The 91710-nt window shown below is 64.1% G+C and carries 86 protein-coding genes (1 of these 86 only partly in view); 38 read left to right on the forward strand and 48 right to left on the reverse strand.

Annotation, left to right across the window (positions count from 1 at the left end; all coding sequences use genetic code 11):
- Nucleotides 1–267: the 5' end (the start) of an FUSC family protein gene (locus V3314_RS25790; protein WP_338459791.1), read on the reverse strand. 1911 nt of this gene lie to the left of the window's left edge; only the first 267 of its 2178 coding nucleotides appear in the window; the start codon lies at nt 265–267; its stop codon lies off the left edge, out of view.
- On the reverse strand, nt 264–1793 hold the full coding sequence (locus V3314_RS25795) for an efflux transporter outer membrane subunit (RefSeq protein ID WP_046617095.1): 1530 nt from the start codon (nt 1791–1793) through the stop codon (nt 264–266). Before V3314_RS25795 ends, V3314_RS25790 begins: the two co-directional genes overlap by 4 nt.
- A gap of 191 nt (nt 1794–1984) precedes the next feature.
- Between V3314_RS25795 and V3314_RS25800 the strand changes: the two genes are divergently transcribed.
- A complete protein-coding gene (locus tag V3314_RS25800; RefSeq protein ID WP_046617094.1) occupies nt 1985–2932 on the forward strand; it encodes a LysR family transcriptional regulator in 948 nt (315 codons plus the stop codon).
- Nucleotides 2933–3111: 179 nt separating this feature from the next.
- Nucleotides 3112–4086 (forward strand): D-glycerate dehydrogenase, encoded by a 975-nt coding sequence (locus V3314_RS25805; protein WP_046617093.1) that lies wholly within the window; start codon nt 3112–3114, stop codon nt 4084–4086.
- 134 nt (nt 4087–4220) lie between these two features.
- Here the strand turns inward: V3314_RS25805 and V3314_RS25810 are convergent, their stop codons facing one another.
- On the reverse strand, nt 4221–5123 hold the full coding sequence (locus V3314_RS25810) for an EamA family transporter (protein WP_085601181.1): 903 nt from the start codon (nt 5121–5123) through the stop codon (nt 4221–4223).
- 202 nt (nt 5124–5325) lie between these two features.
- On the opposite strand from V3314_RS25810, the gene V3314_RS25815 reads away from it, so the two are divergent.
- Nucleotides 5326–6201 (forward strand): AraC family transcriptional regulator, encoded by an 876-nt coding sequence (locus V3314_RS25815; RefSeq protein WP_338459792.1) that lies wholly within the window; start codon nt 5326–5328, stop codon nt 6199–6201.
- A 114-nt stretch (nt 6202–6315) separates the two neighbouring features.
- Here V3314_RS25815 and V3314_RS25820 read toward each other — a convergent pair whose 3' ends face one another.
- The 6 genes from V3314_RS25820 to V3314_RS25845 all read right to left on the reverse strand — a co-directional run bounded on the left by V3314_RS25820 (nt 6316) and on the right by V3314_RS25845 (nt 12690).
- Nucleotides 6316–8706, reverse strand: a complete 2391-nt coding sequence (locus V3314_RS25820; RefSeq protein ID WP_338459793.1) for a TonB-dependent receptor — start codon at nt 8704–8706, stop codon at nt 6316–6318.
- A 218-nt stretch (nt 8707–8924) separates the two neighbouring features.
- Nucleotides 8925–9908: a FecR domain-containing protein gene (locus V3314_RS25825; protein WP_338459795.1), complete on the reverse strand. Its 984-nt coding sequence runs from the start codon at nt 9906–9908 to the stop codon at nt 8925–8927.
- On the reverse strand, nt 9905–10462 hold the full coding sequence (locus tag V3314_RS25830; RefSeq protein WP_196183705.1) for a sigma-70 family RNA polymerase sigma factor: 558 nt from the start codon (nt 10460–10462) through the stop codon (nt 9905–9907). Before V3314_RS25830 ends, V3314_RS25825 begins: the two co-directional genes overlap by 4 nt.
- Nucleotides 10463–10484: 22 nt before the next feature.
- Nucleotides 10485–10811: a DUF3325 domain-containing protein gene (locus V3314_RS25835; RefSeq protein WP_046616323.1), complete on the reverse strand. Its 327-nt coding sequence runs from the start codon at nt 10809–10811 to the stop codon at nt 10485–10487.
- Complete coding sequence (locus tag V3314_RS25840; RefSeq protein ID WP_338459796.1) at nt 10811–12388, reverse strand: PepSY-associated TM helix domain-containing protein; 1578 nt, start codon at nt 12386–12388, stop codon at nt 10811–10813. Before V3314_RS25840 ends, V3314_RS25835 begins: the two co-directional genes overlap by 1 nt.
- Complete coding sequence (locus V3314_RS25845; RefSeq protein WP_338459797.1) at nt 12385–12690, reverse strand: DUF3649 domain-containing protein; 306 nt, start codon at nt 12688–12690, stop codon at nt 12385–12387. Before V3314_RS25845 ends, V3314_RS25840 begins: the two co-directional genes overlap by 4 nt.
- Before the next feature lie 232 nt (nt 12691–12922).
- Between V3314_RS25845 and V3314_RS25850 the strand changes: the two genes are divergently transcribed.
- Together V3314_RS25850 and V3314_RS25855 are read left to right on the forward strand one after the other, a co-directional pair.
- Nucleotides 12923–13270, forward strand: coding sequence for an HPF/RaiA family ribosome-associated protein (locus V3314_RS25850; RefSeq protein WP_003260689.1), 348 nt, complete (start codon nt 12923–12925; stop codon nt 13268–13270).
- Between the two features lie 120 nt (nt 13271–13390).
- Nucleotides 13391–13681 carry a DUF3509 domain-containing protein gene (locus V3314_RS25855; RefSeq protein ID WP_025340607.1) on the forward strand — a complete coding sequence of 97 codons (291 nt, stop codon included), beginning with the start codon at nt 13391–13393 and terminating at the stop codon, nt 13679–13681.
- A 3-nt stretch (nt 13682–13684) separates the two neighbouring features.
- Here the strand turns inward: V3314_RS25855 and V3314_RS25860 are convergent, their stop codons facing one another.
- The gene (locus V3314_RS25860) at nt 13685–14155 is read right to left on the reverse strand and encodes a phosphate-starvation-inducible PsiE family protein (protein WP_046616326.1); all 471 of its coding nucleotides are present in this window, start codon (nt 14153–14155) and stop codon (nt 13685–13687) included.
- A 584-nt stretch (nt 14156–14739) separates the two neighbouring features.
- Here V3314_RS25860 and V3314_RS25865 point away from each other — a divergent pair.
- Complete coding sequence (locus V3314_RS25865) at nt 14740–15003, forward strand: YebG family protein (RefSeq protein WP_016497959.1); 264 nt, start codon at nt 14740–14742, stop codon at nt 15001–15003.
- Nucleotides 15004–15241: 238 nt separating this feature from the next.
- Here V3314_RS25865 and V3314_RS25870 read toward each other — a convergent pair whose 3' ends face one another.
- Nucleotides 15242–16261, reverse strand: a complete 1020-nt coding sequence (locus V3314_RS25870; RefSeq protein ID WP_046616327.1) for a Glu/Leu/Phe/Val dehydrogenase dimerization domain-containing protein — start codon at nt 16259–16261, stop codon at nt 15242–15244.
- A 123-nt stretch (nt 16262–16384) separates the two neighbouring features.
- Here V3314_RS25870 and V3314_RS25875 point away from each other — a divergent pair, with 123 nt between their 5' ends.
- A complete protein-coding gene (locus tag V3314_RS25875; RefSeq protein WP_338459798.1) occupies nt 16385–17191 on the forward strand; it encodes a tetratricopeptide repeat protein in 807 nt (268 codons plus the stop codon).
- Here V3314_RS25875 and maiA read toward each other — a convergent pair.
- Genes maiA through hmgA form a run of 3 tightly spaced genes read right to left on the reverse strand, consistent with a single transcriptional unit; the run spans nt 17185 to nt 20426 of the window.
- Nucleotides 17185–17817 carry a maleylacetoacetate isomerase gene (gene maiA, locus V3314_RS25880; RefSeq protein ID WP_046616329.1) on the reverse strand — a complete coding sequence of 211 codons (633 nt, stop codon included), beginning with the start codon at nt 17815–17817 and terminating at the stop codon, nt 17185–17187. The genes V3314_RS25875 and maiA overlap by 7 nt on opposite strands.
- Before the next feature lie 11 nt (nt 17818–17828).
- Nucleotides 17829–19121: a fumarylacetoacetase gene (gene fahA, locus V3314_RS25885; RefSeq protein ID WP_085601169.1), complete on the reverse strand. Its 1293-nt coding sequence runs from the start codon at nt 19119–19121 to the stop codon at nt 17829–17831.
- Between the two features lie 3 nt (nt 19122–19124).
- Nucleotides 19125–20426, reverse strand: coding sequence for a homogentisate 1,2-dioxygenase (hmgA, locus tag V3314_RS25890; protein ID WP_338459799.1), 1302 nt, complete (start codon nt 20424–20426; stop codon nt 19125–19127).
- A 174-nt stretch (nt 20427–20600) separates the two neighbouring features.
- Between hmgA and V3314_RS25895 the strand changes: the two genes are divergently transcribed.
- The gene (locus tag V3314_RS25895) at nt 20601–21383 is read left to right on the forward strand and encodes an IclR family transcriptional regulator (protein WP_046616332.1); all 783 of its coding nucleotides are present in this window, start codon (nt 20601–20603) and stop codon (nt 21381–21383) included.
- Nucleotides 21384–21634: 251 nt separating this feature from the next.
- Here the strand turns inward: V3314_RS25895 and V3314_RS25900 are convergent, their stop codons facing one another.
- From V3314_RS25900 to V3314_RS25915, 4 genes are all read right to left on the reverse strand, one after another.
- Nucleotides 21635–22549, reverse strand: a complete 915-nt coding sequence (locus V3314_RS25900; protein WP_046616333.1) for an SDR family oxidoreductase — start codon at nt 22547–22549, stop codon at nt 21635–21637.
- A gap of 220 nt (nt 22550–22769) precedes the next feature.
- Entirely contained in the window at nt 22770–23675 is a 906-nt protein-coding gene (locus V3314_RS25905) for an alpha/beta hydrolase (protein ID WP_046616334.1), read from the reverse strand.
- Nucleotides 23676–23851: 176 nt separating this feature from the next.
- On the reverse strand, nt 23852–24538 hold the full coding sequence (locus V3314_RS25910) for an LrgB family protein (protein ID WP_196183697.1): 687 nt from the start codon (nt 24536–24538) through the stop codon (nt 23852–23854).
- Nucleotides 24528–24914 carry a CidA/LrgA family protein gene (locus V3314_RS25915; protein ID WP_085601167.1) on the reverse strand — a complete coding sequence of 129 codons (387 nt, stop codon included), beginning with the start codon at nt 24912–24914 and terminating at the stop codon, nt 24528–24530. The genes V3314_RS25910 and V3314_RS25915 overlap by 11 nt, the downstream gene beginning before the upstream one ends.
- Before the next feature lie 97 nt (nt 24915–25011).
- On the opposite strand from V3314_RS25915, the gene V3314_RS25920 reads away from it, so the two are divergent.
- Nucleotides 25012–25908, forward strand: a complete 897-nt coding sequence (locus tag V3314_RS25920) for a LysR substrate-binding domain-containing protein (protein WP_338459801.1) — start codon at nt 25012–25014, stop codon at nt 25906–25908.
- A 127-nt stretch (nt 25909–26035) separates the two neighbouring features.
- Here V3314_RS25920 and V3314_RS25925 read toward each other — a convergent pair whose 3' ends face one another.
- Nucleotides 26036–26491, reverse strand: coding sequence for a flavodoxin (locus tag V3314_RS25925; protein ID WP_338459802.1), 456 nt, complete (start codon nt 26489–26491; stop codon nt 26036–26038).
- Nucleotides 26492–26619: 128 nt separating this feature from the next.
- Here V3314_RS25925 and V3314_RS25930 point away from each other — a divergent pair, with 128 nt between their 5' ends.
- Entirely contained in the window at nt 26620–27048 is a 429-nt protein-coding gene (locus V3314_RS25930) for a PAS domain S-box protein (RefSeq protein WP_046616339.1), read from the forward strand.
- A gap of 56 nt (nt 27049–27104) precedes the next feature.
- Nucleotides 27105–27722, forward strand: coding sequence for a hypothetical protein (locus V3314_RS25935; RefSeq protein ID WP_046616340.1), 618 nt, complete (start codon nt 27105–27107; stop codon nt 27720–27722).
- Here the strand turns inward: V3314_RS25935 and V3314_RS25940 are convergent.
- Complete coding sequence (locus tag V3314_RS25940; protein ID WP_046616341.1) at nt 27707–28642, reverse strand: MerR family transcriptional regulator; 936 nt, start codon at nt 28640–28642, stop codon at nt 27707–27709. The two genes, V3314_RS25935 and V3314_RS25940, sit on opposite strands and share 16 nt — an antisense overlap.
- Before the next feature lie 218 nt (nt 28643–28860).
- On the opposite strand from V3314_RS25940, the gene V3314_RS25945 reads away from it, so the two are divergent.
- Genes V3314_RS25945 through V3314_RS25960 form a run of 4 tightly spaced genes read left to right on the forward strand, consistent with a single transcriptional unit; the run spans nt 28861 to nt 30832 of the window.
- Nucleotides 28861–29421 (forward strand): antibiotic biosynthesis monooxygenase, encoded by a 561-nt coding sequence (locus V3314_RS25945; protein ID WP_046616342.1) that lies wholly within the window; start codon nt 28861–28863, stop codon nt 29419–29421.
- A 33-nt stretch (nt 29422–29454) separates the two neighbouring features.
- Complete coding sequence (gene folM / locus V3314_RS25950; RefSeq protein WP_046616343.1) at nt 29455–30192, forward strand: dihydromonapterin reductase; 738 nt, start codon at nt 29455–29457, stop codon at nt 30190–30192.
- Nucleotides 30193–30201: 9 nt separating this feature from the next.
- The gene (locus tag V3314_RS25955; RefSeq protein ID WP_003260708.1) at nt 30202–30498 is read left to right on the forward strand and encodes a DUF1244 domain-containing protein; all 297 of its coding nucleotides are present in this window, start codon (nt 30202–30204) and stop codon (nt 30496–30498) included.
- Entirely contained in the window at nt 30491–30832 is a 342-nt protein-coding gene (locus tag V3314_RS25960) for a HopJ type III effector protein (RefSeq protein WP_003260709.1), read from the forward strand. Before V3314_RS25955 ends, V3314_RS25960 begins: the two co-directional genes overlap by 8 nt.
- Before the next feature lie 125 nt (nt 30833–30957).
- Here the strand turns inward: V3314_RS25960 and V3314_RS25965 are convergent, their stop codons facing one another.
- The 4 genes from V3314_RS25965 to V3314_RS25980 all read right to left on the reverse strand — a co-directional run bounded on the left by V3314_RS25965 (nt 30958) and on the right by V3314_RS25980 (nt 34286).
- Nucleotides 30958–31866 (reverse strand): alpha/beta fold hydrolase, encoded by a 909-nt coding sequence (locus V3314_RS25965; protein WP_108479870.1) that lies wholly within the window; start codon nt 31864–31866, stop codon nt 30958–30960.
- Nucleotides 31867–32033: 167 nt separating this feature from the next.
- The gene (gene fabV / locus V3314_RS25970) at nt 32034–33245 is read right to left on the reverse strand and encodes an enoyl-ACP reductase FabV (RefSeq protein WP_046616345.1); all 1212 of its coding nucleotides are present in this window, start codon (nt 33243–33245) and stop codon (nt 32034–32036) included.
- A 244-nt stretch (nt 33246–33489) separates the two neighbouring features.
- A complete protein-coding gene (locus V3314_RS25975) occupies nt 33490–34023 on the reverse strand; it encodes a cytochrome b/b6 domain-containing protein (RefSeq protein ID WP_046616346.1) in 534 nt (177 codons plus the stop codon).
- Complete coding sequence (locus V3314_RS25980) at nt 34020–34286, reverse strand: PepSY domain-containing protein (RefSeq protein WP_196188711.1); 267 nt, start codon at nt 34284–34286, stop codon at nt 34020–34022. The genes V3314_RS25975 and V3314_RS25980 overlap by 4 nt, the downstream gene beginning before the upstream one ends.
- A 176-nt stretch (nt 34287–34462) precedes the next feature.
- Between V3314_RS25980 and V3314_RS25985 the strand changes: the two genes are divergently transcribed.
- Nucleotides 34463–35641, forward strand: a complete 1179-nt coding sequence (locus V3314_RS25985; protein ID WP_338459804.1) for an acetyl-CoA C-acetyltransferase — start codon at nt 34463–34465, stop codon at nt 35639–35641.
- Nucleotides 35642–35777: 136 nt separating this feature from the next.
- Here the strand turns inward: V3314_RS25985 and metE are convergent, their stop codons facing one another.
- Nucleotides 35778–38069 (reverse strand): 5-methyltetrahydropteroyltriglutamate--homocysteine S-methyltransferase, encoded by a 2292-nt coding sequence (gene metE / locus V3314_RS25990; RefSeq protein ID WP_108479961.1) that lies wholly within the window; start codon nt 38067–38069, stop codon nt 35778–35780.
- 333 nt (nt 38070–38402) lie between these two features.
- On the opposite strand from metE, the gene V3314_RS25995 reads away from it, so the two are divergent.
- Nucleotides 38403–39890, forward strand: coding sequence for a methylenetetrahydrofolate reductase C-terminal domain-containing protein (locus V3314_RS25995; RefSeq protein WP_046616350.1), 1488 nt, complete (start codon nt 38403–38405; stop codon nt 39888–39890).
- Here the strand turns inward: V3314_RS25995 and yjiA are convergent.
- From yjiA to V3314_RS26010, 3 genes are all read right to left on the reverse strand, one after another.
- On the reverse strand, nt 39850–40827 hold the full coding sequence (yjiA, locus tag V3314_RS26000) for a GTPase (RefSeq protein ID WP_046616385.1): 978 nt from the start codon (nt 40825–40827) through the stop codon (nt 39850–39852). The two genes, V3314_RS25995 and yjiA, sit on opposite strands and share 41 nt — an antisense overlap.
- Nucleotides 40828–40973: 146 nt before the next feature.
- Nucleotides 40974–41171 carry a YbdD/YjiX family protein gene (locus tag V3314_RS26005; RefSeq protein WP_013974210.1) on the reverse strand — a complete coding sequence of 66 codons (198 nt, stop codon included), beginning with the start codon at nt 41169–41171 and terminating at the stop codon, nt 40974–40976.
- Nucleotides 41172–41184: 13 nt separating this feature from the next.
- Nucleotides 41185–43251, reverse strand: coding sequence for a carbon starvation CstA family protein (locus V3314_RS26010; protein ID WP_024087740.1), 2067 nt, complete (start codon nt 43249–43251; stop codon nt 41185–41187).
- A gap of 178 nt (nt 43252–43429) precedes the next feature.
- Between V3314_RS26010 and V3314_RS26015 the strand changes: the two genes are divergently transcribed.
- On the forward strand, nt 43430–43792 hold the full coding sequence (locus V3314_RS26015) for a PilZ domain-containing protein (RefSeq protein ID WP_046616351.1): 363 nt from the start codon (nt 43430–43432) through the stop codon (nt 43790–43792).
- Nucleotides 43793–44055: 263 nt separating this feature from the next.
- Entirely contained in the window at nt 44056–45573 is a 1518-nt protein-coding gene (locus tag V3314_RS26020) for a nucleobase:cation symporter-2 family protein (RefSeq protein WP_046616352.1), read from the forward strand.
- 176 nt (nt 45574–45749) lie between these two features.
- Here the strand turns inward: V3314_RS26020 and radA are convergent, their stop codons facing one another.
- Nucleotides 45750–47120 carry a DNA repair protein RadA gene (radA, locus tag V3314_RS26025; protein WP_046616353.1) on the reverse strand — a complete coding sequence of 457 codons (1371 nt, stop codon included), beginning with the start codon at nt 47118–47120 and terminating at the stop codon, nt 45750–45752.
- Between the two features lie 175 nt (nt 47121–47295).
- On the opposite strand from radA, the gene mscL reads away from it, so the two are divergent.
- Nucleotides 47296–47715, forward strand: a complete 420-nt coding sequence (gene mscL / locus V3314_RS26030) for a large-conductance mechanosensitive channel protein MscL (RefSeq protein WP_046616354.1) — start codon at nt 47296–47298, stop codon at nt 47713–47715.
- A 60-nt stretch (nt 47716–47775) separates the two neighbouring features.
- Here mscL and V3314_RS26035 read toward each other — a convergent pair whose 3' ends face one another.
- Nucleotides 47776–48552, reverse strand: a complete 777-nt coding sequence (locus V3314_RS26035; protein WP_046616355.1) for a ferredoxin--NADP reductase — start codon at nt 48550–48552, stop codon at nt 47776–47778.
- A gap of 212 nt (nt 48553–48764) precedes the next feature.
- Between V3314_RS26035 and V3314_RS26040 the strand changes: the two genes are divergently transcribed.
- Nucleotides 48765–49472 carry an autoinducer binding domain-containing protein gene (locus tag V3314_RS26040; protein ID WP_046616356.1) on the forward strand — a complete coding sequence of 236 codons (708 nt, stop codon included), beginning with the start codon at nt 48765–48767 and terminating at the stop codon, nt 49470–49472.
- Nucleotides 49473–49568: 96 nt separating this feature from the next.
- The gene (locus V3314_RS26045) at nt 49569–50699 is read left to right on the forward strand and encodes a methyltransferase (protein ID WP_046616357.1); all 1131 of its coding nucleotides are present in this window, start codon (nt 49569–49571) and stop codon (nt 50697–50699) included.
- Nucleotides 50700–50816: 117 nt separating this feature from the next.
- Here the strand turns inward: V3314_RS26045 and V3314_RS26050 are convergent, their stop codons facing one another.
- The 3 genes from V3314_RS26050 to V3314_RS26060 are packed head-to-tail and all read right to left on the reverse strand — an operon-like array spanning nt 50817 to nt 53429.
- Nucleotides 50817–50972 carry a DUF2474 domain-containing protein gene (locus V3314_RS26050; RefSeq protein WP_008094148.1) on the reverse strand — a complete coding sequence of 52 codons (156 nt, stop codon included), beginning with the start codon at nt 50970–50972 and terminating at the stop codon, nt 50817–50819.
- Between the two features lie 9 nt (nt 50973–50981).
- Nucleotides 50982–51989 carry a cytochrome d ubiquinol oxidase subunit II gene (gene cydB, locus V3314_RS26055; protein WP_046616358.1) on the reverse strand — a complete coding sequence of 336 codons (1008 nt, stop codon included), beginning with the start codon at nt 51987–51989 and terminating at the stop codon, nt 50982–50984.
- 3 nt (nt 51990–51992) lie between these two features.
- The gene (locus V3314_RS26060; protein ID WP_046616359.1) at nt 51993–53429 is read right to left on the reverse strand and encodes a cytochrome ubiquinol oxidase subunit I; all 1437 of its coding nucleotides are present in this window, start codon (nt 53427–53429) and stop codon (nt 51993–51995) included.
- Nucleotides 53430–53773: 344 nt separating this feature from the next.
- Between V3314_RS26060 and V3314_RS26065 the strand changes: the two genes are divergently transcribed.
- From V3314_RS26065 to trmA, 3 genes are all read left to right on the forward strand, one after another.
- Complete coding sequence (locus V3314_RS26065) at nt 53774–54994, forward strand: MFS transporter (RefSeq protein ID WP_046616360.1); 1221 nt, start codon at nt 53774–53776, stop codon at nt 54992–54994.
- A 281-nt stretch (nt 54995–55275) separates the two neighbouring features.
- Nucleotides 55276–56571, forward strand: a complete 1296-nt coding sequence (locus V3314_RS26070; protein WP_046616361.1) for an NCS2 family permease — start codon at nt 55276–55278, stop codon at nt 56569–56571.
- Nucleotides 56568–57653 (forward strand): tRNA (uridine(54)-C5)-methyltransferase TrmA, encoded by a 1086-nt coding sequence (trmA, locus tag V3314_RS26075; protein WP_046616362.1) that lies wholly within the window; start codon nt 56568–56570, stop codon nt 57651–57653. Before V3314_RS26070 ends, trmA begins: the two co-directional genes overlap by 4 nt.
- A gap of 140 nt (nt 57654–57793) precedes the next feature.
- Here the strand turns inward: trmA and pcaG are convergent, their stop codons facing one another.
- Entirely contained in the window at nt 57794–58399 is a 606-nt protein-coding gene (pcaG, locus tag V3314_RS26080; RefSeq protein ID WP_046616363.1) for a protocatechuate 3,4-dioxygenase subunit alpha, read from the reverse strand.
- 10 nt (nt 58400–58409) lie between these two features.
- Nucleotides 58410–59129, reverse strand: a complete 720-nt coding sequence (gene pcaH / locus V3314_RS26085; protein WP_003251597.1) for a protocatechuate 3,4-dioxygenase subunit beta — start codon at nt 59127–59129, stop codon at nt 58410–58412.
- Between the two features lie 226 nt (nt 59130–59355).
- On the opposite strand from pcaH, the gene V3314_RS26090 reads away from it, so the two are divergent.
- Both V3314_RS26090 and V3314_RS26095 read left to right on the forward strand, forming a co-directional pair.
- On the forward strand, nt 59356–60243 hold the full coding sequence (locus V3314_RS26090) for a neutral zinc metallopeptidase (protein WP_015271806.1): 888 nt from the start codon (nt 59356–59358) through the stop codon (nt 60241–60243).
- Nucleotides 60244–60499: 256 nt separating this feature from the next.
- Nucleotides 60500–62419, forward strand: coding sequence for a methyl-accepting chemotaxis protein (locus tag V3314_RS26095; protein ID WP_046616364.1), 1920 nt, complete (start codon nt 60500–60502; stop codon nt 62417–62419).
- 131 nt (nt 62420–62550) lie between these two features.
- Here V3314_RS26095 and ggt read toward each other — a convergent pair whose 3' ends face one another.
- The 3 genes from ggt to V3314_RS26110 all read right to left on the reverse strand — a co-directional run bounded on the left by ggt (nt 62551) and on the right by V3314_RS26110 (nt 66006).
- On the reverse strand, nt 62551–64218 hold the full coding sequence (gene ggt / locus V3314_RS26100; protein ID WP_046616365.1) for a gamma-glutamyltransferase: 1668 nt from the start codon (nt 64216–64218) through the stop codon (nt 62551–62553).
- A 117-nt stretch (nt 64219–64335) separates the two neighbouring features.
- Nucleotides 64336–65232: a LysR substrate-binding domain-containing protein gene (locus V3314_RS26105; protein WP_046616366.1), complete on the reverse strand. Its 897-nt coding sequence runs from the start codon at nt 65230–65232 to the stop codon at nt 64336–64338.
- Between the two features lie 183 nt (nt 65233–65415).
- Entirely contained in the window at nt 65416–66006 is a 591-nt protein-coding gene (locus V3314_RS26110) for an NAD(P)H-dependent oxidoreductase (protein WP_046616367.1), read from the reverse strand.
- Nucleotides 66007–66160: 154 nt separating this feature from the next.
- Here V3314_RS26110 and V3314_RS26115 point away from each other — a divergent pair, with 154 nt between their 5' ends.
- Nucleotides 66161–66475: a putative quinol monooxygenase gene (locus V3314_RS26115; RefSeq protein WP_085602320.1), complete on the forward strand. Its 315-nt coding sequence runs from the start codon at nt 66161–66163 to the stop codon at nt 66473–66475.
- Here V3314_RS26115 and V3314_RS26120 read toward each other — a convergent pair.
- The gene (locus tag V3314_RS26120; protein WP_046616369.1) at nt 66465–67229 is read right to left on the reverse strand and encodes a sulfite exporter TauE/SafE family protein; all 765 of its coding nucleotides are present in this window, start codon (nt 67227–67229) and stop codon (nt 66465–66467) included. The two genes, V3314_RS26115 and V3314_RS26120, sit on opposite strands and share 11 nt — an antisense overlap.
- Nucleotides 67230–67306: 77 nt before the next feature.
- On the opposite strand from V3314_RS26120, the gene V3314_RS26125 reads away from it, so the two are divergent.
- From V3314_RS26125 to V3314_RS26155, 7 genes are all read left to right on the forward strand, one after another.
- A complete protein-coding gene (locus V3314_RS26125; RefSeq protein WP_338459805.1) occupies nt 67307–68188 on the forward strand; it encodes a LysR substrate-binding domain-containing protein in 882 nt (293 codons plus the stop codon).
- Nucleotides 68189–68356: 168 nt separating this feature from the next.
- Entirely contained in the window at nt 68357–68962 is a 606-nt protein-coding gene (locus V3314_RS26130; RefSeq protein ID WP_108479969.1) for a CDP-alcohol phosphatidyltransferase family protein, read from the forward strand.
- Nucleotides 68963–68992: 30 nt separating this feature from the next.
- The gene (locus tag V3314_RS26135; protein WP_046616372.1) at nt 68993–70747 is read left to right on the forward strand and encodes a bifunctional alpha/beta hydrolase/class I SAM-dependent methyltransferase; all 1755 of its coding nucleotides are present in this window, start codon (nt 68993–68995) and stop codon (nt 70745–70747) included.
- Complete coding sequence (locus V3314_RS26140) at nt 70748–72082, forward strand: phosphatase PAP2/dual specificity phosphatase family protein (RefSeq protein ID WP_046616373.1); 1335 nt, start codon at nt 70748–70750, stop codon at nt 72080–72082.
- Nucleotides 72079–72510, forward strand: a complete 432-nt coding sequence (locus tag V3314_RS26145; protein ID WP_046616374.1) for a hypothetical protein — start codon at nt 72079–72081, stop codon at nt 72508–72510. The genes V3314_RS26140 and V3314_RS26145 overlap by 4 nt, the downstream gene beginning before the upstream one ends.
- A gap of 10 nt (nt 72511–72520) precedes the next feature.
- The gene (locus V3314_RS26150) at nt 72521–73144 is read left to right on the forward strand and encodes a lysophospholipid acyltransferase family protein (protein WP_025340660.1); all 624 of its coding nucleotides are present in this window, start codon (nt 72521–72523) and stop codon (nt 73142–73144) included.
- A gap of 1 nt (nt 73145) precedes the next feature.
- Entirely contained in the window at nt 73146–74078 is a 933-nt protein-coding gene (locus V3314_RS26155) for a phosphatidate cytidylyltransferase (RefSeq protein WP_015271818.1), read from the forward strand.
- Between the two features lie 52 nt (nt 74079–74130).
- Here the strand turns inward: V3314_RS26155 and V3314_RS26160 are convergent, their stop codons facing one another.
- Nucleotides 74131–74406, reverse strand: a complete 276-nt coding sequence (locus tag V3314_RS26160) for a metal/formaldehyde-sensitive transcriptional repressor (protein ID WP_196174089.1) — start codon at nt 74404–74406, stop codon at nt 74131–74133.
- A 70-nt stretch (nt 74407–74476) separates the two neighbouring features.
- Between V3314_RS26160 and dmeF the strand changes: the two genes are divergently transcribed.
- Both dmeF and V3314_RS26170 read left to right on the forward strand, forming a co-directional pair.
- On the forward strand, nt 74477–75412 hold the full coding sequence (gene dmeF, locus V3314_RS26165; RefSeq protein WP_108479972.1) for a CDF family Co(II)/Ni(II) efflux transporter DmeF: 936 nt from the start codon (nt 74477–74479) through the stop codon (nt 75410–75412).
- Nucleotides 75413–75508: 96 nt separating this feature from the next.
- Nucleotides 75509–75853: a cupin domain-containing protein gene (locus V3314_RS26170; RefSeq protein WP_003258412.1), complete on the forward strand. Its 345-nt coding sequence runs from the start codon at nt 75509–75511 to the stop codon at nt 75851–75853.
- Nucleotides 75854–76080: 227 nt separating this feature from the next.
- Here the strand turns inward: V3314_RS26170 and mmsB are convergent, their stop codons facing one another.
- Both mmsB and V3314_RS26180 read right to left on the reverse strand, forming a co-directional pair.
- A complete protein-coding gene (gene mmsB / locus V3314_RS26175; protein WP_085602276.1) occupies nt 76081–76968 on the reverse strand; it encodes a 3-hydroxyisobutyrate dehydrogenase in 888 nt (295 codons plus the stop codon).
- 10 nt (nt 76969–76978) lie between these two features.
- Nucleotides 76979–78505 carry a CoA-acylating methylmalonate-semialdehyde dehydrogenase gene (locus V3314_RS26180; protein WP_284386273.1) on the reverse strand — a complete coding sequence of 509 codons (1527 nt, stop codon included), beginning with the start codon at nt 78503–78505 and terminating at the stop codon, nt 76979–76981.
- Nucleotides 78506–78637: 132 nt separating this feature from the next.
- Between V3314_RS26180 and V3314_RS26185 the strand changes: the two genes are divergently transcribed.
- Complete coding sequence (locus V3314_RS26185) at nt 78638–79588, forward strand: LysR family transcriptional regulator (RefSeq protein WP_025340665.1); 951 nt, start codon at nt 78638–78640, stop codon at nt 79586–79588.
- A gap of 189 nt (nt 79589–79777) precedes the next feature.
- Here the strand turns inward: V3314_RS26185 and V3314_RS26190 are convergent, their stop codons facing one another.
- The 6 genes from V3314_RS26190 to recC form a co-directional block, all read right to left on the reverse strand.
- Nucleotides 79778–80269 carry an OmpA family protein gene (locus tag V3314_RS26190; RefSeq protein ID WP_046616379.1) on the reverse strand — a complete coding sequence of 164 codons (492 nt, stop codon included), beginning with the start codon at nt 80267–80269 and terminating at the stop codon, nt 79778–79780.
- A 4-nt stretch (nt 80270–80273) separates the two neighbouring features.
- Entirely contained in the window at nt 80274–81545 is a 1272-nt protein-coding gene (locus V3314_RS26195; RefSeq protein WP_046616380.1) for a diguanylate cyclase, read from the reverse strand.
- A complete protein-coding gene (locus V3314_RS26200; protein WP_046616381.1) occupies nt 81542–82108 on the reverse strand; it encodes a YfiR family protein in 567 nt (188 codons plus the stop codon). The genes V3314_RS26195 and V3314_RS26200 overlap by 4 nt, the downstream gene beginning before the upstream one ends.
- A 199-nt stretch (nt 82109–82307) precedes the next feature.
- Nucleotides 82308–84383, reverse strand: a complete 2076-nt coding sequence (gene recD, locus V3314_RS26205; protein WP_046616382.1) for an exodeoxyribonuclease V subunit alpha — start codon at nt 84381–84383, stop codon at nt 82308–82310.
- Nucleotides 84380–88057 carry an exodeoxyribonuclease V subunit beta gene (gene recB, locus V3314_RS26210; RefSeq protein WP_338459806.1) on the reverse strand — a complete coding sequence of 1226 codons (3678 nt, stop codon included), beginning with the start codon at nt 88055–88057 and terminating at the stop codon, nt 84380–84382. Before recB ends, recD begins: the two co-directional genes overlap by 4 nt.
- Nucleotides 88054–91536, reverse strand: coding sequence for an exodeoxyribonuclease V subunit gamma (gene recC, locus V3314_RS26215; protein WP_338459807.1), 3483 nt, complete (start codon nt 91534–91536; stop codon nt 88054–88056). Before recC ends, recB begins: the two co-directional genes overlap by 4 nt.
- Nucleotides 91537–91710: the final 174 nt, after the last annotated feature.

A 91710-nucleotide genomic window follows, 5' to 3' on the forward strand; every position in this document is an offset into this window, starting at 1 on the left:
CGAGCCGGCCAGGGTGCCGAGCACCCGGTAGAAGCTCTTGGCGAACACATGCCCGCTTTGCGGCTGCATGACGATGAACACGGTGATCATCGCCGTGCGCGGTTGGGGCAGCTCCACGCGCATGGCCAGCCACAGGGTGATGAACGCAGCGGCCAGCACCTTGAAGATGTACACCCAGGTCACCCCGTCGGTGCGTGCCCAGGCAAAGAAGCCCCGGCGCCATTCCAGGCTCTGCAGCCAGCGCACGGGCAAACTGGAGTTGCTCATTCGGCGTTATCCGGCTTCTTGTCGAAAATGGCCAGGGTGGCCGGGGTTTTCGGTGCGGCCTGGCGCTCCTCTTTCGGCACGTCCTGGCCAGCCTGCAAGCCGCCGCCCAAGGCAGTTACCAGCTCGGCATGGGCAATCAGGCGGGCGGCCTGCACCTGCTGTTGCACCTGCTGCTGGCGGAACAGCAAGGTCTGGGCGTTGAGCACGTTGAGGTAGTCGGTAAGGCCACGCTGGAAGGCGACCATGGCGATGTCGTAGGTTTTCTGCGCAGCCGCGACCGACTCAGCGGCGAAGTGCGACTGCTCTTTCATCGACTCACGGCGAATCAGCTGGTCGGAGATGTTCTTCAGCGCACCGACCACGGTCTGGTTGTAGCGCGCCACTGCCATGTCATAGCCCGCAGAGGCCACGCCCAGCTGCGAGCGCAGGCGGCCGCCGTCGAAGATCGGCAGGCTGATGGCCGGGCCGACGTTGTAGTTGAACTTGCGCCCGGTGAGGAATTCCAGCGGGCCACCACCGGTTGCCATGAAGCCGAGGCTGCCGACCAGGTCTACGTTGGGGAAGAAGCCGGCATGGGCAACATCGATACCCCGCGCCTGGGCGGCCACCTGCCAACGGCTGGCGACCACGTCGGGGCGCTGGCCGACCAGTTCGGCCGGCAGATTCGACGGCAGCTTCAGCGGCGCGGCCAGGGCCAGGCTCGGGCGCTGCAACTGTGCGCCTTCCCCCGGGCCCTTGCCTGCCAGGGCGGCCAGCTGGTTACGGGCCAGGGCAATTTCTTCGTCCAGGCTGTCGAGCTGGCGATGGGTTTCCGGCAACGGCGCTTCGGCCTGGCTGACTTCGAAATGAGTACCGATGCCTGCATCCAGCCGGCGCTTGGCCAAGGCCAGAATCTGCTCCTGCTGGTCCAGCTCGGCCTTGACGATATCGCGCTGGGCGAAGTGCAGGCTCAGCTGGATGTAGGCGCGCACCACGTTGTTCTGCAGCTCCAGCTGCGCCTGGCGGGCTTCGGCCACGCTCATGTGCGCCTGATCCACGGCCTGCTCGCTGGCATTGCGTTCGCGGCCCCACAGGTCGAGTGCATAGCTGAAGCCAATGGCGGCGTTGTTGTCCCAGGTATTGGCGCCGGACAGCGCGCCCGGGCCGTAGAACTGGTCTTCAGGCCAGTTGTGACGCTTGAGCGTGGCCTGGCCATTGGCCTGGAGTTTTTCCGCCGACTCGACCACGCCGGCCATGGCCTTGGCTTCGCGTACCCGCGCCGCAGCCATGGCCAGGCTTGGGCTGCCGGCCACGGCCAGGGCAACCCAGCGGTCCAGCTGTGGGTCGCCATAGGCGTGCCACCACTGCTGGTCGGGCCAGTGGGCGTCGGTCGCGGCTTCGCGTATGGCCGCGTCGGTGGTCAGGTTGTTGGCTTGCAGCGTCTTGCTTTGCGGGGCAATGCCCCAGGTTCCGATACAGCCGCTCAAGGTGAGGGCAAGGGCACAGGCACTGAACGCACTGAGCGTTCTGATGATGCGACGCGGCACAGCTGCGATTTCCCGAGGAAGAGTTGGAGGGGCCGGGCAATTCTAGGGGGCGGCAGCACTGGCGATAAGCGTGGATTCCTGCGAATCTTTGTTACCAAAACAGCGATAATCCGCCTTTGGTCGAAGGCAACTTTTCATCTCTTTTACGTTACTTCGTGACACAATTTTGTCCTCTACATCGAGAGTGACCCATGGACACCCTGCAAAACATGCGTGCTTTCAGTTGCGTAGCCCAACTTGGCAGCTTTACCGCTGCCGCCGGGCAACTGGATACGACCACCGCGAACGTGTCGCGGGCGGTCTCCAACCTGGAAGCCCATCTGCAAACAAGGCTGCTCAACCGTACTACCCGCCGCATTGCGCTGACCGAAGCCGGCAAGCGCTACCTGATGCGTTGCGAACAGATTCTTACCTATGTCGAAGAAGCCGAGGCCGAGGCAAGCGACGCACATGCCCGCCCGGCCGGGCAATTGAAGGTGCACTCTATGACCGGGGTCGGTCAGCACTTCGTGGTCGACGCCATCGCCCGCTACCGCGAATCGCACCCGGACGTGACCTTCGACCTGACCATGGCCAACCGCGTGCCCGACCTGCTCGACGAGGGCTATGACGTTTCCATCGTGCTGGCCACCGAACTGCCCGACTCCGGGTTCGTGTCCCAGCGCCTGGGCATCACCTACAGCATCGTCTGCGCCTCGCCCGCCTACATTGCCCGCCACGGCGTTGCGCACAAGCCTTCCGACCTGCTCAAGCATGCCTGCCTGCGCATGGTCAGCCCGGTGATCCCGTTGGAAAAGTGGCTGTTCGACGGGCCGGAAGGCCAGGAGATGGTCAACATCACCAGCTCGCCGTTCATGGTCAATACTGCCGATGCCATGAAAACTGCGATTCGCAGCGGCATGGGCGTGGGCGTGCTGCCGATCTATTCGGCCATCGATGGCCTGCGCGATGGCAGCCTGATACGGGTGCTGCCCGAGTACCGGCTGCAGGAACTGAACCTGTACGCCATCTACCCGTCGCGGCAGTACCTGGATGCCAAGATCAAGACTTGGGTCGAGTACCTGCGCAACTCGCTGCCGGAGATTCTGGCAGCCCATGAGGCAGACCTGAAAACCCATCAGGTGATGATCGCCAATTAAAAAGCTGCTGCATTGCGGGGGCGGACAATGGTAGGTTGCTAACCATTGCCGGCCTCTTCGCGGGTAAACCCGCTCCCACAGGTACACCACTGCCTTCCAGGCCTGTGCAATACCTGTGGGAGCGGGTTCACCCGCGAAGAAACCACCACCGCCCCACCGCCTTGCAGAGAAGTTGCCCGATGAAAAAGACCGTCCTGGCCTTCAGCCGTATCACCCCGGCCATGGCCGAACGCCTGCAGCAAGACTTCAACGTGATCGTGCCGAACCCCAAGCTCGGCGATATCAACGCCCAGTTCAACGAAGCCCTGCCCGAAGCCCATGGCCTGATCGGCGTTGGCCGCAAGCTCGGCCGGGCGCAACTCGAAGGAGCGGCCAGGCTGGAAGTGGTATCCAGCGTGTCGGTCGGCTACGACAACTACGACCTGGACTACTTCAACGAACGCGGCATCGCCCTGACCAACACTCCCGACGTGCTGACCGAAAGCACCGCCGACCTGGGCTTTTCGCTGATCATGGGCTGCGCCCGCCGCACCGCCGAACTGGACGCCTGGACCAAGGCCGGCAACTGGCAAGCTACCGTAGGCCCGGCCCACTTCGGCAGTGATGTGCACGGCAAGACCCTTGGCATCGTCGGCATGGGCAACATCGGTGCCGCCATTGCCCGCCGTGGCCGGTTCGGTTTCAACATGCCGGTCATCTACTCCGGCAACAGCCGCAAGACCGCACTGGAGCAAGAGCTGGGGGCACAGTTCCGCAGCCTGGAGCAACTGCTGGCCGAAGCCGACTTTGTCTGCATCGTGGTGCCGTTGTCCGATGCCACCCGCAAGCTGATTGGTGCGCGTGAGTTGCAACTGATGAAGCCGAGCGCGTTCCTGATCAACATCGCCCGCGGGCCGGTGGTGGACGAGGCTGCGCTGATCGAGGCGCTGCAGAACGGCACCATTCGCGGTGCGGGCCTGGATGTGTACGAGAAAGAGCCGCTGAGCGATTCGCCGCTGTTCAAGCTGCCCAATGCCCTGACCTTGCCGCATGTTGGTTCGGCCACTGCCGAAACCCGCGAGGCCATGGCCAACCGGGCAATCGACAACCTGCGTGCGGCGCTGCTGGGTGAGCGGCCGCGGGATCTGGTGAACCCGCAGGTGTGGAAGGGCTGATCGCCCTCTGCTGCCTGCCCTGGCCCTTTCGCGGGCTCGCCCGCTCCCACAGGTACACCACCGCCCTAAAGGCCTGTGCAGTACTTGTGGGAGCGGGCGAGCCCGCGAAAGGGCCGGCACAGGCAACCCATCACCTATTTGGCCACCACAACACCCTCAGCCACCCTGGCCTTGGGCTTGCGAAACACCAGCACATTCCCCGCCATCACCGCCACCAACCCCAACAAGGCCGGTGCCGTCCACTGATACCCCTCGGCCACTGCCGACACATTCAACGCCACCAACGGGAACAGCACCGTGCAGTAAGCTGCCCGCTCCGGCCCCATGCGCCCGACCAGGGTCAGGTAGGCGGTAAAGGCGATCACCGAGCCCGGCACCACCAGGTACAGCAACGAGCCTATGTACCGCACGTTCCACTCCATGCTGAATGGCACGCCGCTGACCACGCAGAACACCGCCAGCATCACCGCCCCGTAGACCATGCCCCAGGCATTGGTGGTCATGGGTTTGAGCCCGGCCTTCTGCTGCATGCTCGACAGCATGTTGCCGGCCGAGAAGCACAGCGTACCGAGCAGCGCCAGGCCAAGGCCGTACAGGGTTTCGCGGCTGGCCGCGTGGTGGGACAGCTCGGGCCAGAACAGCAGGCCCAGGCCAAGTAGCCCCAAGGCGCCGCCGCCGAGCACATTGCCGGCGATTTTCTGGCCGAAGAAGATCCGCGCATTGAGTGCATTCCATAGGGTGGCGGTGGAGAACACCACGGCGATCAGGCCGCTGGCAATCCACTGGCTGGCGCTGAGGAAGCAGATGAAGTTGACGCAGAACAGGCACAGGCCCTGGGCCAGACAGATCTGGTGGCCACGCCGGTTCATCGGCTGCAGCCGACGGGTGAGCAACAGGAAGGCGAACAGGATCAGCCCAGCCAAGGCGAAGCGGTAGACGATCGAGACCGGAATGGCGACAACACCCAGCTGGAGTTTCAGGGCGATCCAGGTGGTGCCCCAGATCAGGACGGTTAACAGGTAGAGTGACAGGTTCATGGCGGCGGTTCCTTGGGCCTTTCAGGATCGGTGCCCGGCGCTTCGCGGCTAAAGCCGCGAATCGAGGGCGCAGCCCTCGCCGAGGCGTTTCAGTGTTCTCCTGTCGAACACCCACGCGCTTGCACAAACTTGCGCATTTGTCCCGCTGCTAGCTGTAAGCCTGCCCAAGGCGCAGTAGGATGGCTGGCAAGAGGAGCCGCCCATGACCCCACTCACCCAACTGCAAGTATTCAACGCCATGCACGCCTCGCCCCACGCCCGGCTGGAGCTGAGCGCGCACCTGGGCGACGGGCTGGCAGCAGCGTTGTGGAGCAACCGCGACGATGCCCGCGACTACCAGGCACCGAGCCATCACACCCTGTCGTGCTACATTGCCGACGGCACCGGCACCTTCCGCCGCCAGCGCCCGGGCGACAAAGGGGCGCCCGACAAGCTGTGCGTGATGCCGGCCGGGCACGAGTCGAACTGGGTGGTCAATGGCGCGATCCGCCTGGCACACCTGTATGTCAGCGAGGCGCAATTCGCCCTGGGCTGTGTGCGCCTGCTCGACCGTGAACCGCGTGAGCTGCAACTGCAGGAAGCGACCTTCCTCGATGACCCGCAGCAGGCCACGCGCTTTCGCCAGCTGATAAACCTGGACTGGGATGAACCTGGCGAACGCCTGCTGGCCAGCAGCCTGGCGCACGAGATCGTCGACCATGCGCTGCTCAGCCAGGTCGGGCTGCGTCAGGGCCTGCGCCTGAAAGGCGGGCTGGCACCGAGCCTGCGCCGGCAACTGGTCGACTACATCGAAGCGCACCTGGACCAGCCCATTACCCTGGGTGAACTGGCCTTGCGCTGCAACCTGTCCGAATACCACTTTGCCCGTATGTTCCGCGCCAGTTTCGGGCTGCCGCCGCACCAGTATCTGCTGGCTCGGCGGCTGCATCGGGCCTGCCAGCTGTTGCGGCTGGGGGTGATGCCGTTGGGGGAGATTGCCCTGTTGTGCGGGTTTGCCAGTGCCAGCCATTTCAGCAACCGGTTCCGCCAGGCGGTCGGTGCAACGCCTGGTGAGTACCGTCTGGCCTTCAATTCGTGAAACGGGGGCCGCTTTGCGGCCCTATCGCGACACAAGGCCGCTCCTACAAGGGTACGCGTTTCTCTGTAGGAGCGGCCTTGTGTCGCGATAGGGCTGCAAAGCAGCCTCAGGTACCTAGAACTCGAAGGTACTGGACAAGCTCACCTGCCGTGCATCGCCAATGGCCACAAAGTACTGGTTCACCGCCGAGCTGTAGTAAACCTTGTCGAACAGGTTCTTCACGTTCAGCTGCAACAGCACCTTGTGCTCGTCGAGCCTGGTCTCGTAGCTGGCAAACGCGTCGGCCACGGTATAGGACGGCAGGTCGAAAGTGTTGGTCGAGTTACCCGCGCGTTCGCCAACATATCTCGCACCGGCACCAAAACGCAGGCGGTCGCCGCCAAACAGGCTGCCATAGTCATACACCGCCGACAGCGAACCACTGTGCCGGGCCACGTTCTGCAGGCGGTTGCCCTTGAGGACCGGGTCCTTGGTCACTTGCGCATCGGTGAAGGCGTAGCTGCCGATCAGGCTCCAGCGCTCACTCAGCTGGCCGGTCAGGTCCAGCTCGACGCCCCGTGAGCTGACCTCTCCGGCATTGCTGTACACCGTTTCGCGCGTACTGGTATCAAAGTTGGAAACCAGCACGTTGCGCTTGGTGATATCGAACAACGCCAGGGTACCCGTGAGGCGGCCCGGCATGTCGAGCTTGGCGCCCAGTTCCCACGATTTGCCCTCTTCCGGCGCCACCGACGAGTCAAGCACCACGTTGCCGACCAGCGGCGCGATGGTGGAGTTGGGCTTGAACGACTCACTATAGCTGCCATAAAACGACAGCTGCTCGTCCACCTTGTAGACGATACCTGCATGCGGCACCCACGCCTGGCCATTGATGTCGGTGTTGGCCTTGAACGGGCGGCCACGGCCAGCGTACTGATCGAACTGCTGGAAGCGCGCACCAGCCACCAGGATCCAGTGATCATCCAGGTGCAGCGCGTCCTGCACGAACAACGCGTCGGTGCGTAGTTTGTCGGTCTGGTCGCTGTCACTGGCTTTTACGGTGGTACCCTCCACTTCCTGACCGTAGACCGGATTCGTATAGCTGAAGGTGGATTGGGCGGTCTGCCGGATCATGTCACCGCGGAAAATCTTGCGGTCTTCATGATCGACACCGAACAGCAGGTCATTCTGCATCCCGGCCAGTTCCACATTGCCGGCCAGGCTCAGGGTGGCGAACTGGTCACGGCTCATGGCGTTGTGGGTGCCGTCGATGCTGCGCGACAGCGTGCCGGTTTTTTCATTCACGCCGGTCACCCGCACCTGGCTGGCATCATAGGTTTCGCGGTTGAAGCTGTAGCCGAAGTGCAGCTTCCAGTCATCGGCCAGCTGGTGGTCGACTTCCAGACGGTACAGGTCGGAACGCCCCTCCATGTCGTTGAAGGGTTCGTCCAGGCGCCGCGTGGCCGGGATGTCCAGCGGGTGGCCGTTGTTGCCGAACGCCGTGCCACGGTCGAAGGGGTAGAGAAATTCGCGATGCTCATAGGCCAGTACCACCTGGGTGTCTTCACCCAGCCAGGCCAGCGACGGCGCTACCAGCGACTCACGGTGCACGCCGTAGTTGCGCCAGTAGTCTTCATCTTCGTGGTCGACGATCAGGCGATAGGCGAAGTTGCTGTCGCCCAGCGCGCCGGTGCTGTCGAACCCGACACCGCTGCCGTTCTTGCCGCTGCCGTAGGTCGACCCGCGCACGGTCAGGGCGTTGTACTGCTCGAGTTGCGGGCGCTTGCTGACCACGTTGATGACCCCGCCCGGGTCCTGGATGCCGTACAGCAGCGAGGCCGGGCCCTTGAGCACTTCGACCCGCTCGGTGCTGGCGTTGAGGCTGCGGCCCTGCACGATGGGCATGCCATCGCGCATGATCGAGCCGTCGCGGTTGTCGCCGAAGCCGCGCTTCATCACCGTGTCGGAGGTGCCACCGAAATTGTTGCCCTGGGTGATGCCGCTGACATTGGCCAGGGCGTCATCGAGGTTGCGCGGGGCCTGGTCACGGATGACCTGGGCAGGAACCACGTTGATCGCCTGAGGGATGTCCTGGCTCGGGCCTTGCCCGCGCATGATCGAGGCCGTGGCCGGGGGCTGGTAGCTGTAGTCGTCCAGTTGCGAGGTCACGGTGGTGGCCTGCAGGTTGAGGGCGCCGGAGGTGTCCACTGCTTCGAGGGTGAGCGTACGTGCATCGACGCGGCGCCAGGCCAGCCCGGTAGTGCCCAGCAGCTGTTGCAAGGCCTGTTCAGCGCTGAACCTGCCGTTCAGCGCCGGCGCCTGCACGCCTGGCAGTTCCAAGGTATAGATCACACTCTGGCCAGTGGTGCGGCTGAAGGTGTCGAGTGCCTGGGCAAGGGGTTGCGCCGGCTGGGCGAAGGTATACGCCTGCTGCTGCTCGGCGGCACAGGCCAGGGGGGCGACAGCGAATGCCGGGAGCGCGGAAAGGCCGAGCCAGAGAGAGACGCAACGCGGGGTGAACTTCATGGACGCTGACCTGTGAGAGGGATATGACTGCGAATGAATCGCACTTCCACTCATTACACGGATGCCACGTCCTGTTACCTCACCCGTTGCCTGAAAAATTTTTTGCCTGTGCCGGCCTCTTCGCGGGCTTGCCCGCTCCCACAGGGACTGCACCGGATTCGAGACTTGTGCAGTCCCTGTAGGAGCGGGCAAGCCCGCGAAGAGGCCGGCACAGGCAGCTACCTGATGACAGTCAACCGCCCCAGCACAGTCTGCCGCGAAAAGCCCATCACCTTGCCCAGCGAATCCAGCGCCAGCAATGGCGCGGCAACCGGGAAACTGCCACTGACCTTGCGCTGCCCCAACTCATCATCGAGCAACAGAATGCGCCCCGGGTAGTAACGCCCCAGGTCCTCGACCACCTGCGCCAGCGGCACCTGGTAGTAATTCAGCCAGCCCTGGCGCCAGGCCAGGCGGTTGTCGCTGGCCACCGTCAGAGTGTCGCCGACTCTGCCGCCAGCGTAGGTCGCCTGCTGGTTGGCCGTCAGTTCACGTGCTGCGGCGCCCGGCACCGGGCTCACCGCCACCCGCCCGCTTTGCACCGTGACCTGGGCGCCCTCGCCCTGCTTGCGCACTTCAAACTGGGTACCCAGCACGCGCACCTCGCCACCGGCAGCTTCCACCACGAATGGCGCGCCGGTATGCGTGACCTGGAAGAACGCCGCGCCATGCAACAACCGCACGCGGCGCTCGCCCTGCGCAAAATCGACCGCAATCGCGCTCCCCGCATCCAGCATCACCTGCGACTGGTCGGGCAAGGTCACTTGGCGAACTTGATCAGCACTGCTGTAGTCGGCCTGCAGGTCCTGCAGCCACAAGCCCGGGTGCCAGCCACCAGCAACGCCCACGGCCAGTACCAGGCAGGCAGCCACCGCCAGCGCTGCAGCCCGCTGCAGCCAGGGGTGCCTGGCCGGTGGCCTGGCCATCGCATCCAGATAACGTTGCAGGCTTGCCTGTTCTTCAGCGGCCAGACGCGCCGCCGGGATGGCGCTGTTCTGCCACAGCAGCTGGGCCTGGGCGTAGGCCTCACGGTGCCCGGGATCGGCCAGCAGCCAGCGCTTGAACCCCGCGCCCTCGGCTTGTTCAGGCTGTTCGTTGATACGGCTGAGCCACTGCAACGCGGCCCGGGACTGCGCCTCGTTGATCGGCGGTAAACGGCTCATCGACGGGCACTCCCTGGCCGGCGTAGGGTGGACGCGGGCTCGGCAACACTCGCCTTGCACGCTTCGAGGGCGCGCATCATATGCTTTTCCACAGCACTCTGGGACAGTTGCATGGCCTTGGCGATCTCGCCGTACTTGCAGCCGTGGATACGGTTGAGCAGGAAGATCTGCCGGGTGCGCTCGGGCAAGGCGCGCAAGGCAGCGTCGATGCGCTGCAAGTCGTGATCGACCTCCACAGCCTGTTCCGGGGCCTGGGCCATGGCCGCTTCATCCAGCGGCAGCACAGCTTCGGCCACACGCTCGCGGCTGCCTTCGCTGCGCAGGTGGTCGATGGCCAGGTTGCCGGCGCAACGCAGCAGGTAGGTGTCCAGCGCCTCGACCTTGACCTCGGGGCGACGCCAGAAGCGCAGGAACAGTTCCTGGACCAGGTCCGATGCCGTGGCCCGGCAGCCGACCCGGCGGCTCACCAGGGCCTCCATGCGTGCCCGCTGGGCCTGGAACACCTGGACGAAGCGCGCACGCCCGCCGCCGCATTCGGCATCCGCCTCGATCATGTCGCCCGGCTCGCTCACCTGGTCACTCGGCGAACAGGGCCAGCAACGGCCCCAGCACCACGCTGGCGGCCGCCAGGCCCAGCAACAGGCGGGGCTGGTATGGCAGGCCGAACACCCACAGGGTCACCCCAGCCATCATCACTGCAGTCCACTCCACCAGGCCATGGGCCCAGCCACGCAGGTGCACGCTGAACACCAGCGACAGCACCAGCAGCAGCCAGCCGGCGCTTCGCAACAGCCGCAACTGCCCGGGGCGTGGCTTGTGCCCGAGCAGGTCGACGAAGTGCTTCTCCATGGCCAGGCACAGGGCAACGAAGCCGGCGTAAGCGATCAGTGCATTACCCAGCATCAGCTCGCCTCCGCCGTTTCAGTGCCTGGTTTCCTCGCTGCACGAGGGGCCCGTTTGGCCACAGGCTTCGGGCTGTGCAACATCTTCCCGGCCAGCCAGGCCAAAAACAGGCCGGTGCCCAACGCGGTCAGGTCGAAGCCGGCCATGGCCCAGTCCCCCGCCGGCAGCGAATGGTTCAGGCCTTGGCCGGTGGTAAGGCCGTTGAGCAGCGGCAGCAAGGCAAAGGCCAGCGCGCCCAGAGCCAGTTGCTCGCCCCATGCCCGGCGCCCACTGCGCAGCACAGCGTGCAACAGCGACAGGCCCCAGGCGCTGAAGAAGGCATTGACCTCCCAGTCGGCCCGGCCTTCGACACCCATCGGGATCAGGCGGTTGGCCCAGAAAAAGCCCGCTACGGCCAGCAACAGGCCGCTCATGCTGGCGATATTGAGCACCTCGACCAGGCGCAGTTCGCCCGGCAAGCGCTCGCTCCTGGCATGCTTGAGCTGACGCTTGCCCAGCCACATCACCAGCCCGGTACCGATCACCGCGGTACCGGCCACGCCAAAGAAGAAATACAGCCAGCGCAGCCAGGGGCCGGCGAAATTGCCCATGTGCAGGCCGGCAAAGCTGAAGGCGGTCATCATCGCCCCGCTCTCCGGCTTGCCCTGGTTAAGCAGCACACCGCTCGCGCCATCGAAGGTCCAGTTGGCGCTGCGCCGATAGGCCACATGGTCGGCCGCGGACTGGGTAAAGGTGACACGGGCATTGCTGTCGCCGGCATTTTCCACCTGGATACGGCCGATACGCGCGCCCGGTTGCATGTCCTGCACCTTGGCGTACAAGCTCGGCAACGGTACCAGCGGCGCGGCCACATGAGCGGCCTTGGGCGCATCGTTACGGCCAAACAGGTCGTTGAAGTACTTGCCGGTGTCATTGCCGTAGCTGGCCAGGATGCCTGCCGGCATCACCATGTACATGAACAGCACCAGGCTGCTGTAGCTGATCATCAGGTGGAACGGCAGCACCAGCACGCCAATGGCGTTGTGCCCGTCCAGCCACGAGCGCTGGCCCTTGCCGGGGCGGAAGGTGAAGAACTCCTTGAAAATCTTCTTGTGGGTGATGATGCCGGTGACCAGCCCCAGCAGCATGATGAAGGCGCAGAACGTCGACAGCCAGCGGCCGAAGGGGTATGGCATCTGCAGCTGGAAGTGGAAGCGGTAGAAGAACTCGCCACCGCGGCTGTCGCGTGCTTCCACCGGCTGGCCGGTCTGGGTATCGAGGGTCTTGGTGACGAAGCCGCGTGGCCCGCCATTGGGGTCGCGATAACCCACGCTCAGGGCGGCCTCACGTGCGTTGGGCATGCGGATCAGCCAGGTGCCCGAATGCCCGGCGTTGTCCTGTAGGTACCGCTGGGCCACCTCCAGGCTTTGGGTCGGGTCCAGTGCGTGGCTGCGCACTTCTGGCTGCGACCAGTGGGTGATTTCTTCCTTGAAATACGACAGCGTGCCGGTGAGGAAGATGGCGAACAACAGCCAGCCGAAGATCAGGCCGGTCCAGGTGTGCAGCCAGGCCATGGCCTGGCGGAAGCCTTCTTTCATGGGGTTTTCATCCAGTGGGCCAACCCGCTGATCAGCCCCAGCAGCACGCTTGGCGCCAGCACGCCCAGCCAGGCGCGCAAAGCGCTGCGGCACGCGAAGCACCAGATGAACGCCAGCAGGTAGAAGACGAATGACAGCAGCAGGCCGGTGAGCGTGGCATCGACCTGTGGCAGTGGCGCTACCAGGGCAATACAGACGCTGGCCATGGACGCCAGCAGGTAGCCGCCCAGCAGCGCGGCCAAGCTACGTGAAGTCACGGCCAGGCGATAGCTGAGCGAGGGACCGGCGGTTTTGCGCGTCATGGCGAAGGTCCGGGCGTTTTCGGGGCTGCAATAATAATGATTTCAATTCTCATAAGCAAAGCCTGCCCGATGAGCCGCCTGCCGCCTTGAATGCAACAAGAAATTTATTTTCAAAAAGGGCTTGAATTCGTTTCGCCGTTGCCTGACCTTAGAGTCAAGAGGCGCAGAAATTCCAAGGGTCTCAAAGGCCTAGGCGCGTCTCCATGCGAGCAAGCTGAATAAGGATTGAATCATGCAAATCCAGGTCAACAGCAGCAACCATTTCGAAGGCAACGCCCGGCTCGACCAGTGGGTCCGCAGCACACTGCAGAACTCGCTGGAACGTTACGAAGACGACCTCACCCGCATCGAGGTTCACCTGCGCGACGAGAACGGCGCCAAGCCCGGACCGCATGACAAACGCTGCCAGATGGAGGCTCGCCCCAAAGGCCACCAACCGATTTCCGTGACCCACACAGCTACTTCGCTGGACCAGGCGGTAGATGGTGCAGCCACCAAGCTCAACCACGCGCTGGAACACTTCTACGGCAAGCTGCGCAGCAAGCGCGGAGCCCTGGAACTGAGTGACCCGGACGCCTGATCGGCAATGCAAACGCCCGGCCTGATGCCGGGCGTTTTCGTTTGTATCGATCGATGGCGCTGAACCAACAGGTAATTTCCCCGGTCAACTTCTGCACTCATTCACCGCAGAAGCATGACCATGAATAACCCATTCGAACGAATCAGCGCTGCATTCGCCCCCGAATACCGGGTCAACCTGAGCATTGCAAACCTCGACGGCAGCATCATGCTGACCTTGTCCGACGACGCTGGCGTGGTCGCCAAGCGCCTCATCACTCAGGCCCAGCGCAATGACCCGGTGCGCCTGCAGCGAGTGATCGACAGCATCCGCCTGGGCCTGGCCATCGAACACAGCCAGAACCCCCTGCAGGTGCTGGCCGCGCTGACCCGTGACGCCCGTCACGAGCCACGCCACTTCATCGCCAACTGAGGGCTACTTGCCCTCCTCCACTTCCTTGCCGTTGGCATCCAGTACCTTGGTCGAGGGGTAACGGTACGAGGCATAGCGCACCACCAGGATCGCGAACGCCAGCAACAGGATGCCACCGCAGATGTACAACAGCCCTACGTCCGGCGCCTTGTGGTGCGAGACATCGCCGATCAGCAGGCGGGTCAGCGCAGTGATGGCCACGTACAGCAGGAAGCGAATAGGCATGTGGTTGGTCTTGAAGTAGATACCGACCATCGCCCCCAGCTCCAGGTAGATGAACAGCAGCAGGATGTCATCGACACTGACCCCGCCCTTGCCGAGCATGTCCAGGAACGTCATCACCGCCGCATAGGCGGTGATCGCGCCAATGCCGAACAGCGCCAGGTAATGGAATGCCTCGACGCACAGGTTGCCCAGCGAGTCGGCCGAGCCGTGCAGGCCCTTGCGCAGCTTTTCTGCCCATTTGATGTTCACGATGTTCCATTCCCCGATACGTCTTGAAGGATGATGCGTCACCGGTGTGACGCTTGTGCCATGCAGTTAAAAGGCCAGGCCCCTGCCTTGGAAGGCGACCGATTGCCGCAAGGCACGTTGAGGCGAGGCAAGTTGCCAGAAACATGGCTTCGCCTTTATGGCAGCTGTCATGGGGCACCTCGTATGCGCCGGCTTTTGGTTTGATGATGACCTCAATGCATGAGCTGGAAACGTTGCGGGCTTTGCTTGAGTCGGCACTGGTTCAGATGCAGATGCCCGCTGAGCCTCGGACTTTGCACTGAGGTTTGAGTGTTGCGTTGTCTGGGCTGGCCTCTTCGCGGGTAAACCCGCTCCCACAGGATCTCCACAGGCCTTTGAGGTAGATGCAGTACTTGTGGGAGCGGGTTCACCCGCGAAAGGGCCCGGATGGCCAAGGCGCTGATGGATGATGCTGAGTTGGGCATGAAGCAGTAAGCCCTCTGCACCACGCTACAATTTCTGCTTGCGAAGCAATCAACATTGCCATTACTGTATATAGATACAGTAAATCGAAACGCAACCAGCAAAAGGCATAGAGGTGATGAATGGCCGTCGAAGTGGTGTACCGCAGCAGCCGCGACCCGGAGCGCTTGTTCATGGATAAGGCCGAAGCAGACCGTCACGACAAGATGCTCGAACTGGCCGAGCGCCTGGCCGAAGTACTGCACAAGGCAGTGCCCTCGCTGACCGAGCAGCAGGTCGAGGAAGCCGGTATCTACATGGCCAAGAACCGCGATGTGTTCGCCCGGGCATTCAAGAGCCAGCCGGATGCACTGGCCGAGTTGCTCGAAGCGCCAGCGGCCGAGTAATTGCCTGCACTGGCCTCATCGCCAGCAAGCTCCACAGGGGGGTACATGGCTTGCTCCATTGCTCAGGTCACCTCATTGCCCTGTAGGAGCAGCCTTGTGCTGCGAAGAGGGTAGTTGAGCAGCAGATATTCTTCGGCAGTAATGGCCTCTTCGCAGCGCAAGGCTGCTCCTACAAGTCGGCGCGACAGGGGGGCGCTGGCTTGCCGGCGATGGGGCCAGTGCAAGAACACAAATTACTTCAGCCGTAGAGCAACCGCTCCGCCAGCATCTGCGCTACCCGCGCCGGCGAGCGTTTCTCTGCCTGGGCATGGCCAAACACTTCGGTCAGCCGTGAAGGTATACGCGCCAGGTGCGCAGTGATGGTGCCCAGGTCTTCGCCACGATGGGTAAGTGCCACGTAGATCAACCCACCGGCATTGATCACGTAATCGGGTGCATACAGTATCCCGCGCGACTCCAACTGGTCGGCTACCTGCAAGGTAGTCAGCTGGTTGTTCGCCGCCCCCGCCACTGCCGCGCAACGCAACTGCATCACGCTCTGCCCGTTCAACACCGGCCCCACGCCGCAAGGGGCAAAGATGTCGCAAGGGGTGCTGATCAATGCATCATTGGTCACCGGATGGGCATTGAACTGCTCCACCGCCAGCCGCACCCGCCCAGGGTCCAGATCGCTCACCAGCAGGTCAGCACCCGCTGCGTGCAGTTGCTCCGCCAGCGCATAACCGACATTGCCCAGCCCTTGCACCGCCACCCGCAACCCTTGCAGGTCATCACTGCCAAGACGGAACGAAGTGGTGGCACGAATGCCGGCAAAAACCCCCATCGCCGCATGCGGTGATGGGTCACCCGAGGCCGTGGTGCTGGTCACATGGGGTGTGCTCTGGGCAATGCAGTCCATGTCCAGGGTCGAGGTGCCGCTGTCCACGGCAATGATGAAGCGCCCTTGCAAAGTGTCAATGAAGCGGCCAAAGGCCTCGAAAAGCGCGGCACGGTTTTCCACATGAGGGTTGCGCATGATCACCGCCTTGCCGCCCCCCAGTGGCAGGCCGGCCAGCGCCGCCTTGTAGCTCATGCCTTGGGCCAGGCGAATGGCGTCGGTCATGGCGCTTTCATCGTCGGCATAAGGCAGGTAGCGGCAACCGCCCATCGCCGGGCCCAGTTGTTCGCTGTGGATCGCCACCACGGCCTTCAGGCCGGTGGGCGGGTCGGTGAACAAGTGCAGCGACTGGGTACGGGTGCTTTGCATCAGCGCGAACATCGACAGGCTCCCCTACGAGGTGCTCCTTCCAGTATAGGCACGGCCTTTGGGCTGGCGCCGCCGCCGGACCACTGGACGAAACCGCGCGCCGCGGCTAATACTCAAGCGTGTGTGGAGAAGCCCATGAAGCCACGTCAAGCCTGCCTGGCCTGCCTGGAACGCGAGCCCGTCGCCCTGCTGGAAGCCGCATTATGGATTGCCGCCGAGCATGACCGCAGCGTCGAGCCCGCGATCAACCTTGCCAAGCTGAATGACCTGCAGCGCGAGATCAGCGCCAACCTGCCGATGCTGCCGCTGTGCGAACTGGCCCAGCCACTGCTGCGCCAACTCAATGCCCTGGGCTTCCAGCAGGATGAATATCACCCGCTGCGCCCGCATGCCGCGATGATGGACAAGGTGATGCAACGCCGCCGTGGCCAACCGCTGACCCTGGCCATCCTCGCCCTGGAACTGGCCCGGCGCCTGTCCATCCCCCTTGAGGGCGTAGGCTTCCCCGGCCATTTCCTGCTGCGCGTGCCTGGTGCGGATCACCTGCTCGACCCCTGTGGTGGCCGCCGCCTGTACCCCAACGATTGCCGTGAGCTGCTGGCTCGCCAGTTTGGCCCGCATGTAGCGCTGACCGCAGAGCACATGCGCACCGCCAGCCCGTTGCAGATGCTGCAACGCCTGTCACGCAACCTGCGCCAGTTGCACATCAGCAACGACAACCACCTGGCGGCGCTGATCGATGCCGAGCGGGTCATGCAGCTGGGCCCGGTGCAGGTCAGCGACTATGTGACCCGCGCCTCGCTCTACCAGTACCTGGATTGCCCTCAGGCCGAGCGCTTCGACCTGGAGCATGCATTGCTGCTGACGGAGGACCCGGTCCAGCGCCTGAAACTGTCCGAACGTATTGGCAAGCTTCCGACGGCGAACCGTTCCATTCACTGAGCCGGGCTGTCCGGCTGCTGTGCTGGGTGGGCCTGGGCGAACGCCGGGTGCCCCACCGCCAAGGCGGCAACCCGCAGGATGCGCGGGAAGCTGTCGAGGTCGATGTTGAAGCGTTCGGCCGCGTACAACTGCGGGATCAGGTAGATATCCGCCAGGCCCGGCTCATCACCGAAGCAGAAGCCGTGATCGCCTATCAATTGCTCCACTGCCGCCAGCCCCTGGCTGATCCAGTGGCCGATCCACTGGTTGATCTGGCTCTCGTCCTGGCCTGCCTGGCGCAGCCGGTTGAGCACACTGACGTTGTGCAGTGGGTGGATGTCGCAGCCGATGATCGCCGCAACACCCCGCACCTTGGCGCGCGCCTCGGCCGTGGCTGGCAGCAGTGCGGGCTGTGGATAAACCTCTTCCAGATACTCGATTATCGCCGGCGACTGCACCAGCAGCTCGCCGCCATCGGTGCGCAAGGCCGGCACGCGGCCCTGCGGGTTGACCGCAACATAACCCGCACCGCGCTGCTCACCCTGCAACAGGTTGACCGGCAGGGACTGGTAGGCCAGCCCCTTCAGTGCCAGGGCAATACGCACTCGGTAGGACGAGGTGGAACGGTAATAGGTGTACAGCTCCATGCCCCGCCTCCTCAGTTGGCCGCGATGACCGTGCCGCGGCATTCGCCGAAACCGATGCTGGCCACGCCATCACGCACGCAGCGAGCACGCAAGATGATCTCGTCGCCATCTTCGAGGAACTTGCGCACCTCGCCACTGGCCAGTTCCACCGGGTGCTTGCCGCCTTCGGTGATCTCCAGCAGGCTGCCGAACGAGCCTGGCGTTGCGCCCGACAGCGTGCCAGAACCGAACAGGTCGCCCGGTTGCAGCTGGCAACCGTTGACGCTGTGGTGCGCAACCAGCTGCGCCACGGTCCAGTACATGCTGCGGGTGTTGCTCAGGGTCAGGCGGTGTGGGGCGAGGCCCTGCTCGCGCATTTGCTCGGTCAGCAGCAGTACCTCAAGCTCAATATCGAAAGCACCTGCGGCCTGGTCGCGCTTGTCCAGCAGGTACGACAGTGGCTGCGGGTCGCCTTCCGGGCGTGCCGGCTGGGCACAGCGGAACGGTTCCAGCGCTTCGGCGGTAACCACCCAGGGCGAGATGGTGGTGATGAAGCTCTTGGACAGGAACGGCCCCAGCGGCTGGTATTCCCAGGCCTGGATATCGCGCGCCGACCAATCGTTGAGCAGGCACAGGCCGGCCACATGCTCGGCGGCATCGCCTATCGGGATCGCCTGGCCAATGTCGTTGCCCTGACCGATCCAGATACCCAGCTCCAGCTCGTAGTCCAGGCGCGCACAGGGACCGAAGCTCGGCTCGGTGTGCCCGGCCGGCAGGGTCTGGCCCTTGGGCCGGCGCACATCGGTGCCGGACGGGCGGATGGTCGAGGCGCGGCCGTGATAACCGATCGGCACGTACTTGTAGTTGGGCAACAGCGGGTTGTCGGGGCGGAACAGCTTGCCCACGTTCGTGGCGTGCTCGATGCCCACGTAGAAATCGGTGTAGTCACCTATCTGCGCTGGCACATGCAGCTGGCAGTCGCTGGCCGGGTACAGTGCGGCCTGCAGTGCCGTCTGGTGTTCGCTGTTTTCACCCAGCAGCACCTGCAGGCGCTCGCGCAGGGCAACGCGGGCGCCGCGGCCGAGGGCGAAGAATGCGTTCAAGACACCACCACGGGTGGCCTCGACCGCGGTCTTGGCGGCCCCGTCGAACAACCCGGCGGCCAGCACCGCCTCCAGGTCGAGGATCGCGTCGCCGATGGCCACGCCACAACGCCTTGCTTCACCCGGCCGGCTGAAGATACCCAACGGCAGGTTCTGCAGCGGGAAATCGCTGTGCCCGTTGGCGTGCTCGACCCAGCTACGGGCAATGGCGGTCTGATTCATGGGTTATCTCCGGTTCGGGTTGAAGGTGCTCGGCAAGGTGGCCCAGCAACTATCGTAGTCGGCCTGCAACTGCGGGCATTCAAGGGCTTGCAGGCTCGGGCGCAGCACCTGGCTGGTCTCGAACATGAAGGCCATGGTGTTGTCGATCTTGTGCGGCGCCAGGTCGGCGGCAATGGCCTTTTCGCAGGTTTCGGCGTCGGGGCCATGGGCGCTCATCACCCCGTGCAGCGAGGCACCGCCCGGCAGGAAGCCCTCGGCCTTGGCGTCGTAGGCGCCGCTGATCAGGCCCATGAACTCGTTCATCAGGTTGCGGTGGAACCATGGTGGACGGAAGGTGTTCTCGGCCACCATCCAGCGTGGCGGGAAGATCACGAAGTCCATGTTGGCCAGGCCATGCACGCTGGTCGGCGAGGTCAGCACGGTGAAGATCGATGGATCCGGGTGGTCGAAGCTGACCGTGCCGATGGTGTTGAAGCGGCGCAGGTCGTACTTGTACGGCACGTTGCTGCCGTGCCAGGCGACCACGTCCAGTGGCGAGTGCTGCAGTTCGCAGGCCCAGTGTTCGCCGAGGAACTTCTGCACCAGCTGCACCGGGCCATCGGCCTCTTCGTACTGCGCCACCGGGGTGAGGAAGTCGCGCGGGTTGGCCAGGCCGTTGCTGCCGATCGGGCCCAGGTCCGGGATGCGCAGCGGCGCGCCGTGGTTTTCGGCGATGTAGCCACGGGCCTCGCCGTCGAGCAGTTCGACGCGGAACTTCATGCCACGCGGGATAACCGCGATTTCCAGCGGCTCGACTTCCATCACCCCCAGTTCGGTGGCAATGCGCAGGCGGCCTTGTTGCGGCACCAGCAGCAGTTCACCGTCGGCGTTGAAGAACACCCGCTCCATGGAACGGTTGGCGCGGTAGATGTAGATGCTCACGCCGGCCGGTTTATCCGCAGCGGCGTTGGCCACCATGGGCAGCCAGCCCTCGATGAAATCGGTCGCTTCGACGGGGATCGGCTGGGGGTTCCAGCGCAGGCGGTTTGGGGTGATGGCCCCCAGCGGGCCGGTCAGCGGCTGACGCGCCAAGCGCTCGAAACGCGGGTGCAGGGCAGACGGACGAATACGATACAGCCAGGTGCGGCGCAGCTCGCTGCGGGTCATGGTGAACGCCGTGCCCGAGAGCAGCTCGGCATACAGCCCATAGGGCGCCGTCTGCGGCGAGTTCTGCCCGACCGGCAAGGCCCCTGGCAGCGCTTCGCTGGCAAACTCGTTGCCGAAGCCGCTTAGGTAGTGAAGGTCGGGTGACGTATCGCGATTCATCGATGCCTCCGGGCTCTGGCCGAGCCGTTGCTGGCAGCTGGCTGCTGGCCCGGGGCGGGGTGGCAGCGCGTCTGCATTGTTTTTATCGTAATCAGATTACGAATAACGTAATTTGCTACGGGCAATGCGTCAAGCTATAAAGGCGCGACTCGACGAATCCGGAAGAAGATGTCCATGGCCAAAGCCAGCTCCCCCGCCGACAACGGCAAGCAGAAAGTCCGCTCGGCGGAGGTCGGCACCGACATCCTCAAGGCCCTTGCCGAACTCTCCCCGTCCACTTCCCTGTCACGCCTGGCGGAACATGTGCAGATGCCGGCGAGCAAGGTGCACCGTTACCTTCAGGCACTGATCGCCAGCGGTTTTGCCGAGCAGGATGCGGCCACCAACCATTACGGCCTTGGGCGGGAGGCACTGCGGGTGGGGCTGGCGGCGCTGGGCAGCATCGATGTACTGAAGATTGCCGCGTTGCCGTTGTCGCAGCTGCGCGATGAACTGAACGAGAGCTGCTTCGTTGCCGTATGGGGCAACCAGGGCGCGACAGTGGTCAGCATCGAGCCGGCGGTGCGCGCGGTCACCGTGGTAACGCAGATAGGCTCGGTACTGCCGCTGCTCACGTCGTCCACCGGGCTGGTGTTCGCCGCCTACCTGCCCGAGCGCGAGACCGTGGAGTTGCGTGACCGGGAACTGGCCGCCCTGCAGCACAGCGCCGCCGACTACCAGGCGGTACTGGAGGGCATTCGCGAACGTGGCCTGCACCATGTGCACGGGCTGTTGATGCCGGGCGTGGATGCGTTGTCAGCCCCAGTGTTCAATGCCATGGGGCAGATCGCCGCGGTGATGACCGTGGTCGGGCCGACGTCGATCTTCCATGCCGACGAGCATGGCCCGGCGGCGCAACGGCTGCTGGCGGCAGCGCGGGAAACCAGCTGGCGCATGGGCTATACGCCCGCCGGCTGAGCGCCTGCGGCACTATTGCCCGATACGTAAAGGTGAATGTCATAAGCGGCTATTTTTCCTACAGGATCAGGCGCTTATTCTTAACTCACTGGCCGGCATGAAGGGCTCTCCCCCCCGCCTTTCAGGCCTGCGAGGTTCACCGACGTAGATTTTGAAGCTCCTTGATCTGACGTCTCGATTGGCCGCTGCGGCTTGCAGCGGCCTTTTTTATCTGCCCTGAAAAACTCTTCGCCCGTGCCGGCAGACAAGTTTCAGCCCAGCGGATACTTCTGCAAGTTCGCCATCATCTGCTGCAACGCCTGCAAGCTGTCCTGCGGGTGCACTGCCCCGTCGAAATCGCCAATCCGTGCCCAGTTCTCTGCCACCTGTTCCGGGGTGAAGCCTTCACGCGGATCGAAGCCTACCCCCAGGCTACGCTCCCACCGTACCTTGCCCACCCAGCCGCCGCCCACTTCGAACAGCTCACCGCTGCCCTGGCACTGCTCGCTGCCCAGGTACACCACCAGCGGGCTGACCAGCTCTGGCTTGAGCCGCTCGAATACCTGAGGCGGGATCAGGCCTTCGGTCATGCGGGTGCCTCCCGTCGGGGCGATGGCGTTGACCAGGATACCGTGCTTGCGTCCTTCGATCGCCAAGGTACGAGTCAGCCCATACAGGCCGAGCTTGGCCATACCGTAATTGGCCTGCCCGAAGTTGCCGTAGATACCGGACGTGGACGCGGTGAAGATCACACGCCCCCAGTTTTGCTCGCGCAGGTGCGGCCAGGCAGCGCGGGTGACCTTGTAGGCCCCCTCGACATGCACCTGATACACCTGCTCCCAGTCGCTGTCTTCCATCTTGTGAAACGTCTTGTCACGCAGGATGCCGGCATTGTTCACCAGCACATCGACCCGGCCGAAGCTGTCCAGGGCCTGTTCGACAATACGCGCGCCGTGGCTGACCGAGTCATGGTTGGCAATGGCACTGCCACCAGCGGCGCGGATCTCTGCTACCACTCGGTCGGCGGCGGAGGCGCTGGCACCTTCCCCGTGGGTGGAGCCGCCGAGGTCGTTGACCACCACCCGCGCACCCCGCGCAGCGAACAGCAGCGCATGGGCACGGCCCAGGCCGCCCCCGGCTCCGGTGACGATCACCACGCGATCTTGCAGACGGACAGGCTCGCTCATGCTCATGGCTCCAGGCAGGTTCAGATCAGCCGAGTGTCCGCCGCCAGCGGCGGGCGGGCAATCAAGCTCACGCAGGCTGAATGCCTGGCAATAACGCAGCAGGATGGTTATGGGGCCGCTGTGCGGCCCATCGCCGGCAAGCCAGCTCCCACACCAACCGCGCCGACCTCCAGGCCTGCGCTGTACCTGTGGGAGCCGGCTTGCCGGCGATGGGGCCCTGTCAGGACCACGCCACTTTCTTCTGGAAGCAGCTCAGCGGTTGTTCACGAAAGGCCAGATAATGGCGCAGCACCTGCACCGGCGCTTCGGTATGCGGGTAATGGCCGATGCCCTGCAACTGCACGGTGTCCGGCTCCGGCACCAGTTGCCGGTAGCGCTCCACCATGTGCGCGCCGGACAGCGGGTCGACCACGCCATTGATGAAGCGCAGCGGCACGCCTTCGTGCTGCATCGCGCCAACCCAGCGTTCGCGGTGCAACCTGCGCTCCGGCATGTACCCCACCAGTTTGTGCAGGATGCGCGTGCCACGGTTGGCGGCGATCAAACTCCAGAAGTCATCCAGCACGCTTTCACTGGGTTGGGTGCAAGAGCCGTAGACCTGGATCACGCTGCGCACCAGGTCGTCACGCCCGAACGAACGCCCTACCAGCCAGCCCAGACGGCTGAGCAGCAACTTCTGGATCAGCAGCATGCGGCAGCTTTCGGGGAACAACCCACTGTTGAGGAACACGCAGCTGGCGATGTTGGCGCGCTGTTCATGATGCCGCGCCAGCAGTTCCTGCGCCACACTGCCGCCGTAGTCATGGGCCAGCAGATGCACGGGCTGGTCGACTTTCAGCTCGGCGAGCAAGGCCTGCTGCAGGTCGGCCTGCTCCATCAGGCTGTACAGGTGATCGACCGGTTTGGCCGAATCACCAAACCCCAGCATGTCGCAGGCGATCAACCGGAAGCGCTGGGCCAATGGCCCCCACAGGTAGCGCCAATCCCAGCTGGCAGTGGGGAAGCCGTGCAACAGAAGCAGGGGCTCTCCTTGCCCTGCGGTCCAGTAGCGGATGCTCTGGCCCCGGAAGCTGAAACTCTGTCCCCGGGTACGCCAGACGCACAATGGAATTTCGGCCATGGGCATCAGAACGGTCCCGGTGAGGTGGTGTTGGTGGAATAGAGCAAGGCTGCGGTCATTGCATGTCACCTCGGCACTTACATGTGCTCTCTATGTCGAGGCAGAGTCTAGCCAGCAGCCCATGGGCTGGAACTTGCGTTGCCAGCCAGCTTGATGACTTGGCGAGTCAGTGGCACGAACGGTCAGAGCAGCATGGCCAGCAGCGGTGCCGCGAACAGGTTCAACAACCCGGTCAGGACCATGACCAGGCCGGCCACCGAGCCTTCCTCGCGGCCTACCTCCTGCGCCCGGCTGACACCGGCACCATGGGCGCCGACACCGAACAGCGCGCCCCGCGCCAGCGGCGTGCGCAGCGGCAACCAACGCAGCAGCACGCCGCCGAACATGGCGCCCAGCACGCCGGTGAACATCACGAACACCGCCGTGAGCTCCGGTACGCCACCCAGGTCATGGGCCAATGGCATGGCAAAGGGCGTGGTGATCGAACGCGGCACCAGCGACAGGGTGGTCGCGCTGTCCAGCGCCAACATATGAGCCAACCCCCAGGAGCTGGCGATCGAAGCGCTGCTGCCGGCGACCATGCCTACCATCAGTGCCGGCCAGTGGCGCGCCAGCATGGCCCGTTGCTGCCAGATCGGCACCGCAAAAGCCACGGTCACCGGGCCAAGCACACTCATCAGCCAGTGAGTGTTGCGGGCGTATTCGGCATAAGCGGTGTGCAGCGGCACTGCTACCGCCAGCAACAGTACCGGCACCAGGATCAGCGGCGAAAGCAGGTAGCGCCCGCTACGCCGGTACAGCCAGCGGCTGCCCAGATAAGCCAGCAAGGTCAGGGTCAGCCAGAACAGCGGCATGGGCTCAAGGCTCATGGCGCAACCTCCAGCGGCACACCAGCTCCACGGTCAACGCGGTCACCACCATTACCATCAGGGTGCTCACGGCGATCACCAGCAGGATGCGCCAGCCCTCGTCACGGATCAGGGCGCCGTAATCGAGCAGGCTCATCAGCGCCGGGATGAAGAACAGCAGCATCTCGGCCATCAGCCAGCCGGCGCCCAGTTGCAGCATGGCGGGCTTGAGCACACCCGAGGCAAACAGCAACAGCAGCAATGCCAGGCCCATCACCCCGCCGGGAATCGGCCAGCCCAGCCAACTGGCAAGCTGGCCACCGAGCAGGAACAGTGCACAGAGGATCGCCAGCTCGGCGAGCAGGCGCAGGGATTTTTTCAACAACGCGGGTTTCATGGGGGAGTCCTCGACAGGCTCTCATTTTAAGATTTGACTGCCTAGGCCAGAAGCGAATTGTTAGACTGAATGCCATTCCAGAATGGAATTGCGATCAATGGAATTCAAACAATTGCGCAGCTTTATCGAAGTGGTCCACCGCGGCGGCTTTACCCAAGCGGCGCAGACCCTGCACATCAGCCAGTCGGCGGTGAGCAAACAGGTGGCCCAGCTCGAGCAAGATGTGGGCCAGCCGCTGCTGGAGCGCCAGGCCTCGCAGCTGCACCTGACCGCTGCCGGGCGCATCGTGCTGGAGCGTGGCGAAGCCTTGCTGCGCCAACGTCAGGCGCTGCTCAACGAACTGGACGACCTCAGCCAGATGGGCCGCGGTGAACTGCGCCTGGGCTTGCCGATGCTGGGGAGCGACGCGCTGTTCGCTAGCTTGTTCGCCGAGTATCGGCGGCGTCACCCGAACATCGCGGTCCAGTTGCTCGAAGGCGGAAGCCGCAGCATCGAACAGGCAGTCAAGAATGGCGAACTGGAACTGGGAGGAAGCCTGACGCCCAGTGACGAGGCGTTCGACTACCAGCCGTTCTGCAACGAACCACTGGATGCCCTGTTGCCTGCAGGCCACGCGCTGGCGGGCCAGGCCGGGGTGGACCTGCAACAGCTGGCGGATACGCCGTTCCTGCTTTACCAGCGCAGCTTCGTACTCAATGACCGATTGCTGAAGGCGTGCCAGCAGCAGGGCTTTACCCCCAAGGAAGGCGGTCGCAGTGGCCAGGCGGACTTTCTCGCGGCGCTGGCGGCGGCGGGCCAGGGCGTGGTGCTGCTGCCCCGTGTGGTGGCGAAAGCGCTGGAGCGCCCCGGTGTGGTGCGCTTGCCGCTGCGCTCGCCGAGGGATTTGCGTTGGGATATCGCGTTCATCTGGCGGCGCGGGGCGTATCTGTCGCGGGCAGCGCAGGCGTGGTTGGCGTTGGTGAGCGAGTGGCCGGAGCTCGGCAGCAAGGGATGAGTTGCCCTTGTCGGCCTCTTCGCGGGTAAACCCGCTCCCACAGGAACACCACAGCCTCTGAAATCTGTGCAGTAGCTGTGGGAGCGGGTTCACCCGCGAAGCGGCCGGTACAGGCGAAAAATACCCGTCAGGCTTTAAGGGTACTCACCAACTCAGCCAACCAAGGCTCTGCATCCGCCTCCGGAGTCACCGTCTCGCTGGCATCCAGGCGCAACATCGGCTGCACTTCGCGCACGCCCAGTTCGGAAAACAGTTCGCGCATCTGCTCGCCACCACCGCAATAGGTATCGCCATAACTGCTGTCACCCAGCGCAATCACTGCACCCGGCAGGCCACGCCAGGCCGCAGGCAGGGTATCGCGAATGCTGCTGTACAACGGCATGAGGTTGTCCGGCAGTTCGCCCATGCCAGTGGTCGAGGTCACGGCCAGCAAGGCGTCAGGGCCAAAACCTTCAAGGTCCTGCAAGGTGGGGCGGGCCGCATGCCAGGCCTCCAGGCCCTCAGCCTTGAGCAGCGATTCAGCGTGACGGGCGACTTCTTCGGCGGTGCCATAGACCGATCCGGAAATAATGGCGACTTTCATCGGGGAGAGGATTCCGAAACTGAGTGAAAACGTAGGATACTAGCATCCGGCGCTGGCAAAAGGCCGCCTCTACCAAAGTCACCATCCTCAGCCCTGCTTCGCACCCTTGTTTGCTCAATGGCCCGAACATGATCAACGCGCAACTATTGCAATCCATGGTCGATGCGTCCAATGACGGCATCGTGGTCGCCGAACAGGAAGGCGACGACACCATCCTCATCTACGTGAACGCAGCCTTCGAACGCCTGACCGGCTACAGCCGTGACGAAATCCTCTACCAGGATTGCCGCTTCCTGCAGGCCGACGACCGCGACCAGCTTGGCCGCGCCCGCATCCGCAAGGCCCTGGCCGAAGGCCGCCCATGCCGCGAAGTGCTGCGCAACTACCGCAAGGATGGCAGCTCTTTCTGGAACGAACTGTCGATCACCCCGGTAAGGCACGACACCGAACAGCGCACCTACTTCATCGGTATCCAGAAAGACGTTACTCGCCAGGTCGAACTGGAGCGGGAACTGGCGCAACTGCGCGTTCGTCCGAAACCCGACGAACGCACCTGAACCAAGTTCGCCACGCACGGTCAATCCCGTTGAAGAAATCGCTATCGAGTTCGATCATGCAAGCAGAAGCGCTCCTGACCCAGGACGAGCTGGATTTCATACAGAACATGCAGCATTCGCCACAGTTGAACCTGGCCGACCCCATGTCGAGCCTGCTGGTCAATGGCGACCGACGCATCCAGAGCTTGCTCACCCGCTTGGTGGCCAACGAGCAGGTAACCCTGCAGGCCCAGTTCAACAACCAGCAGATCAGCTTCCCGCTGCAACTGGTGGAAGACGAGTTCCATGCCCTGCACCTGCAACTGGGCTCACCGGAAATCTACGAGGACGGCCCAATGCTGCGCCCCTGGCGCCTGTCGATGGAGCAACCGAGCGCACTGCTCGATGCCCATGGGCAGGAAAGTGGCCTGTGGGTTCGCGATATTTCGTTCAAGGGTACATTGCTGGAAGTTCGTGGCCTGCCAGCGGCACCAGCCCGCTTCGACCTGCGCTTCGCCCCTGGCGGCATCCCACCCATCGAACTTCATGGCGTGCTTGGCCGGCGCATCGGCCCGGACCTGGCCGCCTACGACCTCAGCCAAAGCCCGGCCGAAGAGATCGAACGCCTGCGCGACTACATCCTCCAGGCCCACCGCCGGGCCCACCCCGAGCTTCACACTCAGGTATCTAGCTGACCGGCCAGAAACTGCCGCAAACGCTGGCGCATCACGCTACTTTGCGCCCCCAGGCAGGCGATCGGGCTGCCTGCCAGGCTGTCCTGTGCCAGTTCCGCCGCTTCACCAGCCAGTAATAAAGGGCATTCCAGCCCTGCCACCAGGCGCGTCAGGCGCCGGGTGAGTTCCGACGTGGGCGGCTGATGGGAGAACAGCACCATGGCATCCGGTTTCAGGCGCTCGCAGACCAGTGCCAGTTCTGCCAGCGGCTGCCCGCTCGCCAATGGCGTCACGCCAACTTCATCGCTGCCCAAGGTCAGGCTGGTCACCAGCAAATCCAACTCGTGGCACTGCCCCGGCAATGGCGCCAACAGCACCATGCGGCTGCGCGGTGCACGGGCAAGTTGCAAGCGGGCGGACACCCTGCCACGCAGGAACTGATCAAAAAACAGCCACTCGCTGGTCTGCCCGTAGCCGCCCTGCCCAGCCGCCAGGTCATGCCACACCGGCATGAACACTTCACTGAATACCTGGTCCAGGGTGCAGGCGGCAAACACCTCATCGAACAGGCGGTCCAGGCCGGACAGGTCAAAACGTTGCAGCGCCTGACGAATCTGCTGCTGCCAGCGCGCCCAGGCGCCCGTCGCGCCACCTGCCTGCCCGGCAACGGCATGATCACGCGCGAGGATGCTGGCAACCTTGCTTACCGCCACGCCGCGCTCCAGCCAGCCAAGGATGCGACGGATGTCATCGATGTCGGCTTGGGAATACAAGCGGTGGCCACTGTCGGTGCGGGTTGGCTGGATCAGGCCATGGCGGCGCTCCCAGGCGCGCAAGGTCACAGCATTGACGCCAGTCAGGCGGGAAACCTCACGGATTGGAAACAGGTCCTGCTGCGCCAGGCCCGCATCGATTAACGGATTCAGTCCCTGTTCGTTCATCTGCACGGGGTACCCTGTGTTCCCAAGTTGAACACTAGTCTACTACGGCAATACCAAACGCTGGGCCGCAACCGTTTGCCGGCTGACAGTTGCCGAAGATCATGCATGGGCGATAATCCGCGCCCGATTCTTGCATGCACGCCTGCGTCGCCCACCACCCCGGGCCGCACAGCCAAAGGGGCCGGCTACCCGCCAGCCCCGTTGCCAGGAGATACACGATGTCTACCCCACCCGTCACCCTGATGGTGTCGCGCCGCGCCGCCCATGGCCGCTACCAGGACCTGCTGGCCTGGCTGCATGAAGGCGAACAGCTGGCCACCGACTTCCCCGGCTACCTTGGCTCGGGCATCCTCGCGCCGCCCCGCGACAGCGACGAATTCCAGATAATCTTCCGTTTCAGCGACGAGCCAACCCTGCATGCCTGGGAGCATTCCGCCTCGCGCCGGGCCTGGTTGCAGCGTGGCACCGGCCTGTTCGAACGCCCCAAAGAAGCGCGCGTTAGCGGCATCGACCACTGGTTCGGCACCAACATGGTGCAAAAACCCCCGCGCTGGAAGCAAGCCGTGGCCATATGGCTGGCATTTTTCCCGGTCTCATTGATGTTCAACCTAGTGTTCGGCCACTGGCTGGCAGCGCTGGATCTGGTGCCCCGTGTACTGCTCAGCACCCTGGGCCTGACGCCGGTGATGGTCTATCTGTTCATCCCCCTTTCCACCCGCCTGCTGGCCGGCTGGTTGCATGCATCACCGGCCCCTGCTGGCGCCCTGCGCAGCCGCTGAGGCCAGGCCATACAAGCGGTAGACAGTTCGGGTATGCTGGGCGGCAACCAAAGGACAGACAAGTTGACCGCCCCGAACATGAACAGCCCCATTCTCGTTACCGGAGCCAGCCAGCGCGTCGGGCTGGCCCTGGCCCTTGAACTGGCACAGGCCGGCCATACGGTGGTAAGTGCCAGCCGCAGCGTCCAGCCACAGGCGGCCCACCCGAATATCGTGCAGTTCCAGGCCGACCTGTGCCAGGCAGCCGACCGCCAGGCCCTGATCGACTACCTGCACAACCACTACGACGGCCTGCGCGCAATCATCCATAACGCCTCGCTGTGGCTCGACGATGGCCTCGACAACCTCGAGACCATGTTCCGCCTGCACGTCGAAGCGCCCTACCACCTCAACCTGGCCCTGGGCGACCTGCTGGCCAAGGTGGAAAAGGCCGACATCATCCACATTTGCGACGAAACCTCTTCACGCGGCAGCAAAAGCCACATCGGCTACGCCGCGACCAAGGCCGCGTTGCAGAACATGGTGCTGTCGTTCGCCGAAAAATATGCGCCCAAGGTGCATGTGAACGGTATCCTGCCGGGGCTGCTTATCCTCAAGGAAGGGGGTGACGAAACCTACCGCCAGCAGACGCTGAAAAAGGCCCTGCTGGAGTTCGAACCCGGCGCCGGCCCGCTGATCGAGACGGTCAAGTACCTGCTCGCCAGCCAGTACAGCACCGGCAGCCAGGTGGTCATCAACGGTGGCCGCCACCTGAAGAACCGCATGACCTGAGAGAAGCCCATGACCCCACAGCAACAGCTCGAACTCGAGGCCGCCGCGTTCCGGCGCCTGGTCGAACACCTGCAGAAGCGCACCGACGTGCAGAACATCGACCTGATGAACCTGTCCGGCTTCTGCCGCAACTGCCTGTCCAAGTGGTACAAGGCCGCGGCTGACGAGCGCCAGCTCGACCTGAGCCTGGATGACGCCCGCGAAGCGGTGTACGGCATGCCCTACGCCGAGTGGAAAGCCCAATACCAGAAAGAAGCCAGCGCCGACCAACAAGCGGCGTTCGAAAAAGGAAAACCCCGTGACTGACCTGAACACCCTGCGCGCCAGCCTGGCCAGCGGCCAACACGTATTTGCCGACACCCTGGCGTTCATTGCCGACAACTACAGCTACCAGCCACAGGCCTTCGACAATGGCGGCGTGGCGAATGCGGCCGGGCAGAACGAAGGTTCGTGCAAGACCCTGGGCCTGGCGCTGCTGGAAGGGCTGAGCGACCAGGAAGCGCTGTTGGCCTTTGGCGAGCACTACCGTGACGTGGTGGCCACGCCCGAGGGCAGCGACCATGGCAATATCCGCGCGCTGATCAAGCATGGGCTGGCGGGTGTGAAGTTTGCCGAGCTGCCGCTTGCGCGCAAGGCTTGAGATTTTGGGGCCGCTCCGCGGCCCTTTCGCCGGCAAGCCAGCTCCCACAGGTGCCCCGCTGCCTTCAAACTGATCATCCCCCTGTGGGAGCTGGCGTGCCGGCGATGAGGCCGGTGCAGACAGCATCAACCCATGATCCTTCCTGGGACCTCACCCGCTAACCCACCCTGCTGCAACCACTGCAAGGCCACCGGCCACAAACTTTCGCGAAAGCGGTCATGGAAGAACGCGAAATGGCCAATTTCATCGACCGAGATATCCACAGGCGCAATGCGCAGGTGCTGGCGCTCGGCGCCCTGCAGATAACCCAGCAAACGCTCGGTCGCCGCCACGGTACCAAAGGGGTCATCGGTCAGGCTGATGGCCAACGTCGCCGCCCGCACCTGGGCGAACGGTAGTGCCTCCAGTGCACGCCCGCTGGGTCGGTGCTCATAGCGCGGGGTACGAGTGGCCCAGTCATGCACCACGCCAGATGGCGTGTCCTCCAGCCAACCCAGGCGCTTGCCGGGAAAATAACCGAACACCCGGGTGAGCAGCGGCATTATCACATGCCACTTGCCAAACAATTGCCAGCGCTGGTCAGCCGCGTAATCGCGCCAGTAGGCGAATTGCGCGCCAACCATCACCACCCGGCGTACCTTGCTCGCCGACGGTGCCAACCCCACTGCGCAGCCGCCAAAACTATGCCCTACCACATCCACCGGCTGGCCGGGGAAATGTTCTGCGGCATGCACCAGCATGGCTTCGAAATCCAGCCGGCCCCAGTCGCTCCAGGATGCCTGGAAGCCACGCAGCGAGGCCGGGCGGGATTCGCCGATGCCACGGTAGTCGTAGGTCAGTACATCGCACCCTTGGGCGAACAGGTAGTCGGCGAAACGCGAGTAGTAGCGGCAGCGTACCGAGGTGGCAGCATTGATGATCACCAGCGGGCGCTGGGGGTCAGGTCGGGCGTGGCGCCAGCGGAAGCCGCCGAGGTTGTAACCGTCGGCTGCGGTGTGGCGAAAGGCAGTGGCGGGCTGGGTGAGGCTGCTCATGGCACATTCCCTGTCGTTGTGCGCCAAAGCTAGCAAAAAATTCCCGGGCTGTACCGGCCTCTTCGCGGGCTTGCCCGCTCCCACAGGTTCCCCACTGCCTTCAGGCGTGTTGAGATCCCTGTGGGAGCGGGCAAGCCCGCGAAAGGGCCGGTACAGGCCGACAGCGATTACAGCTCGACGCAGTCGAACTTCACATCGGTAGCCACGTCTTCGTCGTAGTTGACGTCAGCGCGCTCGAAACCGAACAGGTTGAGGAACTGCTTCTTGTAGCCGGCATAGTCGGTCAGCTCGAACAGGTTCTCGGTGGTCACCTGTGGCCACAGCGCCTTGCAGGCGCCCTGCACGTCATCACGCAGTTCCCAGTCGTCCAGGCGCAGGCGGCCCTTCTCGTCGACCTCGGCCGGCGCGCCGTCGGCACGGTACATGCGGTCGCGGTACATGCGGTCCAGCTGGTCCTGGGTGCCTTCGTGAACACCCTTCTCCTGCATGATCTTGAACACCATGGACAGGTACAGCGGCATCACCGGGATGGCCGAGCTGGCCTGGGTAACCACCGACTTCAGCACCGCCACGTTGGCGCCGCCCTTGACTTCACCGGCCAGTTTCTTGTCCAGGCGCAGGGCGGTTTCGTCCAGGTCCTGCTTGGCCTGGCCCAGTGCACCGTGCCAGTAGATCGGCCAGGTGATGTCGCTGCCGATGTAGCTGAAGGCCACGGTGCGGGCGCCTTCGGCCAGCACGTTGGCGCCAGCCAGGGCGTCGATCCACAGCTGCCAGTCCTGGCCCCCCATGACGGTGACGGTGTCGGCGATTTCCTGCTCGGTAGCCGGCTCGATGCTGGCCTCGATGATGGTGTCCTTGTTGGTATCGATGGCGGTCGACTTGTACGGCTGGCCGATCGGCTTCAGGGCCGAACGCACCAGTTCACCGGTCTGCGGCAGCTTGCGCACCGGCGAGGCCAGCGAGTAGATGACCAGGTCGACCTTGCCGCCCATTTCGTTCTTGATCAGCTCGATGACCTTGGCACGGGCTTCATCGGAGAAAGCGTCACCATTGATCGACTTGCTGTACAGGCCCTCGGCCTTGGCGAACTTGTCGAAGGCTGCAGCGTTGTACCAGCCAGCGGTGCCGGCCTTGGTCTCGGTGCCTGGCTTTTCGAAGAACACGCCCAGGGTGTCGGCCTTGAAGCCGAACGCCGCGGTGATGCGGGCTGCCAGGCCGTAGCCGCTGGAAGCACCGATGACCAGGACCTTCTTCGGGCCATCCTCGCGCACGCCCAGCTTGCGGGTGGCTTCGATCTGGTCACGGACGTTGAGCTCGCAGCCCTTCGGGTGAGTCGTGGTGCAGATGAAACCGCGGACCTTAGGATGAATGATGGCCAATGTCTGTACCTCGTCAGGTTTATGCCGGGGGAAGCGCCGCCATGGGCGATTCCGGTTGATCAGAGGGTGAGACTACCCCCGCAGGTTATCCGACACATATTACGGGGTGATCATTGGGATGCAAAACGGTGGTTAGCCTGTACCGGCCCCTTCGCGGGTAAACCCGCTCCCACATGGACCGTGCATAACTCAGGGCTTGCACAGTACCTGTGGAGCGGGTTTACCCGCGAAGAGGCCGGTACAGTCAATCGCGGTTTCGGCGGCGCCCGGTGAGCATCGACCACGGCAGGTTTTCCCGCATGCGCACACTCTCGTAAATGGCCGCCAGCACATGCACGCAAACCAGCACCAGCAGCGCGTTGGCCAGCCAGCTGTGCAGGTCCATCGGCCAGTCGACACCAAACAGCGCGTCCACCTCCTGCGACGCCCACCCGGTAAGGCCCAGGCCGGCGATGCAGGTCAGCATCAGCACCATCACCAGGGCGCCAATCGGCGAATGCCCCATGTGATGGTCAAGCTCCCCATGCAGCAGCGCCCGGGCATGCCCGATCAGGCTTGCCGGGGTTGGCCAGAAGTCGGCCCAACGCGCGCTGCGTGGCCCGACAAAGCCCCAGATCACACGCACCACCACAACGGCCAGTGCGTAGTAACCCAGCCACTGGTGCCAGTCTTCACCTTCTTCGTTGAAGAAGTAGTTGGCGAAGAACACCACGGCAATCGACCAATGGCACAGCCGCAGCAGGGGGTCCCACAGCTGTACCGTGCCTTCGCTGTTCAATCGTGGTACTCGGTCTTGACTGCCTTGCCCGTCACTGGGTCATGGTAGATCTCGACCTTCCTGCCATCCTTGTCGAAGCCGTAGATCTCGTAGCAGTTACCCTTGGTGACCTTGAACTTGTTGATCTTGTAGCCCTGTTCCTTGAGCTGCGTCTGGAATTTTGCCTGGTCCTGCCAGGTGCTTTTATCAGCGGTGGTGCATTCGGTGGCGGCAAACACAGTGCTGCTGCCAATCAGGAGGGTCATGGCGATCAATGTACGCATGGGACATGAACTCCATTCAGATGAGTGTAAAAGCGCATCCCTAAGCATAGATCTGCAGGCCTCTTTGCGCTCATTCATTTGATTTGCACATCAATCGCAAAGAAAAACAAACTTAACAAATGAGCCAAAGCCATCGATGCTTGAGGCATTACGCCCATCGCACGGAGAACAACAACATGAACGACGTCGTCATCGTCGCCGCAACCCGTACCGCCATCGGCAGCTTCCAGGGCGCCTTGGCCACTGTGCCTGCGGTAGACCTGGGTGCCGCCGTGATCAAGCGCCTGCTGGAGCAGACCGGGCTGGCCCCGGCGCAGGTCGACGAAGTCATCCTCGGCCAGGTGCTTACCGCCGGTGCCGGGCAGAACCCGGCACGCCAGGCCGCGATCAAGGCCGGCCTGCCCTTCAGCGTACCGGCAATGACCCTGAACAAGGTTTGCGGCTCGGGCCTGAAGGCACTGCACCTGGCCGCTCAGGCCATCCGCTGCGGTGACGCCGAGGTAGTCATCGCCGGCGGCCAGGAGAACATGAGCCTTGCCCCCTACGTGATGCCGTCGGCCCGCACCGGCCAGCGCATGGGCCATGGCCAGTTGATCGACAGCATGATCACCGACGGCCTGTGGGATGCCTTCAACGAATACCACATGGGTATCACTGCCGAAAACTTGGTGGACCAGTACGGCCTCAGCCGTGAGCAGCAGGATGCCTTTGCCGCCGAATCGCAGCGCAAGGCGGTAGCGGCGATCGAGGCCGGCCGCTTCGATGACGAAATCACCCCGATCGTGCTGCCGCAGAAAAAGGGAGAACCCAAGGTGTTCGCGCGGGACGAGCAGCCACGCCCGGATACCACCGCCGAATCCCTGGGCAAACTGCGCCCGGCGTTCAAGAAGGATGGCAGCGTCACCGCCGGCAACGCCTCGAGCCTGAATGATGGCGCCGCCGCCGTGCTGCTGATGAGCGCAGCCAAGGCCAAGGCCCTGGGCCTGCCGGTGCTGGCCAGGATCGCGGCTTATGCCAGTGCCGGCGTGGACCCGGCGATCATGGGCATTGGCCCGGTTTCGGCCACCCAGCGCTGCCTGGACAAGGCCGGCTGGCAACTGGCCGAGCTGGACCTGATCGAAGCCAACGAAGCCTTTGCCGCGCAGGCCCTGGCCGTGGGCAAGGCGCTGGAATGGGATGCCACGCGAGTCAACGTGAATGGCGGGGCGATTGCCCTTGGCCACCCGATTGGTGCGTCCGGGTGCCGGGTGCTGGTGACCCTGCTGCACGAAATGATCAAGCGGGACGCCAGGAAGGGCCTGGCAACTCTGTGCATTGGTGGCGGGCAAGGCGTGGCCCTGGCAATCGAGCGTTGATCACAGATTGAATTGAACAGGCCTGGCCCTTTCGCGGGTAAACCCGCTCCCACAGGGACCCCACTGAAGCTGAATCCAATGGAGCCCCTGTGGGAGCGCGTTTACCCGCGAAGAGGCCGGTACAGCCAGCGAAGAATCAGGCAGTGGTACGCAGCTCACGGGCAGCTGCGACCATGTTCACCAACGCTGCCTCGGTCTCCGGCCAGCCACGGGTCTTCAGCCCGCAATCTGGGTTGACCCACAGGCGCTCGGCCGGGATACGCCGGGCAGCCTTGCGCAGCAGCTCGACCATTTCCTCACGGGTCGGCACCCGTGGCGAGTGAATGTCATACACACCCGGGCCGATCTCGTTGGGGTAGGCGAACCGCTCGAACGCCGCCAGCAGCTCCATGTCCGACCGCGAGGTCTCGATGGTGATCACGTCGGCATCCATTGCCGCGATCGACTCGATCACGTCGTTGAACTCGCTGTAGCACATGTGGGTGTGGATCTGGGTTTCGTCACGCACCCCCGAGGCACACAGGCGGAAGGCCTCGGTGGCCCACTCCAGGTAATGGGCCCAGGCGCCGTGGCGCAGCGGCAGGCCTTCACGGAAAGCCGCTTCGTCGATCTGCACGATCCTGATACCCGCCGCTTCCAGGTCGACCACTTCGTCGCGGATCGCCAGCGCCAACTGGCGCGCCTGCACTTCGCGGCTCACGTCCTCACGCGGGAACGACCACATCAGCATGGTCACCGGGCCGGTCAGCATGCCCTTCATCACCTTGCTGGTCAGGCCCTGGGCGTACTTGATCCATTCCACGGTCATGGCCTTCGGCCGGCTCAGGTCACCAACGATCACCGCAGGCTTCACGCAGCGCGAACCATAGCTCTGCACCCAGCCGAAGCGGGTGAACACATAGCCATCGATCTGCTCGGCGAAGTACTCGACCATGTCGTTGCGCTCGGCCTCGCCGTGCACCAGCACATCCAGGCCCAGGTCCTCCTGGATTTTCACCGCATGGCGGATCTCGCTGTGCATGGCGTCGACGTAATCGGCCTCGGTCAGTTTGCCCTGCCTGTAAGCCTGGCGTGCCAGGCGAATCGCCGAGGTCTGCGGGAACGAACCGATAGTGGTGGTCGGGAACGCCGGCAGGTCGAGCCCCGCACGTTGCTTGACGATACGTTGGGCAAACGCCGACTGACGCTGGCTGTCAGCGGGCTTGATGGCCGCCAGGCGGGCCTGCACGGCTGGTTTGTGAATACGCGGCGAAGCGGCGCGGCTGGCCTGCACGGCCTGGCTTTGGGCCAGTGCGGCGGCCACGTCGTCGGCTTGCGGGGCGTTGATGGCCTTGGCCAGCAGCGCCACTTCCTGGCATTTCTGCACGGCGAAGGCCAGCCAGCTGTGCAGTTCGGCATCGAGCTGGTCTTCACGGTCCAGGTCCACCGGGCTGTGCAGCAGCGAGCAGGATGGCGCCACCCACAGCCGCTCCCCCAGTCGCTCATGGGCATGGCGCAGTACCTCCAACGCCTTTTCCAGGTCGCAGCGCCAGACGTTGCGGCCATTGACCAGACCCAGCGACAGCACCTTGTAGGCCGGCAGGCGGTCGAGGATGGTCGGGTACTGCTCGGGCGCACGTATCAGGTCGATGTGCAGGCCATCGACCGGCAGGTTGGCGGCCAGGCCCAGGTTGTCTTCCAGGCCGCCGAAGTAGGTGGCGATCAGCTTCTTCAGTGGCGCCCGCTGAAGGATGTTGTAGACGCGCTCGTAGGCATTCTTCCAGTCCTGCGGCAGGTCCAGGGCCAGGATCGGCTCATCGATCTGCACCCATTCCACGCCCTGGGCAGCCAGGCGGTTGAGAATCTGGTCATACAGAGGCAGCAGGCGGTCGAGCAGCTCCAGCTTGTCGAAATCGCCACCCTTGGCCTTGCCCAGCCACAGGTAGGTCAGCGGGCCGATCACCACCGGTTTGACCGCGTGGCCCAGGGCCTGGGCTTCTGCCACTTCTTCGAACAGTTGCTCCCAGCTCAGGGCGAACTGCTGGTCGGCGGTGAATTCTGGGACCAGGTAGTGGTAGTTGGTATCGAACCACTTGGTCATTTCCTGGGCGTGCGCGCCGCCGCAGCAGCTGTCACCCACGGCGCCACGGGCCATGGCGAACAGGGTTTGCAGGGTTGGCCTGGCAGCGTCGTGGCTGCGGAAACGCTGCGGGATCACGCCGAAGGTCAGCGAGTGGGTGAGCACCTGGTCGTACCAGGCGAAGTCGCCGACCGGCAGCAGTTCGATGCCGGCGTCTTTCTGCACCTGCCAGTGGCGGGCACGCAGCTCGCGACCGACGGCGCGCAGGCCGGTTTCGTCGAGTTCACCCTTCCAGAAGGCTTCCTGGGCCTTTTTCAGCTCGCGGTCGCGGCCGATACGTGGAAAGCCCAGGTTATGTGCCAGTGCCATGTCTTGTCCCTCAGCATGCATAAATGAATGAGGGGATTTTCCGGGCGCTGGCATCTTGAGACAAACTCATTAAATTTGAGATGAACTCAAGGTTTCCTCATGTTCGTGAAATTGTTCTGTCTGTATTGGCCCCTTCGCGGGCATGCCCGCTCCCACAGGGTTCCCACATGCTTCAAGGTTCATGCATTACCTGTGGAGCGGGCGAGCCCGCGAAGAGGCCGGCACAGGCAAACCCGGATGTCTCATTCAGAGCACCAGCCTGCGCATCCGGACATGACCTCCCTCGCCTTCTGCCGCAAAATGCCACCCTGACCAAACCAGGTACCCGGCCCCATGAGCCTGCTGAAAACCGCGCTGCGCGAAAACACCTTCGTCTGCGTCATGGAGTTCGTTCCCAAGCCCTCCGCAGAACGCTTCGCCGCCATGGAGACAATCCTGGCCCGTGCGCACCTGTGCGGCTGGCCGATGACCGTGGCCATCGGCGACCGCGTCGGTAGCCCGCTGGACATGTCGCCACTGGACGCCCTCGCCTCGTTCAGCAACCCGGTACCCGCCCTGCCGCACTTCTCTGGCAAGGACCGCGAACGCCACCACCTGCTCGCCCAACTGCAACGCATGGATGCCGCCGGCCTCGACCAACTGTTGCTGCTCACCGGCGACCGCCTGCCGGGCCACCAGCCCGGCCAGCGCCCGGTACGCTACCTGGAATCGGTCGCAGCCCTGCAGATCGCCCGCCAGGCCTGCCCGCACTGGCTGCTTGGCGCGGCGCTCAACCCGTTCAAGTACTGCGAGGAAGAAGGCGGCGCCCAATACTTCAAGGCCGAGAAAAAACTGGCGGCAGGCGCCGATTTCCTCACCCTGCAACTGGGTTTCGATGCAGGCAAACACCAGGAAGCGATGCACTGGATGAGCCGCCAGGCCGCGCCCAGGCCGATGCTGGCCTGCCTGATGAGCCTCACCCACGGGCGTGCGACGATGCTCGAGCATGTGGCCGGCGTGACCGTCACGCCGTCCATGCGCGACATGCTGGAAGCGGAAGCGGCGAAGTCCAAGGCCTTTGCCTTGGCGCGCAGCGTCGACCGCCTGGCCTTGCAGATCATCGGCGTGAAACTGATGGGCTACGCCGGCGTGCATCTGTCGGGGGTTCACGAACTCAAGCAACTGCTGGCCCTGGAGGCACGCATCGAGCACTGGCAGGCGCAAATCCACACACTGGAACAATGGGCGCCGGCCTGGCAGGCCAGCTGGCAGATGCCCGGCCTGCCGGCAGTCAGCTTCCATCCGCCGCAGGCTAGCTGGCGCCAGGGCGAGTCACGGGTCGATGCCTCGTTCAAGGAGAAAGCGCGCTATCACCTGATGCATGGCATGCACTCGCTGCTGTTCAGCCGTCGCAATGGCCTGAGCAAGGCGTTTGGCTGGGCGGTGCGCCAGCCGATGTGGGCTACCCGGCTTGGCGCGCAGGTGCTGCACAAGGTGGAACACGCGGTGAAACGCCCGCTGGTAGGCTGCGACACCTGCGGCCGCTGCCGCCTGGAAGACACCCTGTACATCTGCCCGGAAACCTGCCCCAAGGGCCTGGCCAACGGCCCCTGCGGCGGCACCGCGCTCAACCGCTGCGAGTTCGGCGACCGCGAATGCATCCACAGCGTCAAGTACCGCACCGCCAAGGCGATGCGGCAGACGGAGCTGCTGACCGAGCGCCTGATACCGTGCATCGAGCTCGAGACACGCCACCGCAGTTCTTGGCCGCAGTGGTTCCAGGCCCAGACACCGCGTCAGTTCAGCTCGCAGCCAGCGCCTCGAACCCAGCCCGAATCGTAGCCTCGGGCAGTTCGTCGGCGATGAACACCATCACGCTCTCGCGGGTTTCACCCTCGGCCCACTCGGCGTCCCAGTCGAAGCCATAGAGTTTGAGCACGCCCTGGAACACCAGCTTGCGCGCTTCACCGGCAATATTCAGTACGCCCTTGTAGCGCAGCAGTTGCTTGCCGTGGGTTTCCAGCAGTTCGTTCATGAAGTCGCTGAGCCGGTCTATGTCCAGCGCGCTTTCCGTGCGCAGCACCAAGGTGGAGATCCGATCCGGGGTAGCGGGCTTGAGCAGCGGGCGTAGTGCTGGCTTCAAGTTCGCGCCCAGGTCGGGGTTTAGGTTGAAACCACGTACATCCAGCAGCTCGGCCAGGTCGATGCGACCATGCTCGACCACGCGGATCGCAGCCCGCCCATTGATGCGGGCCAGGCGCTCGCGCAAGGCCTCTACCGCAGCGGGCTCGACCAGGTCGGTCTTGCTCAGCAGCAGGCGATCGGCAAAGCCGACCTGGGCCTGGGCGATGGTCTGGGTCAGGTGCAGTTCGGCGTGGGCGGTATCGACCAGGGTGATGATGCCGTCGAGGATATAGCGCTCACGCAGTTCCTCGTCGATGAAGAAGGTTTGGGCCACCGGCGCCGGGTCGGCCAGGCCGGTACATTCGATTACCAGGCGGTCGAAGGCGATCTCGCCGGCATCCAGGCGTTCGAGCAGCAGGTACAAGGCGCGGGTCAGGTCGCCGTGGATGCTGCAGCACACGCAGCCATTGGCCAGGGTCATCACCTGCACCGGCTCGTCGCCCAGCAGTTGGCTGTCGATGCCGGCCTCGCTGAATTCGTTTTCGATCACGGCGATCTTCAGGCCGTGCTCGGCCTTGAGCATGTGCTTGAGCAAGGTGGTCTTGCCGGCACCGAGGAAGCCAGTGAGTACGGTTACGGGAATAGGCGTCTGCACGCAGAACATCTCCTGTGCGGAAAAAACACTGGCCTCATCGCCGGCAAGCCAGCTCCCACAGATACCGCACAGACCTTGAGGCCTGTGGAGTACCTGTGGGAGCCGGCTTGCCGGCGATGAGGCCGGGACAGGTTAACGCTTGTGGCTCAACAGCACTTGGGCCCGGACTTGCCGCCGTAACGCGCTTCCTGGCGTTCGCGGAAGAACTCCTCGTACGTCATGACCGGCTTGTCCGGGTGCTTGGTCTGCATGTGCTCGACGTAGTTGTCGTAGTCGGGCATGCCGACCATCAGGCGGGCGGCCTGCCCCAGGTACTTACCCAGTCGACCCAGGTCGTTGAACATTGCAGCAGTCCTCTCAAGCGTCAGGCAGGGCCTGGAACGGGGTTTCCTTGTCGGTGCGCTCCTTGCGGCCGAGGGCGGCGAAGCCGACCTTTACAGCGAAGAACAGCACGCTGAACACCACCACCAGGAACAGCACGGTCAGGCCGGCGTTGGTGTAGGCGTTGAAGATCACGTGCTGCATCTGCCCGATGTCCTTGGCCGGGGCCAGTACCTGGCCGGCGTCCAGTGCGGTGCTGTACTTCTTGGCCAGGGCCAGGAAGCCGACTGCCGGGTTCGGGTCGAACAGCTTGATCAGGCCTGCGGTGGTGGTGCAGATCAGCAGCCACACGGCCGGTAGCAGGGTGACCCAGACGTAGCGCTGGCGCTTCATCTTGATCAGCACCACGGTGCCGAGCATCAGGGCGATACCGGCCAGCATCTGGTTGGAGATGCCGAACAGCGGCCACAGGGTGTTGATGCCACCCAGCGGGTCGATCACGCCCTGGTACAGCAGGTAGCCCCACAGGGCCACGCAGCCGGCAGTACCGATCAGGTTGGCAGTCCACGACTCGGTGCGCTTGAGCGCCGGTACGAAGCTGCCCAGCAGGTCCTGCAGCATGAAGCGCCCGGCACGGGTGCCGGCGTCCACTGCGGTGAGGATGAACAGCGCCTCGAACAGGATCGCGAAGTGGTACCAGAAGGCCATGGTGTTTTCACCTGGCAGCACCTGGTGCAGGATCTGCGCGATACCCACGGCGAGCGTCGGCGCACCACCAGCACGGGCCAGCACGGTGTGCTCGCCAATGTCGCGGGCGGTGGCCTCGAGCTGCTCAGGGGTGATCAGGAAGCCCCAGCTGCTCACCGTTTGCGCAACCGACGCCACATCGGCGCCGACCACCGCGGCCGGGCTGTTCATGGCGAAGTACACGCCTGGCTCGATCACCGAGGCGGCGACCATGGCCATGATGGCAACGAACGATTCCATCAGCATGCCGCCGTAGCCGATGTAGCGGGCGTTGGTTTCGTTGTCCAGCAGCTTTGGCGTGGTCCCCGAGGAAATCAGCGCGTGGAAGCCGGACACCGCGCCACAGGCAATGGTGATGAACAGGAACGGGAACAGGGTGCCTTTCCACACCGGGCCGGTGCCGTCGGTGAACTGGGTCAGCGCCGGCATCTTCAACTCGGGCGCGATGATCAGGATACCGATGGCCAGGCCGACGATGGTGCCGATCTTGAGGAAGGTCGAAAGATAGTCACGTGGCGCAAGTACCAGCCATACCGGCAGTACCGCGGCGACGAAGCCATAACCCACAAGCATCCAGGTGATCTGCACGCCGGTGAAGGTGAACGCCGGGCCCCAGGTCGGGTCCGCGGCAATCTGGCCCCCCAGCCAGATCGAAGCCAGCAGCAGCACCACGCCGATGACCGAGATCTCACCGATATGGCCCGGGCGGATGTAGCGCATGTAGATGCCCATGAACATCGCGATCGGGATGGTCGCCATCACCGTGAACATGCCCCACGGGCTTTCGGCCAGGGCCTTGACCACGATCAGTGCCAGCACCGCGAGGATGATGATCATGATCAGGAAGCAGCCGAACAGGGCGATGGTGCCCGGAATGCGGCCCATTTCCTCACGTACCATGTCGCCCAGCGAACGGCCGTTGCGGCGGGTGGACAGGAACAGGACCATGAAGTCCTGCACCGCGCCAGCCAGCACCACGCCGGCGATCAGCCACAGCGTGCCGGGCAGGTAGCCCATCTGCGCGGCGAGCACCGGGCCGACCAGGGGCCCTGCGCCAGCGATGGCGGCGAAGTGGTGGCCGAAGAGGATGTGTTTGTTGGTCGGGACGTAGTCCAGGCCGTCGTTGTTGAGCACCGCCGGGGTGGCACGGCGTGGGTCGAGCTGCATCACCTTGGTGGCGATGAACAGGCTGTAGTAGCGATAGGCGACCAGGTAGATGGCCACTGCCGCGACCACGATCCACAAGGCATTGATCGCCTCGCCGCGACGCAGGGCAACCACACCCAGCGCACAGGCTCCTATGACTGCCAGCGCCAGCCACGGAATGTGGCGTAGCAGGCTATTATTGTTGTTCATGGTTTGCTTCCAGCTGGTGGATTGGAAAAGACCGCCCATCGAGTCTAGGGCGAGTCATCGCGCATTGCCACACTTGCTTTGGTCTAGAGCCTCTGCGGCCAGATTGCGGTACCTGATGTACATACCACTCTAACTATAGTCAGGATGACACCTGAGGACCTACGCGAGGATCTACTCCATGAGCGATCACGACGAACGCCGCCGTTTCCAGCGCATCGACTTCGACGCCCCCACCGAGCTGCGCCAGGGCGTGCAACGCTGGCCTGCCAAGCTGCTGGACCTTTCACTCAAAGGTTTGCTGATCGAACGCCCGGCAAATTGGGATGCCGACCTGACCCAGGATTTCGATGCCATCATTCACCTGGCCCCCGATGCACGGGTACAGATGCAGGTTGAACTGCGTCACGAGGAGACGGACCGCCTGGGCTTCATCTGCCTGTACATCGACGTCGAGTCGATGACCCATCTGCACCGTCTTGTGGAATTGAACGTGGCCGACAGCACCGAAATGATGCGTGAGCTGCGCGAACTCATCGAATAATGAAATCTCTTAGCTAGCTAATGGCCTCCCCGCCTTGTGTTTCCTGTCTACCCAGACAGCTTTAAGCCTGGGTAGCAGCGTTTTGTACACAGCCCTCTAGCACAGCATCTGACAAGTTGGTACGCCTTCTGCATTGGGTTCTCGCACACCTTGCGGGCGCTCTTGTGCGCGCTCCGATCAAAATATTGTATACAATTCTTGTGGCAATCATTTGTAGGAAGTGTCTACAGTAGCACCACAACAATAAACAGAGAGCCTGCTCCATGACTACGTCCCCTAGCACGTCTCCCGCCAAGCGCCCCGAGGATGAAAACCTCGGCCTTGGTGCCAACCTGGCCTATGGTCTGCAGCATGTGCTGACCATGTACGGGGGGATCGTCGCGGTACCCCTGATCCTGGGGCAGGCCGCGGGCCTGAACGGTGCCGAAATCGGCATGCTGATCGCCGCTTCGTTGTTTGCCGGTGGCCTGGCCACCCTGCTGCAGACCCTCGGCCTGCCGTTCTTCGGCTGCCAGTTGCCGCTGGTGCAGGGCGTTTCGTTCGCCGGCGTGGCAACCATGGGTGCGATCCTCAGCAGCGAGGGCGGCGGCGGCCTGCCGGGCGTGCTCGGGGCGGTCATGGCAGCGTCGCTGATCGGCTTTCTGATCACCCCGGTGTTCTCGCGCATTACCAAGTTCTTCCCGCCGCTGGTCACCGGCATCGTCATCACCACCATCGGCCTGACCCTGATGCCCGTGGCCGCTCGCTGGGTGATGGGTGGCAACAGCGCCTCGCCGGAATTCGGCAGCGTGGCCAACATCGGCCTGGCGGCCCTGACCTTCGCCATCGTGCTGCTGCTGAGCAAACTGGGCAGCGCGGCGATCTCGCGCCTGTCGATCCTGCTGGCCATGGTGGTCGGCACGCTGATCGCCTGGGCGCTGGGCATGGCTGACTTCAGCAAGGTCACTGAAGGCCCAATGTTCGCCTTCCCCACGCCGTTCCATTTCGGCATGCCGGAATTCCACATCGCCGCGATCCTGTCGATGTGCATCGTGATCATGGTGACCCTGGTGGAGACCTCGGCCGACATCCTCGCCGTGGGTGAGATCATCGACACCAAGGTCGACTCCAAGCGCCTTGGCAACGGCCTGCGCGCCGACATGGCATCGAGCATCCTGGCGCCGGTCTTCGGCTCGTTCACCCAGAGCGCGTTCGCCCAGAACGTCGGCCTGGTAGCCGTGACCGGGGTCAAGAGCCGCTACGTGGTGGCCACCGGTGGCGTGATCCTGGTGGTGCTCGGCCTGCTGCCGATCATGGGCCGGGTGATTGCCGCGGTCCCGACTCCGGTACTGGGTGGCGCGGGCATCGTGCTGTTCGGCACCGTGGCGGCCAGCGGTATCCGCACCCTGTCCAAGGTCAGCTACAAGAACAACGTCAACCTGATCATCGTCGCCGCCTCGCTGGGCTTCGGCATGATCCCGATTGCCGCACCGACCTTCTACCACCACTTCCCGAACTGGTTCGAGACCATCTTCCACTCGGGCATCAGCTCGGCGGCGATCATGGCCATTCTGCTGAACCTGATCTTCAACCACTTCACCGCCGGCAACTCGGACCAGCAGTCGGTGTTTGCCGCCGCGTACGAGCGCACCATCCAGTACTCGGACATTTCAGCGCTGCGTGATGGCGACTACTTCAAGGATGGCAAGCTGTTCGATGCCGAGGGTAATGAAGTGCCGATGCTGGAAATGGACGAGCATGGCAATGAAACGGTCAGGCGCAGTGCGGTTGCCGAGCATTGACTGTTGACTGAGCGGTGAGGTGGGGGGCCGATGCGCATCGTCGGCCCCTTTTTCGTTTTGCCTGTACCGGCCCTTTCGCGGGTAAACCCGCTCCCACAGGGTTTGCGCAATCCTGAAGCTGATGCGGTACCTGTGGGAGCGGGTTCACCCGCGAAGAGGCCGGTACAGACCACGAATTATTCGAACAGCGCGTCCAGGGCCTGCTCCAGCCGGGTAACGGCAATCACCTGCAACCCCGCCGGCGGCTCTTTCGGCGCATTGCCCTTGGGCACGATGGCCCGCTTGAAACCATGCTTGGCGGCTTCCTTCAAACGCTCCTGGCCACTGGGCACCGGCCGCACCTCGCCGGACAGGCCGATCTCGCCAAACACCAGCAGGCCATGGGCCAGGGGCCGGTTGCGCAGGCTGGACATCACCGCCGCAAGCAGCGCTAGGTCCGAGGCGGTTTCCAGCACCTTCACCCCGCCCACCACGTTGAGGAACACGTCCTGGTCATGGGTGGGAATACCGCCGTGACGGTGCAGCACTGCCAGCAACATGGCCAGGCGGTTCTGGTCCAGGCCCAGGGTCACGCGGCGCGGGTTGGCCAGGTGGCTGTCGTCGACCAGCGCCTGCACCTCCACCAGCATCGGCCGGGTGCCCTCCCAGGTCGCCATCACCACGCTGCCCGGTACTTCCTCCTGGGTGCGGTTGAGGAAGATCGCCGAGGGGTTGGACACCTCCTTCAGGCCACGGTCGGTCATGCCGAACACACCCAGCTCGTTGACCGCGCCAAAGCGGTTCTTCACCGCCCGCAGCAGGCGCAGGCGGCCATCGGACTCGCCTTCGAAATACAGTACGGTGTCGACCATGTGCTCGAGTACCCGCGGGCCGGCCAGCGAGCCTTCCTTGGTCACGTGGCCGACCAGGAAGATCGCCGTGCCGCTCTGCTTGGCGTAGCGCACCAGCAACGCAGTGCTTTCGCGCACCTGGGCCACGCCGCCGGGTGCCGATTGCAGTTGCTCGGTGAAAATGGTCTGGATCGAGTCGATCACCATGACCCGGGGCTTCTCGACACGGGCCGTGGCGATGATGGTCTCGATGCAGGTTTCGGTCATCACCTTGAGCTGGTCCTGGGGCAGGCCCAGGCGCCGGGAGCGCATGGCCACCTGCTGCTGCGACTCCTCGCCGGTGACATACAGCGCCGGCATGCCCGTGGCAATGTTGCACAAGGTCTGCAACAGGATGGTCGACTTGCCGATACCGGGGTCACCACCAATCAACACCACCGAGCCATCCACCAGTCCACCGCCCAGCACGCGGTCCAGTTCGGTGCTGCTGGTGGTGAAACGCGGGATTTCCTCGACGCTGACTTCGGCCAGGGTCTTGATCTGCGCCTGCTGCCCGGTCCAGCCGGCACGGCCACTACTGGGCGCAGCGGCACCGCCGCTTTCGATCATGGTCTCGACCAGGGTGTTCCAGGCCCCGCATTCGCCACATTGCCCGGCCCATTTGGGAAAGGTCGCACCGCATTCGGTGCAGCCATACAAGCGCTTGGCTTTGGCCATGGGTGAGGTCTCCTGGAAAAAACCGCCATGATAGCCGAGCCGGACGTGCCTCGAGCGCCTCGGGATGCGACAAACTATTCGTTCTAACGGTAGTCAGAAACCCTGAGCACAACGCATGAAGCGTTTAAGTGGCTTACAATGCGTAGACCTTACCTTTTGTTACAAGGAACTAAACATGGGCATGATCAGTGAGTTCAAGGCCTTCGCGGTCAAAGGCAATGTCGTCGACATGGCGGTTGGTATCATCATCGGCGCGGCCTTCGGCAAGATCGTCTCGTCTTTCGTCGGTGACGTAATCATGCCGCCACTGGGCCTGTTGATCGGTGGCGTGGACTTCAGCGATCTGGCAATTACCCTGAAGGCTGCCGAAGGTGACGTTCCGGCGGTGGTGCTGGCGTATGGCAAGTTCATTCAGACCGTGATCGACTTCCTGATCGTGGCTTTTGCCATCTTCATGGGGGTGAAGGCGATCAACCGGCTCAAGCGTGAAGAGGCCGTTGCGCCGACTACCCCGCCTGTGCCGACTGCAGAAGAGACCTTGCTGACCGAGATCCGCGACTTGCTCAAGGCGCAGAACCAGAACCGTTTGCCTTGAGGTCATGCAGGAAACGCTGCGGGAGCGGGTACGCCCGCTCTCACAACGGCCCCAATGGCCTTACCAGTAGTTTTCCACCGCCACCTGCCCAGGCCGCTTGCTCAGGCTTAACTGCAGGTCCCGCGCTTTCAGCACCTTGCGTGTTTCGTCAATCATCTCCGGGTTGCCACACAGCATCACCCGCGAATGCTCCGGCGACAATTCCAGACCCGCCGCCTTTTCCAGCTCGCCGTTCTCGATCAGCGTGGTGATACGCTGGTTCAACGCCCCCGGGTGTTGCTCCCGGGTCACTACCGGAATGAACTGCAACTTGCCAGCGAATTCGGCCAGGTAATCGCGCTGCTCCAGCCCGGCGATCTCATCCACATAGGCCAGCTCTTTCGCTTCGCGCACCGAATACACCAGCTTGATGTTGTCGAAACGCTCCCAGGCCTCGAAGTCCTGCAGGATCGACATGAACGGCGCGATGCCAGTACCGGTCGCCAGCAACCAAAGGTCGCGACCACCAACGAAGCGATCAAGGGTGAGGAAGCCGAAGGCCTGGCGGTCGATCAGCAGGGTATCGCCTGCCCCCAGTCGGCTCAGCTCGCTGGTGAACTCCCCGCCTGGCACCACGATGGAGAAAAAGTCGAGGTGCTCGTCATGAGGCGCGCTGACCATGGAATAGGCGCGCCACACCACGCTGCCATCCGCCTTGGTCACGCCCAGGCGGGCAAACTGGCCGGATCGGAAGCGGAACCCTGCATCGCGCGTAACCCGCAGGCTGAAGAGGTTCGGCGTGAGTGGCTGAACATCGAGCAGGGTCTGGCGGGTGAACTTTTCGGCGCTAGCGGTCATATCGGGCTCCAGGTTTGGCGTGCGCACAGTGTCGCGCAAAGTGGCGCGGATAAAAACCACTGCTTTGTAGGGCCTCATCCACGGCGATCCTGCCGAAGTCGCATCGGTTCCTGACCGCTATAACAAAAAAATCTCAGCACATTGGTAGGTCCTTTCCTACAATCATCCGGGCACCCAAACGGACTGGACCTGAGGCTCAAGGAGTGTTTCAGATGCGCCACTGGAAACCCGACTATCTTCGTGCGTTCGCCGGCGAACGCTGCCCAGAGAAGTTATTCGGCATGGCCGTGCATATGGCGCAGGATCTGGGCATGGAGTACCTGGGGCTGAACATTCGCATCCAGATCGCTACGCAAACACCCCACCTGTTCCTGTACAGCAACTACCCCCATGAATGGATCGAGCGCTACCAGCGCGATGACCTCTACAAGCAGGATTCGGCCGCCAATGCGAGCCACGGCTCGACCATGCCGGTGCTGTGGACCGATGAACTGTACCGCGAGGCTCCGCAGTTTCGTAAAGCTGCCTGTCAGAACGGCTTGCGCCATGGCTGGACGCAGTCATTGCACGACCAGCAGCACAACGAAAGCCAGATAAGCGTAGCCAGGTCCAGAAAGTCCATCAGTATCGCCGAACTCTACAGAAAGGCCGGCAGTGTGCAGTGGCTTTGTCATACCCTGCATGAGGTGATCAGCGCACATCACCTCACAGCACTATGCCCGCCGCAGCCGAAGTTGAGTGAGCGGGAACTGGAAGTGCTGAGATGGTCGGCCGCAGGCAAGACCGCCCTCGATTGCGCCAAGATCCTGTCAGTGTCGCAAAGCACGATAAACTTCCACATCCGCAGTGTCATTACCAAGACCAACGCCGCCAACAAAGCTGGCGCCGTCGCCATCGCCATCATGCGTGGCTGGATCTGACCGTCAAACCTGCGACCTTGGGCAAAGCCCTGTAGAATCGCCCGGCAAAGCCCGGGGCGAACCGCAACGGGCAGTTTCGTACCCGAGCCAGACGCCATGCCCCTGTTGACCACCCCATACGCCGAACTCGACCTGATCCGCCAGCCGGAACAGGCCAACGACCCACTGCAGGCTTTCGATGCCGCCGACGAGTACCTGCTTGCGCAGCTGCACGAACAGGCCCCACGGGCCGAGTGCCGGGTGCTGGTGCTCAATGACAGCTTCGGCGCCCTGGCCGCCAGCCTGGCGGGCAAGCTGCAGGTAGTCAGCAGTGGCGATTCGCATCTGGCGCACCTGGCCCTGGAAAAGAACCTGGCACGCAACGGCCTGCCATTTGACAGTGTGCCGTTCGTGCCGGCCAGCGAACACTGGCAAGGCCCGTTCGACCGGGTGCTGGTGCGCGTGCCCAAGACCTTGGCCCTGCTCGAAGAACAACTGATTCGCCTGCAAGGCCACCTGGCGCCCGGTGCGCAGGTGATTGCAGGGGCGATGATCAAGCACCTGCCACGGGCGGCCGGTGACCTTATGGAGAAGTACATCGGCCCGGTGCAAGCCTCGCTGGCGCAGAAAAAGGCCCGCTTGCTGACCGCGACGGTAGCCGAGCGGCCGGTCGCCCGCTCGCCCTACCCTAGCCGCTACCGCCTCGACGCGCCGGCGCTGGAGCTGGAGCTGCTCAACCATGCCAACGTGTTCTGCCGTGAGGGGTTGGATATCGGCACGCGGGCATTCCTGCCGCACCTGCCCCGCGAACTGGGCCGCGCGCGGGTGGCGGACCTGGGCTGCGGCAACGGGGTATTGGCGATCGCCAGCGCCCTGGCCAACCCGGATGCCCAGTACACTCTGGTCGACGAGTCGTACATGGCGGTGCAATCGGCGCGCGAGAACTGGCAGGCCGCGCTGGGCGAACGCCCGGCAGTGTTCGAGGCAGCCGATGGGTTGGCGGGGTTGGAGAAGCAGTCGCTGGACGTGGTGCTGTGCAACCCGCCGTTCCACCAGCAGCAGGTGGTGGGTGACTTCCTCGCCTGGCGGATGTTCCAGCAGGCGCGTGAGGCGTTGGTGGTAGGCGGTGCGCTGTATATCGTGGGTAACCGGCACCTGGGCTATCACAGCAAGCTGGCGCGGTTGTTCCGGGGGGTGGAGCAGGTGGCGGCTACGCCCAAGTTCGTCATCCTTAAAGCCCGTAAGTAAGTCTGTACCGGCCCTATCGCCGGCAAGCCAGCTCCCACAGGTACTGCACTGCATTCAAGGGCAGTGCAGTACCTGTGGGAGCTGGCTTGCCGGCGATAGGGCCAGAACAGGCTTGCCTCAATGGGTGGTCAGCCCCGCTGCCCCCATGAACAGGCGCATCACGTAGGCCGCCACGCCGAGGGCCGCCACGCTCATTGCCCAGATCAACAGCAGCCAGCCCAGGCGCTGCCACAGGGGTTTCTTCTCGTCCAAGCCATGCTTGCCTGTCATCATGCGGCCCTCCTAGTGATAGCCGTCTTCATGGGTCACCTTGCCGCGGAACACGTAGTAGCTCCAGAAGGTGTACATGAGGATGAACGGCAGGATGAACAGTGTGCCCACCAGCATGAAACCCTGGCTCTGCGGTGGCGCCGCGGCATCCCAGATCGAGATCGACGGCGGGATTATGTTCGGCCACAGGCTGATGCCCAGGCCGCTGTAGCCGAGGAAGATCAGCACCAACGTCAGCAGGAACGGCGTGTAGTGCGCATTGCGCGCCACCGCCTTGAGCAACCCGTAGAAGGTTACCAGCACCAGGATCGGCACCGGCATGAACCAGACCAGGTTAGGCATGCTGAACCAGCGCTCGGCGATCTGCGGGTAGGCAATCGGTGTCCACAGGCTGACGATGCCGATCACCACCAGCAGCACCAGCGCCAGCGGCCGGGCGATGTCGTGCATCTTCTGCTGCAGCGACCCTTCGGTCTTCATGATCAGCCAGGTGCAGCCCAAAAGGGTGTAGGCAACGATCAGCCCCAGGCCGCAGAACAGGCTGAACGGGGTCAGCCAGTCAAGGGTGCCACCGGCGAAGTGCCGGTCGACCACTTTGAAGCCTTCGAGGAAGGCACCCAGCGCCACGCCCTGGAAGAAGGTGGCGACCAGAGAGCCCCAGATGAACGCCTTGTCCCAGATGTGGCGCTTGTCGGCCTTGGCCTTGAAGCGGAACTCGAAAGCCACGCCGCGGAAGATCAGGCCAATCAGCATGAGGATCAATGGCAGGTACAGTGCCTCCAGCACCACCGAGTAAGCCATCGGGAACGCTCCGAACAGCCCGGCACCACCCAGCACAAGCCAGGTTTCGTTACCGTCCCATACGGGGGCGACGGTGTTCATCATCACATCGCGGTCATGCTCGCCCTTCACGAACGGGAAAAGCATGCCGATCCCCAGGTCGAAACCATCCATCACCACGTACATCATGACGCCGAAGATGATGATCACGGCCCAGATCAGCGGAAGGTCGATACCCATGGCTCAGTTCCCCTTGCTCAGGCTGGCAGAGTTGGCCTCGTGGCCATCATCGGCGGCGGACAGCGGCCGCGCCGGGGTGCGTTTGGTGCCAGGGCCACCAGGGTTGTGCTCGTCACCCTCACCGGTCTGCGGCCCTTTGCGCACCAGGCGCATCATGTAGCCAAGGCCGGTGCCGAACAGTGCGAAGTACACCACCACGAATGCCACCAAGGTGAAGCCGAGCTGGGCGTAACTGTGGTTGGACACACCGTCTGCGGTGCGCATCAGGCCATACACCACCCAGGGCTGACGGCCGATTTCGGTGGTGAACCAGCCGGCCAGCAGCGCGATCAGCCCGGAAGGCCCCATCCACAAGGCCAGGTGCAGGAACGGCCGCGAGGTGTAGAGCGTGCCGCGCTTGCGCAGCCAGAGGCTCCACAGGCCGACGAAGATCATCAGGAAGCCCAGCCCGACCATGATCCGGAACGACCAGAAGACGATGGTCGAGTTGGGCCGGTCTTCGGGCGGGAACTCCTTCATCGCTGGCACCTGCTTGTCCAGGCTGTGGGTCAGGATCAGGCTGCCGAGCGCCGGGATCTCGAGCTTGAAGCGAGTGGTTTCGGCCTGCATGTCGGGGATACCGAACAGAATCAGCGGGGTTGGCTCGCCGGGCACATTCTCCCAGTGGCCTTCAATCGCGGCGATTTTCACCGGCTGGTGCTTGAGGGTATTGAGGCCATGGAAGTCACCGATCACCGCCTGGATCGGGGCGACGATCAGCGCCATCCACATGGCCATCGACAGCATCTTGCGCACCGCCGGGTTGTCACGCCCGCGCAGCAGGTGCCAGGCCGCCGAGGCACCGACGAAGAACGCGGTGGCGACGAACGCGGCAGTGGCCATGTGCATCAGGCGGTAGGGGAACGAGGGGTTGAATACCACCGCCAGCCAGTCCACCGGCACCACCCGGCCATCTATGATCTCGTGGCCTTGCGGGGTCTGCATCCAACTGTTGGAGGCGAGGATCCAGAAGGTCGAGACCAGGGTGCCGAGCGCAACCATCACCGTGGAGAAGAAGTGCAGGCCACGGCCGACGCGGTTCCAGCCAAACAGCATGACCCCCAGGAAGCCAGCCTCGAGGAAGAACGCGGTCAGCACCTCGTAGGTGAGCAGCGGGCCGGTAATGGCGCCGGCGAAGTCGGAGAAGCGGCTCCAGTTGGTACCGAACTGGTAGGCCATGACCAGGCCGGAGACCACGCCCATGCCGAAGTTGACGGCGAAGATTTTCGACCAGAAGTGATAAAGGTCACGGTAGACCTGGTTGTTGGTCCGCAGCCAGAGGCCTTCGAGGACTGCCAGGTAGCTCGCCAGGCCAATGGTGATGGCCGGGAACAGGATATGGAACGACACGGTAAAGGCAAACTGCATTCGGGCGAGCTCTAGGGCCTCTATTCCGAACATGGTGCTTCCTCTTCAGATAATCCGGCGTCCGGGCCGCTGGCCCAATCGCCCACTGCCCCCACGGTAGTCGAGTGCGGCGCGTTGGAATTGTTCTGTTCGATCGCAGGGATTTCGGCCCGAGGGCCCGATCGTTACATCTGGAACGATTGACCCAGATCAACGATTGATAGGAAGCATAGTCCTGAATGGCCCGCCGGGCCGTGTGGTTGATTGCCGCGTGACCGGTTGCCCCACCCCCTTTCATGACGCGTGAAAAAGTGCCGACCCCGGCAAACAGTAACTGTTTGTTACAAACAGATGATACGCTGCGCACCCCTCTACTGCGCCGAGGCCCCTGGTTTCCGATGTCCGATTCCGCACCGCAGTTGTTGCGTCACCACCGCCCTTTCCTGGCCTTCTGGCTAGCCCGTGTGTTCACCGCCAGCGGCTTCCAGATGCTCACCGTGGCCATTGGCTGGCACCTCTACCAGTTGACCGGCAACGTGCTGGACCTGGGCCTGGTCGGCCTGGTCGAGTTCGCCCCACGGGTGCTGTTCATGCTGCACACCGGGCATGTCGCCGACCGCTATGACCGGCGCAAGGTCGCTGCGCTGTGCCAGAGCCTGCAGGGGCTGATTGCCCTGGCATTGGCGCTGGGCAGCGCCACCGACAACGTCACCCGCGAGCTGATCTTCGCCCTTGCCTTCCTGCTCGGCGCCACGCGTTCGTTCGAAATGCCGGCGACCCAGGCGCTGCTGCCAAACGTGGTACCGGCCGGGCTGTTCCCACGCGCGGTGGCGGCTTCCGCCTCGGCCACCCAGTCGGCAACCATCGTGGCACCGGCGGTGGGCGGCTTCCTGTATGCCTTCGGCAGCATCTGGGTATACGGCCCCACCGTGGCCCTTTACGCCATCGCCTGCGTGCTGACCCTGAGCCTGCAGGCACGCGGCCAGGTGGCCCAGCGCGGGCGCGCCAGCATTGAATCGCTGCTGGCCGGCATCCGCTTCATTCGCAGCCGGCCCGACATCCTCGGCGCCATCTCACTGGACCTGTTCGCCGTGCTGCTGGGCGGGGCCACCGCGCTGCTGCCGGTGTTCGCCAAGGACATCCTGCTGACCGGCCCGCTGGGCCTCGGCCTGCTGCGCTCGGCGCCAGCGGTGGGGGCGTTGCTGATGTCGCTGTGGCTGGCGCGCTTCCCGTTCGAGCGCAACGTGGGGCGGACCATGTTCACGGCAGTCGGTGTATTCGGCGTGGCGACCATCGCCTTTGGCCTGTCGACCTCGTTCTGGTTCTCGCTGGCGGTGCTGGTGGTGCTGGGCGCAGCGGACATGATCAGCATGGTCATCCGCGGCGCCTTCGTGCAGCTGGAGACGCCGGATGAAATGCGCGGGCGGGTGAGCGCGGTTAACGGCTTGTTCATTGGTGCTTCGAACCAGCTCGGCGAGTTCGAATCGGGGGTGACGGCGCACTGGTTTGGGACGGTGCCGGCGGTGGTGCTGGGTGGAGTGGGCACTCTGGTGGTGACGGGGGTGTGGATAAGACTGTTCCCCACACTGGCCAAGCGGGACCGGTTGCATAACGGTTGATCGCTCGCCTGTGCCGGCCCTTTCGCGGGCTTGCCCGCTCCCACAAGGACCGCACCGCCCTCAGGCCCTGCGGTGTCCCTGTGGGAGCGGGCAAGCCCGCGAAAGGGCCGGTACAGGCTATAGAGAAACCATTCCCCAACGGCGATAGGCCCCCGCCAAGCATGCTGGTATGATGCGCGGCTTTTTTCCGCCCCACACAAAACCACGGCAACCGGTACGGTCTGTGCTTTGCTGATGGGGTCGATACATTCATGGCGCCGGGGGCGCCTCGGGGAGCGGGCATGCTGGAAAGGCTGTTTCAACTAAAAGCACACAACACCAACGTGCGCACCGAGATTCTCGCGGGCGTCACCACCTTCCTGGCCATGGCCTACATCCTGTTCGTCAACCCGAGCATCCTCGGCGAGACCGGCATGGACAAGGGCGCGATCTTCGTCGCGACCTGCCTGGCTGCGGCCATCGGCTCCGTGACCATGGGCCTGATCGCCAACTACCCGATCGCACTGGCGCCGGGTATGGGCCTGAACGCGTTCTTCACCTACACCGTGGTCCTGCACATGGGCCACACCTGGCAGGTGGCACTGGGTGCGGTGTTCCTGTCGGCGGTGATGTTCTTCCTGCTGTCGATCTTCCGCATCCGCGAATGGATCGTGAACAGCATCCCGCTGCCGCTGCGTTCGGCCATTGCCGCGGGTATTGGCCTGTTCCTGGCGCTGATCGCCCTGCATAACGCAGGCATCGTCGTCGACAACCCAGCCACCCTGGTAGGCCTGGGCGACCTCAAGCAGCCAGCACCGATCCTCGCCACCCTGGGCTTCTTCCTGATCGTCGGCCTCGAGTCGCTGAAAGTGCGCGGCGCGGTGCTGATCGGCATTCTCGCCGTGACCATCGCCTCGATCCTGATGGGCGTGACGCCTTTCGGTGGCGTGGTCTCGATGCCGCCATCGCTGGCCCCGACCTTCCTGCAACTGGACATCGCCGGCGCACTGGACGTGGGCCTGGTCAGCGTGATCTTCGCCTTCCTGTTCGTCGACCTGTTCGACAACTCCGGCACCCTGATCGGCGTGGCCAAGCGCGCCGGGCTGATGGGCAAGGACGGCCACATGCCGAAGATGGGCCGCGCCCTGATCGCCGACAGCACCGCCGCCATGGCCGGCTCCCTGCTGGGCACCTCGACCACCACCAGCTACATCGAATCCGCCGCGGGCGTGAGCGCCGGTGGCCGTACCGGCCTGACCGCTATCGTGGTCGCCATGCTGTTCCTGCTGGCGCTGTTCTTCGCCCCGCTGGCCGGTAGCGTGCCGGCCTTCGCCACCGCCCCGGCGCTGCTGTTCGTCGCGGTGCTGATGGCCTCGGGCCTGGCAGAAATAAACTGGGACGACGTCACCGAAGCCGCACCGGTGGTAGTGACCGCCCTGGCCATGCCGCTGACCTATTCGATCGCCAACGGCATCGCCTTCGGCTTCATTTCCTGGACCGCCGTCAAGCTGATCTCCGGCCGCCACCGCGACCTGAATCCGGCCTTGGTGATCCTTTCCATCCTGTTCGTCATCAAGCTGGGCTGGTTCAACGCATGAGTGCTGCTTTCGACCCCTCCTCCTACACCACCCAGCTGGACGCCAAGGTGGCCCGGCTGCGCGAGCTGCTGGCGCCGTTCGGCGCGCCGGAGCCGGCTGTTTTCGACTCGCCGCGCGAGCATTACCGCCTGCGCGCCGAATTCCGCCTGTGGCGCGAGGATGGCCAGCGCCACTACGCCATGTTCGCCCCGGGCGAGAAGCACAAGGCGATCCTGATCGACGACTTCCCCATTGCCAGCCAGCGCATCAATGCACTGATGCCGCGCCTGAAGGCGGCCTGGCAGGCCAGCGAAGAGCTGGGCAACCGCCTGTTCCAGGTGGAGTTCCTCACCACCCTGGCTGGCGATGCCATGGTCACCCTGTGCTACCACCGCCCGCTGGACGAGGCCTGGGAAACGGCCGCACGGCAGCTGGCCGAAGAGCTGGGCGTGAGCATCATCGGCCGCTCCAAGGGCAAGCGCCTGGTCATCGGCCGTGACTACGCGGTGGAAAGACTCGAAGTCGCTGGTCGTGTGTTCAGCTACCGCCAGCCGGAAGGCGCGTTCACCCAGCCCAACGGCGCGGTGAACCAGAAGATGCTGAGCTGGGCCTTCGAGGCCATCGGCGAGCGCGACGACGACCTGCTGGAGCTGTACTGCGGCAACGGTAACTTCACCCTGCCGCTGGCCACCCGCGTGCGCCAGGTGCTGGCCACGGAGATCAGCAAGACGTCGGTCAATGCCGCGCTGAGCAACCTTGATGAGAACGCAGTGGATAACGTGCGGCTGGTGCGCCTGTCGGCAGAAGAGCTGACCCAGGCACTGAATGAGGTTCGGCCATTCCGCCGGCTGGAAGGCATCGACCTGAAGAGCTACGAGTTCGGTACGGTGTTCGTCGACCCGCCGCGGGCGGGGATGGACCCGGATACCTGCGAGCTGACCCGGCGTTTCGAGCGGATCCTGTACATCTCGTGCAACCCGGAGACACTGGCGGCGAACATTGCCCAGTTGCAGGACACCCACCGCATTGAGCGGTGTGCATTGTTTGACCAGTTCCCCTATACCCACCATATGGAGAGTGGGGTTCTGCTAGTTCGGCGCTGACCTTCAGACAGCCGGGGCTGCTTTGCAGCCCATCGCCGGCAAGCCAGTTCCCACTCCGACCGCGCTGCCCTCAAGGCCTGTGCAGTCCCTGTGGGAGCTGGCTTGCCGGCGATGGGCCGCAAAGCGGCCCCAGCCTTCACTCAGAAGTCGAAGAACACCGTCTCCCCTTCCCCCTGAATACGGATATCGAAGCGATACGCCGTCTTCCCGTCCACCTCGCAACGCTTGGCCACCAAGGTCTCGCGCCGCTGCGGCTGCTCGATCAGGTTGAGCACCGGGCACTTGGCATTGGCCTCGGCCTCGTCATCGAAATACAGGCGCGTGTGCAGGTGGATGTTGATCCCCCGGGCAAACAGGCTGATGTTGATGTGCGGTGCCATTGGCACACCGGCGGCGTTTTTCACCACACCTGGCTTCACCGTATGCGCCGTCCACTCACCTGCGTCAAAGGTGGTAGCCGTGCGGCCAAAGCTGTTGAAGGCGTTTTCCAGGTTGTAGGCATCCTGGTACTCACCGTTGGCGTCGGCTTGCCAGAGCTCCAGGAACGAGTCCCGCACCAAGTGGCCATTGCCGTCATACACGTGGCCGATCAGCAGAATATGCTCGCCGGGCGCGTCCGGCTTGGCCAGGCGGTTCCAGATTTCCTGGTCGCGGGTCGGGTTGCCGGCCGCTTCCAGGGCCAGGCCGATGTGCACGTAGGGGCCGGCGGTCTGCGAAGGGGTTTCCGGCAGCAGTTCGATTGGCATGGCGGGGTCCTCAGCAGTTTTCGAAGTGGGTCTTGCGCTGGCCGCGCAGCACGATGTCGAAGCGGTAGGCCAGGCAGTCCATCGGGTTGGCGTTGCTCATGTCGAGCTTGGCGATCAACTGCTGCACGGCTTGCGGGTTGGCGATCGACTTGACGATCGGGCACATCGGGATCAGCGGGTCACCCTCGAAGTACAGCTGGGTGATCAACTTGGTGGCGATCGACGGGCCGCTGATGGCGAAGTGGATGTGCGCCGGACGCCAATCGTTCGGGCCGTTGCGCCATGGGTACGGGCCCGGCTTGATGGTGCGGAAGCTGTAGTAGCCATCACGGTCGGTCAGGCAACGGCCGACGCCACCGAAGTTCGGGTCCAGCGGCGCCAGGTAGCGGTCGTTCTTGTGACGGTAGCGGCCACCGGCGTTGGCCTGCCACATTTCCACCAGGGTGTTCGGCACAGGCTTGCCGTACTGGTCGACGACACGGCCGGCGACGATGATTCGCTCGCCGATCGGCAAGCCGCCGTTGTTGAAGTTCAGCAGCAGGTCATGGTCATGGGCGCCGAAGCCCAGGTGGGAAAAGTCCGGGCCGGTGGTTTCGCTGATCGATTGCGGAATGCTGACCAATGCCTGGCGTGGCGAGCGGGCAATAGAAGTCTTGTAGTCAGGCGTAAGGGCTTTCGGGTGCCAGTTGCGATCACGGATCACGAAGCGGCTGTTGTCCTGGGCGGGCATGCCGGTTTCCTCTCTTGGAATTATGGAAATGCGCGGGGGGTGATTTGACACCCTTTCGCGGGCAAGCCCGCTCCCACATGCAGTTTCAGGCAGGTCGCGCGCAATGAATATTGAAATCAGCCACACCAAACATAACCATTTGGTTATGCATAAGCATCTTGGCCTGACACTCGCCGCCGTCGTGGACTAATCTTTGTCTTCTTGTTTCACGCTCCGGAGAGCATTCATGGATTGGCGAAAAGGCCGACGCAGCGACAATGTGGTCGATGCCCGAGGCGAAGGTGGTGGCGGCGGCATGCGTTTCGGCGGCGGCAAGGGGCTGGGGCTTGGTGCGGTGCTGCTGATTGTCGGCATCGGCTGGCTCACCGGCCAGGACCCGCTGCAGATTCTTGGCCAGCTCGCCGGCCAGATGGAGCAGCAACAACAGCAGGCGCCCAGCAGCGCGGGCGGCAAAGCCCCGCCGGCCAACGACCAGCAGGCCGAGTTCGTCGCCTCGATCCTGGGCGATACCGAAGACACCTGGAAAGCCCTGTTCGCCGAGGGCGGCAAGCAGTACCGCGACCCCAAGCTGGTGCTGTTCAGCGGCCAGGTCAATTCGGCCTGTGGCTTTGCCTCGGCGGCGGTGGGGCCGTTCTACTGCCCGGCAGACCAACGGGTCTACCTGGACATGTCTTTCTTCCGCGAAATGGAAACCCGCTTCGCCGCAGCCGGCGATTTTGCCCAGGCCTACGTGATCGCCCACGAAATCGGCCATCACGTGCAGACCCTGCTGGGCGTGTCGGCCAAAGTCGATGCCGCGCGCCGCAGTGGGCAGCGCATGGAAGGTGACAATGGCCTGCTGGTGCGCCAGGAGCTGCAGGCCGACTGCCTGGCCGGGGTATGGGCCTACCAGGCCCAGAAGCGCCTGAACTGGCTGGAACCGGGTGACGTCGAAGAGGCGCTGAACGCGGCCAATGCCATTGGCGATGACCGCCTGCAGCAGCAGGGCCGCGGACGCGTGGTACCGGACTCGTTCACCCATGGCACCTCGGCGCAGCGGGTGCGCTGGTTCAAGACAGGGTTTGCCGAGGGTGAGGTGAACCGCTGCGATACCTTCAGTGCACGCAACCTTTGAATAACTTCGCAAACCGACGCGATCCCTGTGGGAGCGGCTTTAGCCGCGAACACCGGCAAAGCCGGTGCCATCCACCGCGTCGCCCGCGAAGGGCTGCAAGGCAGCCCTCAATCAAGCCAGTTACAAATCTGCTGAAAAAGCGTTTCAGCTTCCTACATCACTGCCGATAACCCCTGCACGAATCAGCGGGCATCCAGAACAACAACGCCTGGCGATCGAAGATCAAGCGAGCGAAAACAACTTCTGGAGAGCGTGCATGAACAGCTGGTTCGCCAACATCAGCGTCAACCTCAAACTCGGCCTGGGCTTTGGCCTGGTACTGATCCTCACCGGCCTGCTGGCCCTGACCGGCTGGACCAGCCTGGGCAGCCTGATCGACCGCAGCAACTGGATGGGCGATATCGGCCAGCTCAACAAGGACCTGACCGACCTGCGCATTGCCCGCCTGCAGTACATGATCGCCAACGGCGACGATGCCGCCGCCGCCAACACCCAGACCAAGCTGGACGCCTTCAGCAAACAGCAGGCCTACCTGGCCAGCACCTTCAAGAGCCCGGAAAACATCAAGCTGCTGGGTGAACTGGGCGAGACCATCAGCGCCTACAAGGTGTCGCTGAACAAGATGCGCCAGGGCTACGACGCCACCCGCACCGCGCGCACGGCCATGGACGGTTCGGCCAGCCGCGCCGACCAGGCCATGGACGCTCTCAGCCAGGAAGTCATGGCGCGCCCCGAAGCCGACAGCGTGCGCCTGGCCCAGTATCAGTTGATCAGCAAGGCCCGCCAGCAACTGCTGCAGGTGCGCATCGATGTACGCGGCTACATTGCCGAAAACAGCGCCGCCAACGAGCAGGCCGCCCTGCGCCAGCTGGACACCGCCCTGGCCGAAATCGACAACCTCAAGCGCCAGCTGCCGGCTGAAGACACACGCCTGCAACAGTTCGAGGGCTCGGTGCTGGCCTACCGTGACGCCGTGCGCCAGTTCCGCGATGCGGTCGCCAACATCACCACTGCGCGCGCCGAAATGACCGTGCAGGGTGCCGACATCGTCAAGCGCAGCGACGCGCTGTACCAGATCCAGCTGCAGCGCCGTGACATCGAGAGCACCCAGGCCCGCAGCCTGCAGGCCATCGCCACGCTGCTGGCGCTGCTGGTCGGCGTGCTGGCGGCAGTGCTGATCACCCGGCAGATCACCCGCCCGCTGCGCGACACCATGGTGGCAGTGGAGAAGATCGCCAGCGGCGACCTCACCCAGCACCTGCGTGTCACCCGTCGCGACGAACTGGGCGTACTGCAACAAGGCATCGCCCGCATGGGCACCACTTTGCGCGAGCTGATCAGCGGCATCCGCGACGGCGTCACCCAGATCGCCAGCGCTGCCGAGGAATTGTCGGCTGTGACCGAGCAGACCAGCGCCGGCGCCAACAGCCAGAAGGTCGAGACCGACCAGGTTGCCACCGCCATGCACGAAATGGCCGCTACCGTTCAGGAAGTGGCACGCAATGCCGAACAGGCCTCGCATGCCGCCACCGGCGCCGATGACGAAGCCCGTGCCGGCGACCGCGTGGTGGGCGAAGCGATTGGCCAGATCGAGCGCCTGGCCGAAGACATGCACCGATCCACCGAAGCCATGAACCTGCTACAGCAGGAAAGCCAGAAGATCGGCAGCGTGATGGACGTGATCAAGTCGGTGGCCGAACAGACCAACCTGCTGGCGCTGAACGCAGCGATCGAGGCGGCGCGTGCCGGCGAGGCCGGCCGTGGTTTTGCCGTGGTCGCCGATGAAGTACGCGGCCTGGCCCAGCGCACACAGAAATCCACCGAAGAAATCGAAGAGCTGATCGCCAGCCTGCAACATGGGACCCAGCAAGTGGCTACGGCCATGCACGGCAGCCGAACCCTGACCGACAGCAGCGTCGAGCTGGCGCGCAAGGCCGGGGCCTCGCTGGAGAGCATCACCAGCACGGTGTCGAGCATCCAGTCGATGAACCAGCAGATCGCCGCAGCAGCGGAGCAGCAGAGTGCGGTGGCGGAGGAGATCAGCCGCAGCATCCTGAATGTGCGCGATGTGTCGGAGCAGACGGCGGCGGCCAGTGACGAGACGGCGGCGTCCAGCGTGGAGCTGGCGCGGTTGGGTGGGCAGTTGCAGACGTTGGTCAGCCAGTTCCGCGTCTGACCTGAAGACCCTGGGGCCGCTTTGCGGCCCATCGCGACACAAGGCCGCTCCTACAAGGGACAGCGATCTCCTGTAGGAGCGGCCTTGTGTCGCGATAGGAGGGCAAAGCCCTCCCAGCGATGGAACAGGTATTACTTGACGATCATCCCTACCCCACGCCCACGCGGATCCGAAGCGGTCTCCAGCTTCGTCCCATCAACCCGGATCGCCTGGATATCCCCCATCTCCCAGCCCTGGTCCTCCAGCACATAGCCCATCTTCTTCAGTTCATCGGCCACCGGCCCGGTCAGCGGCGCATAGCTGTCGAAGTAGATGGTGTCCTTGGGCAGCAACTGATGGTGCACGCGCTGCGCCGCCACTGCCTTGTCCAGCGGCATGCCGTAGTCGTACAGGTTGTTCATTACCTGGAAGATCGAGGTGAAGATCCGCGAGCCACCCGGTGTACCGATGACCAGCTCGACCTTGCCATCGCGGGTCATCAGGCTGGGGCTCATGGACGACAGCATGCGCTTGCCCGGGGCGATGGCATTGGCATCGCCGCCAACCACACCAAAGGCGTTCGCCGCCCCCGGCTTGGCGCTGAAATCGTCCATCTCGTCGTTGAGCAGGAAGCCGGCGCCTTTCACCACCACACCACTGCCGTAGTCGAGGTTGAGGGTGTAGGTGTTGCTGACCGCATTGCCCTGCTTGTCTACGATCGAGAAGTGCGTGGTCTGGTGCGGTTCCAGGCCAGGCTTGACCTTGTCGGTGTCTGAAATGGCCTTCGGGTTGACCTGCGCGGCGCGCTTGGCCAGGTAGTCCTTGGCCACCAGCTGATCCACCGGCACTTTGGTGAAGCCTGGGTCACCAAGGTAGTCGGCGCGGTCGGCGAACACGCGCTTCTCGATCTCGGCCAACAGGTGTATGTACTGCGCCGAGTTGTGCGCCACACCCTTGAAGTCCGCCGCGCGGTTTTCCTTGATGCCCAGCAGCTGTGCCAGGGCGACACCACCGGAGCTTGGCGGTGGCGCGGTGTACACCACATTGCCACGCCAGCTCACGGCCATCGGCTCACGCCATACTGCCTTGTAGTCCTTGAGGTCCTGCTTGGTGATCAGGCCCTTGTCGGCCTGCATCTGCGCCACCAGCAGGTCGGCGGTCTTGCCCTGGTAGAACTCGCTCACGCCCTTGTCGGCGATACGTTCCAGGGTCTGGGCCATTTCCGGTTGCTTGAACAGCTCGCCGACCTTCATGTTTCCGAAGTAGTCGTTGAAATTGGTCGCGGTCTTGAACATGCCTTGGGCATCGTTGCGGTATTGGTACTGCTTTGCCGCCACCTTGAAGCCGTTTTTCGCATAGCCGATGGCCGGGGTCAGCAGCTCGCTCCAGGGCAGCTTGCCGAACTTCTGGTGCGCCTCCCACAACCCCATCACCGTGCCCGGTACGCCAGCAGCGCGTGCCCCGACCAGGCTGAGGTTCTCGATGACCTCACCCTTTTCGTCCAGGTACATGTTGCGCGTGGCGGCCTGGGGCGCGACTTCGCGGTAGTCGAGGAAGTAGGGCTTGCCGTCGACGAACAGGGTCATGAACCCGCCACCACCGATGTTGCCGGCCTCGGGATAAGTCACCGCCAGGGTAAAAGCCGTGGCCACTGCAGCATCCACCGCGTTGCCGCCTTTCTTGAGGATGTCGGCTGCCACCTGTGCACCATATTGATCGGGCGCGGCCACCGCACCGCCCTCAAGGTTGGCGGCATGAACCGAGGAACAGCTCAGGATCGCGGCTGCGAGAGCCAGGTACTGGAACGGAGCAATACGCATGACACTTCCTTGGTGTTGTTTTTGTTGAGCAGTCAGTAAGGCCGAAGCGCTTCGACTGTGCAATCAACCGCAGGAAGTTTCGCCGCCTGTGGACAGGATCTGTCGCGTTCAGGCAACTCAGCTGGCGTACATTGCCAACTTGCGCTGGATGAAATCGAGGAAGCACTGGATACGCAGCGCCAGCTGGGTGTTGCGGTAGTACACCGCATGGATCGGCTGGCGGTAGCCGTTGTTGGCTTCGCTCAGCAGCACTTGCAGGCGCCCGGTGCGGATGTCCTCGTGGGTCATGAAGTGCGACAGGCTGACGATGCCCTCGCCGGCCAACGCCAGTTGGCGCAGGGTCTCGCCACTGGAGGCGATCAGCGCCGGGCGGATGCTCCAGCGGTCACCCTGGGCATGGCGCAGTGGCCATTGGTTGAGCGATTCGGGCTGGCTGAAGCCGAGCAGGCAGTGGCTGGCCAGGTCCTCGACCCGCTGCGGCGTGCCGTGCTGCTCGAGGTAGGCCGGGCTGGCCAGCACTTGTACCGGGCTGCACCCAAGGCTGCGCGCGTGCAGGCTGGAGTCGGCCAGTTCGCCGATGCGGATCGCCACATCGGTGCTCTGCTCCAGCAGGTCGATGATCAGGTCGTCGGTATTGAGTTCCAGTTCGATGCCAGGGTATTGGCGGCGAAACTCGCCGATCCACGGCAGGATGGCATGCAGCATGAACGGTGCAGCGGCGTTGATGCGCAGGCGCCCGGTAGGGGTCTGGCGATTCATGGACAGGCGCTCTTCCATCTCGTCCATCTGCTCCAGGATCAGCCGCGCGCGTTCGAGGAAGAAGCGGCCTTCCTCGGTCAGGTCCATGCGCCGGGTGGTGCGGTTGACCAGCGTGGTGCCCAGCTTGCCTTCGAGGCGCGACAGGGTACGGCTGACGGCGGACGGGGTCTGGCCTATCTGCTCGGCAGCGGCGGAAATCGAGCCGCTGTCGATGACGGCAACGAATACCTGGAGTTCTTCGGATCGGGTTTTCACATCTGCGCCTGTGGTTGGTCTCTGCAGGGATTAGATAGCCGCTTGTCGAGGCCAAGTCCAGCGGTGCCTGTACGGGCCTCTTCGCGGGGGAACCCGCTCCCACAAGTGCTGCACGGTTCTCAAAGACTGTGGAGTACCTGTGGCAGCGGGTTTACCCGCGAAGAGGCCGGCACAGGTAGAACCTTACCGTGCCTTGCCGAATACCTTGTCCAGGTGCGCCTCATAGGCCGCCAAGGCAGTCGGCACATCCGGCCGTTTCATCACATCCACCGCCAAAAAGGTCGGCAGCCCGGTCATGCCAAGGAACTGGTTGGCCTTGTGGAACGGGAAGTACACCGCATCCACCCCCTTGCCCTCGAAGAAATCGCTCGGGTCGTCGAATGCCTGCTGCGGTGCATTCCAGGTCAGCGAAAGCATGTACTGCTTGCCGTGCACCAGGCCACCGCTGCCATACTTTTGCGAGTGGTCCGCACGGGTACGGCCGTCGTTGGCATACAGGCTGCCGTGGCCTGCGGTGAATACCTCATCGATGTACTTCTTCACGGTCCATGGCGCGCCCATCCACCAGCCGGGCATCTGGTAGATCACCACATCAGCCCAGAGGAACTTCTCCACCTCTTCCTGGGCGTCGTAACCACCGTCGATGAAAGTCTGGCGCACATCGAAACCGGCCCGGTCCAGGTGAGCGATGGCCGCTTCGTGCAAGGTCGCGTTGAGGCGACCGTCAGAGTGAGCGAACTGTTTACCACCGTTGAGCAAAAGGATCTTCTTCATGCGGGCCTCGCGGAAAATTCAGGCCGGCAGATTAGAGGCTCGCGGGCGCGGGATACAGTAATGCATGGGCAAAATACAATTGCCCTGAAGTCACGAATTAACAATACATTTTTGCTTTAGAATCGCGTCACCTCCCATCAACGAGTAGCGACCCATGAGTGAGCAGTACGCCTTCATCCTCAAAGCCAAGACTCGCCCGGAAATGGCCGAAGCGTTCGAAACCCTGTTCCGCGCCTACGTCGAGCCAAGCCGCCAGGAACCGGGCTGCATCGAGTACCACATGCTGCGCGACAAGCAGGACCCGAGCCTGTTCGTGTTCTTCGAGGTCTGGGCCGACAAGGCCGCGCTGGATGTGCATTCGGCCCTGCCGCACATGACCGAGTTCTTCGAAAAACGCATGGACTACCTGGAACGCGATTTCGACATCCAGATGATCGACATGCTCAGTGCATCAAGCGCTAACCGCTGATCAGCAGATGGCCGCCGAGTGCGGCAAGGCCGATGAAGAAGCAGCGCTTGAACAGCAGCGCGCTGATGCGCTGACGCAGCCACTGGCCAGCCAGCATGCCGAGCAAGGCCGGCGCCAGCATCAGCAGCGAGGCACCCAGTGCCTGGCCACCCAGGGCATCCTGCCCGGCCAGGCCAACGGCCAAGGCCAGGGTCGAAACCGTGAACGACAGGCCCAGGGCCTGGATCATCTGTTCCCGGCTCAACCCCAGGCTCTGCAGGTAGGGCACCGCCGGTATCACGAATACCCCGGTCGCAGCCGTGATCACGCCCGTAACCAGCCCGCAAAGCGGCCCCAGCCAACGCTCCCGCCCCGGCGCCAGGCGCAAGCCCGGGCCGACCAGCCCGTACAGCGCATACAGCACCAAGGCCGCGCCCAGTGCATGCACGGCCCAAGGGCCGCTGTCGATCCCCAGCCAGGCGCTGCCCAGCAAGGTGCCAACGAAAATCAACACCAGCATTGGCCACAGGCGCACCAGCAAGCCCCGCAGGTGCCCACCACTGGCCAGCTGCCACAAGTTCGTGAGGGTCGAAGGCACGATCAGCAATGCCGCAGCCTGCGCCGGTGACATAGCCAGGCCCAGCAGGCCCATGGCGATGGTCGGCAGGCCTAGGCCGATCACCCCCTTCACCGCACCGGCCAGCAGGAAGGTCAGTATCACCAGCAGCGACAGCGCTGGGCCAATGTTCTGGTAAAAACCGAGCAAGGTATCCATGGGCCGATGATGGCGTGCGCCGGCCGGGCTGAAAATCTGCCATATACTCAGCCAGACTCTTGCCAGGACAGAGCCACATGCATTTCGACCTGATCGACCTCAGGCTTTTCCAGCACACCCTGGAGTGCGGCAACATCACCGCCGGTGCCGGCCGCAGCCATCTGTCGCTGGCAGCAGCCAGTGCACGCATCCGCGCCATGGAGGCATCGCTGGGCATCCCTTTGCTGGAACGCAACCGCCGTGGCGTGCAGCCAACCGCGGCCGGCCAGGCACTGCTACAGCATGCCCGGCTGATAACGCAGCAGGTCGAACGCCTGCAGTTCGACCTGAGCCAGTACGCGCAAGGGCAGCAAGGCCAGGTGCGCCTGCTGTGCAACACGGCGGCGCTCACGGAGTACCTGCCGGAACTGCTGGCCGGCTACCTGGCTGCAAACCCTGGGGTCAGCGTGGATGTGCAGGAGTTGCCGAGCCTGCGCATCGTGCAGTCGATTACCCAGGGCATGGCAGACCTGGGCATCGTTTCGACCGCCGCACCCAGCGCGCACCTGCAGACCCGGCCGTTTCGCGAAGACCCGCTGGTGCTGGTAACGCCGCAGCGCCACCCGCTGGCCAACGAGGTCGCGCCGAGCTTCATCGATAGCCTGGCCCATGGCTATGTCGGCCTGGGGGCTGGCAGTGCACTGGCGTTGTACCTGGAAGAGCAGGCGCTGGGCGAGGGGCGGCGCATGCGGGTTCGAGTGCGTGCCGAAGGGTTCGATGGCGTGATCCGCATGGTTGCGGGCGGAGCCGGAGTGGGGATTGTGCCGCTGGCTGCAGTGAAGCGTTGGCAAGGGGTGTTGCCGTTGCACTGGGTGGCCCTGACGGAACCATGGGCCAATCGCCAGTTGCTGGTATGCGCGCGCGACTTTGCGGCATTGCCGGGGTATGCCGCAGGGTTGGTGACCACCCTGACCTGCTGACGGCGTGGATGGCACGGGCTTCGCCCGTGTTCGCGGGTGAACCCGCTCCCACAGGATGTGTAGTATCTCTCGGATGGACGCTATAGCTATAGCTGTGGGAGCGGGTTTACCCGCGAAGAAGGCTCACACACAATGGCGCCGTAACGACCCACCGAAAAGGACCTTCCAGTGGCATCGATCTACCAGCTCAAACCGCGCTTCCAGGCCATGCTCCGTCCTGCTGTCCAGCGCCTCTATGACCGCGGTGTCACCGCCAACCAGGTCACCATCGCCGCCGCCCTGCTGTCAATCCTGCTGGGCCTGCTGCTGGCTGCCCTGCCCCATCTCACCTGGCTGTTCATTCTGGTGCCGGTCTGGATGCTGCTGCGCATGGCACTGAACGCGGTTGACGGCATGCTCGCCCGGGAGTTCGGCCAGCAATCCACCCTGGGCGCGTACCTCAACGAACTGTGCGACGTGATCGCCGATGCCGCGCTATACCTGCCCTTCGCCCTGCTGGCCGGTGTGTCGCCAACCTTGGTCGTACTCGTGGTGCTCAGCGCCACTTTCAGCGAATACGCCGGTGTCATGGGCCCGCTGGCCGGCGCCTCACGGCGTTACGACGGCCCAATGGGCAAGAGCGACCGGGCCTTCGCCTTCGGCGTGCTAGGTACCGGTGTCGCCTTTGGCCTGCTGAACGGCGCCTGGATCAACGGCTTGTTGCTGGTCATCCTCGCACTCTCGCTCTATACCCTCTACAACCGGGTTCGTCAGGGGCTGGCCGAAGCCCGCTGAGCCCACTGCCGTCGTAAAAGGATGTCGACCATGCGCCAAGCGCAAGCACTGCACTTCTCCACCCATGACGGCGTCGAGCTGCACTACCGTCACTGGCCTGCCACCCGTAACCAATACCAGCCACGCCGGGCCGTGGTGATGTTCCACCGCGGCCACGAACACGGCGGGCGCATGGCCCACCTGGCCGATGAGCTGGACATGCCGGGCTACGATTTCTTCGCCTGGGATGCCCGGGGCCACGGCCAGTCGCCGGGCGCGCGCGGCGACAGCCCGGGGTTCGCCACCAGCGTACGCGATGTGCAGACCTTCATCGAGCACATCCAGGCCCACCACGGCATTGCCGAACAGGACCTGGTGGTGCTGGCGCAGAGCGTCGGGGCCGTGCTGGTCGCCACCTGGGCCCACGACTACGCGCCGAAGGTGCGCTGCCTGGTGCTGGCCTCGCCAGCGTTCAAGGTCAAACTGTACGTGCCGTTCGCCCGCCCCGGCCTGAAACTGCTGAAGGGCCTGCGCGGCAACTTCTTCGTCAACAGCTACGTAAAGCCTCGCCTGCTCACCCACGACCCCGAACGGGTCATGTCGTATGTGGCCGACCCGCTGATCAGCCGGCCGATTTCGGTAACCATGCTGCTCGGCCTGTACGAAGCCGCCGACCGGGTAGTGGCGGATGCCCAGGCCATCCAGCTGCCGACCCAACTGTTGGTGTCCGGTGCCGACTTCGTGGTCGAACGCCAGCCGCAGGAACGCTTCTTCGAACGCCTGGGCAGTACGCGCAAGGAAATGCACATCCTGCCAGGCTTCTTCCACGACACCCTTGGCGAGCGTGATCGAGCCCATGCCTTGCGGCGTATCGAGCGGTTCGTCGAACATTGCTTCGCCAGCCCCGCCTCCCTGCCGTCGCTGCTCGATGCCGACAGGACCGGCGCCAGCTGCGCCGAGGCCGAAAGCCTGGCCGCACCGCTGCCGCGCAACTCGCCCCGCGACCTTTACTGGCGCGCTACCCGCGCCGGGCTGCGCCTGGGCAAGGGGCTGTCCGAAGGTGTGAAGCTGGGTTTCGATACCGGTTTCGATTCGGGCAGTACCCTGGACTACGTGTATCGCAACCGGCCGACCGGCAAAGGCAAGCTCGGCCGCCTGGTCGACCAGAACTACCTTGGCGCGATCGGCTGGCGCGGCATCCGCCAACGCAAGCTGCACGTAGAGGAACTGCTGCGCCTGGCAATCGCCCGCCTGCGCGAACAGCAGCGGCCGGTGCACATCGTCGATATCGCCGCCGGCCATGGCCGCTACATCCTCGAGGCCCTGCAGGAACTCGAACAACTGCCGGACTCGATCCTGCTGCGCGACTACAGCGACCTGAACGTGCAGCAAGGCAGCGCACTGATTGCCGAAAAGGGCCTGGCCGACATCGCCCGCTTCGTCCAGGGCGATGCCTTCGACCGCAAGAGCCTGGCCACCTTGGAACAACCGCCGACCCTGGCCGTGGTCTCCGGCCTGTACGAACTGTTCGCCAGCAACCAGTTGGTAGGCAACTCGCTGGCCGGCCTGGCCGATGCGCTGGAAGATGGCGGTTACCTGGTCTACACCGGCCAGCCGTGGCACCCGCAACTGGAAATGATCGCCCGCGCCCTCACCAGCCACCGCGGCGGCGAGGCCTGGGTGATGCGCCGCCGCAGCCAGGCCGAAATGGACCAGCTGGTAGAAGCGGCGGGGTTCCGCAAGCTGGCCCAGCGCATCGATGAATGGGGCATTTTCAGCGTCAGCCTGGCACAACGGGTGCGCTGAATGAGCCCATCACGCGAACCCGGGCTGATCCGTCGGGGCGTATTCTGGCTTCTGCTGCTGGGGCCGCTGTTTTTCCTCAGTTACGGGCTGGCGAACAACTACACGGCCGGGCGCAGCGATGTCGGCAGCCTGGTGTTCGGCTGGGAAAGCCGCATGCCGCTGTGGCCGTGGACGATCATCCCGTACTGGTCGATCGACCTGCTCTACGGCTTGTCCTTCCTGCTGCCGCGCACGCGCCAGGAAATGGACCGGCACGCGCTGGCGCTGCTCTGCGCGCAGCTGATCAGCGTCAGCTGCTTCCTGCTCTGGCCGCTGCGCTTCACCTTCGAGCGGCCGGAACTGGGCGGGGTGTTCGGCTGGATGTTCGATGTGCTGATGGGCTTCGACAAGCCGTTCAACCAGGCGCCTTCGCTGCATATTGCCCTGCTGGTGATCATATGGACGATGTTTGCCCGGCACGTGCAGCGCCAGCCCTGGCGTTGGCTGATGCACGGCTGGATGGCACTGATCGGGGTGTCGGTGCTGACCACCTGGCAGCACCATTTCATCGATGTGCCGACAGGGGCATTGGTGGGGTTCGTCTGCGTCTGGTTGTGGCCATATCGGGGGCAACTGCCCTGGCAGCAGGTGCACCTTGCGCGGGATGCCAAGCGCTGGCGGTTGGCGTTGTTCTATACAGTGGGTGGGCTGCTGTGCGCAGTGCCTGCCGTTACGCTGGGCGGCGCCTGGCTGTGGTTGACCTGGCCGGCCGTGTCGCTGGCTTTGGTGGCGCTGAACTATGGCGTGCTCGGCGCAGGCGGGTTTCAGAAAGGCGCCGATGGGCGCTTGTCGAATGCAGCCAGCTGGCTGCTGGCACCGTACCTGATTGGGGCGTGGGCCAACTCGCGGTTGTGGACCTGGCGGCACCCGCAGGCCGATGAAGTGTGTGATGGCGTGTACCTTGGGCGCGTTCCAGGGCATGGCGCGCAGTTCGCTGGGGTGGTCGATTTGTGCGCTGAGCTACCGTGTCATGTTCAGAACAGCGCCGCTCCCGCACAGGTCGCGGCCGCCATTGGCTACGCATGTTTTCCTACCCTGGACCTGATCGCCCCGGAAAGCCCATTGCTGCACCAGGCCGCCATCGCCATCGAACGCCTGCGCTCCCAAGGCCCGGTGCTGGTCTGTTGCGCCCTGGGCTATTCGCGCAGTGCCAGCGCTGTGGCCGCCTGGCTGGTGCTCACGGGCCGCTGCACCGATGCTCGCCAGGCCGAGGCGCTGATCCGCAAGGCCCGCCCCGGCGTGGTCCTGCGCAGCGCACACCGCCAGGCCTTGCAACAGCTAGGGACACAACCATGACGCTGTACGTGGTGGCCAGCCTGCTGGGCCGTGGCAAACAACTGGAACGCCTGTCGGACGGCCTCACCCTGCTGGCCCTGGCCTACGGCCTGGCACCCTTGCTGGGTGTGCGACTACTACCGCTGGCCAGCCTGCTGTGCATTGCGCTGCTGGTACTGGGCGTGCTGCACAAGTACTGGGCCATCCGTGTGGCCATCGATGCCCAACTGTTCGCCCATCTCGCCGCCAGCCGCGACCTGGCGGCGGACACCTTGGCCCTAGACCGAGCCTTGTACGAGCTGAATCTCAAACCGCAGGCCGCTGACTCCCGCGCCTGGCCTGCCCGCAGTCAGGCCGCCCTGGCCCTGTTGCGCCGTCAGGCAGTTTGCCTGGGCCTGCAGCTGTCGCTGGCCCTGGCTACCCTGCTGACACTGCCTTTGAAGGGATGACTACCGATCCATGCTCGCCAACCTGACCGCCTACCTCATCACTTCCGCCGCCCGCCTGATCACCGGCGCCCGCGCCCTGTGGCTGGGCTGCACGCCGCTGCCGGTGCAGCGCCTGTATTTCGCCAACCACAGCAGCCATGGCGACTTCGTACTGCTGTGGGCCTCGCTGCCGCAACCGCTGCGCAAGCGTACCCGTCCGGTAGCCGGCGCCGACTACTGGGCCAAGCCGGGTATTCGCGACTTTCTCATCCGCAAGGTCTTCAATGGAGTGCTGATCAACCGACAACACAGCGCCGGCCAGGGCAGCCCGCTGCAACCGATCCTCGAAGCCGTGGCCCAGGGCGACTCGCTGATCTTCTTCCCGGAGGGCACTCGCAATCTCGGCGACGAGCCGCTGATGCCGTTCAGGAGTGGGCTCTACCACCTGGCAGCAGCCAACCCAGAAGTCGAACTGGTGCCGGTATGGATCGCCAACCTCAACCGGGTAATGCCCAAGGGTCGTGCCTTGCCATTGCCGTTGTTGTGCACATTGAGCTTTGGCGAGCCGCTGCACCTGCAGGCGGATGAAAGCAAGCAAGCCTTTCTCGAGCGGGCCAGCCAGGCCCTGCTGAACCTGGCCCCCAAGGATGCCTGAGATGGATGACAACACCCTTTCCCTGTTCGCCGGCATCGGCGCCCTGCTGCTGCTCGCCAGCGTGATCGGCCGCCTGCTCAAATGGCGCGCCGGCCCGGCACCGCACGCGGTGATCGACAACCTCAACGCCCGCATCAACGCCTGGTGGGTGATGGTGCTGGTGATCGGCATCGCCTTCCTGTTCGGCAAGTACGGCGTGATCGTGCTGTTCTACGGCGTATCGTTCTATGCCTTGCGCGAGTTCATGACGCTCACCCCGACCCGGCGCAGCGACTACCCGGCGCTGGTGGCGGCGTTCTATGTGGCGCTGCCGGTGCAGTACGTGCTGATCGCCATGGACTGGTACGGGCTGTTCAGCATCTTCATCCCGGTGTACCTGTTCCTGTTACTGCCGATCCTGGCCAGCTTCGGCGGTGACACCACGCGCTTTCTCGAGCGCGCCTCGAAGGTGCAGTGGGGGCTGATGATCGCGGTGTACTGCGTGTCGTCGGTACCGGCATTGATGACCCTGGACATCCCGGGTTACGAGGGCCGCAACCTGCTGCTGATTGCCTGGCTGATCCTGGTGGTGCAGATCAGCGACGTGCTGCAGTACGTGTGCGGCAAGCTGTTCGGCAAGCACAAGGTAGCGCCCAACCTGTCGCCATCCAAGACCGTCGAAGGCCTCGCCGGCGGAGTGGCACTGGCCACCCTGATCGGCGCCCTGCTGTGCTGGATCACCCCGTTCACCTTCTGGCAGGCCGCGCTGATGGCGTTGGCGGTGAACGCCATGGGCTTCTTCGGCGGGCTGGTGATGTCGGCGATCAAGCGCGACCGTGGGGTGAAGGACTGGGGGCACATGATCGAAGGCCACGGCGGTATGCTCGACCGCATGGATTCGGTGTGCTTTGCCGCGCCGGTGTTCTTCCACTTTGTGCGGTATTGGTGGGCGTAGAACGTGTTCGCCTTGAACTTTACCCCCCTAGGGTATCGGTGCCGCCGGCCTGCTACTTGAGGTAAGACCGTAGCAACGTCGCCACCTTGTCCGCCTCGTCCTGCCGCTCCTCGGCACTCAGCCCGTCCGCCACCAGGTGTTCGCGGATATGCCCTTCCATCACTTCGGCCATGAGCCCGTTCACCGCACCGCGCACGGCGGCGATCTGCTGCAGGATAGCCAGGCAGTCCTTGTCCTGCTCCAGCGCTGTCTCCAGGGCGGCGGCCTGGCCTTTGATCTTGCGCACCCGGTTCAGCAGCTGCTTCTTGCTCTTCAGAGTATGTGCCATTGGGTTTCACACCATGCTAGGTATACTGGGGTATAGTATATTTCTCGATGTTCCGGGAGCATGATAAACCATGGCGACACAAACCTCAGACCGCTGGCAGCACAGCCACCAGTTCCATACCAGCAACCTGGGCGCCGAGCGCAGGACGCGCTTGGCCGTGTGGCTGACAGCCGTGATGATGGTGGCGGAAATTACCGGGGGATGGTTCTTCAATTCCATGGCATTGCTGGCCGACGGCTGGCACATGAGCTCCCACGCCCTGGCCCTGGGCCTGTCGCTGCTGGCCTACGCCGCCGCACGGCGCTATGCCGGCGACCGGCGCTTTGCCTTCGGCACCTGGAAGATCGAGATTCTCGGCGGCTACTCCAGCGCCCTTCTGTTGCTGGGCGTGGCCGGGCTGATGGCATTCCAGTCGGTGGAGCGCCTGCTGGCACCGGGGCCGATCCACTATGACGAGGCGATCTTCATCGCCGCAGTGGGCCTGGCCGTCAACCTGATCTGCGCCTGGCTGCTGCGTGACGACCATCACGATCATCACCACCATGGCCACGACCATCACCATGACCACGGCCACCACCACCACGACCTGAACCTGCGCTCGGCCTACCTGCACGTGATGGCCGACGCCGCGACTTCGGTGCTGGCTATCGTCGCCCTGCTGGCAGGCAAGTACTGGGGCGCAGGCTGGCTCGACCCGGTCATGGGCCTGGTCGGTGCGCTGCTGGTGGCGTTGTGGGCCCGCGGGCTGCTGCGCGATACCGGGCGGGTCCTGCTGGATGCAGAGATGGACGCGCCGGTCGTGGAAGAAATCCGCGAGGTGGTTGCGCAACTGCCGGTGCCGACCTGCATCACCGACCTGCACGTGTGGCGCGTGGGCAAGGACCAATACGCCTGCATTCTCGGCCTGGCCGCCCGGGCCGAACTCAGCGCCGACAGCGTGCGCAAAGCGTTGGGCGTACACGAGGAACTGGCGCACATCACCGTCGAGGTCAACCGCCTGGCATAGCGCGACCAGACAGCTGGACGTCGAGCCCAGGCAACTGCGGCTCGGCCAATGGCCCTATGGTGATGAGTCATTCAGCCAGTCACCAGGAGTTGTGCCATGTCCGATTTCATCACCGTCCTGCGCGAAACCTGCCCGACGCCGGTCGTGGACGCCACCAAGTGGAAGCGCATCGGCGGCGATCCGCACACCGTCAACCTCAACGCCTACCTGTCGGCCGATGGCAGCAAGATCATGGGCACCTGGATCTGCACCCCGGGCAAGTTCGAGGTCAATTACGAGAAGTGGGAGTTCTGCCACTTCCTCGATGGCTACTGCATCATCACCCCGGAAGGCGAAGAGCCGAAGCATCTTAAAGCGGGTGATGTGTTCGTGATCGAACCAGGGATGAAAGGCACCTGGGAAGTGGTCGAGACCGTGCGTAAGTACTTTGTCTTTGCCTGATTCCACAAACCACACATAGCCCTGTAGGAGCAGCCTTGTGCTGCGAAGAGGCCAGTCATGGCGACACATGTGCAGGGCCGGATCAGGCCTCTTCGCAGCACAAGGCTGCTCCTACGAGCTGATCCGAGCCCGGCATCCGGGCAAAAAAAATCGCGGATCAGACGCCCTTCCCTCTGGTGCGCAGTTACAGAGGAAGGCCGCCTGGCCCGCGATGAAGTCCTCGCTCGTCAATCCTTCTTGCGGTAACCCTCGACGATTGCCGAGAAGTCCTTGCCCCCCTCGCCGCGCAGGCTCATGGCCTGGTACAGCTGCTGGGCCACGGCCCCCAGGATCACCGGTTGATGCGCCTGGCGTGCAGCCTCGGTGGCCAGCCCCAGGTCCTTGAGCATCAGCTCGGCGCCAAACCCACCGGTGTACCCGCGCGACGCGGGCGCAGTCTCGATGATGCCCGGCCACGGGTTGTAGGTGTCCGAGCTCCAGCAACGCCCGGTCGAACTGTTGATGATCCCCGCCAGCACCTTGGTATCGATGCCCAGCGCGTTGCCCAGGGCCATAGCCTCGGACACGCCGATCATCGAGATACCCAGCAGCAGGTTGTTGCAGATCTTGGCGATCTGCCCGGTGCCGACTTCACCGCAGTGCACGATGTTGCGGCCCATCTGCTCCAGTACCGGCTTGAGGGTGGCGAACAACTCGGCGCTGGCACCGACCATGAAGGTCAGGGTGCCTGCCGCCGCGCCGCCAGTGCCACCGGACACTGGCGCATCGCCCATGTCCACGCCCTTGGCCGCTGCGGCCTTGGACACATCACGTGCAGTCTGCGGGTCGATGGTGCTGCAATCCACGGTGGGCGTGCCCGGGCGAATCCCCGCCAACACACCATCCTCGCTCAGGTACACGCTGCGCACATGCGCAGCGGCCGGCAGCATGGTGATCACCAGTTCGCTATTGGCCGCCGCGTCCTTGGGCGAAGGGCTGATTTGCCCACCCAGTTCTGCAAGCTCGGCCAGCACGGCCTTGTTCAGGTCGAACAGGTTCAGTTGGTGCCCGGCCTTGATCAGGTTGCGGGCCATGGGTGCGCCCATGTTGCCAAGCCCGATGAATGCGATACGCATGACTCTCTCCTTAGCGCAGGCTGATGGTGGTGTTCACACCGTCGTTGACACTGTCGTCATCGAACCAGCGGGCGGTGACGGTCTTGGTCTGAGTGTAGAACTGCACCACTTGCTTGCCGTACGGGCCGAGGTCGCCGAGCTTGGAACCACGCGAACCGGTGAAGCTGAAGAACGGTACCGGGACCGGGATCGGGATATTGATGCCGACCTGGCCGATGTCGATTTCGCTCTGGAACTTGCGTGCTGCCGCGCCGCTCTGGGTGAACAGGCCAGTGCCGTTGCCGAACGGGTTGGCGTTGACCAGGGCGATGGCCTCATCGAGGGTATCGACCTCCAGGGTCACCAGCACCGGACCGAAGATTTCCTGGGTGTAAACCTGCATGTCGGTCTTCACGCCCGAGAACAGGGTCGGGCCAATGAAGTTACCTTGCTCGTAGCCCGGTACCTGGACGCCACGGCCGTCGAGCTCCAGCTTGGCGCCTTCCTTGATGCCACTTTCGATCAGGCCCAGCACACGCTCCTTGGCGCGCTTGGAAACCACCGGGCCGACATCGGTGCCTGGCTCGCAACCGGCATTGACCTTCAGCTTGCTGGCCGCGTCCTTGATATCTGGCAGCCATTCGCGAGCCTTGCCCACCAGCACTGCCACCGAAGTGGCCATGCAGCGCTGGCCTGCTGCACCAAAGGCAGCACCGACCAGCGCGTTGACGGTTTGCGTGCGGTTGGCATCGGGCAGCACCACCGCGTGGTTCTTGGCGCCCATCATCGACTGCACGCGCTTGCCGTGCTGGCTGCCCAGGTTGTACACGTGGGTGCCCACTTCGGTAGAGCCGACGAAAGAAATCGCCTTGATGTCCTTGTGGGTGCAAATGGCATCCACCACTTGCTTGCCGCCGTGCACCACGTTGAGCACGCCAGCCGGTATGCCGGCTTCCAGCGCCAGCTCGACCAGCAGCATGGTCGACAGCGGGTCCTGCTCGGACGGTTTGAGCACGAAGGTGTTGCCGCAGACGATGGCCATCGGGAACATCCACAGCGGGATCATCGCCGGGAAGTTGAACGGAGTGATGCCGGCACATACACCGATCGGCTGGCGCAGGGTGTAGGTATCGACGCCGCCGGCGACGTTCTCGGCGAACTCGCCCATCTGCAGGGTGCCGATGGAGGCGGCATGCTCGACCACTTCCAGGCCGCGGAAGATATCGCCTTCGGCGTCGGCCAGGGTCTTGCCCTGCTCGGCACTGAGAACCTGGGCGATGCGTTTGGTGTGTTCGCGGATCAGCGCCTGCAGCTTGAGCATGATGCGCATGCGCGCGCCGATCGGCGTGTTGCGCCAGGTCTGGAAGGCACGTTGGGCAGCGGCCACGGCCGCGTCGACTTCTTCGATGGTGGCGAACGGTACGCGCGCCAGTACCTCTTGGGTGGCTGGGTTGACGATGTCGCGCCATTCGGTGGTCCTGGACTCGACCCATTGGCCGTCGATCAGCAGCTTGACCTGTTCGATTTTGGTCTGGTTAGGGGACTGCGGTGCGTTCATCTGCGTTCTCCTTGGAATTATTGTCGGGACGAGATCGCCAGCGCCGTGCAAACGCGAGGTGGCGTCCTGAGGCTTGTTTCGAGTATAGATGTGCAAACATCCAACAAGAACGCACAAAAAAACCGGATCATCATGCAAAAAGACCTCACATCCCTGAGCGCGCTCAACTGGGACGACCTGAAGTTCTTCCTGGAAGTGGCGCGTACCCGCAAGGCCAGCAGCGCGGCCAAGCGCCTGAGCGTGGACTACACCACGGTGTCGCGGCGCATCAGCTCGCTGGAGGGGGCCCTGGGCACCTTGCTGTTCGAGAAATCCCGGACCAACGGCTTTGTTCTCACCGCCGAGGGCCAGCGCCTGCTGGGCTATGCCGAGTCGATCGAGAGTACGTTGCACATGGCCTGCGAGCAGGTGTCCGGCTCGGGCGTGGCGTTGTCGGGGCATGTGCGCATGGGCTGCACCGAAGGCTTCGGCAGCTTCTTCGTCACCCCGCAGCTAAGCCACTTCGTCGATGCCTACCCGGCGATTTCGGTGGATATCCTGCCGCTGCCGCACTTCATCAGCCTGTCCAAGCGCGAGGCGGACATCGTCATCGCCCTGGAGCGGCCGGAGCATGGGCCTTATGTGTGCTGCAAGCTGTGCGACTACCGCTTGCGGCTGTACGCGACCCAGGGGTACCTGGACAGCCATGCACCGATCAACCAAATCGCGGACCTGGCCAGGCACCCGTTCATCAGCTACGTGGACGACCTGGCGTTCAGTTCGGAGCTGCTGTATCTGGCCAATCTGATCCCCAGCGCCAGCGCGCATTTGCGCAGTACCAGCGTGATTGCGCAGTACACGGCAGCGTTGCAGGGGCGTGGGCTGGCGATCTTGCCGTGCTTCCTCGCCGCGCAGGATCCGCGGCTGGTGACGGTGTTGCCGGAGGAGATCGAGGTGACGCGGCAGTTCTGGATGTATTGCCGGGAGGATTTGAGGAAGTTGAAGCGGATTACCCTGCTTTGGGATTACATCCGAGGTGTGACGGAGGCGAATGCGCCGTTGTTGATGGGCGAGACCCGAGAGATGCGGTTTGCTCAGGAATAAGGGGCTGCGTTGCAGCCCATCGCCGGCAAGCCAGCTCCCACGGGTGCAGCGTTGATCTCGAGGTTGTCGCTGTACCTGTGGGGGCGGGTTTAACCACGAAGCAGACAACTCGGTGCATGGCACCGGCTTCGCCGGTGTTCGCGGGTGAACCCGCTCCCACAGGGGTATCTGATAGCCCGTAGGCTGTGGTCAGTAGGAAGCCACCACAATGGACACTCGCCGGTTCTCGGTACGCCCGGCACTGGTGCGGTTATCCGCCACCGGTCGACTACTGCCCAACCCACGGCTCTGGATGTTCTGCGCCTGCATGCCTACCCCGACCAGCGCCTTGGCCACGCTCTGCGCGCGGCGCTCGGAGAGTTGCTGGTTATACGCCGCCTTGCCGGACGCGTCGGCATGCCCATCCACCCGCACGCCCTGGATACCAACGCCAAGCAGCGCCTTGCCAATACGCTCGACAATCGCCTGGCTCTGGCTGTTGAGGCTGTCCAGGTCGCTGCCGAACAGCACCTTGCCGGACAAATCGTAGGCCCAGCCTTCGTCGGTCGGGGTAAAGCCTTCGCGCTTGAGCACGGCAATCTGTTCGGCGGTCAGGCCTTTGGGCGGAGCGCTCTGGCAGCCGGGCAGCGCCAGCACGGCAAGCAACAAGGCCCAAAGAGGGAAACGCAAAGCCTGTATCACGGGTTCAACTCCTGTTCTTGATTTCGCTGGCGGACCGCTCCGTCTGCGCCACTTGCCAATGGCCACGGCGTTTGCGCTTGGCCTGGTACATCGCCGCATCGGCGGCATTCAGAAGGCTGGCGGGGTCGGCGCCGTCATCCGGGTAATAGGCAATACCAACACTCAACGAAGTGGCGATACTGCGGCCGCTGTCCAGCTGCACCGGCAACTTCATGCTGGCAATGATCTTCTCGGCAATGTGCTCGGCGTCCAGGCGCGAATGCAAAGGCGTCAGCAGCACGGCGAACTCATCGCCACCCAGGCGCGCCACAAGGTCGTGCTCGCGCAGTTGGGCACGCACGCGGTCGGCCACGCTTATCAGCACTTCGTCGCCCACCGCATGGCCGAGGGTGTCATTGATCTGTTTGAAGTGGTCGCTGTCGAGGAACAGCAACGCCAGGTGATCCTGCTGCCGTTCGGCATTGCGCACGCTACGGCTCAGGCGCCCCTCGAAGAAGGCACGGTTGGGCAGGCCGGTCAGGCTGTCGTGGCTGGCCTGGTGGGCCAGGGTCTGGTTTTCGTTCTGCAGGTGGCTGTGCCATACCTCCAGTTCGTCCAGCAGGGCGTTGAAGTCATTGCCCAGTTCGTTGAGCTCGGCAATCGGCGCCTCCGGCACGCGCCGGTCGAAACTGCGCTCGCGGCGGGCGGCGTGGGCAACACTGGCCAGGCCACGCAGCGGGCGGACGATATCGCTGAGCAGACGCCGCGACAGGTATTGGGCAGCCAGGGCGCTGAGCACCGTGCAGAACAGGATGCCGGCCAGCCCGCTGAACAGAAACAGCAACAGGCTACGCCCTTGGCCAACCAGTTCGATGCGCCCGACTTGCTGTTGCTGGTGCGTGATCGGCAGGTTGATCGGCTCATCCAGCAGGGCGGTGGCCACCTGCGCCTCCAGCCGCGCGAGCACGCCGGTATCGCTGCGCTGCCAATGCGCCAACTGCTCACCTTCGTTGTTGAAGACCTTGGCTTCAGCCACTTCCTCGGTACTGGCAATCAGCGCCAGCGATTCATTGGCCGCAGCGCTGTCGTCAAACACCACCGCCGCTTCCACGGTGTAGCTGATCGAGCGGGCGATCAGGTGCAGGTTGTCATTGGCATAGACGCGCAGGGCAAGCACGCCCAGCAGGGTCAGGGATATGCCGGCCAGGCCAACGGCGAGCAAGGCGACGCTGAGGTGGCCACGGCCGAGCACCGAGCGCAGGGTCGGGCGCGCGGCGCGCTTGCGGGTTGGTTTCATGGTTGCACCGCCCGGCGCCGCGACAATTGCAGCACGCTAGGGTGAATGCGCACGCCGGAGCGTGCCACCGAGTCGAGGTTGACTTCAAAGGCTACCTGCTGGTCGCTGACCCGCAAGCAGAACAGGCTACCGACCGTGCACGGGTCGTCTGCCTCGCTGATGCTCAGCACTGGGTGGCCACTGACGCGCTCGAACAACCGGTCGCGCTTGCCCTGGTCGAGCTTGCCGATGTAGATGGCGTCGCAGGCCTGGGCGACCTGACTATCGTCTGCCAGCAGCCGCCGCACCTGCAGCGGTCGGCCGGACTCCTGCACATGGCCTTTGATCAGGTCATCGGCGTACTCGGTAGGGCCGACCAGGCACAGGCGCAACGGTGAGGGTTCCACAGGCCAGCGGGCATAGCTGAAGATGCCCAGCACCACCTGGGTGACGGCCTTGGCACGCTGCTGCGCCTGGGCGGCAGTTATGGCGGGGTCTGCCTGGGCCGGGCCTGCGGAAAGGAACAGGGCGGCCAGCAATAGCGAAAGCACACAGCTCGTCACCCGCCTTGCGGCCACTTTCATGTGGAAAATCTCTTGAGGCCCTTTCCGATATCGGCGCAACGATAGCACATGGCCGCATCAATGTAGGTACGAGCTGCTTTACGCACGCGGACTGATGCCCTCATCGCCGGCAAGCCAGCTCCCACGGAGAACTCCACAACCCTTGAGAGCTGCGCTGTACCTGTGGGAGCTGGCTTGCCGGCGATAGGGCTTCCCGGTCCTACACCTGCTCCAGCATCAACCCGGAAATACGCCGCACCTTGCGCGCCACAGCTTCTTCGAAAATACCCTGGCGGGGCTCGACCAGGCTGAAGCAGTGCTTGGCGCGGGTGATGCCGGTGTATACCAGCTCCTTGGTCAGCACCGGGTTGAGCGCATCCGGCAGCACCAGCGCGGTGTGGCCGAACTCCGAGCCCTGGGACTTGTGTACGGTCATGGCGAATACCGTTTCCACTTCGTTCAGCCGGCTGGGCAGGACGAAGCGCACGCCGCCGCTGCCGTCGTTACGCGGGAAGGCCACGCGCAACAGGGGTTCGCCGTGCTCATCCGGCAGGCGCAGGGCAATGCCGATGTCACCGTTCATCAGCCCCAGGCCGTAGTCGTTGCGGGTCACCAGCACCGGGCGCCCTTCGTACCAGGGCTGCTGGCTGTCGATCAGCCCGGCATTATGCAGCACCCGCGCTACCCGCTCATTGAGGCCTTCAACACCCCAGGCGCCCCGGCGTACCGCGCACAGCAGCTGGAAGTCCTCGAAGCTGTGCAGCACCTTGCCCGCCCATTGCTCCCACGCGGGGTCGTCGACGGCGGTGCCGAGTGCCGGGCGGAAGCGGCCAAGGGTTCGCAGGTAGCTGCGGTAGCCCTGCGGGCCATCGCTGCCGCGGTTGAGGCCGTCGAGCAGCAGGCGGTCGAAGGCGCGGTCCTGTTCGTGCTTAAGGGCCAGGCTGTGCACATCGGGTGGCGGCGCAGCCAACAGGCTGCGCGCCGCATGGGCGTCCTGGCGGTTGACCAGCCGGGCCAGCTGGCCGATGCCACTGCCTTCGCCGAAACGCCGCGAGAAGCGCAACATCACCACCTGCTGGGCCAGCGGGTTGCGTTGCTCATCGCCGGCCTTGAGACCACTGCCCGCCAGCGACTCACCACCGACCTGCTCCAGCCATGCCTCGGTCGCCGGCGAGTAACAGCCCTCCTCGGCATCCCGGCACAGGTCACCCAGTACCGCACCGGCCTCGACCGAGGCCAGCTGGTCCTTGTCGCCCAGCAGTACCAGGCGCGCCCGTGGCGGCAGGGCATCGAGCAGGTTGGCCATCATTTCCAGGTCGATCATCGACGCTTCGTCGACCACCAGCACGTCCAACGGCAGCGGGTTGCCGGCATGGTGGCGGAAGTGCCGCGAACCAGGGCGGCTGCCGAGCAGGCGGTGCACGGTGCTGACCTCGGTGGGGATATGCCCGCGCACCTCGGCGCTGACCTGCAGGCGCTCGACCTGCTGGCCAATGGATTCGGTCAGACGCGCGGCTGCCTTGCCGGTCGGCGCGGCCAGGCGAATGCGCAGCGGCCTGCCCTGCTCCACCGCCGGCGCCTGCAGCAAGGCCAGCAGGCGCACCACGGTAGTGGTCTTACCCGTGCCAGGGCCGCCGGTGATGATGCTGAAGCCGGCGCGAGTGGCCAGGGCACAGGCAAGCTTCTGCCAGTCCACCTGGCCAGCCGGCGCACCACCGTCGAACAGTTGCGCCAAACGGCCAGGCAGGTCGGCCGGAGGCGCTTCGGCCTGGGTCAGGCGCTGGCGCAGGATATGGTCGATGCGCCGCTCGTAACTCCAGTAACGGCGCAAGTACAGACGCTCGCCGCTGAGCACCAGAGGCCGCGCCTGCTGGCCCGGGGAATCCCCTGCGGCCACCAGCGAGCTGGCGGCAATGCGCTGACGCCAGGCGTGCAGGTCAAGGTTGGCCAGCAACTGCGAGGGCAACAGCAAGGGGCCGGTCAAGGCGTCGCCTTCAGGCGGCAACGACAGGGCAAAATCGGGCTCGGCCAGGGTTTGCTGCAGGTCGAGGCAGACATGGCCGTGGCCCAGTTGGTGGCTGGCCAGTGCGGCGGCCAGCAACAGCAGGGGGTCGCTACCGGGGGCTCGCTCCTCCAGGAACGATACGAACGCACGGTCCAGGGCACGCAGCCAGCCCCGCTCTACCCAGCGGTCGAGCAGTTGCAGGAGGTCGCCGCTGTCATGCTGTGGCGCCAAGGCGAGCAGGTGCTCGGCGTGCAGCGGGGTGGGCAACAAGTCGACGAGGCTTCGGCTCATATCACGGCTCCGGCAAACAGGTCCTGCTGTACCGGCGGATGCTCGCCGCGGAACAGCGCATCGAGGCTTTCGATCAGCTCGCGCGGTGGCTTGGTGTGATAAACGCCGTGGCCGCTGCTGCTGGCGCCTCTCAGGAAGATGAACAGGGCGCCGCCGACATGGCGGTCGTAGTCGTAGTCCGGCAGGCGGGCGCGCAACTGGCGGTGCAGGGCCAGCAGGTACAGTACGTATTGCAGGTCGTAGCGATGTTCGAGGATGGCCTTTTCCATGGCCAGGGCATCGTAGGCCTGGATATCCGGGCCCAGCCAGTTGGACTTGTAGTCGGTCACGTAGTAACGCCCGTCCAGTTCGAAGGCCAGGTCGATGAAGCCTTTGAACATGCCATTGAGCACGGTCGGCTGCGCCGCCGGGCGTGCCAGGCCGGGGTGGGTGTGGCGTACCACCAGGCGGTCGAGTTGTTCGGCATCGACCTGGTGGCTGGCGAACCAGAACTCCATTTCGATCTGATAGTGGCACAACTGCCCTAGCGTCACGCCGAGGTCGTTGCCCGGCAACGGCAGCGCTTCGCCCAGCAGGCGCTGCAGCCAAAGCGTCAGGGTGGGAATCCAGCCGGTCCAGTCGCGACGGTTGCAGCGCTGGCCAACGGTTCGCTCGATCAGCCGTGCATTGCCGCTGACCTGGCTGAAGCCCTCGCGGCCCGCCCATTCCAGCAAGCCATGCAGGAAGGTGCCGGGGTTGGGCCCGCGCGGGAAGCGGTGAATATCGCCACTGTCGGCCGGGACATCGCGCAGCACCTGGGTATCGAGCACTTCATCATCCAGTAACTGCTGGGCTTGGGAGCTGTCGGCACCGAGGGTCTGGTCGCCGACGCGCAGGGCGCTGTACGAGGCAATCCACCAATGCTCGGCGCCCGCTGCGCGACGCGGCTTGCGGGCAGGCAGCAGCTCATGCTCGGTGTGCGGCATGCGATACAGCTGTTCATCTGCCACCGGCAGGCCTGGGCAAGAGATGTGCGGGCAGGTCTTGGCCAAGGCCTGCAACCAGCCCATCAGTTGCGACGAGCCCGGCAAGGCGAGGCCACCACCCAGCAGGTAACCGAACGCCGAACGATGCAGGTGCGAGCTCTTCTGGTTGCCCCGCTTGAGGTCGGCGACACCCAGCCAGCAGGCATGCTGGGCGCGGGTCAGGGCCACGTAGAGCAGGCGCAGGTCTTCGGCCAGTCGCTCGTCGTCGGCGCGTTCGATCTGTTCCTGGTCTGGGGTGAGGGTGAGATGGGCGTTGCCCTGGCTATCATGCCAGGCCAGCGGCAGGCGGCTACCGTCCACCGGTTTGCTGGTGCAGATGAACGGCAGGTAGACCAAGGGGTATTCCAGGCCCTTGGACTTGTGGATGGTCACCACTTTCACCAACTGCTCATCGCTCTCCAGACGCAGGATCTGCTCTTCACCGGCCTGGCCGGAACTGGCCAGGTGCTCGGCCAGATGTCGGATCAGTGCCTGTTCGCCGTCCAGTTCGCCAGCGGCCTGTTGCAGCAGCTCGGCCAGATGCAACAGGTTGGTCAGCACCCGCTCGCCATCGCTGCGGCGGATCAGTGTGCGCGGCAGCTGGAAGTCATGCAGCAGGTGCCGCAGCATCGGCAGCACGCCCTGGCGCTGCCAGGTGTCGCGGTAACGGCGAAAACGCATGACCCAGTCCTCCCAGACCCGCTCGTCCTGATTCAGGCGGTCCAGCGCAGCCAGAGACAGATCAAGGGTAAGGCTGGCCAGGGCAGCCTTGAGCAGGCGCTCCGAGTCGGGTTCGGCGCAGGCCTTTAGCCAGGCCAACAGGTCGTGGGCTTCCTGGGCGGCGAATACCGAATCCTTGTCGGACAGGTACACACTACGCACCTCGCGCGCGGCAAGCTCGGTGCGGACCATCTGCGCTTCATGGCCATCGCGCACCAGGATGGCGATGTCCGATGGCAGACACGGGCGCAGTTCGCCCTCGGCACTCTGGAAACCAGCCGTGCCCTGCTGCCCACCATTGAGCAAGGCGACGATATGGCTGGCGCAGCTGGCTGCCAGCTGCTGGCGGTACACGCTGGCGGAGACAGGCTCTTCGCTTTCCAGATGCCAGCACTGCAGGGCTGCACAGGTTTCACCGTCGATCAACAGTTGCTCGCCACGGCCTTTGGCGCGGACCTCGATGAACGGCAAAGGGTTGTCATCGGCCTCGCGGAACAGGAACGCGCCACGCCCTGCCGCACGCGCCTCGGCCTGGAGGAACACGTGGTTGACCGCCGCGACCATGGCCTTGCTGGAGCGGTAGTTGGTGTCCAGGCTGTGCAGACGGCCACTCGTGGCACGACGGGCGGCGAGGTAGGTGTAGATGTCGGCGCCACGGAAGGCATAGATCGCCTGCTTGGGGTCACCGATCATGAACAAGCCGGTTTCGCGCCGGTTTTCGCTGATCTGGTAGATGCGCTCGAAGATGCCGTACTGCACCGGGTCGGTGTCCTGGAACTCGTCGATCAACGCCACCGGGAACTGTTCGCGGATCAGGCTGGCCAGGCGCTCGCCGGCCTCGCTGGCCAGGGCGTGCTGCAGGCGCAGGAGCATGTCGTCGAAACCCATTTCCGCACGCCGGCGCTTCTCCACTTCGAAGCGTGCCGATACCCAGTTGGCGGCATGCTCGAGCAATGGGGCATCCGGGCTGTCCAGGGCCTGCAACTGTTGCTGCAAGCTCTGCATGGCATTGAGGGCCGGGTGCTCGGGTGGCTCGCCCTTCCAGGCTTCGGCCATGCCCGCCGGGGTCAGGCGGGTAAAGCCGGTGCCCAGGTCGAGCTCCACCAGTTGTGCGTCTGCGGCCCAGGCGCAGAGCTTGTCGAACCAGGGCTCGAAGTAACGGGCCTGCATCTTGCGGCCATCGACCTGTTTGGCGGCCAGTGCATCACGGCAGATCTGGCGCAATTCCTCGGCCCATTGCGCCCAAGGCGCCTTGAGCCGGGCCAACTGCTCGCCACGCTGCTGCAGCGATGCCTGAATCAGTGCCGCCGGCTCTGGCCCGTCCTGCTGGGCGCGCACGCGGCCGAACAGTGGGCGGATCCGCGGCAGCAAGGCGTCGGGGCTACCCCAGTGGCCACGCACCCAGGCCAGCGCGTCGCCTTGCATGCCGTAGCAGAAGCGCCGCCAGTAGTCGCGCATGACTTGACCCAGCAGTTCGCTGTGGTCGGTTTCCAAGGTCTGGGTGAACAGGCTGCCGCTGTCGAAGGCATGTTCGCGCAGCATGCGCTGGCACCAGCCGTGGATGGTCGATACCGCTGCTTCGTCCATCCACTGCACAGCGATTTCCAGGCGCCCGGCACAGCGTGGCCAGGCTTCTTCCGGGTAGTCGTCACGCAGCTGGTGCAGCAGCGGGTCGGCCGCTACCAGCTCGCCACGGAAGAACCGCGCAGCTTCGGCCAGGCGGGCGCGGATACGTTCGCGCAGTTCTTTGGTGGCGGCGTCGGTGAAAGTCACCACGAGGATTTGCGGTGGCAGCAACTCGCGGTCGAAGCCCTGCTCGCCACCGTGACCGAGGATCAGGCGCAGGTAAAGCGCCGAAATGGTGAAGGTCTTGCCCGTGCCGGCGCTGGCCTCGATCAGCTGGCTGCCATGCAGGGGGAAACTCAGTGCCAGGGGACGGTCCTGGGTCATGCGCCTTTCTCCGGGTTGCCCAGGGTCTGCCACGGGGCGTTGAACAATGGGCGGTACAAGGCTTCGCACCAGCCTTCGAAGGTTTCATCAGCGGTGAGCGCGGCAAAGTCACGGAACTGCCGGGCCAGGGCGACGCTTTCACTGCGCTCGCCGAAGCTGGTGCGCTCGTCGCCTTCGTAGGCGCGGGCAGCAGCAGCCAAGGCTTTGTCGCTATCGTCCTGGGCCAGCCAGGCAAACGCGGTCTTGGCCGCGACCGGCAACGGCGCATTCATCGCCGCCTGACGGGCTACCAGCAGGTCGCCCAGCAATTGCGCCGCCTGCGCTTGCGGCAGTGGCGCAAGCAGCAGGGTCAGGTCGCTGGCCACCAGCGCACTGTTATAGGGGTAGCCCGCCGCGCAGGCCGCCAGGTGCGTGACCCAGGGCGCGATCAGGCGGTGCCACTTCAGGGCGTTGCGCCCGGCACTGATGGTATTGGGTACGGTGGTGATGCTGAGCAGGCTCTGGTCATCCGCCTGGAACACCCGCCCTAGCCAGCCTTCGAGGCGGTGACGGCCGTGCTCGAAATGCACTGGCAATGCCCCCTCGACCAGCTGCGACCAGCGCTGTAATAGCTGGCGGTGGCGTTGCAGCAAGTCTGGCAGGGGCTCGATCAGCTCGCGCTGCAGCAGTTCGCCAAAGCCGGCCAGCGGCAGCACGCCACAGGCCTGCAAGCGTCGGGCCTGTGCCTGCAGGGCCTGTTCGGCATTGTCCGGCTCGGCCAGCGCTGCACCCAGCAGGCTTTCACTGGCGCCGTAGCGTTGCAGGGGGTCAAGGACGAAGGGTTCCTCGTCCGGGGTCGGTGCTTCCAGCGCTTCGAAGTACACCTTCAGACGCTGGCTGAAGAAGTGCCGCACCGGGTGGCGCAGGAAGTCATTCAGCTGGGTCAGGCTCAAGGCCTCATCGTCATGGTATGGCGGCAGGCCGGGGTCAGCCTGCTCGTCTTCCTGGCCCTGCTGGTGCAGCAGTTGCCATTCGTGGGCAAAGCTGAACAGTGGGCTCCCCTTCTGGAAGTAGCGTGGGCTGAACGGTTGCAGCGGGTGCTCTTGGGTCAGTGCGTGCAGCAGTTGCTCACCTGGTTGTGCTGGCTGCCCCGGCTCCGCGCCTGCCAGCTGCCAGCCGGCTCCAAGGTGATCGCGCAGCTGGCCGATCAGTACCGAGGCCGGGCGTTCACTGTTGTCGCGAATGCTGCGCCCGACCCAGCTGACATATAGCTGGTCGCGGGCCGACAACAGCGCCTCTAGCAGCAGATAGCGATCATCCTCACGGCGCGACCGGTCACCGGGACGGTAGTCGCTGGCCATCAGGTCGAAGTCGAGCGGCTGTTGGGCGCGGGGGTAATCGCCATCGTTCATGCCCAGCAGACAGACCACCCGGAACGGGATGGCGCGCATCGGCATGAGGGTGCAGAAATTCACCGAGCCGGCGAGGAAGCGTTGGGACAACTTGCCCTGATCGAGGCCCGACAGCCAGGCTTCGCGCACCACGGTCAACGGCAATGGGTCTTGCAGGCCGACGGCCTCGCACACTTCGAGCCAGCTATCACGCAGATCCTGCAACTGCATCAGCAGGAACTCATCGTGCTCGCCCTCGGCCAGGAAAAATACTTGCAGCAAGGCATGCAGGCGCTCGCCCCACTGGCTGACAGTGGCAGGCTCGGACAAAGCGTTGCTGGCCACTTCGAGGGCGTCCAGCAAGGCGACCAGCGGGCCGATCAGTGCCGCATCAAGACCACCGATTTCATCGTAGGGTTCGATGCCGTCACAGGCCTCACCCACGCCTACGGCATAACCCAACAGCATGCGCCTCAGGCCGAACCGCCAGCTGTTCTGTTCCAGCCCGGCGGGCAAGCCGAGGCTGGCCCGCTGCTCGGCATTGAGGCCCCAGCGGATGCCGGCCCCCTCGATCCAGCGGTGCAGCGTGGGCAGGTCGTTTTCGCGTATGCCGAAACGGGCGCGGACTGCCGGCACATCCAGCAGGTCGAGCACTTCGCTGACCGCGAAGCGGCTGTCCGGCAGCTTGAGCAGGTGTTCGAGGGCAATCAGCAAGGGTTCGCGACCACGCTGGCCCTGGTCGGTCAGGGTGAACGGGATGTACCGCGGATCGTTGCGTTGCAACTGGCCGAATACGGCGCGGATGTGCGGCGCATAGCTATCGATGGCCGGCAACATGACGATCACGTCACGCGGGCGCAGGGTTGGGTCGGCGCTGAAACGGGCCAGTAGCTGGTCGTGGAGGATCTCCACTTCGCGTTGCGGGCTGTGGGCGATGTGAAAGCGGATCGAGCGGTCCTTGGCCGGGTCGACTGGATGCCACCGCTCGCGGGTTTCGGCGAGCGGACGCAGTTCGAGGATGTCGTCCTGCAACTGGTTTAGCAGCGTGGTAGGCGAGCCGTCGCTGAACAGGTCGATGCGACCGTCGCTGAACACACCCTGATAACTGCCGGGGTCATCGTAGCTGTCGAGCAGGTTGATGTAGTCGCGGCCCTGTTTGCCCCATGCGGCCAGCAAAGGGTGGGCGTGCTGGTGCAGCGACTGGTCGTCCAGTTGCAAGGGCATACCCTGCTTGCGTTGCTGGCGCTTGTACTGGTGGCGCAGCAGGTCCTTGTCGGCAACGATATCGGCCCAGTGGTGGCGGCAAGGGTTGTGCACGCACAGCAGCACCTGGCTGAAGCGCGCCAGGCCGGCCAGTGCTTCGAGGGCCTGGGCTGGCAGCGAGGAGATGCCGAATACGATCACCCGGGCCGGCAGACCGGCAGGCGCCTGCTCCAGGCTGTTGATCCGTTCGATGAAGCGTTGATGTACGCCGGCACGGCTCTGCGCCATGCCCTGCTCGCCAACGTCCTCCAGCAATGCGCGCCACAACTCGGCCTGCCAGCGGTTGCCCGGGGGCAGTGCCTTGCGTTCACCGCGGGCGGTGTTGAGGATGTGCTCGCCAGCGGCCCAGTCCTTGAGCCAGTCGGCTCGGTATACCTGATATTGGTCGTACAGGTCGGCCAGGCGCTCGGCGAGCTGATAGCGCTTGCGCAGGTCGCTGTCGTCGGTGAGGAAGCGTCGCAACGGCTCGAAATGCGGGCGTTCGATCAAGGCCGGGAGCAAACGCATCAGACGCCAGGTCAGCGGTGCCTTGTCGAGCAGGGAGACTTCGGGAATTTCGTCACGGCCCAGCACGCTGCGGTACAACTGCCACATGAAGCTGCCCGGCAATTGCACGTCGATGGCGGCGGCGATGCCACAACCGCCCTGGTCGTCGTCCTGAGGGTCTTCGGCAAGCGCCAGTTTGAGCCATTGGGCAATGCCGTTGCTTTGGACCAGGGCGATTTCGTTTTCCAGAGGTGCCAGGGGATAGCGACGCATCCAGCTCACCACCAGGCTGCGCAGGTCGTCGAGGCGGTTGCCGTGGACGATCATGAAGCCGGAGTGGAGGTGAGTGGTATTGGGCATCGGGAGGCCTTTGGCTGACGCTGGGGATGAGGGGAAACGATATCACGTAGGTACCATACGGAGAGCATGGCGCAGTGCCATCAACCGATTGGCAAGGCATCGGAGGAACCCTGTAAGCGGTCTTGCGCCGTCCCTGTGGGAGCGGCTTTAGCCGCGAAGCAAGCGACGCGGTGG

Origin of the sequence: Pseudomonas sp. TE3-3-F2023 (genome assembly GCF_036784815.1) — a bacterium.
GTDB classification, from domain to species: domain Bacteria; phylum Pseudomonadota; class Gammaproteobacteria; order Pseudomonadales; family Pseudomonadaceae; genus Aquipseudomonas; species Aquipseudomonas pudica.

What these genes read in the sequence shown, in the direction of transcription:
- V3314_RS25930 (WP_046616339.1), top strand. Translation starts at nt 26,620, where the DNA reads ATGATCAACGCGCAACTATTGCAATCCATGGTCGATGCGTCCAATGAC.
- V3314_RS25805 (WP_046617093.1), top strand. Translation starts at nt 3,112, where the DNA reads ATGAAAAAGACCGTCCTGGCCTTCAGCCGTATCACCCCGGCCATGGCC.
- V3314_RS26200 (WP_046616381.1), bottom strand. Translation starts at nt 82,108, where the DNA reads ATGAAAGTGGCCGCAAGGCGGGTGACGAGCTGTGTGCTTTCGCTATTG.
- V3314_RS25840 (WP_338459796.1), bottom strand. Translation starts at nt 12,388, where the DNA reads ATGAAAGAAGGCTTCCGCCAGGCCATGGCCTGGCTGCACACCTGGACC.
- dmeF (WP_108479972.1), top strand. Translation starts at nt 74,477, where the DNA reads ATGGCGACACAAACCTCAGACCGCTGGCAGCACAGCCACCAGTTCCAT.
- V3314_RS26150 (WP_025340660.1), top strand. Translation starts at nt 72,521, where the DNA reads ATGCTCGCCAACCTGACCGCCTACCTCATCACTTCCGCCGCCCGCCTG.
- folM (WP_046616343.1), top strand. Translation starts at nt 29,455, where the DNA reads ATGCTGGGCGGCAACCAAAGGACAGACAAGTTGACCGCCCCGAACATG.
- maiA (WP_046616329.1), bottom strand. Translation starts at nt 17,817, where the DNA reads ATGGAGCTGTACACCTATTACCGTTCCACCTCGTCCTACCGAGTGCGT.
- V3314_RS25865 (WP_016497959.1), top strand. Translation starts at nt 14,740, where the DNA reads ATGGCCGTCGAAGTGGTGTACCGCAGCAGCCGCGACCCGGAGCGCTTG.
- V3314_RS25800 (WP_046617094.1), top strand. Translation starts at nt 1,985, where the DNA reads ATGGACACCCTGCAAAACATGCGTGCTTTCAGTTGCGTAGCCCAACTT.
- V3314_RS26060 (WP_046616359.1), bottom strand. Translation starts at nt 53,429, where the DNA reads ATGTTCGGAATAGAGGCCCTAGAGCTCGCCCGAATGCAGTTTGCCTTT.
- V3314_RS26135 (WP_046616372.1), top strand. Translation starts at nt 68,993, where the DNA reads ATGCGCCAAGCGCAAGCACTGCACTTCTCCACCCATGACGGCGTCGAG.
- V3314_RS26020 (WP_046616352.1), top strand. Translation starts at nt 44,056, where the DNA reads ATGACTACGTCCCCTAGCACGTCTCCCGCCAAGCGCCCCGAGGATGAA.
- V3314_RS26065 (WP_046616360.1), top strand. Translation starts at nt 53,774, where the DNA reads ATGTCCGATTCCGCACCGCAGTTGTTGCGTCACCACCGCCCTTTCCTG.
- recB (WP_338459806.1), bottom strand. Translation starts at nt 88,057, where the DNA reads ATGACCCAGGACCGTCCCCTGGCACTGAGTTTCCCCCTGCATGGCAGC.
- V3314_RS26035 (WP_046616355.1), bottom strand. Translation starts at nt 48,552, where the DNA reads ATGACCGCTAGCGCCGAAAAGTTCACCCGCCAGACCCTGCTCGATGTT.
- V3314_RS26155 (WP_015271818.1), top strand. Translation starts at nt 73,146, where the DNA reads ATGGATGACAACACCCTTTCCCTGTTCGCCGGCATCGGCGCCCTGCTG.
- fahA (WP_085601169.1), bottom strand. Translation starts at nt 19,121, where the DNA reads ATGAATCAGACCGCCATTGCCCGTAGCTGGGTCGAGCACGCCAACGGG.
- V3314_RS25965 (WP_108479870.1), bottom strand. Translation starts at nt 31,866, where the DNA reads ATGAGCAGCCTCACCCAGCCCGCCACTGCCTTTCGCCACACCGCAGCC.
- V3314_RS26140 (WP_046616373.1), top strand. Translation starts at nt 70,748, where the DNA reads ATGAGCCCATCACGCGAACCCGGGCTGATCCGTCGGGGCGTATTCTGG.
- V3314_RS26090 (WP_015271806.1), top strand. Translation starts at nt 59,356, where the DNA reads ATGGATTGGCGAAAAGGCCGACGCAGCGACAATGTGGTCGATGCCCGA.
- V3314_RS26145 (WP_046616374.1), top strand. Translation starts at nt 72,079, where the DNA reads ATGACGCTGTACGTGGTGGCCAGCCTGCTGGGCCGTGGCAAACAACTG.
- V3314_RS26005 (WP_013974210.1), bottom strand. Translation starts at nt 41,171, where the DNA reads ATGTTCAACGACCTGGGTCGACTGGGTAAGTACCTGGGGCAGGCCGCC.
- V3314_RS26070 (WP_046616361.1), top strand. Translation starts at nt 55,276, where the DNA reads ATGCTGGAAAGGCTGTTTCAACTAAAAGCACACAACACCAACGTGCGC.
- V3314_RS26195 (WP_046616380.1), bottom strand. Translation starts at nt 81,545, where the DNA reads ATGAAACCAACCCGCAAGCGCGCCGCGCGCCCGACCCTGCGCTCGGTG.
- V3314_RS25900 (WP_046616333.1), bottom strand. Translation starts at nt 22,549, where the DNA reads ATGAGCGAGCCTGTCCGTCTGCAAGATCGCGTGGTGATCGTCACCGGA.
- V3314_RS25815 (WP_338459792.1), top strand. Translation starts at nt 5,326, where the DNA reads ATGACCCCACTCACCCAACTGCAAGTATTCAACGCCATGCACGCCTCG.
- recD (WP_046616382.1), bottom strand. Translation starts at nt 84,383, where the DNA reads ATGAGCCGAAGCCTCGTCGACTTGTTGCCCACCCCGCTGCACGCCGAG.
- recC (WP_338459807.1), bottom strand. Translation starts at nt 91,536, where the DNA reads ATGCCCAATACCACTCACCTCCACTCCGGCTTCATGATCGTCCACGGC.
- V3314_RS25920 (WP_338459801.1), top strand. Translation starts at nt 25,012, where the DNA reads ATGGAATTCAAACAATTGCGCAGCTTTATCGAAGTGGTCCACCGCGGC.
- V3314_RS25850 (WP_003260689.1), top strand. Translation starts at nt 12,923, where the DNA reads ATGCAAATCCAGGTCAACAGCAGCAACCATTTCGAAGGCAACGCCCGG.
- V3314_RS25810 (WP_085601181.1), bottom strand. Translation starts at nt 5,123, where the DNA reads ATGAACCTGTCACTCTACCTGTTAACCGTCCTGATCTGGGGCACCACC.
- V3314_RS26010 (WP_024087740.1), bottom strand. Translation starts at nt 43,251, where the DNA reads ATGAACAACAATAATAGCCTGCTACGCCACATTCCGTGGCTGGCGCTG.
- V3314_RS25845 (WP_338459797.1), bottom strand. Translation starts at nt 12,690, where the DNA reads ATGACGCGCAAAACCGCCGGTCCCTCGCTCAGCTATCGCCTGGCCGTG.
- metE (WP_108479961.1), bottom strand. Translation starts at nt 38,069, where the DNA reads ATGGCACTGGCACATAACCTGGGCTTTCCACGTATCGGCCGCGACCGC.
- V3314_RS25870 (WP_046616327.1), bottom strand. Translation starts at nt 16,261, where the DNA reads ATGTTCGCGCTGATGCAAAGCACCCGTACCCAGTCGCTGCACTTGTTC.
- V3314_RS25825 (WP_338459795.1), bottom strand. Translation starts at nt 9,908, where the DNA reads ATGAGCCGTTTACCGCCGATCAACGAGGCGCAGTCCCGGGCCGCGTTG.
- V3314_RS26170 (WP_003258412.1), top strand. Translation starts at nt 75,509, where the DNA reads ATGTCCGATTTCATCACCGTCCTGCGCGAAACCTGCCCGACGCCGGTC.
- V3314_RS25820 (WP_338459793.1), bottom strand. Translation starts at nt 8,706, where the DNA reads ATGAAGTTCACCCCGCGTTGCGTCTCTCTCTGGCTCGGCCTTTCCGCG.
- V3314_RS26110 (WP_046616367.1), bottom strand. Translation starts at nt 66,006, where the DNA reads ATGAAGAAGATCCTTTTGCTCAACGGTGGTAAACAGTTCGCTCACTCT.
- V3314_RS25925 (WP_338459802.1), bottom strand. Translation starts at nt 26,491, where the DNA reads ATGAAAGTCGCCATTATTTCCGGATCGGTCTATGGCACCGCCGAAGAA.
- V3314_RS25915 (WP_085601167.1), bottom strand. Translation starts at nt 24,914, where the DNA reads ATGAAACCCGCGTTGTTGAAAAAATCCCTGCGCCTGCTCGCCGAGCTG.
- V3314_RS25905 (WP_046616334.1), bottom strand. Translation starts at nt 23,675, where the DNA reads ATGCCCATGGCCGAAATTCCATTGTGCGTCTGGCGTACCCGGGGACAG.
- V3314_RS26160 (WP_196174089.1), bottom strand. Translation starts at nt 74,406, where the DNA reads ATGGCACATACTCTGAAGAGCAAGAAGCAGCTGCTGAACCGGGTGCGC.
- ggt (WP_046616365.1), bottom strand. Translation starts at nt 64,218, where the DNA reads ATGCGTATTGCTCCGTTCCAGTACCTGGCTCTCGCAGCCGCGATCCTG.
- V3314_RS25995 (WP_046616350.1), top strand. Translation starts at nt 38,403, where the DNA reads ATGAGCCTGCTGAAAACCGCGCTGCGCGAAAACACCTTCGTCTGCGTC.
- V3314_RS26040 (WP_046616356.1), top strand. Translation starts at nt 48,765, where the DNA reads ATGCGCCACTGGAAACCCGACTATCTTCGTGCGTTCGCCGGCGAACGC.
- V3314_RS26120 (WP_046616369.1), bottom strand. Translation starts at nt 67,229, where the DNA reads ATGGATACCTTGCTCGGTTTTTACCAGAACATTGGCCCAGCGCTGTCG.
- V3314_RS26185 (WP_025340665.1), top strand. Translation starts at nt 78,638, where the DNA reads ATGCAAAAAGACCTCACATCCCTGAGCGCGCTCAACTGGGACGACCTG.
- V3314_RS25955 (WP_003260708.1), top strand. Translation starts at nt 30,202, where the DNA reads ATGACCCCACAGCAACAGCTCGAACTCGAGGCCGCCGCGTTCCGGCGC.
- V3314_RS25980 (WP_196188711.1), bottom strand. Translation starts at nt 34,286, where the DNA reads ATGCGTACATTGATCGCCATGACCCTCCTGATTGGCAGCAGCACTGTG.
- V3314_RS25985 (WP_338459804.1), top strand. Translation starts at nt 34,463, where the DNA reads ATGAACGACGTCGTCATCGTCGCCGCAACCCGTACCGCCATCGGCAGC.
- V3314_RS25835 (WP_046616323.1), bottom strand. Translation starts at nt 10,811, where the DNA reads ATGCTGGGTAATGCACTGATCGCTTACGCCGGCTTCGTTGCCCTGTGC.
- cydB (WP_046616358.1), bottom strand. Translation starts at nt 51,989, where the DNA reads ATGGGTATCGACCTTCCGCTGATCTGGGCCGTGATCATCATCTTCGGC.
- radA (WP_046616353.1), bottom strand. Translation starts at nt 47,120, where the DNA reads ATGGCCAAAGCCAAGCGCTTGTATGGCTGCACCGAATGCGGTGCGACC.
- trmA (WP_046616362.1), top strand. Translation starts at nt 56,568, where the DNA reads ATGAGTGCTGCTTTCGACCCCTCCTCCTACACCACCCAGCTGGACGCC.
- mmsB (WP_085602276.1), bottom strand. Translation starts at nt 76,968, where the DNA reads ATGCGTATCGCATTCATCGGGCTTGGCAACATGGGCGCACCCATGGCC.
- V3314_RS26015 (WP_046616351.1), top strand. Translation starts at nt 43,430, where the DNA reads ATGAGCGATCACGACGAACGCCGCCGTTTCCAGCGCATCGACTTCGAC.
- V3314_RS25940 (WP_046616341.1), bottom strand. Translation starts at nt 28,642, where the DNA reads ATGAACGAACAGGGACTGAATCCGTTAATCGATGCGGGCCTGGCGCAG.
- V3314_RS25910 (WP_196183697.1), bottom strand. Translation starts at nt 24,538, where the DNA reads ATGAGCCTTGAGCCCATGCCGCTGTTCTGGCTGACCCTGACCTTGCTG.
- pcaH (WP_003251597.1), bottom strand. Translation starts at nt 59,129, where the DNA reads ATGCCCGCCCAGGACAACAGCCGCTTCGTGATCCGTGATCGCAACTGG.
- V3314_RS26050 (WP_008094148.1), bottom strand. Translation starts at nt 50,972, where the DNA reads ATGATGACAGGCAAGCATGGCTTGGACGAGAAGAAACCCCTGTGGCAG.
- V3314_RS25895 (WP_046616332.1), top strand. Translation starts at nt 20,601, where the DNA reads ATGGCCAAAGCCAGCTCCCCCGCCGACAACGGCAAGCAGAAAGTCCGC.
- pcaG (WP_046616363.1), bottom strand. Translation starts at nt 58,399, where the DNA reads ATGCCAATCGAACTGCTGCCGGAAACCCCTTCGCAGACCGCCGGCCCC.
- V3314_RS25945 (WP_046616342.1), top strand. Translation starts at nt 28,861, where the DNA reads ATGTCTACCCCACCCGTCACCCTGATGGTGTCGCGCCGCGCCGCCCAT.
- mscL (WP_046616354.1), top strand. Translation starts at nt 47,296, where the DNA reads ATGGGCATGATCAGTGAGTTCAAGGCCTTCGCGGTCAAAGGCAATGTC.
- hmgA (WP_338459799.1), bottom strand. Translation starts at nt 20,426, where the DNA reads ATGAATCGCGATACGTCACCCGACCTTCACTACCTAAGCGGCTTCGGC.
- V3314_RS26115 (WP_085602320.1), top strand. Translation starts at nt 66,161, where the DNA reads ATGAGTGAGCAGTACGCCTTCATCCTCAAAGCCAAGACTCGCCCGGAA.
- V3314_RS25855 (WP_025340607.1), top strand. Translation starts at nt 13,391, where the DNA reads ATGAATAACCCATTCGAACGAATCAGCGCTGCATTCGCCCCCGAATAC.
- V3314_RS26180 (WP_284386273.1), bottom strand. Translation starts at nt 78,505, where the DNA reads ATGAACGCACCGCAGTCCCCTAACCAGACCAAAATCGAACAGGTCAAG.
- V3314_RS26125 (WP_338459805.1), top strand. Translation starts at nt 67,307, where the DNA reads ATGCATTTCGACCTGATCGACCTCAGGCTTTTCCAGCACACCCTGGAG.
- V3314_RS26045 (WP_046616357.1), top strand. Translation starts at nt 49,569, where the DNA reads ATGCCCCTGTTGACCACCCCATACGCCGAACTCGACCTGATCCGCCAG.
- V3314_RS25935 (WP_046616340.1), top strand. Translation starts at nt 27,105, where the DNA reads ATGCAAGCAGAAGCGCTCCTGACCCAGGACGAGCTGGATTTCATACAG.
- V3314_RS25875 (WP_338459798.1), top strand. Translation starts at nt 16,385, where the DNA reads ATGAAGCCACGTCAAGCCTGCCTGGCCTGCCTGGAACGCGAGCCCGTC.
- V3314_RS26095 (WP_046616364.1), top strand. Translation starts at nt 60,500, where the DNA reads ATGAACAGCTGGTTCGCCAACATCAGCGTCAACCTCAAACTCGGCCTG.
- V3314_RS25830 (WP_196183705.1), bottom strand. Translation starts at nt 10,462, where the DNA reads ATGATCGAGGCGGATGCCGAATGCGGCGGCGGGCGTGCGCGCTTCGTC.